The organism is Fibrobacter sp. UWH1 (genome assembly GCF_002210365.1).
In the GTDB taxonomy this organism is placed as follows: domain Bacteria; phylum Fibrobacterota; class Fibrobacteria; order Fibrobacterales; family Fibrobacteraceae; genus Fibrobacter.
The window spans coordinates 57,672-173,014 of the sequence record NZ_MWQG01000001.1 but is presented as its reverse complement, the minus strand read 5'-3'; the positions used below and the strand labels follow the sequence as shown (position 1 = coordinate 173,014).

Below are 115,343 nucleotides of genomic sequence, written 5' to 3'. Positions count from 1 at the left end.
GCTGGCTACCTGCCTCAGGAACCTCAGCTGGATCCGAACCTGACCGTCAAGGAAAACGTGATGCAGGCTGTGGCCAAGAAACAGGCTATTCTTGACCGCTTCAACGAAATCTCCATGAAGTTTGCAGAACCCATGGAAGATGATGAAATGAACAAGCTCCTGGACGAACAGGCCAAGCTTCAGGACATCATTGACGCTCAGGATTTGTGGAGCCTGGACCGCAATATTGAAATTGCTATGGACGCCCTCCGTTGCCCGCCGGGTGACTGGCCGGTGACCAACCTTTCCGGTGGTGAAAAGCGCCGCGTGGCTCTGTGCCGCCTGCTCTTGGAAGAACCGGACCTGTTGCTCTTGGATGAACCTACCAACCACTTGGATGCAGAAACTGTTGCATGGTTGGAACGTCACCTACGTGAATACAAGGGATCCGTCATTCTCGTGACCCATGACCGTTACTTCCTGGATAACGTGACCAACTGGATTCTTGAAATCGACCGCGGTCGCGGCATTCCTTGGGAAGGCAATTACGCCCAGTGGCTGGACCAGAAGCTGGAACGTATGCGCGGTGAAGAAAAGGGCGAATCTGACCGTCAGAAGCGCCTGGCTCGCGAACAGGAATGGGTCAAGCAGAGTCCCAAGGCTCGCCAGGCCAAGAACAAGGCTCGTCTTAAGGCTTACGAAGAACTCCTGGCTGAAGATTCCAGAGAGAAGATCAACGTGGCTCAGATTCACATTGCCAACGGCAACCGTCTGGGTGACATCGTTATTCAGGCCGAACATTTGCAGAAGGCCTTTGGCGAAAAGGTGCTTTTCGACGATATGAACTTCAGCCTGCCCCGCTCCGGTATTGTGGGCATTATCGGCCCCAACGGTGCTGGTAAGACCACGCTCTTCAAGATGATCACCGGAACCGAAAAGCCGGATGCTGGTACCTTGAAGATTGGCGAGACCGTGCAGATCATCAGTATGGAACAGGGCCGCGATTCCCTGGACGATTCCAAGACTGTGTGGGAAACCATTACTGGCGGCAATGACGAAATTATGGTGGGCGACCGCAAGATGAATGGCCGTGCCTACTGTGGTTTGTTCAATTTCACTGGCGCTGCCCAGCAGAAGAAGCTTTCCACCCTTTCCGGTGGTGAACGTAACCGCGTGCTTATGGCCAAGAACCTGCAGCAGCCGGGTAACCTGTTGTTCCTTGACGAACCGACCAACGACTTGGATATCGAAACCCTCCAGGCTCTGGAACAGGCAATCCTCAAGTTCGCAGGCTGCGCCGTGATCATCTCCCATGACCGCTGGTTCCTGGACCGTATCGCTACCCACATTCTCGCTTACGAAGGTGATTCCAATGTGGTCTGGTTCGAAGGTAACTGGAGCGAATACGAAGCCGATCGCCGCAAGCGTCTTGGCGAAGATGCCGAAAACCCCAAGCCCATCAAGTACAAGACTCTGACACGAAACTAGTTTCCTTTGGAAACTTGTTTCGTGAATTACGATTTACGAGTTATGAATTATGAGAAAGTTGCGGAATGTTGTATTTCGTACTTTGTAATTCATAATTCGTAATTAAATTGCGTAGCAATTTGCATGATTCTTCACGTTCTAAAGCATGAACTGCGGTTGGTTTTCCGGGAGCCCCGCTTCTGGATTCCTTTTGTGATTCCTCCGGTGCTGTTGGCGGCGTCCCAGGGGATTGCCGTTTCTCGCTATGGCGGGCAGATTATGCAGGGCATGGACGGCTACATGATGCTGTTGCTTGGTTGCCTCATGGCGACTATGGGTGCGCCTCTTGCTGCCGATAGCTTTGCTGGCGAACGTGAAAGAAATTCCCTGGAACTGTTGCAGCTTTCTCCAGTGAAGCCTGCGGAATTGTTTTGGGGTAAGCTGCTCGCCGTGTTACCATTCCCGTTGATGTTTTCGTTGATTTGCCAGCTAGTGTATTGGGGCGCGCACTCTGATGTTGTGAACGGTGAGGTGGCGGTTGCTGCGATTCTTGGTTCTATGTCAGCTTGTCTTTTAGTGAATGCCTTTTCCTTGTTGCTTTCTCTTAAGGCGAAAACTGTTCGCGCAGCCACTCAGGGGACGCTGTTCTTTATTATTCCGCTTTTGCTTTTGGTGCAGCTCGGTTATCAGACTTTCTTGCGGGATATGATGATGCCTGTGGTGGCGCTTGGTTTCTCGTTAGCGGTTTGTGTTGCCGCTACTGTTGTGGGAATGCGGAAGTTCATTAGTTTGTAAAAGGTAAAAAAAGTTGCGAATGAAATTTTGGATCGTATTCGTTTTGCTCATGATTGTGTCTATGGCCTATGCCGAAGATAGCGAAAAGAAGGATGGGACCGACGAAAATGGCACCGTGATGCTTGTCCAGGGAAAAGTCAAGAACGGTGGGGCAACCTATAGGGTGTCTACAGAGGATGGTACGATTCTCGCCGATAGCGCCAGGGTGAAACCGGGGACGGTTCTTTATGTGGATGTAGACGTTAAGCGAGATGATGAAGGTGTTTTTATGCTTGACGCCGCCTATCTTGCCGTGAATGCCTATCACACGCCGAAGTACTACATAAACGGTCGCATGACTGAAATTGAGAAGGGTAAGCGTTATAAATTTACCATGAGTGAATGGAATGCTGATGTAAGTTTAAGCATTTTCCCGCTTTATACCATTAAGGTCTATGTAGAGGGCAACGGCTCTGTAACGATTAAGAATACCGTACGAGATACCTATAAAGGTGAAAACTATTATGTTTCTGCCAATGTCGTTTTCTTGGTGGATGCGGATGAAGGCTACTACCTGTCGTCTGTAAATATGAGAAACTGGAATAAGAAACCTTATGCTACATCAATTAATCAGGCTAACGAAATTACCGAATTTAGTTATGATGGACAGGGGCATGCCTATGAAGTGGATGCCGTGTTTAAGAAAATCGACACCTCCCTTAGCGAAGATCTTGGCGAACATTGCAAAACCAGTGGTCTTCCGGCTACGGCAGAATCTGCAGACCGTGTGAAGTTTACCGTTCATTGCGATGAAGGATATTTCTTGAGCAAAGTTTATCAGGAATGTGGAGACAAAAACGATAAATCCTGCTATAAGGATATTTCTGCAGATAAGAATGGCATTTATTCGATGACGAAGGGCAACTCCGCATCTGTCGTAAAGGGTAAACTTCAATATAAAGTAACCTTTGAAGATGAGGGGGAATCCTATGTGGATTATTATACTTCCAACGAAGGGTTCTATGACTCGGGAATTAATTATACCATAAAGGCTAAACACCTTTCTTCGGAAGTTATCAAGTCTATCAGTTATAGTTATTATGACGGCGCTGACTCTGTTAAGGGTGAGTTGAAACTTCTTTCCTGTTCTGCCAATAAGGATTGCACTAGCGGTACTTTCAAGATGCCGGCGGCACCTGTTGTATTTAAGGTGACTCGTGGTCTGGTCAATTATGGTGTTGGCAATGAACTTGATGGAATTTGCGTGGCCAAGGGATTGCCTGATTCTGCCAATGCTGGCGATAAGGTTAAGTTTAATGTCGTGTGCGAAGCCGGTTATGCTTTAGCGGAATTGCCTGTGTTCGGTGAAGAGGGTTCTTCTGATCTTTCGTCCGTTGATTCTGCTGGCGGTGAGTATAGCTTTACCATGCCTGCTTCTAATGTGGTTTTGTCTGGGGGACAGTTAAAGTATGCGGTGATTCTGGAGGATACTAGTTCCTCTTTCGTGGTGTACCCAGATGCTGATATGGACGGGGATTCCGTTTATGCGGATTATGCCTTGCCTGGAGACGCCGTTCGAATTTATGTAGGAGAGGAAGTGGGCTCCGATATAGGTGAAGTTATGTTCAGCTATAAAAATGGAGATGAAAATCAGGAGATGAAACTCAAACTATTGAGTTGTGATGATGATGGCTGCTGGTCTGAAATTTTCTTGATGCCGTCGGTTCCTGTTTCTGTTAGCGTTGAACGTAAGAAACGTGAATATGCCGTGGCTAAAAACAACGATGAACACTGCTCTGTGGAAGGTCTGTCTGCAAAGCTTTTCTATGGAGGTGCCGCTGAATTTACGGTAACCTGTGATGAAGGTTTCGAGGCTGCCGTGTCTTTGGTGTGTGAAGATGGAAAGACTTGTCCGGTTCTTTCTGAAAAGGATGGGGTGTACGGCTTTGTACAGTCTTTAGAGACGGTGCTCATTTCTGTTGAGTCTTCTGAAATTCCTGCAAAGGATCCTGTGAAGGACCCGGCGGACGATCCCGAGGATGATGATTCTGGGAATGGTGATTCCGAAACGACGGTTGTGAAAAATCATTTGCAAAATGCATTGCGAATTTCCGTTGTTGATCGATCTGTTATGATTAGCGGTTTGAAGCCCGGTTCTTCTGTTGCCGTTTTCGATATGCAGGGTAGGGTTATCAGAAATGTTACCGCCGACAGAAATGCGATGCTGCTGGATCTGCCCCGACCTGGTCGCTATTTGCTGAAGTCAGGGACTGCACATAAGGTGATTAATGTGCGCTAAGTAGCCTATATGGCTCTTTAGAACTCTAGATGTTTTCGAACAAGTCCGGCTGAATGTCGGGCTTTTTCTTTATCCAGCTGATTTGTCTTGCCGGGTGGACGATTTCGCCGGGCTTAACGTTACCGATAATCAGCGGTGAATTCGGATCGTGCATGTTGTGCTTGCTTAGCACTTGATCCTTGCCGTAGTTGGCGTAACAATATTTGCAAAGGTGCGGGCAGTTGCTGTAATTGCCGATGTCTCCGCCTACCACGCAGGCGGAACATTCCTCGCGGGCAAATTTCTTCTTTGGCGGCACGAAGGTAAGACCTTTTTCTTTAAGGCCTAAGGCTTTCTCAAAAAAATCTGGAGTGGAACATCCGCTGCAATCTGCTCCGAATTCTGCCAGGGCGGAACTTTCCACGCATGTCTTTATGTTTATGCCGTGCAGGCGACCGATTTCCACAAAGGCTTTGGTGAGGGTAATTTGATCTTCCCAGGAAACTTCTTTAAGGTCAGGGAAGTTCCTGGTGACGCAATTGAAAATGTCCACGAAGCTGATGATGCAGGTGTGGGTGTAGCCTTCTAGCAGAGCGGCCATCACCTCGAAGGATTTGATGTGCTGCTCCACGGTGTAACGTTCTGTAATGCAGATGGGGTCATAACGCCACTGTACTGCATCCTGGCCGCCATTATGGGTGTTAACCAAGTCCGACAACTTCTTGAATTGTTCCACGATCAATCGCTTGTCGGGAACGTTGGGCTCGATGTCCTTGCCGTAGGGTGTGAGGGTGATATGCCATGCCCAGCGGAAATCTTTGATTTCGTCAAGATGGGGAAGGAGCGGGGTTGGATTCTTGGTGCAGAAGAAAATACAGTCAACTACACTTGGGTCCAGCTGGTATCGGGTAATGTAATCCTGATTGTAAGGGTTGCGTACCAGGACGAAACCTTCTCGAATCCGATTCAGAAACCATTTGGAGTAAAAGGCGGGAAGATCCGTGCGGATGCTGGCTGAAATGATCATGGGGATAGAATGCTGCGGAACTGTTCCGTACAGAAAGCCTCGTTCTGGTAGAAGTTATCTGTCAGGATTTCCATGATTTCTTCGGAGTATTCTGTCTGCTTGCTCAAAAGCTTTACCGCATTGATTTTGCGGGTAAGATCTGCGGCGCCTTCAGGAACTTCGGCGGAAAGTTCCATTCCGAAATGTTGCAGGATAATCCAGAAGAAGATCGCGAACTGAACCTTGGTGATGGCGTCACCGTCAAAGAGGCTCTTGGCGTAATAGCGGAAAATCAGGTAGGCTACGATTTTTTCGCCGTCTTCTTCAGAAAATAAATCTTGAGACTGGTCCCAGCCTTTGCGGATCATTCGTTCAAAGGCTTTATCCCAGGCGGGTCCGAAACTTTCCCCTTCGCCAAGGATTTCGATCCAGGTTTGCTTGGTAGCGGCATCACTTAAGAGATCGGAATTTTCTTTATCGTTTGCGTTTGTATTTTCGACGTAATCCAAAATCTCTATGAGCCTCTGGTTCAGAGGCTTGCTTTTATTTGCCAGCAATTCAAAAATGTGTTCCCGTTCTGCGAAGATGGCGTCTCGGGCTTCTTCGGCGCCTTCGGGCATTTCGTCGGGTTCTTCGTCAATTTCACTTTTGACGAGATTTAGAACGTTGCTAGATTCTTCGACTTCGCACTTCGTGCTTCTACCCAAAGGGCATAACTCAACTTGAGAACTAAAGTTCTTAGTTTCGTATAGCTCAGAATGACAGATGGTGGAGTCGTCTTGTGAATCGCTGGTGAGTAATAGTCTAACGGCTTCTTCGCAGCAAAGGCCGACGCCCTTTTCCATGATGTCCCCGTAAACTTCCACAAAGCGGGGGTGCTCGCGGCAGATGTCGCAGAGAACGCTTTCGCCGGATTCATCTAAGTCGGATCCGTTGCACCCCAGTTTGCAGATCATTTCGCAAAGGCCGTTTTTCATAAGGAAGGGACAGCGGTCGCCGGGCTTTAAGATGAAATGCCCGTCCTGGATGTTTTCCATCAAAATTTTGGCGAAGGCGATTTTCTTTTCGTCCCTTTCGCATTTCGGGGATGTGTTTTCGGCGAGGTCCCTGTACTTGGAAAGGCTGATTTCGTCGACGTCGATTTCCCAGCCGACGCAGCAGGTGTCGGTGCATTTGTCGGCAAGGCAGCAAAACTTGTTGTAGAAAGACGGTACGCGCAGCAGCATATCCTGTGAAAACTCCCGAAAGAAAAACGTTTTTGTGGGGTGTAGTGGGGTGGTTTGTGGGTGGAAATATAGAAAAGTAGTGCTCTTGTGTGCATTTGTTTCTGGGCGGACCTGCTGCGGCGGTATGATTTCTGTAATAAAATCAGAGTGATTGAGATGGAGAAGTCGGACCTCGTGGGGAAGTGTGGTGAAGTCGGGGGTGTAAATGGCGTGTTTTTCCACTGAAATGGGGAAGTGTGGGGAGAAGTAAGCTATATTTGAAATGTGTGTTAATAATTCCATGTGTTGTGTAATTGTGTGATGGAATAAAAAAATGAGCTTAGAGAACTATTTCATAGGTCAGGCCAAATCGGCCATCGACGGAAAGGGTAGGTGCGCCTTCCCTCGGGAATTCCGTCGTCAACTGACCCCTGAGGATGGTTCTGAATTCGTGCTCACGAACTGGATGAAGGACAGACTTCGTTTGTTTGTAAGAGCCGAATATGATAAGTTCAAAGCTGAGGTTGACCGTTGGTCCGACCGCAATGCTGCCCAAAAATTCCGTCTGCGTCTAAGAGCCATCCCTGTTGAGCTCGACGGCCAGAATCGCATATTACTCCCTAAGGATAAGCTCCTGTTTGCAGGCCTTACGAACAGCGTAATGTTCGTGGACTCTGTTGGCGGTAAGTCGTTGGAATTGTGGAATACAGAAAAGTATGAAGCTCAGTTCGCTATGGATTCCGAAGAGGATCTGGCTGAGTTCGAAAGACTCTGTATGGCAGATTTTGCGGGAGGATCTGATGAGCAAAAATGACCCTCAGGTAAAGTCTCTACGTACAAACGAAATTTCTGAAGCAGCTGTCGCCGGAGTTGAAGGCGGCGTGTTCTACCATGATCCTGTAATGCTGAAGGAATGCCTTGAAGGTCTCCGTCTTGAAGGTGCTGAAATCCTAGCCGGTGGAACTTTTGCTGACTGTACCTTGGGCGGTGGCGGCCACTCCTATGCTATTGCGACCCGCCTTTCTGCCGAAGGAACCTTGCATTCCTTTGACCGCGATGATGATGCGGTAAAGTTTGCGACTAAGCGCCTTTCTGCCGTTAGCAACGGTGAAGGTCTTCCCAAGTTTGTGGTGCATCCGGTTCCCTTTGCCATGCTGGGCGAAGAGATTCCGGCTGATTCCTTGGACGGCGTTCTCTATGATCTGGGAATTAGTAGCCATCAGGTAGACGATTCTACCCGTGGTTTTACTTTCGTTGGCAATAATCCGTTAGACCTGCGTATGGATCGTCGTGAAGAAGTTTCTGCCCAGGAATGGTTGCGTAGTGTAAGCGCCGATGACTTGGCTGAAGCCCTGCGTAAGAACGCTGATATGGATCGCGCCTTTAAGCTGGCAACTCGCATTATTGAAGTTGCTACAGAAACTGGTCGCGAGGGCCGCGATATCCTGCCTAGCGATATCAAGTCCGTTGTGGAATCCGTATTCCCGGACAAGCGCCGTGACGCCAACAGCCTGCTGGCTCGCGTGTTCCAGGCTGTTCGTATGGAAGTGAATGGCGAACTGCGCCAGATTGAAACCAGTATCCGTTCTGCAGTGGATTGCCTGAAGGTGGGCGGTCGTCTGGTGGTCATGAGCTACCACTCTGTAGAAGACCGCTGCGTGAAGGATACTTGTGCTGAATTTGAAAAGGCTTGCATTTGCCCGGAACATTTGCCGGTGTGCATGTGCGGCGGAAATCACCAGCGTCTGAAGAAGGTAAATCGCAAGCCGATTCTTCCCTCCAATGATGAAATTGCAAAGAACAGTAGGGCTCGCTCTGCAAAGCTGAGAGTGTACGAGAGGGTATGAACGAAGAAACCAAAAATTTCGTGAATTACTCTAACCGCTTTATTGTGCGGTGTTTCCTCTGCCTTGTGCTGGTGGCAGGGCTCTTGCTGATTTTGCCCTTGTACATGCAGAATCGAATGACTCGTCTTTATGCGAAGTCCCATGAACTTTCTGAAACGGTGAATATGCTTCGCCGCGAGATTCTGCTGCAGGAACTGGAAATCAACAGACTGTCTTCTCTTGAAAAGTTGAATGACTTTGCTGAAACAGCTGAACTTGGCCTCAATCAGGTTCCCACCAAGGTCCGTGTGGTAGGGGGTTCCAAGTGAAGTTTGTGAATCTTGAAGCATTGAAGGTGATTAACCTGGACGCAATTTCCATCTGGAAAATGCTGGTTCTTGGTTTTATCCTTGTTTTGACATGGCAGACTTTCAATATTCAAGTTCTGAACCGAGAAATCTACCAGGCTGAAACCAAGAGCATGGTGACTCATACCAAGAACATCTATGCCGAACGTGGCCAGATTATGGATCGTAACGGTGTGGTGTTTGCCGAAAATCTTCGCGATACCGGTAAGTCTGAAGATTATAGCCGCATTTTCTTGCAGGGCAAGCTGGCTTCCCAGATTGTTGGGAAGGTGAACCGCAGTGGTGAAGGCAGCCTTGGTGTAGAACGTATGTTCGATTCCCGCCTGCGCGGCAATGAAGGTTTCCGCGTGAGCATTCAGGACGCTCGCAAACGTGAAATTTATGGACGTTCCGAAAATGTGGCCGAGGCTGAACCGGGTAAGAACCTGGTGCTGACTATTGACCGCAATATGCAGGAACTCGTCGAAAAGGAATTGAAGGATGGCGTGTCCCGCTATATTGCCAAGAGCGCAAGCGCTGTGGTTGTGGACCCGTATACGGGTGAAATTCTCGCCATGGCTAGCTATCCGACCTTTGATCCCAATTCCAAGAATCAGGGTGTGGGCAGCATGGCCAAGAATGATATCGTGGCTATGGCATACGAACCGGGTTCTACTTTCAAGTTGATTACCGCTGCTGCTGCTCTCGAAAGCGGTGCTGTGGATACCAATCAGGTGTTCCCCAACGAAGGTCGTTGCTGGACATGGAATCCCAAGTCTGCTCCCATTTGCGACACCCATGTGTACGGCGATATGAATATGCCCGAAGCCATGGTGCAGTCTTCCAATGTGGTGTTCGCGAAGATTGCCACCGAAGTGGGGGCTAAGAATCTTTACATTACCGCAAAGCATTTTGGCCTTGGCGAAAAGACTTCTGAATATTTCTATGGCGAGGAATCTGGCGCCTTGAAGGATCACGTGACCTTGGCCAGCAATAGCGGCAGTGACCTTAAGTCTATGGGCTTTGGCCATTCTGTGCTGGTGACTCCCATTCAGATGGTGATGGCCTATGCTGCAATTGCAAACGGTGGCAAGCTGATGAAGCCTATGCTCGTTAAGGAATGGCGTGATTCCAAGGGTAAGCTTGTTGAAAAGAACGAACCTACGGAACTTCGTCGAGTTGTTTCTGAAAAAACTTCGTCCATGATTCGCGCCATGCTTTCTCGCGTGGTGAATAACGGTACCGCAAAGCAGGTCATGAGCAAGAAGATTCCCGATGTGGTCTTTGGCGGCAAGACGGGTACTGCAGAAAAGTATAATCCGGAAACCCGTAAGTACGATAGAGAACATCAGGTTGCTTCCTTTATTGGACTTGCTCCGGTTGAAAACGCCCGTTATGTCTGCCTGGTTCTGGTAGATGATCCTCAGACGGCTCAGCATCACGGTGGTAACACGGCTGGCCCGATTTTCCGCCGCATTATGGAAGGCATCTACTATCATCCGGAACTGTCTCCTGCGTCTCACAGTCTGGAACTGGTGAGTGCGAAGTCCAAGTGTAACGACGATTATGTGGGAATGCTCGCTACTGCGGCAAAGTCCCTGGCTGCTTCCAAGGGTTGCAATGTCAAGTTTGAAGGTGAAGGGCTTCGCGTTGTGTCTGAACGTCGCGATGTGAATGATTCTGTTGGAGTCACCCTGATTCTCGAAAATATGGATGGCGGCAAGATGCCCAATTTGAAAGGCCTCTCCTTGAAGGATGCTCTTGAAATTGCAGGTAACTTCCGCATGAATGTTGAATATACAGGCAAGGGTCGCGTAGTTGCCCAATCCCCGAAGGCCGATGAAGTGTTACGTAAAGGGCAAGTATGCAAACTCACGTTGAAGGAGAGAAGCTAATGCTTTCTGAAACTTTGATGAAGAACTTGATTGTTCGTGGTTTGTGCGACGACTCCCGCCGTGTTAAGGCTGGCGACCTTTTCTTCTCGCTGCCGACTGAAGGTTATGAAGTTTTCGCACGTAACGCGGTGGCTGCCGGTGCAGTTGCTGTCGTTGGTGAAAATGTGGCCCCTGAAGGTTTGACTTCCAAGTGGATCCAGGTGTCTAACGTGAAGGCTGCCCGTCTGGAAGCGGCAAGGATTTTTTACAAGGATCCGTTTGCGAAGTTGACTTGCCATGCTGTTACTGGTACTAACGGCAAGACTACAAGCGCTTTCTTGATGGATGCTATGTTGACTGCTGCAGGCAAGAAGGTTGCCCTGTTGGGAACCATCAAGAACAAGGTGGGTAATATCTCTGTTCCCGCAAACCTGACGACTCCGGGTCAGTTGGACTTGTTTGCCTTTGCGGCAAAGGCTGTTGATGCAGGCTGTACCGACCTGGTTATGGAAACGTCTTCTCATGCGTTGCATCAGGGCCGTGTCGCTGGCATTAGCTATCGCAGCGGATTGTTCAGTAACCTGACCCAGGATCATCTGGATTACCACAAGACTATGGAAGCCTACTTCGATGCAAAGAAGTTGCTGTTTACCAAGTATCTGGCTTCTGATGGTGTTGCCGTAATCAATGTGGATGATGCTCATGGCGCCCTGCTTTGTGATGAACTCAAGTCTACTGGACTAAAAACCGTTGGCGTTTCGCGCCTGGGTTCTGAAAAGGCTGACGTAGAGCCCTGCGGTACGGTCCTCAATACCGAAGACGGTTTAAAGTTTGATTTGAATGGCTTTGGTTGCGCGGCTTCTGACGCTCATTTTGAAACTGCCCTTTGTGGCGATTTCAATGTGGACAACGTGATGTTGGTTCTGTCCTGGGCCAATGCCGTTGGAATTTCCAAGGCTGCTATGGATAAGGCTCTTGCCGAAGTTCGTGTTCCGGGACGTTTCGAAAAGGTCTGGAACAAGAACGGAATTCATGTGATTGTGGATTACGCCCACACTCCCGATGCTCTTGAACGTGTGCTGATGACTGCCCGTAGCCTGTGTCGCGGTAAGCTCAGCTGCATCTTTGGTTGCGGCGGCGATCGCGATAAGACTAAGCGTCCCATTATGGGCGAAATTGCAGAACGTCTCTCCGATAAGGCCTGGCTCACTTCTGACAATCCCCGTACCGAAAATCCGGCTGACATCATTAACGATGTGAAGGCAGGTATGAAGACTGACAAGTTCGAAGTTGTGGAACTTCGTGACGAAGCCATCAAGCGCGCCTGCGCTGAACTGAAGGATGGCGACTGGCTTGTGGTTGCCGGTAAGGGCCATGAAGATTACCAGATCATTGGCAAGACTAAGCATCATTTTGACGACCACGAAGAAGTGGTGAAGGCGATGGAAAATGTTTAAGCTGGACCTGAAAATTAAGGAAATGCTTGAAATCCTGGAAACCCAGGCTTTCGGCGTTAACGCCCGTACACAGAATCGCAAGGTGAACCTTTGCATGGATTCTCGTGAACCTGCCAAGGGTGTGGTTTTTTGGCCGATTAAGGGCGAACGTTTTGATGCCCACAAGTTTGTTACCGAAATGGAAAAGAATGGAGCTCTGATGAGTGTTGTGAACCAGGATGCTGAAGGTATTGAAAACTTCAAGATGTATGCCCCCGTGGACGATACCACCAAGGCTTTGCTGAAGCTCGCCAAGGGCTACCAGAAGAATTTCAAGGTGAAGAAGGTGGCCATTACTGGATCTAACGGCAAGACTACCACCAAGGAAATGACTAAGGCTGTACTTTCTATGAAGTACAACACCCACGCTACTGCCGGTAACTTCAACAACCACATTGGCGTTCCCATGACCTTGTTCCAGCTGAAGCATTCCCATGAAGCGGCTGTGATTGAAATGGGTACCAGCGGTCCCGATGAAATTCGTCCGCTGTCTATGGCTACTGAACCGGATGTAGCTGTGATTACCAATATCGGTGCCAGTCATCTGGAAAAGCTGATTGACTTTGACGGCGTATTTGCCGAAAAGCGTACCATTACTGCAGGCCTCAAGAAGAACGGCCTCCTGATCGTGAATGCCGATGACGAACGTCTGTGCAAGTTGCGTTCCAACACCAGCTACAAGGTAGTGACTTTCGGTATCAAGCGTGGTATCTATAAGCCCGAAAAGCTGTCTTACAATGAAGACAACTGTGCTACCTTCTACATCGGCCGCACCAAGTTTGAATTGTCTGTTCCGGGCATCCATAACGTTTATAATGCCCTGGCCGCCATTGCAATTGGCGAGGCTTTCAAAGTCTCCAAGACGGACATCGCCAAGGCTCTGGCTGGTTTCCATTCTACCAACATGCGTATGGAACTGAAGAAGGCCAACGGTTTCTCCATCGTGTCTGACTGCTACAATGCCAATCCGTCTTCTACCAAGATGGCCCTGCAGACTATCGGAAACATGAAGGTTGCCCGTCGCATTGCCGTTCTCGGCGATATGCTGGAACTGGGTGACAAGACCGACGCCCTCCATCTGGAAATGGGTGCCATGGTTCCCGAAATGAATTTTGACATGCTGTTCACCGTAGGTGAAAAGGCTAAGCTCTATGTGAAGGGCGCAAAGTCCAAGGGTATGAAGTCCGCCTATCATTTCGATTCCGTGCAGGAATTGAATGCGGAACTGTCTGAAGTTGTTGCCGAAGGGGATGTGCTTCTGGTGAAGGGCTCTCGTGGCATGCACATGGAACAGGTTGTTGAAGCAATGTTAAAGCTTACCAAGGTTAAGGCATAAGGATAGTAAGAGTCAATGGATAATTCTGTTCAAAATACGACCGGCATGAATAAGCTGCTTCTAGCAGTGGTTTTGGTGCTGATCTGCTTTGGCGTGGCTGTGGTGTATTCCGCATCCGCTCCCTATGCACTGGCCAATGGTCGTCCGGCAGAATTTTACATGATGTCTCACTTGCCCAAGGCTATTGGTGGCGTTGTACTGATGTTGTTCCTGGCCCGTTTCTGGGATTATGGCCATTGGAAATGGGCTGGACGTATTGCCTTTATTGCTTTCTTCGTTCTATCTGCAGTTGCTCTGGTAAAGGGCGGCAGCGTCAAGGGCGCAAACCGTTGGATTTTTGGAATTCAGCCCTCTGAATTTATGAAGCTCGGCTTGATTATCTGGGTAAGTGCCAAACTTTCTGAAGCGGGGGACAATATCAAGAGCGTTGCCTGTACTTTGGTGCAACCCGGAATTCCCTATTGTCTGTGTGCCTTGATTCTTGTGCTGCAACCGAATTACTCCATGCTGATCATGGTGACTGCCATTGTGGTCTGCATTATGCTCACTGCTGGCGTAAATGCCAAGTATCTGGGGTATGTCGCCCTGGCGGGAATCCCGCTGGCATTGGTTCGCCTGATGACTTCTACTCACTCCAGGGCTCGAATTCTGGCCTTCTTTGCCGATGAAGGTGAAATGGCCGCTTCTAACTGGCAGGGCGATCATGCCTTGCAGGCCCTTGGAAACGGAGGACTTTTTGGAACTGGTTTTGGTCAGGGTGTCCAGAAGTTGGGTTACCTTCCTGAAGCTCATAAGGATGTGGTGTACGCCGTGATTGGTGAAGAATTTGGCTTTGTGGGTACTTTTGTAATCTTGATCCTGTTTGCGATTTTGTTTGCCCAGGGTTTTAAGATTGCAAGAAACTCTGCTACCCGTTTTGGAAAGTATCTGGCTTTGGGTTTGACTCTTTCCCTGTTCTCCAATTTTGTGGTTCACGTCTGCGTGTGTGTCGGACTATTCCCCATGACGGGTCAGCCGCTGCCGTTCTTCAGTTTTGGCGGAACCAATTTGCTTTATACCTCGATCGCTATTGGAATCTTGCTGAATATTTCTCGCCCGGCATCGGGTAGGAATATCAAGGAACCGTATACCAGTGGTTCTTCGCTTGAAAGTAGCGCGTTTAGAAATTTTGATTATACAAGGAGTGGCGTATGAAAAAGTTCCTTTTCGTATGTGGCGGTACCGGTGGCCATATTTTTCCGGCCGTTGCCATTGCAGATAGTTTGAAGAAGATGGGCGTTACCGACATTACTTTTGCCGGTCGTAAGGATTCTATGGAAGAACGCCTGGTTGCTAAGAATTGGCCCTATGAATACATTTCTGCAGTACCTCTGCATCGTGGACCGTTCCTTAAGAATTTGGCCTTGCCTTTCAATTTGACCAAGGCCCTGGTCCGCGCCAAGAGCGTCGTTCGCAAGGTGAAGCCTGATGTCGTTGTGGCTACTGGTGGATATGTTTCCTTGCCGATCGTGCTGGCCGCAGGTTCCATGGGTATTCCCGTGTATTTGCAGGAACAGAATGCTGTGGCCGGTGTTGCCAATAAGGTTGGCTCCCGCTATGCAAAGACCATCTTCGTAACCTCTGAAGATGCCGCCAAGGGTTTCCCTGCAGAAAAGTGCATGGTCTTTGGTAATCCTGTTCGTGAATTGCCGACTGAAGATTCTTTGGCTCGCCCTGCAGAATTTGCAGAAGGCAAGAAAGCCGTCTTTATTGTTGGCGGTTCCCAGGGTGCTGTAGGCATCAATAACAAGATTGAAGAAAGCATCAAGAGCATTACTGCCCGTGACGATGTTTCTGTGGTCTGGCAGGTTGGCGTAAAGAACGTGGCTACGATTAATGATCGCCTTGGCGAAATGCCCAACGTGGCTGTCCGTGGCTTCCTGGATGGAATTTATGCCTATATGAAGCATGCTGACCTGATTATTAGCCGCGCAGGTGCTTCTGCCCTGGCTGAAATTCTCGCCTTTGGTAAGCCCTCTATTTTGCTGCCGTTCCCCCATGCAACTGCAAATCATCAGGAACACAATGCCCGCGTCGTTGAAAAGGCTGGCGCTGCTCTTGTTGAACTGGATGCAGAAGAAAATCACCTGTGGGAAAAGGTCGAAACCCTTTTGGCTGATGAAAGCCGCCTGGCCAATATGGCTGCCGCCGCAAAGGGCCTCGGAATGCCCGATGCCGCAGACCAGATTGCAAAGGTTATCCTGGAAAAGGAGAATGCATAATGCAGATTAATGACTGTAAGCGCGTACGTCGCCTTCATTTCGTCGGTATTGGCGGTGCAGGCATGTCCGGTATTGCTGAAGTCCTTCATGCCAATGGCTTTGCGGTCAGCGGCTCCGATATGAGTGAAAGTGCTGTGGTGGATTACCTCAGAAACCTGGGTATCCGCGTTGATCCCAAGCACGATGCCAAGAATGTGGAAGACGCCGACCTGGTTGTCTATTCTTCCGCTGTGCCCCATGATAATCCGGAACTGGTCGAAGCCCGTAACCGCCGAATTCCCGTCATCAAGCGTGCAGAAATGCTGGGCGAACTGATGCGTATGAAGTACACCCTGTCTATTGCCGGTACTCACGGCAAGACCACTACTACTTCCATCGTAGGCCAGATTTGGGAAGAAGCTGGTTTGGATCCCACCATTATCGTTGGCGGTGTGGTGAAGGGCCATGGCAGTGGCGCCAAGGTAGGTAAGGGTAACTACCTGATTGCCGAATCTGATGAATTCGACCGTAGCTTCCTTTCTATGATGCCCTCTTCTGCTATCATTACCAACATTGATGCAGACCACCTGGATACCTACAAGGATATTGAAGACATTAAGGACGCCTTTGTCCAGTTTGCAAACAAGATTCCTTTCTATGGTCAGATTATTCTCTGCCTGGATGATCCCAATGCCCAGCAGATCCTGGCCCGTCTGAAGAAGCCTGTGATTACTTATGGTTTTACTCGTCAGGCTAAGTATCGCGTAGACAATCTGCGTTTTGAAAAGGGATTCCCTGTATTTGAAATTTTGAATGATGGTAAGAGTCTGGGTGAGTTCCGCTTGCAGATTCCTGGTCGTCACAACGTGCTGAACGCAACGGCTGCAGTAGCCTTGGCTATTGAAGAAGGTATTGATGCCGATGTGGCCCGTAAGGCTGTTGCTGCCTTCGGTGGCGTAAAGCGTCGTTTTGAATTCATTGGTGAAAAGAATGGCGTGATGGTCTTTGATGACTATGCTCATCATCCCACCGAAGCTACCGCAACCCTCCTGGGCTTCCGCGATGCCTTCCCGGATAAGCGTATTATCGTCGCTTTCCAACCCCATCTCTTTACCCGTACCCGCGACCAGCACGAAGCTTTTGGCAGCGCCTTTGCCAATTGCGACGTCCTGCTTGCCACCGATATTTATCCCGCTCGTGAACGCCCCATCGAAGGTGTGACCGGTGCTCTTGTTTCTGAAAGTGCAACTGCACGTGGCCATCGCGATGCCCGCTTTATTGGCGATCAGATGAACTTGCTTCCCATCTTGAAGAAGGAACTTCGTGAAGGTGATGTGGTTGTCTTGATGGGTGCTGGCAGCATCTACAAGCTGGGCGAAACCATTTTGAAGGAATGTCTGTAGGAGTTTTAGTTGGCTGTAGATAAGACGACATGGTCAGGCCGTAGAATCGGCTTTAACGAACGCAAGCAGAAGGACGCGCGTAACCAGAAAGTGAAATCTGGTGTTGCCAGTGCATTCCACTGGTTTAAGCATCGCGGCTGGATTATTCTGGTTGCTGTTGTGGCCTTGTCTGCGGTTGTCTGGAACCAGCGTTTCTATCTGCAGCGATTCAATCCCCTGGAACTGCGCCATTTGCAGTATGTGGACATCGAAGGGAATAGAATGCTGTCCTGGGAAGATGTCATGCAGAATGCCCAGATTGAAACGGGTATGCTGATGTCTGAATTGGACGCTGACTCTGTGGCTGAAGCTCTTTCACAGATTCCCCTAATTCATTCGGTGACCGTAGAGAAGAAGTTCCCCTCTTCCTTGTACATCAAGTTGCAGGAAGCTTCTCCGATGCTCTCTGTGCTGGATGGCGGTAAGGCAACGATTTATTCGGAGAAAGGAGCTGCACTTCCGTTTTCTGTGGCTACGGCAATGCGACTTCCTGTTTTGGAAACGGCCTCTGTTGGGCATGTCAAGATTGTTGCGGAGTTTCTTGATGCTATGAAAAATGTGAACAGTGACTTGTATGAAAAGGTGTCTCAGGTTTCATGGTCAGAAGAAGATCGAGGGATTGAAGTTTATTTCAAGGATGTTGGGTTCCGTACGATTTTTCCGGCATCGGATTGGACAAAGGATGTTTTTGTGTTGTACGAATCTTTAGGAAATGGATTCACGAAGAATTTGCGGTGTGCCGGAGTTGTGGACATGAGATTCCATGGCTTTGCATACGTAAGGAATTATGACAAGAGGTGTGTCAATGGATGATAATAAGCAGGCAATAAAGAAAGAAGATTATATCTTCGGTCTCGATATTGGGGCCTCGAAGGTAAATCTGTTTGTTGGCATTTCCGAAGGGGACTCTGTTCGCGTTGTCGAATGCGGTGATTTTCCGCTGGCAAACGCTGACGAGTATGACCTCGTCGTCGAAACCTTGCAACAGGCTGTTCAGCAGCTGGAACGTTCCGCTGGTGTGGATGTGCGTGATGTCTATGTAGGCATCGCCGGAAAGCATGTGCTTTCTTTCAGCTACAAGGGTATTATCACACTCCCCACAGGCGAAGTTCGTGAGCAAGATATTGAAAATGTGAAGAAGCAGGCTAGCACCTTGCCTAATGGCGCTGGTAGCTTGATTCACGCATTCCCGGGTGAATATACCCTGGATGACGAAAAGGGTATCCGCAATCCCAAGGGCCGTACAGGCCGTCGCCTGGAAGTGGATGTGCAGCTGGTGACCTCTCGCCAGAACGCCCTGCAGAATTTGACCAAGTGCATTAACCGTGCTGGCTTGAATGTGGCTGGCTATGTGCTGGAACCTTTGGCTGCTGCCTGCGCAGTCCTTACCGATGATGAAAGGGAACTTGGTGTTGCCCTTGTTGACATTGGTGCCGGTTCTGCAGATATTGCCGTGTTCCTGAAGGATTCCGTTCGCTATACCAATTCTCTGGACCTGGCCGGTAATGTAATCACTAGCGATATCAGTAAGTGTCTGAATGTTCCTATTTCGCTGTCCAAGGCAGAAGAAATTAAGAAGAAGTATGGAACTTGCGTTATTAGCAATCTGATTGAAGATGAAACATTCCCGGTTCCCGCTGTTGGTGACCGCGGTGATGTTCCCTGCTCTCGAAAGTTGCTGGCCAAGGTCATTACGGCCCGTGTCAGTGAAATTTTCCAGTTGCTGGCAAAGGACTTGCAGAAGCAACAGCTGGAATCTTTGATCAATGGCGGCATCGTCCTTACGGGTGGCTGCTGTGAATTGGAAGGCATTGAAAATGTGGCGTCCAAGGCATTCTTTGGTAAACCGGTCCGTATTGGTCATCCCAAGGGGATGAGCGGTATTCAGGATGCTTTCCAGAGACCGTCTTATGCAACTGGTGTAGGCCTTTTGCATTACGCCAACAAGGAACATAATAACAAGAAGAAGAATGATACCGGCGCACAGCTGAAGGTTTCCGTTGGAGACGGATTTAGAAAGGTTGTCGGTTTCATCAAGAAGTATTTCTAACAACAAACCAAAACACTCAATAAATCAGGGAGATTAAACATGAGTGAAATGAATGATATGTACTTTGAGGCCCAGTCCCGTATTATGGGTGAAGACCTCTCCAGCCGTAATGCAAAAGTCAAGGTCTTCGGTGTCGGTGGTGCCGGTGGAAACACCGTAAACCGTATGAAGCAGATGAGCATTGAAGGTGTTGAATACTATGCTGTCAATACCGATTCTATGGCTCTTGACTTGAGCTTGGCTGATCACAAGATTCTCATTGGTGAAAAGTCCACCAAGAATCTTGGTGCCGGTATGGATCCGGAAAAGGGCCGTAAGGCTGTTGAAGAAAACATTGAAGAACTGCGTGAATCCATGAAGGGTGCCGACATGGTGTTCGTTACTGCCGGTATGGGCGGTGGCACTGGTACTGGCGCGGCTCCGGTTGTGGCCGCAGTTGCTCGCGAAATGGGCATCCTGACTGTTGGTGTTGTGACCAAGCCGTTCCGTTTTGAAGGTAATGCTCGTGCTCGCGTTGCTCAGCAGGGTATTGCAGAACTTCGTGCTGCTGTTGACACCATCATCGTTGTTGAAAATAAGAAGCTCCTCGCCATGCTCCAGACTTCTAATCAGAAGGCTACCATGGATGAAGCTTTCAAGATGGCTGACGAAATTTTGGGCAATGCTGTTCAGAGTATCTGCGGCATCATGTTCCATCATGGTCTTGTTCACGTTGACTTTGCTGATATCCGCAAGGTGATGCAGAACGGTGGCAGCGCTCTCATGGGTACCGGCTGTGCTCAGGGTGAAAAGCGTGGCATTGCCGCTGCTGACCTGGCTCTGGCTTCTCCGCTTCTGGAAGACATTAGCATCGAAGGTGCTACCGGCGTTCTTATCAACGTTGCCCACGGTGAAAACTATTCCCTCCTCGAACATAGCGAAGCTATGGAACACATCTATGAAAAGGTGGGTGAAGAAGGTGATCCCAACATCATCATTGGTGACATCACTATTCCGGAACTGGGTGACAAGGTTTCCATTACCATTATTGCAACTGGTTGCGGTACCGCACAGGCTGCTCAGCAGCCCGCTGTCGCTCGCCCCACTCAGGTGTTTGCTAATCCGTTTGCAAATCAGCAGACTGTCCAGATGCCTGCCGCTCAGATGCCTGTTTCCCAGCAGCCCGCTGTAGCTCCGGTGGCTCCTGTTGCTGCTCCTGCCCAGCCCGCAGTTCAGCAGTCTACTCCGCGTCCCACTAGCGTGAATTTCTTCGCTATGGCACAGCAGGCTCAGCCCGCTGCCGCTCAGCCCGCTCCTGAAATGTATGCTCACCAGGCTCCTGTTCAGCAGATGCCCGCTGCACCCGCAGCTCCCGCAACTGTAGAAATGGTTGCTCCTGTGTTGACTACTCCGAGCCTCTCTGATTCTCAGTCTTTCCCGGCAATTGATGCCGGTCGTTTCGGCGCCATGGATTTTAATGCCCAGCAGCCTGCTGAAGAATCCATGACCGTTAAGTCGGAAACTTCTGAAATCGAAGCTGTTTCCGACGAAGACGTCTACAACCGTGGCTTGGATTCTCGTAGTGCTACCAGTGCTTTCAGCGTCCCCGCTTACATGCGTCAGCAGGAACCTGCTGCTGAACCTGCAGTGAAAACTCGTACTGTATCCCGTCAGGATGTTGCCGAATGTGCAATGAAGGCTGACGGTGTGGACTACAATATGCCTGCCTATCTCCGTATGGGCGTCGACATGGAGAATTTCTAGTCCCCAAAGTCGAGTGTTCTCGATGAACCGAAATTAGGCTTGCGCTCCCTATAGGCGATACTGTTGCAGATTTCTGTAACAGGATTGCTGGGTGTTGCCTAGCCACAAGGAACACACACACACAGAACGTGCGAGTGCACGTTCACACAACACAAAGGAATCGCCTGGGTCTCCCTGCCTGGGCGATTCTTTTTACATTTGGTATTATGAAAATCCGAAACATACTCTTTTCTCTTGGGTTACTGTCTGCCATTTCTTTTGCCGGTATGAATGCCGGTGATATTCCCCAGTGGTCTTCAGATAGTTCCTACAAGGGCTATGTTCAAATTGGAACTGATTTCAATTTTGGATTGAATGGGGGACCGACCGATCCTGAATTTGCTGCAGATACGGTTGAACGGTATGGCGGAAACTGGCGCGGTCTGAGAGTTCCCCTGGAAACGGCTCGCAGTTACGAAGATCATATTGATCCTTTCTTCATGATTAGTTTCCGTGCGGGCTATAAAAACTTCCATTTCTTGATGGAAGCTCCTCTTCGCAAGGATATTGAAGCCTGGTACGATTCAGACCTGAAAACGAACTTTACCTATAAGCCTAGTGAGTTGGATATTGCTGTCCCTATTAATGGTTATGCCCTTTGGCAAAATCCCGTGGGCTATGTCCAGTTGGGCCGTTTTAACCCTGAAGATCTGAAGGTCTCTCCCAACGATTTGACCATTGGTGGAACGCCTTACCACGACGGTCTCCTTTGGAAATTCGAACCGGGTATTTTCCGTTATGCCTTCATGGTCAGTTCCCTGAATGCCTGGCTGTTCAATGATATAATTGACCCGACAACAGGATGCCCTCCCGAAGGTTCCGAGGCCGCCGAACAGAAATGTCCTGAAAAAAATAAGCAGGCTAGCAATCAGCGCGATCGCGTTTATGATGAAAATGTAAAGAATCTGGTTTACCACCGCATCGGAATCGAGATGAACCATTTCTGGATTTCCATCATTGAAGAAAGTATGGTGGGCGGTAAGGATCTGGAATTCCGTTCCATGAATCCCTTTATGTTCCTGCACAATAACTTTGCTGGTGGATACACCAAGGCTGTGACTACGGCAGAAATTGGATTTAAGCCGATTTCTGGCGCTCGTTTTTATGGTCAGCTGAACATGGAAGACATCAATAGTCCCGTTGGTGAAGATAGTGATAAGGGGACAAACCGCAGTATGTTAAGCTACCTGGTTGGATACTCTCAGGAAATTCCCACACAGCGCTACGGTGATTTCTTTTTCCGCTTCGATGTTGTCCGCACAGACCCTCTTCATAACAACGGCCGTCTCCCGCTTCTTGAATATTCTAGCCGTCGCCTTTATCGTAGTAACTACCGTGACCAGGATGATCCGGATTTTGCAGATATGTTCTTTGTGGATTATCCCATCGGTTACCGTCGCGGTTCTGACGCCTTGGATCTTTGGCTGGACCTGTCCTGGAAATATGGGCGTCATACAGTAAAGGCGACCCTTGCCTGGTTGCAGCAGGGCGATAACGAATTGTACACCGACTATGACGAAGCGATTCATGATGAGTATGCTCCTTCTAATCGGGTAGAAACCCAGTATGTTGTGGATGCACTTTATTCCATGCAGTACAATAGCTGGTTTGGCTTTTACCTGGGTGGTGGTTTCCGCATTTACGAAAATCTGGCCCACGAAGTTGGAAACGATGGTGCCGATGGCTGGATCCGTGCCGGAGTGAAGTTCATCTTCAACCCCGTGGACTACAGATTCTAATTATGAATTATGAAGTATGAATTATGAGAATAAGTAAGGCGGCGAAGCCGCGATTTTAGCTCTCGTACTTAATAATTCGTAATTCGTACTTGGCCCATCCATCATTATTATCTATCTTTATAGGGCCTTTAACAGGAGTAAGTTATGTCTGAAATCGGTACCCCGCTAAGCTCTAGTGCAACTAAGGTTCTCTTCTGCGGTGCAGGAGAACTGGGTAAGGAAGTTATCATCGAAATGATGCGTCTCGGCGTCGAAGTGGTTGCCGTAGACCGTTATGCCAACGCCCCGGGCATGCAGGTGGCTCACCGTTCCCATGTGATCAACATGCTGGATGGTGCCGAACTCCGCCGCGTTATCGAGCTGGAAAAGCCCGACTACATCGTGCCGGAAGTGGAAGCTATTGCTACCGATACTCTGGTCCAGATGGAATCCGAAGGCTATACCGTGATTCCTACCGCCAAGGCTACCAAGCTGACCATGAACCGCGAAGGCATCCGTCGCCTTGCTGCCGAAGAACTTGGTATCAAGACCAGCCCCTACAAGTTTGCAGACAACTTCGAAGACTTCAAGGCAGCCGTCAAGGAAATCGGTATTCCTTGCGTCATCAAGCCCGTGATGAGCTCCTCCGGCCATGGCCAGAGCGTCATCAAGACTGAAGCCGATATCGAAAACTCCTGGAACATTTCCCAGAACGAAGGCCGCACCGGTAAGGCTAGCCGCGTGATCATCGAAGGCTTCGTTCCCTTTGACTACGAAATTACTTTGCTCACCGTCCGTCACGTTGCAGGTACTGCATTCCTGGAACCCATCGGACATCATCAGGTGGGTGGCGACTATCAGGAATCCTGGCAGCCCCAGCCCATGAAGCCTGAACTTCTGGAACAGGCCAAGGTTATCGCCAAGAAGGTGACCGATGCTCTGGGTGGCCGCGGTATCTTCGGCGTTGAACTGTTCGTCTGCAAGGACGAAGTGCTATTCAGCGAAGTGAGCCCCAGACCTCATGACACCGGCATGGTGACCTTGATTTCCCAGGACCTTTCTGAATTTGCTCTCCACGCCCGCGCTATTCTCGGCCTGCCCATTCCTAACATTGCTTTCCACGGCCCCAGTGCAAGTAAGGCAATCGTTTGCGATGGCAACTCCACCCAGGTGAAGTTCAGCGGCCTTTCCGAAGTCCTTGCTGAACCGGATACCAATATCCGTCTGTTCGGTAAGCCGGAACTGAAGGGCCACCGCCGTATGGGCGTTCTTCTTGCCCGTCGCGAATCTGTGGACGAAGCTCTCAAGACTGTTATGGCCATGAGAGAAAAGGTGAAGGTTTCCCTTTAATAAACGAATTTCGTTTTAACGAAAAAGCACCGCAACTTATTTGCGGTGCTTTTTCCTGTATACGTTAATTTGCTTTTATCGCTTCATGCTGTCGTAGTAAGCTTCCAGCTCTCTGTGGCAGTTGATGAAGTACTTCTTCAGTTGCGGGTCGAAGTGGGTTCCCATAGATTCTACAATCACTTCGTATGCTTCTGCGTAAGACATCTTTTCCTTGTAGCAGCGCTGGCTGACAAGTGCGTCGTACACGTCTGCAACGGCCATGATGCGTGCTTCCAGGGGGATGTCCTTGCCCTTGAGGCGGTTGGGGTAGCCGGTTCCGTCAAAACGTTCGTGATGGTAATGGGCAACGTTTCTGGCTACGGCCACAAACTGCTCGGACTCAACGCCCTTAAGCAAATTCTCTACGATTGCGGCTCCCTTTTCGGCGTGGGTCTTCATGATTTCGAATTCTTCTTCGGTGAATCGGCCCGGCTTTCTCAGGATGGCGTCGTCCACGGCGATTTTACCAAGGTCATGCATCGGGGCGGCCTTTATCAAAGCGCTAAAGAAGTTGTTCATGGGTCTGTAGGTGTCGTCCTTACGCATTTCGTTGACGATAATCTTTACCGCTTCGCTGGTTCGCTTGATGTGGCCGCCAGTGTTATTGTCACGGCTTTCTACCATGTTGGCCATGCCCAGGATCATCTGTTCCTGAATAGCCTGGATCTGGCTGTCTCTGTTCTGGACATCGGTAACGAGGTTGTTGTTGTAGTTGTCCAACAATTTGATGTAACGCTGGATCTTGGTGTCGTCTTCGATGCGGAACATATAACCGCAAATCTTGTTTCCGTGCATCAGGTTTTTCAAGGTGCTCTTGTAATGCATCTTGCCGTATTGGAAACTAGAGGTGTAAGAGAAATCGTTGGGGTTGAATTTGCTGATCTGGTCCAGCAGAATTTTTCCCAGTTCATCACTTTCCTGTACTTTAAAGTCTACGCGGAACTGCTTTAATGTGGGGAAGTGGTGCAGGGCGATGTCGTTACAGCCGATGTAGCGCAAATCTTCGGAGAACGAAATGTATGCACTTTCGTTCTGGAATTCCAGCGTGTCAAGAATGGTGCTCTGGATGTCGTATTTACCAATGCGGTGGATCATGAACAATATGGTATACTGGAGCAGCAGGAATACAGCGGGTGTCAATACCATGTCGCAGTTGAGTCCACGCATAACAAAGAAGGAACCGATCATGATGAAGCCAAGTACGGCCAAGGTGAACAGGTTCTTGTAGGAAATGTTTCTCTTTTTGTAGAAGGAAGTGAAGAAAATGACTAGACCCGAAATAAGGTACAGCCCCATTATGATGTTATAGAGGTTGTGTGCCGGACCGTATTCCGCTACAAAATCGGTAACGCCGAAATTTTCAACAAGGGTAATGCTCTTGTAAAAAATGTCGCTCTGACCAGTTGTCAGTGCAAGGCAGAGGATGATGGCGCTAATGCTGAACAGCAAAATGTGCAATTTCTTGGAAACCTTGATGTTGCAGAGTGCCAGTTCTCCAAGAAAGAATAGCATCGGAACAAAGGAGGCTCCTACGTAGGCAATCTTATTTGCGAGAAGGGCTTCTTGTTCGTTGGTGGAATAAGCCAGGAACAGATGTCCGCCTATCTGTACAGTCATCACATGGAACATGGCTGTGTAATAGGGAATGTTGCGCTTGGAGTTGATTGCCATCAGGATGGCAATGTTCGCAAGTGACAAAATTAACGTGGCGATTAGATAATAATGAACCATAAATCCTCAAAAACACAAATCTTAACGATTTGTTACGTATACCAACAAGATAAATAAAATTTTACGAGTGTCAGCAGACAATCTTGCCTAGGGCGATGATTGCGGCTGTTCTTGCGCGAAGTCTGGTGGGGCCCAGCTTCATTAAGTGGACCTTTCCGTTAGAAAAATCCTTGATGGCCTGGATTTCTGCAGGGGAGAAGCCGCCTTCGGGGCCGACCAGCAGTGTGGTGGGGGAGGCTAGACTTTCGGTGGCGGGAGCGTTTTCGCCGTCCATATCGCACAGGACCAGGTCGCCCGAGTAGCTTTTTAACCAGTCCTTGAATTCGATGGGACCTTCAATTTTTGTGAGCCATGGCTTCTTGGACTGCTTCAGGCTGACAAGACTTTTCAGTTCGGCGCGTCGTACAGTCTTTTTCAGGTCAGAATTCTTTGGCTCCTGGGAGTAGTCTGTCCGCAGAAATACGATGCTGTCAATTTCTGTCTGTGCGGCGTGGAACACCACCTCTTCCAGGGCGTCGTCCTTGAGGCAGGCAATGCCAAGAGAAACCTTGGGACGATTGCTGCTAGCCGTTTCCACTACATCGACGCGGACTTCGCAAGCCTTGGCGTCAGCTTTCGTGATTGTCCCATCGGCGTAATGACCTAGGCCATCGGAAAGTTGCAGCACATCGCCAACGGCGGCACGGCAGACTCGTACTGCGTGGGTGCTTTCGTTTTCGTCAAGAGTGATTGTGCCTTCGGTAATCAGCGGACAGTAAAAACGGCTATCAGGAGTTTTCATGGCCATAAAGTAGCAATTATCTTTGCCCATTGTTCCTTGAGCATTGCTCATTTTCTAATTTGTGGAGTATGACTCGTAAGCCGGTTAAAGCTGTTGTATTTGATTTGGATGGTACGCTGTACCTGAGCGGCCGCCCCTATCCCAAGGCTGTCAAGACGGTGAACAATGTGGCAAAGCATGTTCCCGTATATTACCTGAGTAATAACACCAGCAAGTCTCCGGTGTTTTATGAGAACCGTTTAAAAGTGATGGGCTTGCCCCTTCGCGATGACGCCATTATTTCTGCATTGACTCTTTCCCTCAAGGCCATTCACGAAGAAGGCGTCAAGAACGTTTTCTTCTTCGCGAACCCCGAAGTTACCGAATGGTTTGCGGCTCAGGACCCGACTTTAAATCTTCGCCCCAGCGTGGCTGATACGGAACTGGTTCTGATTGCCTACCACAATTCCTTCGACTATAGGGAACTTTGTGAACTTTCTTTCCGCGTCCAGCGCAAGATACCCTTCTGGGTGACCCACACGGATTTTGTGTGTCCCGACGCTAATGGCCCCGTTCCAGATATCGGCAGCTTCATGGCTCTCCTTAAGACCGCCTACGGTGTGGAACCGGAGCGCAGTTTCGGTAAGCCCAATCCGGCCATGCTGTCTGAACTTCTGAAGGTTTATGCCCCCGAAGAAATTCTTTTTGTGGGCGACCGTCTCTACACAGACTTTGAATTGGCAAAGCGTAGCGGTTGCCGTTTTGTTCTGCCGCTCTGTGGAGAAACAAAACTCGCCGACCTGGAAAAACTGGATGTAAAGCCCGAAGTGGTTGTGGACATGGTCAGTGATATTGACTTTGACGCATTTTTCGAGGGTCGTCTTTAATGCGAAGAATTCTGTTGGCCCTTTTGTTGGCGATTCCTGCTTTTGCCGCCAAACTGACGGTTGCCGTGTCTCTGCAGCCTTACTCCAGCGTGGTTCATGAGATTGGTGGCGACCAGGTGAATGTGGTGACTATGGTTCCCGCAGGTGCAGATCCGCATACCTTTGAACCCAAGCCTGCGGCTCTCAAGGACTTCGCCAAGGCCACGGTCTATTTCAGCGACGGTTCCGGTATGGATGCCGCCTGGCTGCCCCGCTTCAAGGGTGTCAATAAAAACGTAAATGTCGTTTCCCTTTCCAAGGGAATCGCCTGGATGGAGGAGGATGAACATCACCATCACGAAGGTACTGAAGACCATCACGACGAACATCATGATGACGGCGGGGAAGAACTGGATCCTCATCTGTGGACATCTCCTGTCCAGATGATGCAAATCGCAGAAAACCTCTGCGAGTCGCTAATGAATCTGGACGCTTCCAATAAGGACCTTTACCGCAAGCGTACAAACGATTTGGTCGCCCGCCTGAAAACGTTAGACCAGGAACTTCGCCAATCCATTAACGGACTCCCTGCCGATGGTCGAACCTTTATCGTGTTCCATCCGGCTTATGGTTACTTCGCCCGTGATTACGGCATGAAACAGCTTACCGTAGAGGTGAACGGCAAGGAACCGAAACCCAGGGATCTGGCAAACCTTGTTAAGACCGGCAAACAAAACAACGTCCACATCGTATTCGTCCAGCCCCAGTTCAGTAAGCGGGCCGCAACGACTATTGCCAAGGAACTGGATGCTACCATTCTGGAAACAGACCCTCTTGCCTTTGACTACGAAAAGAACATCAGGGCCCTGCTGAATGCTATCCGTGAAAAGTCCGCAAAATAACTCTCCCAGGGAATTCCATGAACGCCATTGAAATCAAGAATCTTTCTTTCGCTTACGGCAAGACTCCGGTTCTCACAGATGTGAACCTGGAAATCGAGGAAAATGATTTCGTTGCCATTATTGGTCCTAACGGGGGCGGAAAGTCCACCTTGATGAAGTTGATTGTGGGTCTTTTAAAACCGTCAAAAGGTGAAGTCAAACTTTTTGGCGAGAAGGTCCCGACGAAAAAGCTATCTGTGGGCTATGTCCCGCAGAACACCAACCGCAACGTAGAATTCCCCATTACCGTGGGGGAGTGTGTCGCCCTTGGAAAAATCGGACTGAAGACGAATTCAGAAGAAGTCGTGGCCGCCCTGTCCAAGGTTCATCTGGATGGATTCCTCGATCGACGTCTTGGAGAACTGAGTGGCGGTGAACGCCAGCGTGTGCTGATTGCCCGTTCCCTGGTTTGCAATCCCCGCATTCTCTTTCTTGACGAACCCAGCAATAACATCGATGCCGCAGGCCAGGAAAACCTTTACAACATGCTGGCCGAATTCAGCCAGAAGATGACCATCGTTGTGGTGACCCACGATTTGATGGCCCTGTCTCACAAGGTGAAGAGCATTGTCTGCGTCAACCGAAATGTCCATTATCACGAAGGTTCCGGCCTGACTCAGCAGATGATTTCCGATACCTACGGATGCGAAGTAGACTTGATTGCTCACGGAATTCCTCACCGTGTGCTGGGTTCCCACGACCACGCTCATGGTGGCTGCTGTACCCATACCCATTTCCAGTTGCAGGACCCGTCGCAAAAGACGAATGTCCCGTTTATCCGATAAGTTTCAAGTATTGAATATAAATTAAGAAGGGTTTATATGAAGAATTTCAAAAAGCTTAATTTAGTCCCGATGATTGGGACCCTGGGCCTCGCCGGTCTATTTCTGGTTGCCTGTGGCGACGATAGCAGCAGCACAGGATCTTTTTCCATGGACGAATCTTTCGAAGTGATCCTTTCGAAAGTCAACTATGATTATAAATCCAAGGATTCCCTGTTTATCCTGAAAAAGCCGGAATGTAAGGAAAGCTCCCTGGGCTATCTGGTCTGGAATCAAGAAGCCGATAAGAGGGATACCCTTGAAGCTAGCCTGAAAAATACAACGCTCCGCCTTCGTGATTATGGGGATAAAGGCTGGTACGAGTATAAGTTTGAAGGGAGGGATTTCCCCAAGGGCCTGTTTTATGAAGGTAGCCTTGCCAACGAAAAATTCCGTTATGCCACCCGTATCGATGGCAAGCAGTTCAAGGAAGTCTACCAGTTTAATGGCAGTTGCTTCATGAAGAACTATTACAAGGTCCTGTTTGAAAATAACGAAGCCATGGCCGAAGCTGATAACGCCCTGACTAAATTCTACCAGAAATTCACTAAGGATGGCAACGCGAAGGAACGTCAGATTAGTGACGATGTAAAGGCTCCGACCTGCAATGAATTGAGTCTGTTTGATGGTGACGTGATTATCAAGGTGGATTATCTGAAGGAATCCTCTGGCCAGATTTCCCTGAAGTACAGCAAGTCTGACGACTGTCCCATTTCCTTTACGATCCGTTATGCCAATAATGAATCGGATTGCTCTGCCGCCTACGACGACTTCTCTAAGGAAAAGTACGAAGACGAAAAGTTTGATTTCTCTAAATATTCCATGTCGGTGGATTACAGCACCTACTGCATCGAAAGACTGGTTCTGGAATTCAAGAAGGAAACGGGAATTCTGACTAAGCAGGCTGCGGATGATGAATCCGTTTCTACCGATGCCATTGCCCGCGCTGCGGTCAACGTGATTTTGGATGGTTTGAAAAAGTAATCAGAACATCTAACCGAAATAAAAAACACCGCCGATTGCTCGACGGTGTTTCTTGGTTTTGATTTGGAAATTGGAAGTTCTTTTGATCGTTTTTGAAGAACGTCGAAAATATTAGCGAAGGTCGGCGACACAGCGGACGTACAAGCCCTTGCTGGCGCTTTCGTCGGTGCGGTTGATGCTGTGTGCTACACTGCGGAATTCCCAGGAACGACCGGTGTTCTTCTGCACAGAGGATTCAGACCAGTAGTGACCGGTGGAGGAACTTTCGCAGTAGCCGTCCCAGTTCTTGCAGCCGCCCTTGCCCAGGTTGTTCCAGTCCAGCTTGGACTGATCCTTCTGGTAATCACGCCATTCGCCGTCGTTGGGCAGGTGCCAGCCGGCGGGGCAAGCCATCTTGGCTTCGGTATGGCTGTAGAAACGGCCGTACTTCTTGCAGTTGGATTCTTCTTCCATGAGGCACTGACGGGGAGTAGAAAGGCTGAAGGCCAGATTGTTCTTCATCCATGCCTTGTCGCCACGGATTTCGACACTATACTTTTTTCCGTCACGCTTGTCGGTAAGAGTCTTGCCGTCTGCGGAAATATTCTTGCTTTGGAGAGCTGCCTGGAAGATTTCTTCTTCAGACATGGTAGCTTGAGGGGCTTCCATCTTCTTGGCCTTCTTGACCATGCCGACCTTGGCGGGTTTTGCAATCTTGCTCTTGACGGAGCCTGCGCCCATGGGGGCTGCAAATGCTGCGGTCGCGAACATTGCGGTGATAGCCAAAGTCGTGACAACACGACCAGTGAATTTGAAGAAAGAACCCTGCATAACAGCCTACCTTACAATCTTAAGAACGCACATTCGTGGGTGGACATTTGCCGCCCTGCGTCTACGGGATTGAAATATATACCAAGATGGACTAAACAGGTTGTTATAAAAAGTTTTCAAATTCTATAAGAGATGCCTACTGCTCCGGGAGCGACCCATAAGGAATAGGAATTGCAGCCCTTTTTATGCATCTCGAGAATGCCGTAACTGACGCCTGTGCCGATCAGCGCACCGACTAGAATGTCGGTAGGGTAATGCTTGCCTGCTGCTACCCGAAGAACGCTTTCGAATGCGGCCGTCGAAAAAGCCAATGCCCGAACAACCCTTGTGGCGCCTGGGTTCCCGTAGGTTTGGTCAAACCATTCCGTGGTAAAGACTGCAACCGTAAAGGCGGCTGAAGCGTGCCCCGAAAAGAAGGATCCGTAGGCTTCGGCCTTGGCGGTTTTTGCCTTTACAGCCCCTTCACCTTCGGTAGCGAACGTGTATGGCCGCGGCCACAGTTCCAGGGATCTGAAAGCCAGGTTTATTCCATGTTGGAATAATACGGATTGGATGAACATGACTGAAAAAGTGAGGAATTCCTCTCTGCTGGAATGGCCTGAATACCAGGCGGAACCCCCTATGGCGAATGGCGCAACGGCTAGCAGACTTCCAACGTCACTCATAAGGTCTGCGGTACTGCTGTACCTGCCGGCGAATTTGCGATCCCAGGGTAAAAGATTTTCCCTATTGACCTTGTCTTGCTCGTTGGGAATTTCCATCTGGTTATATAGATAGGTTCCTCCGCCTGTGACCAGGAGTGCCGTTACAGATAGTGAAATGTCGATGGAGGGGGATAGAGTGTATTCTGTCTTGGCTGCGGAATGGCCGAAAAAAATCAGGAGCAGGCTCAGGATCAGTCGGTTTAGCCTTTTTCTTGGGTGATTTTTTACGGGGGACGGAATCATACGGGCCTAAGCTAAAAAAATATAGGATGCCATAATGGTGTAATGGGACTTTTTAGGGGTTGTTTTTGACAATGCCACTTGATTTTCTCAAAAAAACAAGTATCTTATACGCGTTAATGGATTGAACGTCCGATCGTCAAAACTTTTCTCGAAGGAGTTACTATGGCAAAGCTCATTAAGTTGGCTGCAATCGCCGCTGCTTGCATCATTTCCGCATTTGGTGTTTACTGTCTGATCAAGAATACTGCGACCGACGAAAACACTGTCGACTAATTTTTTTTAACATTTTTATCTAAAATGTGTTCCCGGCGATCTAGCTGGGATTTTTTTATGGGTTTGCTTCTTACTAAATTGTAAGCCATGAATTTCCTACAGAAGAAGCCCGTATTTTTCCTGGCAGCATCTGCTGTCTTCTTTGCAATTCTATTGATCGTTTTCCGCGATTTTGCGTTTGACTCGACGCAGCTGATGCTGAATAGCGACCAGCTGAACGGTATCGGTAGCCGCATTCTGCGTACCTTCGATGTCATCGTGACTGAATGGGACGATTCCCGCCTGGGCGGTGTGCCCACGATCGACGCTCTTTTTGCCGACGTCTACCATCCGCTGGTCTGGTTCCAGTTCCTGATGGATCCGGCCAGGGCTGTGGGCTTCAAGTTCATCCTCACTTTGCTGGTGGCTTTTATGAGCGCCTTTGGCCTGGGCTGGCACCTGACCGAAAATAAGTGGTGGGGTGTTCTGCTGGGCGGCCTCTATGCCTTCTCTCCGGAATTCTTCACTTACCTCTACGGCGGTCATGACGGTAAGATGATGGTGTTTGCCATTGCCCCGCTGGCCTTGCTTGCAATTCGTAAGGTAGTCCGTTGCGGAAGCTTGCCCTATATGGTTGTGCTGGCCTTGTCTGTGGCCTGGATGATTCTTGGTTCTCACCTGCAGTTGACTTACCTGTTCCTGTGGGGCGCAGGCCTTTATACTCTTTACGAAGTGGCTTTCCATTGTGATGTTCTGAAAACTCGCGGTAAGCGTCTGGGTCTTGCCGCTATCGGTTTGGCTTTTGGTCTTGCCATTTCCTGCTTCCAGATTGTTCCCCCTTATCTCTATACCACCACCCAGTCTGTCCGTGGCGATGAAGGCCATACCAATTACGGTCACGCTGTAAGCTGGTCCTTGCATCAGGAAGAAATGGCTCAGATTCTGTTGCCGGGTTTTGTTGGTGTTGACGTTTACGAACAGAACGAAAAGACTGGCGATATTGAAGGCAGTTCCTTCATTGGTTTTACCATGGACGAGTACCGCAAACTGGCTGGAGGCTCTCCGTTCTATTGGGGTCATAACGCATTTAAGCTGGACCATAATAATGCCGGTGCCTTGCTGACCTTCCTTGGATTCCTATGCCTGTTCCTGCCGGGTAAGCGCCGCTATGCCGCTTTCTGGGGTATGGGTGCCGTTGTGGCCCTGAGCTACGGTATGGGCGACCATTCTCCGCTGTTCAAGTTGTGGTATAGCGTTCTGCCGGGTGTAAAGAACTTCCGTGCTCCGGGTATGGCCCTGTTCTGGTTGCCCCTCTTGCTGGTGATGATGGCTGGCCCTGTTCTTAAGGCCTTGACTGCTGGTTCTGCTGCCGAAACTCCCGAAGACCAGGCTGCCGCTGCAGACGATCGCCGCGCCCTGCTTCACGGTACGGCCATGTATGTGATTCTGTTGGTGCTGGCTGTGGTTGCCCGTTTTGCCTGGACCACCTTCATTGGCCCTGTAGGCCTTGTGGTGATGATCCTCTTTGCGCTGGCATGCCTCGGTGTCATGAGCCTGGATGATCAGAAGAAGTCCTTTAGCATTGCCAATTTTGTGGACTCCTTTAAGGCTGGCCTGCCGGGAACCCATCGCGGTGTGCAGGCTTGTGTCCTCTTCGGTTTCGCTTTCCTGGGTGTGATGCTCATGAGCGGCCAGAAACTGTTGAACGATCCTATTACCGCTCCGTATTTTAAGCCGCTGAACGAAATCGTCATGAATGCCACCGCCGGCAAGGTAATCCCTGGTTTCGTGCTGGTCCTTGTGGTGATTGGCGTTGCCCTGTTTGTGGCCCGCTGGAAGGCTAGTGTTGGCGCCAAGGCTGGTGTGCTGGCTCTGGCTGCCGCTCTGGACCTGTTCATGATCAATGCCGCCTTTATCCAGAACGTTCCCGCTTCTGAATACCTGCAGCCCAACAATGGTGTTATCGCTGCAGTAAAGGCTCCCTTCAAGGCTGATTCCCTGAATACGCCTCGCGTTCTTTCTCTTTCCCGTAACAAGGCTCTCAGCGGAAATGTGTTCCCCCAGTACCACATGCGTAATGCCGATGGTATTCACGATAACGAACTGGCTAGCTACCGTGCTTTCCGCGGCGGTCAGCAGGACGCTAACTATCTGATGAACGTTAACGACCCTCAGGCTGCTCACCCCTTCCTGGATTTGATGAATGTGGGCGCCATTATTTTCGACAGCCGTCAGGGTACAACTTACATGCCTATTCCTACGGCCATGGGCGAAGCCTACATCTTTGGCGAAGCTGTGGTGATGGATGATGCGGCAGCCATTAAGACTTTGCAGGAACAGGCTGCAATCAGACAGCCGGAAGTTTCCGTGTCTCCTGTTGCAGAAACAGCTCCCATGGAAGGCTCTGTTACGGATAGCGCAGCCGTGGATTCCGCTCTTGCTGCCGAGCCCCGTCAGGAAACTGCCGCTCCCAAGTATGCCGATGTATCTGGTAAGTTCTTCTATCGCGAAAAGGTGATTCTTTCCGAAGCTCCTGCTAATGACTATAAGGGTAGCGTCGCCGCTAGCGGCCCCATCCAGGGTTCTGCAAAGGTTGTGGCTTCTCCCAAGATGGATACCCAGGTATTCGCCGTAGAAGCTGACCGCCCCGGCTTCATGGTGGTGGCTGGTAACTACCATCCGTACTGGAAGGCTTACGTGAACGGTGCTGAAGCCAAGGTCTACAAGGCATTCGGAACCCTCCGCGCTGTAGAAATTCCTGCAGGCAAGTCTGAAGTCCGCATGGAATATCGAAGCACTCCTTTCCACGCCGCTGTAAAGGTTAGCCTTGCTGCCCTGATTCTGCTGGTGGCTGTTGGCGTATTTGCCGCCATCAAGAAGCGTTAATGGTAACGGGCCTATGGAACTGCAAACTCGGGTAGAAATTCCTCCGTCGACGGTACGGATTGATTACACCGGGAAGCTTGCTTTCATAGGCTCTTGTTTTGCCCAGAACATTTCTGAAAAATTCACCCGTCTGAAATTCAGGACTCTGGTGAATCCCTTCGGGATCATCTACAATCCCCTTTCCATCGAATATATGGTGGAGCGCATTGTCAACGGCGAAACCTATTCGGCCCGGGATGTGCAGGAAGGGAATGTTTTCCTGGATGGTGAAAATTGGAACTGCTGGGACTTTCATGGTTCCTTTTCTGCGAAGGATGAAAATTCCTGTATCGAGGGGTTGAATGCTGCTGTTCTTGGTGCCCGCGAGTACCTGAAGTCTGCAGACGTGGTGTTTATAACTTTAGGCACCGCCTTTGTGTATTTCTTGAAGCAGACCGGGAACGTGGTTTCCAATTGCCATCGCCGAAATGCAGATCTGTTTGACCGTCAGTTGATTTCTGTAGAACGGGCTGCTGACGCGCTTAATTCTGTTGTCTGTAATTTGAGACGGTTGAATCCCGACGTGAAGGAGGTGTTTACCGTATCCCCCTTGAGGCACCTGAAGGATGGCGCTTACGGGAACAATCTTTCGAAGTCCTCCTTGCTGCTGGCCGTGGATCAGGTGGTGAAGGCGAATCCGCAGGTTGAATATTTCCCCAGTTACGAGATTGTGCTGGATGAATTGCGGGACTACCGCTTTTACGATTCCGACATGATCCACCTTTCCGAGGTGGCGGAAGATTACATCTTTGAACGCCTGCAGGAAACGTATTTTGACGAGGCTGTTCGGGAAAATGTCAAGCGGGTTGAAAAGTTTTTGAAGTCCGCCAATCACAGAATCGTCGATGCGGCTTCTTCCATGAACAAGGCGTTTGCATTGAAACATCTGGACATTGCCCAGGATCTTGAAAAACGGATTCCCGGGCTGGACCTAAGTGCCGAAAAGACGTACTTCCTTTCGCTATAAAAAAAGACGGACGCTTATGCGTTCGCCTATTTCTTTTTTAGGTCTGCATTGTTAATTTGCGGACCCCACAAATATTAAAGTCCTAGGGCTGGGCGCCTCGTCCGGGGGGCGTCTTTACAAAGTAGATGACGCAGGGCACAATGAGGCTGATCAGGCACAGGATGGCCATCAAATTGTTGAACCAGTCTGCCTTATGGAGCGTGGCCGGGACCAAGGTCTCGTTGACCAGTACCAGGAGTGCCGCAAAGGCGATTCCCGGGATTAAGTAAGAAAGTAACTTGCTCATAAGTGTTCTCCTATTTTTCCACGTTCATAAAACTAACATGATTTTGGCTGGGGTAATGTAAATTTTGGGAAAATTTTAGGGGTGGGTAAACGCAGGAGGGATTGTCTAACTGGGAAAATGTAAAACGCCTGTAAAATCGCGTAACTTGTTGGCTGTCAATGAGTTGAGATGTTTTGAAAATGTTATTTTTGACAGTATGAATATGAAATTTTCTGCATTTGCACTTGCTTGCCTAGTCGGATTTTCCTTTGCCGCTGATCCCCGAATGGAACAGGGCGCCCGCTTTGAAGCCCAGGGAAACTTCGAGATGGCTCTGGGTGAATACCGTTCTATTTTGGCTGAACAGCCCAAGAACGCCGAAGCCTATTTTGCCGCAGCAGAAGTCCGTGTTAAGATGAAGGACTATAGCGGTGCTTTGGCTAACTATCGACTGGCCTACAAGTTTGATCCCGCCATGAGTGCCGCCTATGAAGGTGCCGCCAAGGTTTATGAATCGTTGGGTCAGAAGGCTAAGGCCGAAGCCGAACGCGCCAAGGATCCCAAGAATAATCCCGCTCCTGCAGAAGAGGTTGCCGCTCCTGTTGAACCCGCTCCTGCCGCTGAACCGGTCAAGGTTGCCGAACCGGCACCTGTCGCTGTTGAAGCTCCCAAGGCAGAACCGGTGGCCGAAGCTAAGCCCGAACCGAAGGTTGAACCTAAGCCTGAAGCCAAGGTGGAACCCAAGGCTGAACCGGTCAAGGTTGCCGCTGAACCTGCCAAGGAAGAAACTGCTCAGGCACTTCCTTCCGATCCTTTTGAAAAGGGTAAGGCTCTGTATGCCGAAGGTAATTATGCCGATGCCGCCAAGGCTTGGCGCGAAGTGCTGAAGAAGACTCCTGGCCACGCCGGTGCTTATTTCTACGCTGGCTTGACCCGCTTCCAGCTGGGCGAATACGAAAAGGCCGAATTCAACTTGAAGAAGGGTCTGGAATATAAGGAAGAAGGCAATGATGCCAATTACTTCCTGGCTTGTGTCTATCAGAAGATGAACAAGTCTGACCTAGAAGTGAAGTTCCTGGCTAACTACATGAAGAAGGCTGCTCCTAACGGCAAGTACCGCAAGGCTGCCGAGGAACGTCTGGCTGAAATCAAGGCTGCAAAGGCTGAAGCTTCCAAGACCGAAGAAAAGATTGCAACTGCCGAAGCAGTAAAGCAGGATGTGAAGGCCGAAAGGATGGACAAGTCTGAAAAGGCTGTCGAGGCTTCTGCCCCTAAGGCTGCTGAAGAAACGGAAGAGTCCGATGTGGCTGCCGCACCTTCTGCTGTTCCGACCATTGCCAATGCCAACTTGCTCTTTGGCGCCGGCAGCTATGAAATGGCCCTGCAGATGTACAAGGCTTTGCTGGAAACGGAACAGAATCCTGAAGAACGCTACTTTACTATGCTCCAGCTTGGCAATGTCTACCGCGAACTCAGAGATTTCCACAGCGCTGTCACCCGCTACCGTGAAGTAGTCCAGCAGTTCCCGGATTCCGATTGGGCTACCGAAGCCGAACGTGCCTTGGAAGATGCCGTGTGGCTGGAAAAGCACGCCAAGGAATTGCCCCGCCGCGTTCGTTAAGTTTGTTGTTTAGACCATAGAAAAGTCCCCGCTTTGCGGGGGCTTTTTCGTTTGTGAAAATCTTTTCGCTTTGAATGTAGACGGTTTGACATTATATTTGGGGTGTGCCTGCGGGATTGGTGTTTTGGGTGTCGCAGGCGAGGATGGGTATGAAGTATTCTGGAGTGAACTTGAAGGCGCTGGCTTGCGTTGCCTGTGCTATGACTGTTGTAGCGGTGGCTGATCCCCCTGCAAATTTTAGCGGTTGGGAACTGGTCTTCGAAGACAACTTTGACGGCAACACTCTTGACACCAGCAAGTGGAATCCCACGTACAACTGGGGACACACTCACAATCACCGGGCCTATTGTGACGAGGCGAACGTTATCGTCAAGGATGGCAAGCTGATGCTTAAGGCCGAGGCGAAAAAACATCCCAAGGCTCCCGCATCCGCAAAGTTTGATGGCAAGGAGATTCCCGTAGACTATACTTCGGCGGCCATTGATACCCGCGGCCATTTCGAGGTGAAGTACGGCTACATCGAAGGCCGCTTCAAGGCACCCAAGCACAAGGGAACCTGGCCTGCCTTCTGGACTTTGCAGGACGGCTGGCCTCCCGAAATCGATATCCTTGAAATTCCTGCATCCCGAAAGCAGCATCATTACTATTTGCATTATACAAACCCTAGCTGGTACAATGACCATGGTTCCGCCTGGGATCACGAGGCTTCTTTTGGCGGACACAAGGATGATAACGTAGACCGTTCCGCAGACTTCCACACCTATGCGGTGGAATGGGATGAGTCAAACTTGAACTTCTACTTTGATGACAAGAAGTTTGCCAGTTATAACCGCCCCACAGAAATCAAGCAGTTGTCAGCTCAGTACATTATTGTGAACCTGGCTGTGGGCGGATGGGCCGGAAACGACATCGAGGTGACCGCGAATAATCCGGCCTACTTTGAGGCGGACTGGGTTCGTGTGTGGAAGGCTAAGCCGGCAAAGCCTGATACGGTGATTTTCTACAATGAAGCCTTCAAGACTTGCATGCAGCCTAGCGACGAAAAGAAGTTGGTTCTAGGGGACTGCGCCGATGAAAAGTCTGTGGCCATTATCAAGCCGCTGGGTTCTGCCAATACCTTCCGTGTGGACTTTGGTGACATGACTTTGGAAATGCCTAACGAAACTACGGATCCTGGCGTTACTGCCGGTGTGTACGCCTGGAACGGCAAGAATCACCAGAAGGTTGTCTTTGAAAATCAGTACAGCAATCAGTACCGTCTGAAGATGCTCCATAGCAATCATTACCTGCGTTCAACCTCTGACGGTGCCCGCGTGGTGCAAGACTGGAACGATAGCTGGGAATGGAATCAGAAATGGCGCATCATGAAGCCTAGCGAATATGTGGCTCCCGGTGCCGACACAACGGCCAAGGATACAATAACGCAGGATACCACGAAACAGGACTCCACGTTGTCTATTGGCGTTAGAAATCTTCGGGTAGCAGGTCGCGAAATTGGCAACGCGTATGGAAGCCGGATTTTCCGCAAGAACGGAATGCTTTACGTGGAATTTGGAAACGGAGCCGGGGAATCGAAAATTTTCGATTTGAGAGGCCGCAAACAGTAATAAAAAAAGTCCAAGGTTTTAACCTTGGACTTCTTGTTTTTATATGATTTTTTAAATCACCTGGACCAGCAGACCTTTAAGGTATTGTCCTTCGGGGAAGGCTGTATTTACCGGATGGTCCATGGGCTGGCCGAAACGTTCGATAATTTGTACGCGACGGTGGGCATCGGCTGCGGCATCGGCGATAATCTTCTGGAACAGGTCCATTTCCATAAGGCCGGAACAACTGAAGGTTGCCAGCATACCGCCTTCGGCCAGAAGCTTCATGGCCAACAGGTTGATGTCCTTGTACCCGCGGCAACCCTTTTGCAAGTTGTCCTTGGATTCCACGAACTTGGGCGGGTCCAGCACGATAAAGTCAAAGGTCTCGGCGCGGTCACGGCACTTACGCAGATACTGGAATACGTCTGCTTCTACGTGGGTAGCGTGGGCGGTAGAAAGCTTGTTGCGCATGATGCCTTCCTTGGCCAGAGCCAGAGCGTCCTTGGAAACGTCTACCTGATAAACCTTTTCGCAGCCACCGCGAAGGGCGTAAAGGCCGAAGCCTCCTGTATAACAGAAGCAGTTCAGCACCTTCTTTCCCTTGGCCAGTTCGCCAACACGACGGCGGGCGTCTCGCTGATCCAGATAGTATCCGGTCTTGTGGCCGTTCTTCACGTCGATGGGGAAGAGAATTCCGTTTTCGTTAATGACTACAGGTTCATCGGGAACTTCGCCGTAGACCACGCCAGTGCGGAGGGGAAGACCTTCCTTCTTGCGGACGTCGGAATCGCAGCGTTCATAGATGCCGCGGCAGCCAGTCTTTTCGGCCAACAGCTCGTAAATAATCTTGCGGTTCACTTCGGCGCCGGCTGCCAGAATTTCTACGGAGTAGATGTCGGCGTACTTGTCGATAATGCAACCGGGAATGCCGTCGTTTTCGGCGTTAATCAGACGGAATGCCACGTCCTTGTCGGCGATGTCGAAGCCGCGGCTCTTGCGTGCGGCAATGGCTCGATCCAGAATGTCGCTGAAGAAGTCTCGGTCGATGTTCTGCTTTTCGCCAAAGGTCCAGAAACGACCACGAATCTGGGACTTGGGGGAATAGGCGGCAAGGCCCAAAAAATCGCTATGGTAGCTGTAGACTTCTACGACGTCGCCCAACTGGGGATCGCCTGTCACTTCGTCGATAGCTCCGCTAAAAATCCAGGGATGGTAACGGAGGGCGGACTTTTCGCGTCCGGCTTTCAAGGTAATTGCTTTCATGCTTTAAAATATAGAAATTGAATAAAATGTATCTTTGTCGCGAAAATTTGGAAGTTGTTAAATGGATAGGAAAAACATTGTGGGGCTGATGGTCCTGACTGGGTTCTTGCATGCTATTTGTGGTTGCTCCGATAGTGGAACGTCTGCGACAGGACCGGCGGCCTTTTTTTACGATGGTGAATTTAGTGGCGTGTCTACCCGTGATATGGAAAGCCTGTGCAGCAGGCTTCAGAAAGAAGTAGATGCTCTTGGAGAGGATTCTGTTTTCTGTGGAGAACACTCTGCTGACTATATTGTCTATATTCCCAGGAGGGACGCCGCATCTCTTGACGAAGTCCTACTGAAAAAGACTGAAGAATGTGCTGAAGCTTTGGATGAATGGCGCAGACGCTATAAAAAATGATTTTTATTTCAATATAAGACTGACCTATGTTTGAATCCCTGTTTCAAAAATACCCTTTCTTTCGTAAGATTCCTGCAATCCTTTGCATGGCGATTATCTTTAAACTTTCGTCAATGACCTCGGCGGAACTGGAGGGGCTCCCTCATGTTTGGGACAAGTTGGCTCACACTTGTGAATATGCCACCTTGGCAGGGTGCTTTTGTATGTGGTGGACTCGTGGCCAATGGACGGCTAAATCCTGGTTTCGTGTTGTTATAGTAATGTTGCTGGCTCTTGCCTACGGTTGCACCGATGAATACCATCAGCGTTTTGTAGAAGGCCGTAGCTGCGATGCCATGGATCTGATTGCAGATACGCTTGGAGGTCTTATTGGCGGTTCCGTCTACGTTCTGATTGTGAAAATCCTGAACCGTTATGATCCGCTGCCCCAAACGGAATCCGATGAATCTCCGTATTCCGAAGAATCACTTTAGGGTCTTCAGTACAGAATCCACTCGGGCTGTAATCTTGTAGGTGGCTTCGCTGCAGAGGTGGTCGTTGTCGTAGGCCAGGCTGTTGGAATAGTCATGATCGCCCATCTTGTTTTCGTCAAGCAGGACGAAGTTCGGATATTCCTTGGTCAGATTCTTGATTTGACTGATGACTTCCTTGGCAGTGCTTCTTTTCATGCCGTGTCTTCCGAAAGCGCCTGTCTTCTTGTACTTTGGATTCTGCGGGAAGATGACTCCCACGACCTTGATTTTCTTGCTGGCGGCAGTTTTGAGAATAGACTTCAAGGCTTTCATCGAATTTTCCAGAAGCTCCGGATTCTTGTCGAAAATCGTGGAGTCCGCTTCGACTTCAGCGGTTTCGCCCCAGGATTGACAGGGGATTCCTAAAAGACGTCCCTTGTCTGTTGTGTACTTGTGAGCGTCTTCTACGCCGAGGCCGTTTTCGGTGGCGTCTAACAGACCTGCGGGAATGCCTTTAGCCCAATAGTCATGATTGGCATCGTACGCATAACCGGGGTAATTGGGAGCGTTGACGGCGAAGAAATTATCGCTGCCCTTTCCGTCTGTTTTCCACCAGAAGTCAATGTCGATAGAAAGTACGATATACTTTAGCTTCTTGGCATTCTTGTAGATGTACTTATTGAGGTAATCCTTGGTGGCGTAAATAGAATTGGGGGCGTGGGCTAGGTTTACGGCGAAGAAGTCGTCTTTCAGCAGATATGGGCTTAAGGAATATAAGGTACGTGATGATCCCATGAGGGCCACTTCCATGGAGTCGATGTACCTCCAGAGCAGTTCCATTTTGTAACGCATGATGACTGAGGACCAGACGTCGTTTGCTACTAGGTAGGTTCCTGCGCTATCTTGGTCAATTGTAGTATCTGGGACTGGTCTTGCAGCAAACCACATGCTGGGATGCCAAAGTTCATCTCCTTCTACAAGTTCAGTTGTACTGCTGTCCTTGATATTGACCAGGGCGATTTTTTCGTGTACTTCGTTTGCGTTCGTGAGGGAGGCAATTACAAAATTCTTGGAAACCCATTCGGTGTGATCGAAGGTTTTCTTGCTGGGGGCTCCGACGCTCTTTATCAGTTTGCCGGTGCTGTCGGCGATGAACATTCTTTCATGAGTATGGTAGGACTTCCCAACGAATTTTTTGCCGGTGGTCGAGGCGAAGTCCAGGAAAAGGGTTCTTCGGGTGCTGTCTTTAGAAAGGCTGACGTTGCAAGCCTGTTCCTTGTTGTACCAGATTGAATCCTTGGAAGAGTTGGTTAGTCTAGTTCTTCCGTAGGCGAATTTCGTTCTTAAAAGCTGGGCCCCTGTGACGGCGATTTTTCGGTCTACGCTAACGCCTCCGTGGTAGGCTCCGTCTATGATTTTCCTGGGTGTGCCGAAAGTCTCGTCTCTAAAGGAAACTTGCCAAGTGGAATTAGACTTGAATTGTGCCTCGTCCTTGTTGCTTTGTTGGCTGGTAACGTAAACGATAGTCGTATCGCCGTTAGAGGATACTTGCCAGCGGGGGATTGCAGCGGCTTCTACGTCTAATTTGTGGATGGTACGGTTGTTGGAATTCAGCTCTCTTACGTAAATCGAAGACTTTCCGGGAACGCCTTCGGGCTTGGTACAGTAGGCGACGTATTTCCCATCGGGGGAAATATCCGGATGATAGGCAGAAACGGTATCGTAAAATTCCACAATCTTGGTCTTGGTCAAGGAGTAGTCGATATAGACCAGTCTTTCTGTAATGTCGTTGCGGAATACGAGTTTTGTTTTGTAGGTTCCCGTTAGCTTTTTAATTGCGTCTGGGCTTAAGATCATGTTGATGTTGCTTTCGGTCATGAGACCGCTGCCGTTTAGCCAGGAAGGCGAAGGAATCTTTCCGAAGGCGAGGCGGAAACCGACGTAGTCGGCTTTTGTCGAAGAGGTGACTGTGTAGACATCACCGCGGCTGAACAAGCTGATTGCGCTTTTGGGATTGCGAAAACTGCCACCCTTTACGATGCGTTCTCCAAGGGAATTGCCTTCGTAAGGCCCGACGTAGTTGTCCATGATCGTGTCTTGCGGGTAATCGAGCCAGTCGTTTACCCATTCCATGACATTGCCTGCCATGTCGCAGAAATCCTTGCTGCCAGAGGCTTTCTTGCAGACCTTGTGAGTCTTGTAGTCGGAATTGTCGGCGTTCCAGGATTTGTTTAAATCCCAGCTGGTGTTTGCAGCAAAAATCCATTCGGCTTCGGTGGGGAGGCGGTAAGCGTTTGCGCCGGTGTTCAATGCCAAATTTATAATGCTTGTGCAGTGTCCATCGCTATCGAAGGTCTTGGTGGTGTAGGTGTAAGCCGTATCCCGTTTTTCCTTTTTGCTTAGGGCGTTGGCATAGACGATGGCGTCGAAATAGGTGACGTTCACGATGGGGAGAGAATCATTTTCGCATTTCTGGACAGGGGACTTCGATCCCAGTTCTTCCTTCATGACTTTTCGGAATTCGCCGCAGGTGACTTCATGCCTTCCCATAGAAAAGTCGTAAGAGAAAGTGGTCTTCATTTTGGGGCGTTCATTGGCCTTTGCGGAATTGTCGTCTGTTCCTACAAATCCGTCTGACCCTGATGCCCGAACTAAAATAAAACCGTCAATGTCTGAATCCTCTACGAATGTGGATTCAGATGAGGTGGTGTCTGTGCAGCTACAGATAAAAATCAGTGCCAGAAGAAAAAGAGACCGCAACATTGTTACCCCCCAAGTAAAATGATTTCTCTCTTCAGTTGAATTCCGAATTTTTCGAAAACTTTTTGTTGAACGTACTCGCTAAGAGCCTTGATGTCTGAAGCGGTGGCGTTGTCTGCGTTGACAATGAAGTTGGCGTGAACCGTGCTGACTTCTGCTCCGCCAATGCGGTGGCCCTTGAGTCCTGCCTGCTCGATGTAATAGCCTGGAGCGATTTGCTGAGGCATGTCTTCGGCACCAACGTCAAGGCGTTTGAATGTGGAACCTGCGTTGGGCATATTTAAGGGCTGGCTTGCCTTGCGCTTGGCCATGCACTCCTGCATTTCGGTTTCCAGAGTGTAGCTATCTTTGCCGGACATCTCTGCAGGTTCTAACTGGAATGTTGCGGACAAGATAATTTCAGCTTGACCTTTGGCACGGTCGTCGGAGGAAACCTGAAAACCGCTGTGCCTATAGCCAAAGTCGCACTGGGCTGCGGTTCGTGTATGTACGGTACCATTGGCGTCAAGGCTTTCTACTTCTACGCAAGTCTGGCAGATTTCCTGACCGTATGCGCCTGCGTTCATGTAGATGGCTCCACCTAACGTTCCTGGAATACCGGCTAGCTTGTGTATCCCGCTGTAACCCATCTTAATGGATTTGCGCGCAAATGCGCCGAGGGATACGCCTGCTCCAACCTTGAACTTGCCATTTCCAAGATCCTGAACTTCAGAAAATGATTTCCCCAGGGTGATGATTCCTCCGCCAAATCCCTTGTCGGAAACCAACAAGTTTGTTCCGTTACCAAGAACGAAAAAGGGGTGGTTCTGGTCTGCCAGTCGTTTCCGCACATCGAGGATTTCGTCTACGGATTCCACCTTGAAAAAATAGCGGGCCTCTCCTCCGACTTTGAAGGAGGTGTGCCTACTCATGGGTTCATTTTCTAAGATAACCATTTCTCAAATATAGTTATCGGTTATGAATTGCATGAAATTTGATCTTTTTGAATGTGATTTTGTTATACTTATAGACGTTTAAATTTTGATAATCTAAATGACCAACGAAGAACTGAAACAATTCAAGGCCTCCATTTCTATCACTGCCGTGGCCCAGAGCCTTGGGGTGAATGTGGTGCGGGGTAAATGCCGCTGTTTTTGTCCACAGCGCCATGTCCATGGAGATAGAACTCCTTCTGTTTCAGTTTCTGAGGAACGGGGGTATTTCCGCTGCTGGGTTTGCGATGATATTCGCGGCGATGTGATTTCGCTTGTGCAAATTGTACGGGATTGTTCTTTTACCGAGGCCCTGGCTTGGCTTATGGAACAGTATCCGTTCCTGGTGCCTGGCAATGCGCAAAAGCCTGTTTCCCGTTCCGATGGCCCCGGCTTGCGAACCATAATCAATGGACGTCAGGTAAGCGTGCCTGCGGCACCTCCTGCTGAACCGGATCTCAAGGAACTTGTTCCCGAAGAAGATCGCAAGCGTATTGTCCTTTCTTTTTTGAAACGTCTCAGTCCTGTAGACAATACTCCCGCTGCCCGTTGGTTGGCCAAGCGTCGAATCTATAAGCCGGTGTGGGACCGTATGCTCCTTCGAACCATTACGGATTACGAAGCGGTAAACAACAGCCTGAAAGCGGATTTTGGTGTCGAGGTTTTGAAGTATGTGGGGCTGTTTAACGACAAGGGCAACCTGCGTTACTACAAGCATCCCCTGATTTTCCCCTATCTGGATAAGGAGCGCAGGGCATTCTATTTCCAGTCTCGCGCGATTGACAGTTCCGTGGTTCCCAAGGAAATGAACTTGAGGTCTACGGTTCCCTTCCCCTATAATTTTTCGGCGCTGGATGAAAAGCCCGGCTGGGTCTACCTTTGTGAAGGTTGTGTGGACACGCTGACTTTTTTGGGGCAGAAGATAAACGCTGTAGGTATTCCGGGAGTAAGATCCTTTAAGGTGGAATGGCTAAGCTACTTTAAGAACAAGAATGTGGTTCTCTGTCTTGATCATGACGAAGCCGGGAGAAGCGGTATGGAATATATCGGTAACCTGTTTACTCAGGCTGGTATTCGAAGTGTGATTCTTGGTGAAGGCATGGAGGGTTTGCCGACGGCCATGAAAGAGGGCGAGGACATTAATGACTGGTTTGGAGGAAAGAAGTGATGAAGAAGTTTTTTGGAAAGATTAGAGATTTTTTCAAGTGGCTATCGGGTACACTGGTCATCCGGATCTTGGCCTTCATTATCAAGTGGATTTATAGACTGATCAACTTTATCCTCCGACAGGCCCTGTTGATCTGCATTATTTATTCTACCGCGTTTACGGTGGCGGCTAGCTACTTGATTTATCGTGTCTTCATCTACGGCTATGACATTTATGAAAGTGTTGAGGAACTGAAGGTTACCCAACCCGAGAATTCCAAGTACATGGAAGCCTTGAGGGATTCCAATCCAAATGTTCAAATCAGACATACCTATGTACCGCTGGATTCTATAAGCACCCATCTGCGTAAGGCGGTTATTGCCAGCGAAGATGCCGGCTTTTATTTCCATCCCGGCTTTGACATTCGCGCCATTGCGGAAGCCCTGGATGCAAACCAGATGGCCGGGAAGACTAAGTTTGGCGGTTCTACCATTACACAGCAGCTGGCCAAGAACCTGTTCCTTAGCGGTGAGCGTTCTTTTGATCGTAAGTTCAAGGAATTGGCCTATGCCTTGTTGATGGAACATGAACTGGGTAAGGACCGAATCCTGGAACTTTACCTGAACTACGCCCAGTGGGGCAAGGATATCTTTGGTTGTCAGGAGGCTTGTCTTTCCTATTACAAGAAGAGCTGCTCCAAGATCAGTCTGGACCAGGCCATCAATCTGGCCGCCATGCTTGCGGCACCGGCAAAGCATCACCCCAATATGAGGGAGAGCCAGTTCATGGCTAAGCGCCGTGCTGTTATCTATCAGAATATGTTCCCCAAGAAGGATAGCGTTCTTGTGGATTCCCTGAGGCAGTTGATGGCTCCTCCTGCGCAGCCGTTGACTCCTGTGGCTCAACCACAGCCTGCAACCGAAAAGAAGGTTAAGGCGAAGGCTTTCAAAAATCATTAAAAGTGCTATATTTTCAACGTCTAAATTTTTTTTCTTAAAAGGACAATAAAATGGCTAAGAAAGATTCCAAGAAGAAGGTCGTCCTCGCTTATAGCGGTGGTCTCGATACCTCTATCATCATCCCCTGGCTCAAGGAAAACTATGACTGCGAAGTGATCGCTTTCGCTGCTGACCTCGGTCAGAACGATTTCCCGGATGCTAAGGCTCTGGAACAGAAGGCTCTCGCAACTGGCGCTTCCAAGTGCTACGTCCTGGACCTCAAGAAGGAATTCCTCGAAGACTACGTATGGCCCACCGTCCGTGCTGGTGCCAAGTACGAAAACACCTATCTCCTGGGTACTTCTTTCGCTCGCCCCCTCATCGCCAAGTATCAGGTGAAGATCGCTCAGAAGGAAGGCGCATACGCTGTTTCCCATGGCGCAACCGGTAAGGGTAACGACCAGGTCCGTTTCGAACTGACCTACGCCGCTCTCGATCCGACCCTCGAAATCATCGCTCCGTGGAAGGACTCCAAGTGGAACATCCACAGCCGCGAAGACGCTATTGACTACGCTGCCGCCCGCAAGATTCCTCTGAACGGCATCAGCAAGAAGAAGATCTACTCCGAAGACGGCAACCTGTGGCACCTCTCTCACGAAGGTGGCATCCTGGAAGAACCGGACAAGGAACACAAGTACGATATGCTCAAGCATACCGCTACCTACGAAAAGGCTCCCAACAAGCCGGCTCACGTGACCATCGGCTTCGACAAGGGTACTCCGGTTTCCGTCAACGGCAAGAAGATGGACGCAGTTGAACTCCTCGAAACTCTGAACAAGATCGGTGGCGAAAACGCTTGCGGTCTCCTGGACATCGTTGAAAACCGCCTCGTCGGCCTCAAGAGCCGCGGCGTTTACGAAACTCCGGGTGGCACCCTCCTGTACAAGGCACACGAATGCCTGCAGCAGCTGGTTCTCGACAAGGAAACCTTGTTCGAAGCTCAGAAGATGTCTATGACCTATGCAAACCTGGTTTACAATGGTCAGTGGTTCACTCCGCTCCGCCAGTGCATGGACGCCTTCTATGACGAAGTCAACAAGGTTGTTACCGGTGAAGTTACCCTCAAGCTTTACAAGGGCAACATCATTCCGGCTGGCATGAAGAGCCCCTACAGCCTGTACGACATGAACCTCGGTGGCTTCTCTGATGTCGAAATGTACGACCAGAAGGACGCTACTGGCTTCATCCGTTGCTTCGGCCTCCCGCTGAAGACTCGCGCTCTCCTCCTCAAGAACAAGACCAACGTCAAGTTCGGTAAGGAAGTGAAGCTCCCGAATAAGTAGTAGCAAAGGGAACCCCATGGTTCCCTCTAGACTCCTTCCTAGAATCTTTCTAGAAAAAATCCCCCGGTGAATAGCCGAGGGATTTTTTGTTTTGGAGAGGAACTGAAAATTTTTATTTTTGGTCCTATGGAATTTTTTGACTATTACGAGAAGTTGTTTGGGAATCGCTGGCCGGCTTTGCTGGAGTCCTTGAAGGGCGAGGGCAGGGCTATGGAACTTAGGTTTGGCGATGGCCTTGAGCCGTACTACCTAGACGAGGCTTCTGTCTATGCGGCACGTGCGCTTAACGTGCGGCCTGGTGATGACGTGCTGGATATGTGTGCCGCTCCGGGTGGCAAGACTCTCGTGATTGCATCTATGCTGAAGGGGGAGGGGTCTTTACAAAGTAACGACCGCTCTCCGGATCGTAGACTTCGCTTGCAGCGCGTGGTGGAGCAGACTTTGCCCGAGGCCTGGCGTTCCATTATCAAGATTTCTGGTTATGATGGAATGAAGTTTGGCCTGCACAAGAAGGAGTCCTACGACAAGATTCTGCTGGATGCGCCTTGTTCTTCTGACAGGCATGTGCTGAACTCTCCGGAACATTTGAAAGTTTGGTCGGCGAAGCGTGTTAAGCGTTTGTCTGTAGAACAGGGGGCTCTGTTGGCTTCTGCGGTAGATGCCCTGCGACCGGGCGGAACGATTGTGTACGGCACTTGTGCCCTTTCTCCCATGGAAAACGATGACGTGGTCAAGAAGATCCTCAAGAAGCGTCCTTCTATGCAGCCTGCAGAAATTGAAGAGGTTTTGCCAGGCGCGGACCGTACGGAGTTCGGTGTGCATATTTTGCCCGACACATCAGACGGAAGAGGCCCGATTTACTGCGCTAAATTGGTCAAGTCTCTTTAAAGTTTGCTTTTTTTATCTAGAATATTCCCTTTTTCTTACAATTATGGGTTTTTGGCTTTTGCCAAAGGCCCTTTTTTATTTATTTTTCTTTACATGTTGAAACGTATTTTAACTTCTTTGGTTGTTTGGGCTGCGGCTACAATGGCCTTTGCCCAGGATGAAATGTCCTCTCAGGATGTGTGGCAGGAATCCCCCAGTGTGGAGGCTTCCGATGCCATGGCTGGTTTGGAGGCGGTTGCCTCTCAGTCTCAAGGTCAAACGTCTACAGATGAAGCCGGTACGACCGCAGAAACTCCTGCCGAGGCTCCTGCGTCTGCCGAATCTGCCGCTCCTGCTCCTGCGGCTGTTCCCGCTGCGGTTGTTGCACCTGCCGCTCCGGTTGCTCCCGTAAAGAAGACTCGCGAAGTCCCGGTCCGCTACTGGGTCAATGGTGACTCTACAGAACTGGACGCCATCTTCGTGAAGATCGAAAAGGATACGGTCTACCTGAAGAAGCCCAACGAAAAACAGCAGAAGCGCATCGAAAAATTGGATGATGCCGCCGCCGTAGCCCTCCAGGAAAGCAATGGCCAGGAGGTGGAAGAAATCGAAGAAGATGAAGAAGTCGTCATTCCCAAGAAGGAAAACGAAATCATCATGACCGACGCGGTGAAGGACTCCATGTCTGCCCAGGCCGAAGAGAAACCTGCAGAAGAGGTTCCCGCCGACGATGGTGTAGGTGACGACCTTGAAACCGCACTTGCCAAGGAAGATCAGCGCCAGAAAATGGAAGAAATCGCCAAGGTGGAAGAAGAAATCCGCCAGCGCGAAATCCAGGACAGTATCGAAGCCGAAGCCAAGAATCCCTTTATCAAGATTTACCGCTATGAACTGAAGCGCCTCTACAACCTGGAAGATGAGGTCATGATCGACCTGTCCCTTTCTGATTACGTGGTGCCCGAAATTGTTATCGAAGAAGAAAAGATTGAACTTTATCCTCCCGGAAAGGCCAACCTCCTTGTGGTGTCTGAACCGGAAGCCTGCTCCCTGTTCGTAAATGGAATCCCCCTGAAGCAGGTGGCTCCCGATACCATCAAGAATATCAAGCCGGGCAAGTACACCATCTCTGTCATGAAGGTCCTGAAGGACGTGGAATGGTGGGGCTCTACCGTGGTGCGCATCAATGCGGATAGCCTGAACAAGGTGAGCATTCCTGTGCTTCGCCCCACGACCCGCCTGACCTTGAACACGGATCCGGAAGCGGTGGAAGTGTACATCAACGAACAGCCCACCGAGTACGTGATGCCTCATTACGTGACCGACGTGGTGGTCAACGAGATTAAGCCCCAACCCTCCGCAACGGTTTACCTGAGAAAGGTGGGCTACCGCGATACTTCCGTGACCATCGAAGTGAAGGCCTTTATGCCTAACTTGGTCAACGTGGAAATGACTCCGGTGCTGGATGTGGAATTCATCGAAAGCCAGAAGAACTACGACAAGGCTCGCAGCAACCATCGCATTGGCCGTGGCCTTCTGTGGGGCTCCATCGCTCCCATTATTGCCGGTGGTGTTTTGTGGTACCTGGCCGAACGTGACTGGAGCGACGCTGCTGCCAAGAAGAAGGCTTACACCAAGCTCTCTGCATTTGATAGTGACGATACCCGCCAGATGGTCAAGGACAACCATAGTCTGAATCGTTCTGGTGACGTCAAGGGCGGTATTGCTGCCGGTCTTGGTGCTATCGGTATTGGTTTGTTGACAGCCGGTATTATTCTCGCGTTCTAGGTTCGTGTGAAGACTCTAAAGTTGATTTTCTTTTTGTGCATGGCCTGGGTTGTCCCAGGCTTTTGCCATCCCCACGTTTTTGTGGATGCGACAGTCAAGGTTCTTTTTGACAAGGATGGATTTACCTCGGTCAGGAACCGCTGGGTGTACGATGAACTTTATAGTACCGCCATGATGTCGTCTGGCGATGTTGATGGCGATGGTGTAATTTCTCCCAAGGAAAATGAGTGGTTCAAGAGTATTATCCTGGATCCTCTTGAAGGGAATAACTACTACAACTACGTTCAGCGCGGTTCTGATTTCTTGAAGGCTAAGCAGGTCAAGAACTTCAAGGCTTCTTTGCAGAATCGCCGACTGGTCCTTGACTTTGACGTGTATTTTGGTTGCCCTGCCACCAATGATTACTCCATGCTTGTAGTTGTTGTTGCCGACGTTACCAATTACATCTTGATGACCACAGATATGGAAAGTGCCGACGTTGAGGCTCCTGATTCCATAGACGTGGAGTTTTTTAACGACGGCGTTAGCGACTTGACCTTGTTCAAGGCTTTTCATTCGGGTATAGAAGGCTTATACCTGAGATATAAGAAAAAGTAGCGAAAGACTGTTGCGGGGTGAATGTGCAGAATCTCCTGAAAGTTTTAATGGTGCTAGTGCTCTCCTTGGCTATTGGGGCGTCCGCCGCTGTCAAGAAGAAACGCTTTGATGTTAGTGAAGATGGTTCTTCTAAACCTGTTGCGACGCAGGTAGAAACTTCAACAGTCCCTGACAGTGCGGTCAATACAACTTCAGAGGAACCTCTGAAATCTGCGCCCACTCAGGGGGCCTCTTTTCATGCCGCTTTGGCTCAGGTGCAGAAGGATCTGCGCGAAAAAGTAACGGCGAAAATTGTGACCATGAAATCTGGGGACTGGTCTTGTATCTGGAAGTTCCTTCTGCTGTGCTTTGTCTATGGCATGCTCCATGCCTTGGGCCCGGGCCATGGCAAGTCTATTGTCATCGGATTCTTCTTGGCTCGTCGCGGACGTTGGCGTCAGGGAGTTGCTCTGGGTGCGGGTATTACTTTTACTCATACGCTGAGCGCTGTTGTACTACTCTTTATTTTGTATGCAATTTTCAAGGCCACGGTATTCCCTGTTTTCGAAAATGGTCGCGGTGGTATCGAAATGGCTAGCTATGCTTTGCTCATGATTACGGGCTTGCTGCTTGCTGTGCTTGGCGTTGTGGATTTTGTCAAGGGCCGTCGCCGTAAATGTGAAGGCCAGGAAAATGTGTTGCCGCCTGTCGCCCGCTGGAAAGAAATTATCGGCATTGCTGCAGTAACGGGAATTGTGCCTTGCCCGGCTGTGGCCCTGATTGTTCTATTCTGCCTGCTGAATTCCATGGTGGGGCTTGCCTTGCTTGGTGCGGTTCTCGTTTGCATCGGCATGACTTGTACCAATGTTCTTTTTGGTATTGGGGCAGTAGCCTTTAGAAAGGGAATCGACAAAACTTCAAGGGCATCTCGCTTTGCCTCTAGCATTTACTGCTTTACTTCGATGGTAGGCGGGGCGGTAATTTTTGTTTCGGGCTTGTTGCTTTTTTCCAATTTCTTTGCTGGTAGGGTTTAGGGGTTTGACCTGATTTTCGCAAATTTTTAACTTTGCGATAATATGAGATTTTGTTTTTTGTTATGTTTGGCTCTTTTTGTAGCCATTGCTTCCGCCGAAGAAAAGAAAGGTGGAATCCTAGAAGGCTTGTATCCTGTAGAAAAAGGTGAAGCCATTGCTGCAGGAAATTTTTATGGCGGTACATCCCTTTCATTGATCCAGGCCAATACCGATGATGATGTGCTGAACATTATGATCGGCGATGTATACGAGGCTTATGGCTACACTTTTACGGTTGAAGCGTTCGGTGGCTACTTCGTCAAGGACGCTATGGCCATCGGTATGCGTGCCGGTTATTCCAGAACCTGGTTTGATATTGACTTCGCCCTGCTAGAAGATGTTTTGGATCTGTCTGAACATCGGAAGTATGTGAGCAACGGATTCTTTATCCAGCCGCTATTGAAAAACTACCTGAAGATTCTTGATTCCAGAAACGTCTACTTCTTCAATGAAACCTCCATTTCGGTTGAATATTCCTACGGCATATCCCAGACCGATGATGGGGAAGACATGAAGAAATCCCGCAACCGTTCCTGGTCTATTGCGGCAGGTATCAATCCCGGTATTTGCATCATGGTGCTGAACCGATTCGCCTTTGAAACTTCTGTGGGCTTGCTGGGCCTGAATTCCAGCGTTATTGAAGTTGAAGAAAATGGCGAAACTAAAAGTCAGCTTGTGTACAATGTAGTGAACTTTACCATTAACCTATTGGCCCTGGACTTCTCTCTGGTCATGTTCTTCTAGGAGATTGCAATGAACTGGATGAATAAGACTGCTTTTTTGTTCGCGGCTGTGGCCTTGTGCCTGTGGGGCTGTGGCGAATCGGGAACTTCCGCCGAAGTTGAAAAGGTTGATGAAGGCCCTCTCTTTTCAAACTGCAAGGATGCAAGCCTGAATGTCAAGAAACATGAAATTGATGTTCCCTGCCAAAAGGATTCCCTGAAGGTTTCGTCTCTGTCTTCTTTGGGTGGCGCTAAATACTACCTGGCTTTGGACCAGGACCTGGTGGATCCTGAAATAGATTGGGATAGTCCGCTGAAGTCAGGCGCATACTTGATAACAAGAGAAGGTGAATTCGCAAATATTGTAGTCCTTGATGAAAAGAACCGCGTTGTTGACGTCTGGAAGGTCAAATCTCCCGAGGTAAAATCCAGCAGTTCTAAAAAGGTTAGCAGTTCCAGTAGCGTAAAATCCAGTAGTTCTGCCAAGAGCGAGTCTTCCAGTTCTGTAAAGGATGCAGAATCCAGTTCTAGCGAAGAAGTTTCTAGTAGCTCTGAAGAAATTCTGTCTAGTAGTGCCGAAGAACCGCAGCTCCCGGGTTCCGATTTTACCAAGTACGACGCTTCTTTCTGGGGAACTACCAGCGATGTCATGGCTGAAGCAACTTCCGCCGGCGGTATCAAGTTCCAGTCTTCGGCTAATCTTGAATTTGCCAGTGGTCGTGCAACCTTGACCACCCGCGAGATTGTCGGTTCATTTCTAAGCGTTCCCGGCTCCTGGAAAATTGCAGGCGGGTTCTACTTTGCTGGCTCCTTTAAGGCCAATGATATCGTCCAGCTTTACCAGTGGAATTACACTTCGGGAACACCGGATGCCGGTTATGAATCGGATATTTCTCAGGGGATGACATTTGGTCGCCCGTTTACGGCACGCCCGGTTTCCTTTGAGGTGAAATATTCCTACGAACATGTTTCCAATACAAGTACGGAATATCCTCAGAAGTCCTTGATGTATGTGATGCTGGTTAGCGCCGACAAGAAGGTTGTGGCCTGCGGTATGCATTCCGATTCCGAATCCGTAAGCGATAAAACCGTCGTTGTCGAATTGTCCTATGGCGCTGATCCCGATGGATTGTTGCAGGGTGGTTTTGCCATGGCTGAAGGTTTGACTTTGGGCGAGGGAACCGAAGAAGTTGCTTCTATCCATGTGATGTTTGCTTCTTCTGCCTATGCCCATGTGGTGGCTGGCGGTGCTGCTGGAACTGGCAAAAAACAGCGTGGCGGAAAAGAAGCTAAGCTGATCCTCGATAACTTTAAGCTGAATTACTAAGAGGTGGTATCATGAAAGGTCTGATTTCACTCCTTGCGTTCTTAACCGTTTTAATGTCTTTTGTTGCCTGCACTGCCGACTACGATACCTTTGGAACATCGGGCTACAAGACTCTTAACGAACTGACCTTTGAAGGTCAAGATGGTTCCGTGTCGGTCTATGCCGACGAACATAAGATCAAGGTGAAACTTGTCGCTCCCGAAGAAGGTGAATCCTGGGACTCCGTGGCGGTGGATGTTCTGGATATCAGTTCCATGGCGACATTGCACTTGGTCAATAGCAAGTTCAGGGAATTTCCGTCGGATTCCGCCGGATTGGATTCTCTGGCTCACGAAGTTTCTTATTCCAGCGAACGTCTGCGCTCTGGCGACAAAATCCGCATTCCCTCTAGCCTTGCTGTTTATGTGGCTGTGGTGGCCGAAAATGGGGACGCCTCCATTTGGCAGATTAGCTTTACCATTCCTGGCGTAGAAGCCGTTACTGATGACAAGGGCAAATCTTCTTCTAGTTCGGCCAAGTCTTCCAGCAGTGCCAAGTCTGATGATAAGTCTGACGACAAGCAGGATGAAGTGAAGTCCTGCAGTTCCAAGGCTCAGGATTCTGGCGAAAATCTCGGCTCCGCCGAAGAATTCCCTGAATCGAAACCGGATGCACCGCGAATTCTGTCTATGAAGATTGGCGGGAACGAGGCGATCATTGATAGCTCCGTCAGCGACGGCAAGGTCTCCTTCAGAATCTACTATGATGATTTGGACTACGCCTCGGGATTGTCTAGCGTTAAAATTAGCGATATTACCTTGTCTGAAGGAACCGAAATTTCTGGAGTAGAAAATGACGGCGAATACAACCTGGCCCAGGGGGTGATTGCTACAGTCTCCAACGGCAAGACCGAACAGGAATACCGAATTGTTGCTGGCTATCAGTTCCCCAATAGTTCTTTTGATTCCTGGAACAAGTATGTTGCATCTGACTGGTCTAATGGAAACACCTCCGGCTTCAACATGACTTCTCCTTTGGATGTGGCTGGTGGAAAGGCTGCCAAGATGGAGTCCATGGATGCGAAGATTCTTGGCATTGGACAGTTTGCCAGCGGAAATATCTTTACAGGCTACTTTAATCCTAAGGGCGTTGGCGCAACGAGCATGTTGAGCAAATATCCCGACGGAAATGAACTGATTGATTTTGGTAGGCCTTTTGAAGGTCGTCCGCAGTATGTAGAAGTAGACTTTACCTATGAAGGCAAGGGCGACAGCTGCGACATTTACTTCTTCCTGGAAAATCGTACTGCCACTGCAAATGAGGGAAAGAATCAGTACCGCACCTCTAGCGATGTAAATACGTTGGTGGCTTCTGCCTGGTACCGTTCTGCCTCAGATGACAATTCTGGCCGCCCCAATCCCGATGTGGTTTCCATCGTCGAAAAGGAAAACGGTTTTAAGACCTTGCGCTTGAAGTTTAGGTATGGCGAACCTTATGAAGATTCTCCTATCCATAATTCCAACACTTTTAAGGATGACCTGGAAAATTCCAGCGGCATTGATAACCATCTGAATGGCTATGACGGCGATATGGCTGTGACCCACCTCAGGGCGGTCATGGCATCTAGCGCTAACGGCAATTATTACAAGGGAAAGGTGGGAGCTACACTTGTTGTAGACGAGATACGTTTCTATTATTACTAACGTTTTTAAGAGGACGAAATGAAAAAGACTTTCTTGGCTTTGGTTATGTTGGGTGCTCTTGTTTCTGCAAGCTTTGCCCAGGTAGTGGACGATCCCTCCAAGTATACTTCCGGTGCTCCCGCTCCTGCGACTCCTAATGTGACGATCAATCATGTTGCTAGCAGTGAACCCATTTTTGCCATTTCTGTGCATCCGGTGTCCCTGATTTTTTACCCCCTCTTCAAGGATTATCTGCCACTGATGCTAACCTTGGAAGGTAACATCAATTCCAATGCATCCATTATCACTCGCCCTTACTTCAAAACCAAGAGCTGGGATGGCGAAGACGAAAATCGCAAGAAGATTGATTTTGATGTGAATGTCTTTGGTATTTCTGAAGGTTTCCGCTATTACTTCAACCGCGGCCATCTGGGAATGTACACGGCTATTCATGCCATTTATGAATACGCAAAGGTGGAACGCGACTACGAAGACAAGAGGAGCAAGGACGTTAAGGAAACCGGAAATAGCCTGGGTCTTGCCATGTATGTGGGTAATAAGACCATTTGGGGCCATTTTACCTCTTCCTTTGATATCGGTGCCACCTATACCAACACTTATTTGAGCAAAAAGTACCGCGATGACCTGGAAGAAGTATCTTCTGTGGGCGTAGATTTTGATGTAAATTACACAATTGGGTTTACTTTCTAGTTATATATCCTCAAATTAGGCTGATTTTATTATCTTTACAGATGTAAATTGGAGATTGTCATGGCTGCTTTAGCTCTTACTGCAGAAAATTTTGATGAAGTGATCAGTTCTGGTCAGTTGGTGTTCGTTGATTTTTGGGCTACCTGGTGCCGCCCCTGCATGATGATGGGCCCTATTGTTGATGAACTGGCTGCCGAATATGACGGCAAGGCTATCATCGCAAAGATTAACGTAGATGATGCCGGCGTGAACGACATTTGCGCTCGTTTTGGCATTACTAACATCCCCAACATGAAGCTGTTCAAGAACGGCGTCGAAGTGGGCAACGTTGTTGGCGCAGTGCCTAAGAACACCGTCAAGGCTGTTATCGACCGTAACCTCTAATAGCGATTCTTATACAGATTTTCAAAAAATCCGCCTTTTGAAGGGTGGATTTTTTTTTATCGAAAGCGCAGGATGCAATCGCGCCGGAGTTGCCTGACTTTAGCTCGCAACTGGCTGCTCACCGCTCACTGCCCATGCCTCATTCCTCGTACCTTTTTCTACATTTGCGTCATGCTCACAAAACGTTTGATTGTCTGTTTGGATGTCCGTGACCGTAAGGTGACGAAGGGTGTTAAGTTCAAGGGTAATATCGATATCGGTGATCCGGTGGAGATGGGTGCCCGCTATAGTGACGAAGGCGTCGATGAACTGGTGTTCTACGATATTACCGCCAGCGCCGAAAACCGCCCCTGCGACATGGAAATGATCCGTCAGATTGCAAAGCGCGTATTTATCCCCTTTGCTGTAGGTGGCGGTATCCGCAATCTGGAAGACATGCATCAGGCATTGCTGGCCGGTGCCGAGAAAGTGAGTGTTAACAGCTTGGCTGTCCTCCATCCCGAAATCATTGCAGAAGGTGCAAAGGCCTTTGGCCGCCAGTGCATCGTGCTGGGTATGGATGCGAAGTTTGTGGGTGTTTCTGAAAAGTTCCCCAGCGGTTATGAAGTGTACATTCGTGGCGGCCGTCAGCCTATGGGTCTCGATGCCGTAGAATGGGCCAAGAAGGCTGAAGAGCTGGGCGTTGGCGAAATTTGCCTGAATGCTATTGATACCGACGGTGTCAAGCAGGGCTACGAACTGAACATTACCGACCAGGTGGCCAAGGCTGTCCAGGTTCCCGTGATTGCCAGCGGTGGTGCCGGTACTCCCGACCATATTGTGGACCTGTTCAATAAGACCAGCGCCGATGCCGCCTTGGTGGCTTCCATGGTTCATTTTGGCGACTACACTGTGCCGGGCATCAAGGATGCCATGCGCAAGGGTGGCGTTCCCGTTCGCAACAAGTAATTTTTGACGCGGCACCTCTAGGGGTTGTCGCGTTTTTTTGAGGTTTTATGAATCCGTCTGTAGCTGTTAAGATTTTTGAGGCTGGCCGAAGCGCCGGTGCAGACTTTGTAGAAATTTTTGAAGAAGAAACTCGAAGCTCTAGCCTGGGACTTAAGGACAGTAAGATTGAAACGGCTACGGCAGGTACAGATTACGGTATCGGCATCCGTTTGCTGTATGGTACCGAAGTCCTCTATGGTTTTACCAGCGACGATTCCGAAGAAGCCTTGGTGAACTTGGTAAAGACCTTGGCTTTTGGTCGCATTGCCGCCATGAATGGTGGTGAAGGTTCTGCTGCAAAGCCTTTTGAATTTGCTCCTGCAAAGCGCGTCTGCGATTACAACGCCGCCGCCTTCCAGGATCCTCGAGTTTTGGGCCAGGCTGTCAAACAGGATTTTCTGTTCCGTGCCGACAAGACTGCCCGCGGCATTTCCGACAAGATTGTTCAGGTGACCGTTGGCGTAACTGATGACTGCACCCACATTAATTTGTTGAACAGCGAAGGTCTGAATGTGGAAATGGACCGCAGCCACTTGCGCCTAAGTGTAAGCGTCACTGCAGCAGATGGATCTGAACGCTTGACATCTGCAGAACGTCCGGGCGCCATTGGTGGTTATGAACTGCTGGCAAATTACTCGCCCGAGGATATGGCCAACTCCGCAGGCGAACGAGTGCTTCGCATGTTGACTGCCGGCTACATTCCCGGCGGCCAGATGCCTGTAGTCATGGGCAACGGCTTTGGCGGTGTAATCTTCCACGAAGCTTGCGGCCATCCGTTGGAAACGGAATCGGTACGACGCAACGCCAGCCCCTTCTGCGGAAAGTTGGGAACGGCTATTGGTCAGCCTTGCCTTACCGCCATTGACGACGGCACCTTGGATGGTGTCTGGGGTAGCCTGAAAATTGACGACGAAGGCACTCCCGCACAGCGCACCACCCTCATCGAAAACGGTATTCTCAAAACCTACATGTCTGACCGTGTGGGTGCTAAGGAAGTGGGCATCGGACTTACCGGAAGTGCTCGCCGCGAAAGCTACAAGTACGCTCCCGTTAGCCGTATGCGCAATACCTTTATCGCCCCGGGCAAGGATTCCCTGGACGATATGATTTCCAGCGTGGATTACGGTCTTTATGCAGCCCGTATGGCTGGCGGTTCCGTAAACCCGGCCACCGGTGAATTCAACTTCGCTGTTGACGAAGGCTACATCATTCGCGATGGCAAGATTTGCGAACCGGTCCGTGGCGCGGCCCTTATTGGCAAGGGGCACGAAATTATGCCTAAGATCAGCATGGTGGGTTCTGACTTGGAATTGGCTGCCGGTGTCTGCGGCGCAAGTTCCGGCCATATCCCCGTAACCGTCGGTCAACCGTCCATCAAGGTGGACCAGATCCTGGTTGGCGGAAGGTGATTTTATCTTCTGTTAGAAAATAAAAGAGGCGCCCCGAAAGGAGCGCCTTTGCTTTAAACCTTGTGACTTAGAAACGGAAGTTTAAGCCTAGGCCATAAGTTTTAGGACGGTTGGGACCATAAAGGTGGTCGCCGATGCCAACTCCGTAGGAGGCGTCTAGGTTCAGCCATTCGGTGATGTCAAACTTGGAACCCACGGTAATCCAGGTTCCGACTGGGGTGTTTTTGCCAAGAAAGGAATCAAAACCGCTATCGTCATAGATTCCGATGATAAAGGAAACTGTAGAACGGATATAGGGCGTGTAGTGGGGTACAACGGTAAAATCCAGTTCTGCTGAAATGTTAGCGGCTAATTCCGAATAGTTCTTCTCACCTTCTGTTTCATACTGGACGCCAAGTTCCGACCCGAAGTTGACCGTGGGGGTTAAGATTGAGGAGAATTGAAAGCCTCCTTTCAGAGTCCATTCGTCTTCAACGTTGTAAGAATCATCGCCAACGGGGATAGCTACGTCGAAGAAAGCGTTCATTTTAGGGATGAACTGGTATCGAATCGAAGCTTCGATGTTTCCTAAACCATTGACATCGTCCATTTCGGTTCCATGCAGTTCTGTGTAGAAGCGGAACGGAACCATTACCCCTAATTCCAAGTTTTGAATGACGGAAAATCGTGCGCCAGCGAACATGGTGAGGCAGCTGGCGTAATTTGTTTCGTTGTAAGCGAGACCTGTATGAGCTTCGCCTTGATTTTTGGGGAGCACCGGGAACAGATCCCAGGAGGCGAAGGTTGCCGAGGCTGCGAAAATTCCGGTGAGTGCGATTTTTTTGAGCATGTTTGTTCTCCTTGTTGTAAAAAATTACGGGCGGTAATATACAAAAAGGGGGGGGGGCGCAGACCAATAAACTCAAATTTTTTTTAGACCCCAAAAAAACAAGCGGCGCCCCCCCAAAGGAGCGCCGTTGTTGGTGTATGGGATGTTTGGTTTTGTATCCTTAAGATAGATTTGTTTGGTCCAAGTGGGAATAGTCCAAGGTGATTTGCCGTTGTTGGGTTTTACAACACTTTACAATGGGAGCGCTCCTTTTGGGAGGGCGTTGGAGGGTGTATGTCGCAAATTTGGACGTTCTGGCGGTTCTTTTTGAGATGAAAAATGTTCTTTTTTAAACGAAATAGGGGCTTTTTTTATGAAAAAAAGCCTTTTTTTCCCGTTTGCGGTGTTTTTTTGCGGTAAATCCATAAAAAGACGGTCTTGGCACGACAATTGCATTAAGTGGGGCGTTAATAAAGAAAAGCGCCCTTGTGGCGGAGGCAAATATGTCTGATTTTAATAATGATGCAGAAAAGGTTTTGGCCAAGGCCCAGAGTTTGATGGACCGTAATTCCCATTCTTACCTGGGATGTGCCCATTTGGCCGTGGGTCTGGTAGAAGGCCCTGATGCGACCCTGAAAAAGCTGTATAAGTCCAAGAACGCGAAGACTCAGGACCTGCGCGGTCGTCTGGAGCCTTTCGTGCAGAAGGTGCCCCGTGTGGAAGGGGCGAACCCGGATGTGGGCCCGGATAGCGATCTGAACCGTGTTTTGCGTGCCGCTGTGCAGGCTGCCCGTCAGGTGAACCGTATGGTGACTCCTGGCGATATGCTGGTGGCCTTGATGAAGTTTGCTGGGGACCGCGGCATTGCCAAGGTGTTTGAGGACGCCCTGGGCTCTGTGGAAGTGGTGGAGACTTGGCTCTCCGATCCCTTTGCCGGGGCAGCCAATGCCGAGGAACAGTCCCCGCTGAAGTTGTATGGCCGTGAACTGGTGGAAATGGCTGCCGATGGCAAGCTTGCTCCTGTGATTGGCCGTGAAGAGGAAATCCGTCGTGTAATCTTGATCCTTAGCCGAAAGACGAAAAACAACCCCTGCCTGGTGGGTGAACCTGGCGTGGGTAAGACCGCTATCGTCGAAGGGCTCGCCGAGCGAATCTATCGCGGCGATGTGCCTGACGCATTGAAGGGCAAGAAACTTTTCGCCCTGGATTTGTCCGCCCTGATGGCTGGCGCAAAGTACCGCGGCGATTTCGAGGAACGTCTGAAATCTGTTCTGGACGCCCTTGAAGAAGACGGAAATACTCTTCTGTTCATTGACGAAATCCATACCATTGTGGGTGCCGGCAAGACCGAGGGCTCCATGGACTTGGGTAACATGCTGAAGCCCAAGCTGGCTCGTGGTGAACTGCACTGCATTGGCGCTACCACCACCCAGGAATACCGTAAGTACATCGAGAAGGATTCCGCTTTGGAACGTCGTTTCCAGCCGGTGCAAGTTGATGAACCTACGGAAGAAGAGGCAATCTCTATCCTCCGTGGAATTAAGGATGGTTTCGATGCTCACCACGGCGTGCGTCTGCATGATAATGCCTTGGTGGCTGCAGTGAAACTTTCTAACCGTTACATCAGTGACCGATTCTTGCCGGATAAGGCTATCGACCTGATTGACGAAGCCGCAAGCCTTGTAAAGACCCAGATGGATACGGTGCCGGAAGCGCTGGATACCTTGCAGCGTAAGGAACTGCAGATGAAGATCGAGGAGCAGGCTCTGGCGAAGGAAACGGATGACAATTCCGTAAAGCGCTTGAAGGAACTGCGTGAAGATTTGGCTGTGACTGCTGCTGCCGTGAAGGCTATGCAGGAACGCTGGCAGGATCGTCGCGCCCAGAGTGCTGAGCTGCAGAACTTGAAGAAAGCTTTGCAGCAGGCCAAGGACGAAATGGAACAGGCCGAAGCCCGCTACGACTTGAACCGCGCCGCAGAACTGAAGTACAATAAGATCGTGAACCTGGAAAAGGAAATCGCCGAAAAGACTGCGGCTGTTGCGAAGGCTGCAGGTGACGGCGAACTTACCGAAGAGGTGACGGAAGATACCATCGCCCTGGTGGTAAGCCGTTGGACTGGTGTTCCTGTAACCAAGCTCTGCGAAGGTGAAAAATCCAAGTTGCTCCATTTGGATGAACGCCTGCATGCTCGCGTGATTGGCCAGGATGATGCTGTGGAAGCGGTGTCTGAAGCTATCTTGAGAAACCGTAGCGGCCTCAGTCGTGAAAACGCTCCTATCGGAAGCTTCCTGTTCCTGGGCCCCACTGGCGTAGGCAAGACGGAACTGGCCAAGGCTTTGGCTGTGGAACTTTTCGATGATGAAAACGCTTTGGTCCGTATCGACATGAGCGAATACATGGAAAAGCATACGGTAAGCCGTTTGATCGGTGCGCCTCCGGGATATGTGGGCTACGAAGAAGGCGGCCAGCTGACGGAAGCTGTACGAACCAAGCCCTATTGCGTCATCTTGCTGGATGAAATCGAGAAGGCTCATCCGGATGTGTTCAACACTTTGCTGCAGGTTCTTGATGACGGTCGTTTGACTGATGGTAAGGGCCGCACGGTGAACTTCAAGAATACACTGATCTTGATGACCTCTAACTTGGGCTCTGAAAAGTTCCGGGAACGGTTGGCCTCTGGCAATACGGCGCCGGTGACGGTTGCCGACATTGAAGCCGACCTTCATGCTTTCTTCCGTCCGGAATTCCTGAACCGTCTGGATGAAACGCTGGTATTCCAGAGTCTTACCAAGCCTCAGATCCGCGACATTGTAAAGCTGAAGTTCGCTGGCCTTGCAAAGCGTGCCGCCCGCCAGGGACTGGAACTGACTCTGTCCGATGCAGCCTTGGATGCCATTGCGGATGGCGCTTACCAGCCGGAATTCGGTGCCCGTCCTATTCAGCGTTTCATTGAACGCAATGTAGAACGCCCTCTGAGTCACGCAATCCTTGCTGGCACAGTAAGCTCCGCAAAGCCGGTGGTCATCGACTACGAAAACGGCGTGTTTACTGTGAAGTAAAGCGTCGCGGAACGCCGCAAAAAATTCCTCCTAACCCCCACAGTGCTGGACGAAAGTCTGGTACAAGAACAGCCCCGGATTTCTCCGAGGCTGTTTCTTTTATACAAACTGCGTTGTGTTATTGTTGGCTAGATTAGAATTTTGCAAACCAGGAATTTTTTTTGGATGGCTTTGCTTCCTTGGCTGCTCTTTTATACAGAAGGGGAATGTCTGAACTTGGCTGTTGAGCAATACTACGAATGCATTCACGGAATTCATCGATGTTCGTAAGGTGGTTTTCGTGAATGAGTTGGTTGTAAACAATGCTGTCTGGTTCGTATTCAATGCCGCATTCGTGGAACCCGCTCATGTCGTAGATGTCGCGACTATTGCAGGTTTCCTTGGAAATCGCTTCTTCAAAATCTTTTAGGTAGCAAGTGGAGGAAAGCGTGGTTACGGTTGCTTCTACCAGCCTTGATTCCATTGATTCTTCTGCAGAGGTGACGCTAAAGGTGTAGACCTGGCCGTTAATGGTGAAGTTCGCTTGCTTGTTGCTTACTTTTTGATACGTAATGTTGTTTTCTTGCAGGAAAACGTCGAACTCCGGGCCTCCCTGATCCTGATCGTCAAAATCGCTGGCGTAGATTTCGTGGAAACCGGAACCATTGTAGAGAGCCTGTACAATGTAGTAGGCTAGATCCGTTTTTGTGAAATCAGCATTTTCTCTTAAACTAAAGTTGACAGTGGCTGTTGATTGGGTGAAAGTGATTGTTTCTGTGGCGTAAGGTGAGAGGCTGCACTCTTGCACTCCGTCGTCATCGTCATCATCGCAAAGAAGCGCTTCCCAAGTACCATATAGGCGACCATTGTTTTTGCCAATAAGAAAGTTTTTGCGATCGTAAACTTCGTCATCATAGGTCTTAAAGGTGTGGAGGATTAGAGTGTCTCCCTTGAATTCGTATGTGTTGGTATCTGCATAAACCTTTATGCCTCCGTCGAGCCATTGTGGTTCCCCATCTACAAGGGCGCAGTCGCCGACTTCTCGTGACATGGAAACAATAAGTGTTTGGGTCGCTTCATTGACGGAAAGCTGATAAACATATCCGCCAGTAGGTGAAAACGGATTGTTTGAGGCTGCAGTCCCGGAACTGTCGTCGCCACATGCGATTAAGGATAAAGCAGTTAATGTAACTGTAAAAATTGCAGCTGTAATTTTTGTGAACTTCATTTGTTGTCTCCTTCTAACCTGTTTTGCCGTAATTTACGGCTTTGATATTACTTCTTGAAATACCCTGCAACTTCGTTGTGGATGAGTCCATTGGATGCGAAGCTGGTGTAGCCTTCGTAAATGGGGGCGACGGGCTTGCCGTTGGCATCGAACAGTTCGGTTCTGCCGTCCAGCATGCTGAACTTGCCACCTGCCTCAGTGAAAAGCAGAGGATACGGGGCGATGTCCCACAGGGAAACGATGGGGTCGATCATCAGTTCGGCGCGGCCTGCGGCTACCAGGTAGTAACCGTAGCAGTCGCCCCAACCGCGGTGGAGGCGGGCTGCGCGACGGACGTTTGCGTACTGTTCGCCATAGCCTGCAGTTTCCATGGTGTTGACGGTGCCGGAAAGAACCAGGGCGTCGGAAAGTTTTTCCACCTTGGAACACTTGGAGACGCGGCAGTCCTGTGCGCTGCTACCGAGGAATGCGCCGCCATCCTTCACGGCCCAAACAGCGGTGTTCATGGCCGGGATGCGGATAAGGCTGGCGATTGCTTCGCCGCGACGGTATAGTGCAATCAAGGTACCGAACAGAGGCACGCCGTGGATGAATGCCTTGGTGCCGTCGATGGGATCGATGACCCACTGGTATTCTGCATCGGGACTTTCGATTCCAAATTCTTCACCAATGACGCCGAAGCCCGGAGTTTCCTTTGCCCAGAATTCGCGGCAAAGTTCTTCGGTGCTCTTGTCGGCGATGGTCACAGGAGTCTTGTCTGCTTTCCATTCCACGCCAACATCGTTCTGGAAATACTTTAGGATGTTACCCTGAGCCAGTTCGGCAGCCTTCAGGGCAATGTTTAACAAATCAAGATTTTCTTTTGTTGCGCTCATTGTAACCTCTCTGGATCCTTCACTTCGTTCAGGATGACATATAGGGTCGTTCAGGATGACACTTCAAAGCGACGAAGTCGCGCCCTCATACCTCAAAGCAGCGCCGCTGCGCCCTCATACCTGTTTTGTCCACTTCTTAACAAGATTCATCAAGAACTGGTTTTCTTCAGGCTTGCCCAAGGTAATGCGGACGTGTTCCGGCAAACCGAAGCTGGTGAGGCCGCGGATAATCATGCCGTTTTCTTCCAGGAACTGCACCATTTCTTTTGCCTTAGGGCCGATGTGGACGCAGATGAAGTTGCCTTGGGTGGGCAGCACCTTGAAACCGAGACCTTCGAAGAAGGGCTTCAGGACCTTGATGCCGTCGGCGTTCAGCTGGCGGGTACGTTCCACGTGTTCCTTGTCGCCGAGGGCGGCAATGGCTGCAGCCTGGGCGGCCAGGTTAATGTCGAAAGGCGGCTTGATCTTCCACATGGCCTTGATGACCTGTTCGCTGGAGATGGCGTAACCCAGACGGATGCCTGCCAGACCGTAGATCTTGCTGAAGGTGCGGTTGATAAGCAGGTTGGGGTACTTCGCGATCATTTCGAACATGCGAGGGTAATCTTCAGCGGTGGCGAATTCAGCGTAGGCTTCGTCCAGGAACACCATCACATTGGAGGGAACCTTGCTCAAAAATTCTTCAAGTTCTGCGCCTGTGTAGTAAACGCCGGTGGGGTTATTGGGGCTGCAGATAAAGGCCACGCGGGTCTTTTCATTAATGGCTGCGGCCAACTTATTCAAGTCGGTCTTTTCTTCACCGACCCCAACGCCAATAAAATCGGCACCGTTGGAGAGTGTGGTAAACTTGTAGACGCTGAAGGTGGGGGTAATGCCCACACAGTTGTCGCCCTGACGGATAAATGCCTTGCCTACCATGTCGATGATTTCGTCGGAACCGTTACCCAGCACCAACTGGCTGGTCTTGACACCGTAAAATTCGGCAAGGGCGTTAATCAGGGTGGGAGCGTCTCCGCGAGGATACAGATGCAAGGTGTCCACGATCTTCAGGTAGGCTTCCTTGGCCTTGGGGGAAGGGCCGAGGGGGTTTTCGTTGGAAGCCAGCTTTACCACTTCGGTAAGGCCGTACTTGGCACGAATTTCATCCATGGACTTGCCAGGGACGTAGTCAGAAAGCTTAGAAAGTTCGGGACGCGGATCGATCATAATATCCTCTTTTGAATGAGCCTACAAAAGGCTGGACAAAATTTAGCTAACTTTGGGCAGTATGAGAAATTTACGTCTTGCCATTTTCGCCTTTGTGGTTGCAATGTTTGCAGCTAACAGTTTCGCCCTGGACCGTATCTGGAACATGCGCTATACTTATGGCCCTGATTTCAGACCGTCTCCCAAGTTCGCCGCCGGTGTTGGCCTGCGTTCTGATTTTGGCAGCAATGTGCTGTTCCCCGTGAACATCATGGGTCAGCTGGCCAAGGACTGGGATATCGGTGCCAAGCTGGATGTGTACACTTACAATCAGCTGGACAATGTGGAAACTTCCGTAGACTTCGGTACCCGCTACCGTTTTAACGGAGCCTTTTTTGAAATTGACGGCTACTTCGGCTTGAACCGTGATAACGGTGGAGCCTTGGTGCTGACTTATGGCAAGGAATATTTCATCGCCAAGAATTTCTCCAATGGTTATGAGGCCCGTGCAGGTTTTCTGAAGGGTGTAACTGGCGAAGACGGCTATGTGAAATTCGCCGTAGGAACCATTCCCACTTTACATTTTGGAAAGTCCTTCCTCTTGATGATCGAGGTGAATTCCTCGGGTAGCGTGGGCTACCTCAAGGATGACTTCATGCTGGATATCATCCCCAAGATGGAGTTGGCTCTAGGTGGTGCTAGAGTCCGCGTAGAATTCGATATCGGTGTATTGCAGGAATCCAATAACGACCAGAAGAGCATTGCCCTCTACGTTTTGACTTCGCTGTAATTTATTCTAGCATGGTGCTTGTCTGCACGCCTTCCCTTGAAAATAAAATGTGGATGGTCCCTTTTTCGGCGGTATTCACGTAAGGTATTCCAAGGGAATCCAGCCGTTGGATGACCTGCTTGCTGGGGTGGCGAAAGCGGTTGTGTCGCCCGCTAGAAACAATAGCTAACTGGGGTTGCACCTTTTGCAGAAAGACTCGACTGCTAGACGTTTTTGATCCGTGATGTCCTAATTTCAGGACATCACTTTTTATGTACATATCTGTGTTCATGATTTCCTTTTCTCCTGCAATAGTCAGATCGCCTGTAAGTAGGGCGGAGTGTCCCAATCCCTTGGCCCGCAGTGTGATGCTCTGGGTGTTTACGTCGACACACCGGCGGGTAACCGGATGAAGAATTTCAATCTGGAAAAGATGTTCTTTCCATAGCAATCCACGTTCCATATCCCGAATGATTATGCCTCGGCTGTATGCTTCCTGAATGAATTTTTGCCAGTTAGACTTGTCTTCTATGCGGGCACAATCCGTAATCCACAATTCTTTTACAGGGAATGTCTTAATCAGGGAAAGGGCTCCGCCGTAATGGTCCAGATCCGGGTGGGTGATGATAAAGGCGTCGAGGTGGGAAACTCCGATGTGGTGCAGGTAGGGGACGATGGTGTTCTGGGTTCCGTCACCGGCGTCGATGAGGAAATGTTTTTGGGATGGAGTTGTAAGCAGGTGGCTGTCGCCTTGGCCTATATCTAGGGTGGTTAATTGCCAATTGGGAACGCTAGCCTTTATGAAATTTCCGTAGGCGAATGTTCCGCAAAATACGAGAAGGCTCGTCAGGTAAAATCTCTGGACAAGGCGGTTCTTTTTTGCGGCAGGGGCCAGCAGTATCACCAGCCCCAGCAGAAGGAGTAACGCAGGGCCGAAGGGGCCCACCGTGGCGGAGGCTTCCGAAGAGTCGGACAGTAATCGCGTTAACAGGGTGGCCAGACGCAAAAAGAATTTGGCGGCATAGCAGAAGTTTTGCCTTAAAATATCGAGGGGCGATAGCAAGGCAAATAGGCCAGCCTGCATACCCATGGAAATGGCTGGCACAACGACGATGTTTCCGAACCAGGCAACGGGCGACAAAGTCTTGAAATGATGGATGAGAAAGGGGGCTGTAGAAAGGGTGGCGCAAAAGGTGACGTAGGTAGGTTCCAGTATGGCTCCTTGAAAAAATGCCCATAGTTTGTTCTTGGTCAGTTTCTTGGGGAGACCCTGTAGTGGATTTAGAGGGCCGCTAATGATGATGCCTGCCGTAGCCGCCACGGATAGCTGAAAGCCTGGATTCCAGATGACTTCAGGTTCCGGGAACATGATGATGAATAGGGCGATTCCCAGACTGTTTAATGGGTTGGGCTGCTTTTGGAAGGTGGCTCCTATTAGAGGGACCGAGAACATGATGACGGCCCGTCGCACGGCAGGAGAACCTCCGGTTACAGGGATGTAGAGCAATAGCAGTAATACCGCCAACAGACGCACTATGTGATGGGGGAGGCCTGTTGCTTTCAAAAGAATCATGAGCATTCCTGCCAGCAGTACCACATGGAATCCGCTGATGGCTAGCACATGCACAAGCCCCGTCCTCTGAAAGTCGCTGCGGAGGGCGTCGGGTATTCCGCTCTTGTCGCCGGCAAGTAGCCCGAGCAAGAGTCCTGTTTCGGCTGGGTCCAGGTAGTCGGCGAATCTGCGGGCTATCCATTGTCGGAATTTATAGAAGTATCGTTCGGGAACTAGTCGGTGGCTATAGACATCCCAGTGCTTGAATTTTCCGTAGGCGGTTAATCCTTGTGATTGCAGCCATTGCCGTGTATCAAACGCACCTGGAACGGTTGGCGGATTGACTGGGTACCAGCTGGCTTCGTAACAAATGGAATCTCCGGCCATGGGCATAATGGGGAGGTCCCGTTTTTCGGTGAGTCTTATTTTGTTAGAACCGCTGTTGATGATGACGGCTAGACCGCTGGATTTTTTTTGAATCGTCTCGACGATGCCGCAACCCTGTTGAGGAACGTCTTGGGACTTAATCGGGTTTATGGGGCTATGCAATGCGTAGTGGCTGATTAGGGCTAGAATCAGGGCCGCAAGGGAGGCCTTTTGCAAGTGGCGGGAGGCAACGTGGATCAAAAAGGGACAAAGAATCAGTAGGGGAATTCCATAGACGGGGGCGTCGAAGGTGACCAAAGTGACGATGAAAACCATGGCTCCCCATAGGGCCGGTTTTCCCTGGATTCCTGTTAACAGGTCTTGAAGATTGCAGAAAACATTTTTTATACTAGTTGAAAAGTGCTTCATCGGCTGAATTCTCCCAAAATTCTATCTTTTTTCTATACACGTATCTTTGGGGAATTAGGAACCTATGAAAATGAAAAATTTCTGTAAAAATATGTTGAAGAAATCCTTGTTGTTGTGGATGCTGGCGGTTTGCCTTGGCATGATGGGCTGTATCTTCGATTCCGATGAGGAAACCGAAGTGACCTTGTTGCCCGACAGTGGATTGTTCTTTCAGATGTTCCCCAATGACAAGGCCAACAATGATTCTGTGGATGCCCAGTTGGCTCACGGTATCAGGTTGATTGTTCATCCTAAGGCTACCTACGAACTGTCCTTTGACAAGGGGGAGGCTGCCGAAGCTCCCAGGCTGCAACTTTTTAGACTTGATGTAAAGGGGGACAGCTATTATGCATCCAAGGTCCGCGTGATTTCGGCTACCGAAAGTAATGGCCGTTTTGTGTATAAGTTTACCTGCGACGAAAATGATATGGCTCAATGGGCGACCTCGCTGGAAATGAACCGCGGATTTTATAAGGGCTCCACAAGGAATGTCGAATTTAAGGGAAAGGGTGCCTACTCCGATCACATGTCCTTGAATTTGGTGGCTGTAGGAAATGTGGCCGAGACTTTGGATGGTTTTACCATTGAGGAATTTTCCGATGAACTGCTGAAAAGGTTCCGCAAGTATTATTCCAGCGTGACCATCGATACCCTGTATGTGAGCTACGCCCAGGATCACCCCTGGGTGGGCAAGAATTATCCGGCTGATGAACCGTGGGTTGCCGGAAGATCTTCAAGGGATACCATGCTTTGCGAATTGACTGGCTGGCCCGATATGGAATCGGCTCTGGAATTGATTCTGGTTCACTCAATCTATAGTGATGGCGTTGTTGGCTTCTCGAATCTTTTTAGCGGTAATATGGAAGCTGGTGAAGGCAGCACCGTGTTGCTTGGAACGCATACGCGAAGCCGCGGGTCGTCAGTTCCTTTGACTATGGATGAAATTGTGGAAACTGCCTTGCACGAAACCGGACACTTCTTTGGACTTCGCCATACGACCTCTACTATGAGGGATATGAGTGCCTATTATGATTTCTCCAATTACGAAGACGGTCTGGAGGACACACCCTATTGTCCGGAACTTCAGCGCAGTGGCTTAGTGAAGGAATCTGCAGAAGGTGAGGTGGACTTCCGTATTCCTGGAATGAGGATGAGACGCGAAGCGAAGGCTGACTATAATTTCACATTGGAGCAGTGTCCCGATGCAGACAACTTCATGTACCCTGTTGTTTCTGATGTCAGGTATTCCCAGTTCTCGAAGGAACAGCTGGAAATCATTCGTTCCAGTTTGATGATTTTCCCTCATTAAGGTTTTTATGAAAGCTTCTCAATTTAGTGAACAGGCTCAGCTGATAGCCTTTGTTTTGCAGAAGGGTGCTGAATGGGATCCCTCTGTGATTGAACTCCTCGAAAAGACTTGGGGGCCGATTCGGCATAAGGGAAAACTTTTTGCCTTTGACAGGACCAATTATTATACCCCTGAAATGGGGGATGGTCTTTACCGTGGAGTGGTTTCTTTTGAGAAATGCATTTCGCCTGAGACCATCGCCGATGAAAAGGAGCGGAGCAACGCACTGGAATTGACTACTGCCAACAGCGAGAATCCAGATCACCGCCATGTGAATATCGACATCGGCTATATGGATTTGGATAAGGTGGTGTTGCCTAGCTACAAGCGCGGACCTTTTAAACTTTACGCCGGGAAGGGCGTGTGGCTGGATATGCTGCTGACCTATGCCAAGGGCGTTTTTCACCCTACAGCCTGGGCCTTCGAAGACTTTACCCGCAACCCCTACCAACACGACCTTCAGTTGATAAGAGAAAAGTATAAAAAGTCGAGAGTCGCGGCGGATTGCTTGCAATCCGACATGACCGAGCCGCCCACTTTGGCACCGGAGGGGCAAAAGTATAAAAAGTCTAAAGCGGCTGGTGGTGAGGGTTCTTGCCGCCTATGAAACGCTTGGGCTTGATTGTTGTGGTCGTGGTGGCCTTTTTATATGGAGGCCATCAGCTACGTGTTCGCCTGGCAGAAAATGCCGCCATCGAAAAGCATAATGCCCTGGTTGAAGAGACCAACGCCTGTCTGGAATCCGGGGATTGGAAGTGCGCCGAGAAGGATTTGAAAGTGCTGCTTTCTGAAACTCCCGAAAATCGCAACTTGCAATTGCATATGGCGGGTGTGCTGCTGGAACAGGAACGCTACGAAGACTGCATCGCCTACATTTCTGGACTGGGTTACAGCAATGGGGATCTGGAATATCTAACCGAAAAATCCAAGATGCTCATTCGAGAAATGGAAACATTGGGCCTGGAACGTTCCGCCCATTTCCGACTGGAATTTGATGGACGCCCCTCTCGCAGCGATGTGCTGGAAGCCCTCTCGGTGTTGGAAGTCGCTTACGATTCCCTTTGCCACCTGTTTGATTTCCGCCCCGAAAATAAGTTGCAGGTGGTGCTTTATGAATCAGAAGATCATGGCGGTGTTGGTGGTCGTCCTGCTTGGGCAGGAGCCCTGTTTGACGGAAAGCTTCGTATTCCTGTAAATGTCATGCAGTATCGTGAAGTCTATCGCCCCATGCTGTTTCATGAATTGACTCACGCCTTTATTAGGGCCATGGTCCGCGTAAAAATTCCCACCTGGGCCAACGAAGGTATTGCCCAGGTTGTAGATGCAAGCCGCAATGACGTGGCTAGACCCGCCGGAAGTGAACCTTCCTTGGATGTGCTGTCGGCTCCCTTTGTTGGAGAGACCCGTACCGATGAGGCGGTAAAGCTTTACTGGTATTCCCAGAAAATGGTGGAGGGAATGCTGAAAAGGAATGCTGACTTTACACGGTTCCGTGATTTTATCAAGAGCCTAAGCTCCATGAGCGCCGATGAAGCCCTGCAGAAATTTTATGGAGTGACTGCCCAACAGCTTTTGAATGAGGTCTGACCATGGCGAAAAAGAAAGTTGTTATCCTTGCGACTGGTGGAACTATTGCCGGTGTTGGTGAAGCCGGTGCCAATACGGGCTATGTATCGGGGCAGATTGCCGGTGTAGACCTGGTGGCTGCCGTTCCTGAAATTGCAGACTACGCCGATGTGACGGTGGAGCAGTTCTGCAATGTGAATTCTGACGACATGACGGGCGAACTGTGGCTTAAGCTGGCCAAGCGTATCGACGAACTTGCCGAGGATGGATCCGCCTCTGGACTGGTTGATGCGTTCGTCATAACTCATGGTACCGATACCATGGATGAAACGGCCTACTTCCTCAGTCTGACTTTGCGAACCGAGAAGCCGGTTGTGCTGACTGGCTCGATGCGCCCTGCCACTGCCAAGGAACCGGATGGCCCGGCTAACTTGCTGGGTGCCGTACAGAGTGCTGTTGGCTTTGCTCTAGAAGATGAACCCGTTGGAAATAACGTGTGGGTTTATTTCGGAGGCGACCTGTTTGATGCTCGCAGAGTTCAGAAATGCAGCGCCAGCGAATTGCAGCCCATGGGAATCGATTTCCCTGGATCTGGGGCGGCTGACTTTGACAATGCCTGCGAATCCCCGTTTTTTGATATTTCCGGCGTGACGGAACTGCCTAGAGTTCATGTGGTGTACTTCGCCGTAGACGCGAACCCCCGCCTGCTGGAATTTGCCTCGGCCATTTCAGACGGACTCGTGATTGCTGGGGCCGGCAGTGGAGAATTTAGCCTTCCGTGGTCCCGTGCATTGGCTAATGTCGACATCCCTGTGGTTGTGGCTACTCGAATTAACCACGGTGTGGTTACCCTGAACAGGAATCTGGCTTTGGCACCCGAAGGTGTGGCCAGAATCAGCGCCGGTGAACTGCCTCCTCAGAAGGCTGCAGTTCTTTTGCGACTGGCCTTGACCCAGACCAAAAATCCGTCGCGTCTGGCTAAAATTTTCGAAAACGCCTGATTGCGGGTTCGTTGCGGAACTTTCGCAGGAACATTACTGATTCAGTTTTTCCTTGGCGGCCTTGATAGCGTCTTCGGCCTTGTCTAGGGCGGCGTTTGCGGCGTCCTTGGCTGTAGATTTAGCGGCGTCGGCTGCATCACTAGCTTTGTCCTTGGCTGCATCTGCTACGTCGCTAGCCTTGTCTTTAGCAGCATCTGCTGCATCGCTTGCTTTATCCTTGACTACATCTGCAGCTTCGGTAGCTGCCTTTTTGGCCTTGTTGGCGTACTTGCTGGCGGTTTCGCTGGCTTCCTCGCCACATGCGGTAAGGCAGGCTGCTGCAATCATGGAAATCAAAATTAGACGCTTCATAAATTCCTCGTAAAGTTAGGGGTAAATATAGCCACTAATATATCGTCTGAATGTCTATATTTTGTCATATGAAATTTCTAATCCAGCGAGTAAAAAAGGCCCAGGTGGATATCGCCGGCGAGACCGTCGGACAGATAAACCAGGGTTATATGGTCTTAATAGGGGTTGGCGAAACCGATACCCGCGAAGAGGCAGACCGCCTGATCCGCAAGATGATGAACCTCAGGATTTTTGCCGACGAAAATGGCAAGACCAACTTGAGCATCAAGGACGTAAACGGCGAGTTGCTGCTGGTTTCCCAGTTCACCTTGTACGCCAACTGCAACAAGGGGAATCGACCCACCTTCAATGGTGCCGGAAATCCGACCCTTGCCAATGAACTGTATGAATACGTCATTGAACAATGCCGCAAGGAAATTGCCAAGGTGGAAACAGGTCGCTTCGGTGCCGACATGCAAGTAAGTCTAGTCAATGACGGCCCGTTCACCATCATGCTGGAATAAAGGTTCGCTCGGCAAGCCTCGCTAGAGGTGCGAGGTCGGTAGCTCCGCTACCTAGAGCGAACGGCCTAAAGCGAAAAGGTTAAAGTGTAGAGAATATAACTCATACCTCATACCTCACACCTCATAACTCATAACTCACCGCCCATTGCGAGGATAATGTGCGCAAAATAAAATTTCAAGTCGTCTTACTTTTTTTCGCCCTGTTCTTGTCTTCTTTTATGATTTCGTGCGCGGGTATGCGTGACGATGCTCCCGGCGAATCTGCCGGTGATTCCGGCATGATGGACACTCCCTGCGATGAGTGCGGTAAGCGTGGCGATATCGAACTGAAAATCACCGACGAAAAGTTCTACCGCGAATGGAATGTGGCTGCCTATAACCGCCTGGATTCCAATGCCGTAGTAGGCGTGTTCCCTTCGCTTTTGGTAAATGCCAAGCGACCCGAAACCTGCCGCTTCTGCCACAGTTACAGCGCCGACGCCTTGGATTTTGATCTGGCTCGCGTTGAAGACTCCATCTTCGTAAAGGCTTTCCCCAAGATGCAGCGCGAGCTGATGCTCCCGGGAATGCGTCTGCCTGACGCCGATTCCAGCTACCTGGATACGCTGTCTGCCGCTTTCCTGAATTTCAAATTCGCCGATAATTTGCCTCTTGAAGATTTTACCCCGTGGCAGGACCGCGAAGGTATCGAGCAGCCCTTTACCCGTGTGGTGCCTACACCTCTCAAGAATTTGCTGAACAATACCGCTAGCCGCTATGGTCTGCGCTATATTTCTATCCCGGTGCGTCTTGATGTATTTATGGATCCTGATCTGGGCAAGTCCGGTGGCTTTACCTGGAAGATCCTATGGACCCTTTGGGATGCCCGTTATGGGGAATTGGTCTTCTTGACCTATTCGGAATATACCGCGTCGACTGCTAGCCGTGTCGCTCCGGAAAAGGAATGGGCGGAACCCTTTGGAGCTCGACTGCAGAAGATGTTCACCACCGACGTCAATACCCTGGAAGCTCATTAGTCTGACGCAGAAATTTAGCGCACGAAAAATGGCCCGCGATAGCGGGCCGTTTCTATACATCTTGTTTTATAGTATGCGTTGTCTATTAGACTTCACTATTTTTCTTGCTGAACTTGTTCATTACATCGGGAACCAGGTCCATGACCTTGCTCATAATGGAACTGTCCTTGCTGATGGGCATGATTCGAACGTCGTCGCCCTTGATCACCAGGAATGCAACCGGATCTACGGAAGCGCCGCCGCCGGAAGCGGAGGTGTCGCCCTTGCTGGAATGTCCGCCGAAACCAAAACCGACAGAAACGCGGCTGACGGGAACGATGATGGTGTCGCCGGATTCAATGGGCTTGCCGATTACAGTTTCTGCCTGGGTGATAAAGCGGAGCTTTTCTAAAAGAGTTTCTGCGAGTTTTTCAATAGCCATAATTCTAATATAGTTATAAATTCCTAGGTTGTTTTGCCTGGATGAACGTTAAACCTTAATATCGAGCTTCGTAAATGCGGTCGCTGGCGGTAAAGAATTTGCGTTCCAGATCGGGCCAGCTGAGGAATCCCCAGACGACGGCGATGCGGCCACCTGCCAACTGGGTTGCGATTCCGTTTGCCCCTTCGCCTGCAGCAAAATAGACGCAGTCGCTGCTGGGGAAGATGCCCTTGGGTTCAACAATGTTCAAGTTCTGGATCCAGCTTTCGAAAGCTTCGGCATCTTCCTGGTCCCAGCTGCGGGCCACGTTCCAGCGGAGGTTGCCATCGCGGTAGCTCTGTACCAGCACGGGGAAGGTGGACTTGACTCCCATGAAGTACTTTGTCTGGATGGAGGTCTTGCCCTGTTCGCGATTTTCGAAGGGCAGACTTAAGAAAGCCTGGGGAAATCCGCCGTGGAATCCGGGGAATCGACGTACGTAGTTTTCCAGGTCGCTTCGTTCGTAGCGTCTAAAGCTGTCGTGCCTGAAAATGAAAATCCTGTGGTCGGCACGGATACTCTGTTCCAAAAAACTACCGCGCAAGATGGGGGCGCTGCCTTGGAATCGTCCGCTGTTCATGTAGTAATCCAGGGCGTACACGTCGCTCTTGAATTCCAGAATGGTTACGTCCAGAGTGTCGCCTTCCAGAATCGGGTAGCGGATTTCGATGCGCTTCTGCAGAGCGGAAATGTCGCCGACCATACTTGAATCCACTGCGGCAATGATGGGCTTTACCGACTTGTAAGTCAGCTCTTCCAGGCTTACGGGCTTAACCTCTTCCTGCTGACAGGCGCAAAGGAGTAGCGCTTGCATCAGGGCGGCAAAAAGACCTGCCTTCATCATTTTCTTGTGGAACTTCATACAGTTTGAATTTAGTATTTGTGAGGCTCTCTGTTTGGGGTTCGTCACTTTTTTTCGGCGTAATTGCAGAACTCATGGAGGGGGCATTTTTTGCAGTGGTCGGTCACTTGTCTACAAATGAACCCATCCTTGCCATTCTCCAGGAAGTACTGCATACTGTGAGACGAGAGGTAGGGGGACGCCTGGATTTCCTTGGCCAGGGCTACAAATAGCTGGTTGGCCATGACCTGTTTTTCCTTGGGGGTCATGTTGGCGAATCCGTCTCCGCCATTTTCGCTGCTGGCAGGGCCGAGAATAGAAATGTAACGGCGGGCGCCCATGGTCAGGGGCAGGTGGGGCATCTTGGATGTAGGTTTGCAGCGGAGTCCAAGGCCTACCGGTTCTTCTGTAATCAGACGGTAGATGGCGGCGCAAGCCTTGGGCCTCGGGTTGGATTTTCCCATGAAGTAGATTTCGCCCAGGTCTCGCCAGAGTTCCTCGGGGGTGCGGGAGGCGACGTAATCGGTGATGCTATTGTTCCCCTTGTGGTCGGGGCCTGCGCCGTGGTTCCGCATAAAGGCGCCCACGCTCCAGAAAATGCCTGCGGCATGATCAAACAGTTCCCAACTGCGGGTGTGAAAGACGGATTCCTCGCAGTTGTTGATTTCTTCTTCCTTGGGGACAGGCAGTTTCCATAGAGCGTCTCCAGGGAACCTCTCGTGGAGTGCTCGCATCAGGTTTGCGAATTCCGGGTAGCTGCAATTCTGGAATAATGCCGTGCCCAGTAAAACCCAGCCCACCTTTTCCTCGATAGTTTTGCAGTGCCGCGTTACGGCTACGACAGGATCCTGCAGGTCCCTGAATAAAGCGACAAATCCCGCTGTCGCCTTGAACAACGCGGGATTGTCTTGAATGAATTTGCCGATGGAAACTGCCATTGCGGAGGGATCGGAACGCTCTAGGCTAGAGGGCTTCGCCCACCTTCACGGCCTGGCCTACGCGGCTCTTGAACAGTTCCGGATTGCGTTCGCGGATCTTCTTGTCCACCACGAGAATCACGGTGCTGCCCATTTCGAAACGGCCCAGTTCGCCGCCCTTTTCTACGGCGATAGGGGCCTTGGGCATCCAGTCGAAGCGCTTCTGGTTACGGGGGAGCTTGCCTGCGTTGGTCAGCAGTTCGTCGGTGTAGGCTACGCCGATGCGGCCCACGTTGGTGGCGCCCACTTTCACGACCAGGATTTCGGATCCATCTTCCAGGCGGATGTGGCTGGTCAGGCGTTCGTTAATGCAGAACAGACCTTCGACGCGTTCCACGCTGCCGACGTTTACCGGCCACAAGGTGCCCGGGCAGTAGCTGGCGTCAAGCACCTGACCGTTGACGGGGCTATGGATGCGGTGGTAGTTGAACGGGGCCAGATAAATGGTAGCGAAGGCTCCGCCTTCAAAACGCTTGGCCATTTCGTCGTCGCGGAGCAGGTCCTTCAGGGTGTAGGTCTTGCCCTTGGCCTGGATCAGTTCCTGCTTTTCGTCGAAAGTTGCGGTCTGGGAAAGAACGCCATCTACAGGGCTTACAATTTCAGTATCAGCAATGGGACGAACACCTGGCTTCAAATGACGGATGAACAGTTCACTGATGTTGCGGTAATGTTCCAACGGGTATTCCGCTTCTTCCATGTTCAACTTATAGTAGCTGCAGAAAATATTGCGAGCCACCTTGCTGATGACCGGAAGACGAAGACGAGTGATTGCGCCAAAGGCGCGGCTGGCTGCGTTCTTGGGCAGCAACTTCATAAAAACATAAAAAGCAGAATTCATAAGAGTAAAGGTAGAAAAATCCCGATGCCTCGGGTTCTTTTTTTATCCTGTCGTCAGTCCCCAAGGCCGGGACTTGCCCCCATCAATACAACCAGTAAGACGGGAAGTCCGACGATGAGGCCTATCGCAATCGTATATCCTAGAAAGGAAAGTGCATTCTTTGCGGCACTTGTGGTTTGAGTTGTAGAATCCGTTTTTGAGGAGTCTGAAACAATCGCCGTGGAGTCTGTTTTCTTAGTATCTTGGGAGCCCGCATCAAGTATCATGTAGGTTCCAAATACTAAGCCTCCTACAACAACGTCTGTTTTGGAACAGCCATTTAGCCCAAACGACAAAACCAACGAAAGCAGAATGGCATTAATAAACTTCATGACTATAAAGTAAAAATTCTTCGGGTGAAAGTAGCAACAGATCATTTATGCAAAAGAATCCCGATGCCTAAGCACCCTTTTTAGGATAAAGGATAAAGCGAAAAGGATAAAGAAAAAAAGGTTAAAGGACGAATCCTTTAACCTTTAAACTTTCAGCTTTACGCTGTCTTAGGACTAGCCCAGGATCTTCTTTTCGTAGTCGCCCATGCAGTCAACGAGAGCCTGGACGCCTTCGATAGGCATTGCGTTGTAGATGGAGGCGCGGAAGCCGCCAACAGAACGGTGACCCTTGATCTGGACGAGACCCTTGGACTTTGCGAATTCGATGAAGTCCTTAGCCATGTCTGCATCCTTTTCTTCGGAAACAACTTCGCGGTTGAAGACGAAGGGAACGTTCATGAGAGAACGGTCTTCCTTAGCGGCGGTACCGACGAACACCTTGGAATTGTCGATGGCGCTGTAAAGGAGAGCTGCCTTTTCGCGGTTGATCTTTTCGATAGCGTCAACACCGCCGATCTGCTTGAGCCAGTTGAGGGTGCGGTTCATGGTATAGACTGCGAATACCGGAGGAGTGTTGAACATGGAGTTCACGCCGGTCTTTTCGTCGAGATGAGTCTTGAAGTTCAGCATGGTGGGGATCTGACGATCGACCTTGCCCAGCAAGTCCTTACGGATGATGGAAACGGTAACGCCTGCGCAGGAGATGTTCTTCTGAGCGCCACCGTAGATCACGCCGAAGTCTTCCACGTTCACCTTGCGGGCGAGGAAGTCGGAGCTCATGTCAGCCATGAGGAAGCCGGACTTGGGCTTCGGGAAGTTGTGCCATTCGGTACCGTAAATGGTGTTGTTTGCGGTAACGTGGAGGTAGGTTGCGTTGTCAGAGAGCTGCAGGTTCTTGTCGATGTGGTTGTACACATCAGCCTTGGTGGAGCAAGCAACGTTAACGTTACCGAACTGCTTAGCTTCCTTGAGAGCCTTGTTTGCCCAAACACCAGTGTCGGTGTAGTCGGCAACGCCGTCAGCCGGGAGGAAGTTCATCGGCATCATGCAGAACAAGAGAGAGCAGCCACCGCCGAGGAAAATGATGTCGTAGTTGGCGGGGATACCCATGAGGTCGCGGAGAAGCTGTTCAGTTTCGAGGAACATGTTCTCGATGGGCTTTGAACGGTGACTCATGGAGAGAATACTGATGCCAGAGTTTGCATAGTCGATGCATGCTTCAGAAGCTTCCTTGAGTGCTTGTTCGGGCAGGACAGACGGGCCTGCGCTAAAGTTATAGACCTTATTAGCCATGATAATGTTCCTTTTTAAATGTTTGCGAAACCTTATGGTCTCGACGCGGGTAAATTTAGCAAAAGCTTGAATTTTGGAAAGTTCTTTTTACATGTTTTAACAAAAAAAGACGAGAGAAACTCTCGTCTATAGACTTTCGTCTGGAGGGGGCTTCCCGTCCTAACTACACGCCCAGCGCTTCGACTGCAGCCTGATATTTCTTCAGACGGAACTTGGTCTTCAGTTCGCGGCGTTCGTTACGGCGGATATACTTGTCTTCCAGGAGCGTGGTAAGGATAGCAGCCTTGGCCTTGGCCATGACGGGGTCTTCCTTCAGGCTTTCGGCGAACTTGACGAATTCCTTTTCGCGGGCTTCGTAAGTGGCTTCTTCGGCGGGAACGCCTTGGGCCATCAGCTTGCAGCTGTATTCGTCGATCCAGCTCTGGTTCTTGTGGTAAGTCATCTTCTCGATCTTTGCGACCAGGTCGGCGGGAACGCCCATCTGGACCAGGTCCGCAGCAGTCTTCTTGGCAGATGCAGTTGTGGTATCTTGAAGCAGGGCAAGGACTTGCACTTCTTCAGGTTCGCCCTTGGCTTTAAGGTTGTCAACAACATTCTGCAGAAAATCGATGTAGGGGCCACCGGCCTTGTCCACTTGTCCCTGGTGAATTTCGGCGGCGATCTTGTAAGCGTCATTGTAAGAGATCATATATATCCTTTTTCGCCCAGAAGGGGCGGTTCCTAGACAATATATATAATTTGAATTTTTAAAAAACAAACTTTTATTTTAACAATGGAATAAAAAAATCCGCCCAAGTTGGAATATAGGCGGATTTTCGCAAAAAATGCTTTTTTTTTGTGATTTTAGGCGATAAAGTTCTTGCCCAGGATGGCAGAAACGTTCCTCATGATTCCTTCGGCAACGTCGGGCTTGTTCATGGAATAAACGTGGACGTTGGTGATTCCGTTGGCGTAGAGGTCGATAATCTGGTCGCTGGCGTAGATGATACCAGCCTGCTTCATGGCCTCGGGGTCGCTACCGAACTTGTCTACCAGGGATTTGAAACGCTGGGGCATGAAGGAGCCGGAAAGCTTGATGGCTCGTTCTACCTGGTTGGCGTTGGTAATGGGCATGATACCGGGGAGTACCGGACAGGTAACGCCTGCTTCACGAAGCTTGTACAGGAAGTTGAAAAACAGGTTGTTGTCGAAAATCATCTGGGTAGTCAGGAAGTCGGCACCGGCGTCCACCTTTTCCTTAAGATACTTGATGTCTTCGCGCTGGTTGGCACTTTCGGGGTGCTTTTCGGGGTAGCAGGCGGCTCCGATGCAGAAGTCTGCGCCGCTTTCCTTCAGTTCGCGGACCAGTTCCACGGCGTGGTGGTAGTCGCAGTCGGTACGGCCGTTGGCGATCAGTTCCGGAGTGAGGTCACCGCGGAGGGCCATGACGTTAGTGATACCTGCAGCCTTCATGTCTTCGATGCGCTGCTTCACGGTTTCCTTGCTGCTAGACACGCAAGTCAGGTGGGCCAGCATGGGCACGCCGAACTTGGACTTCAGATTCTTGGCAATTTCCAGGGTGTACTGGCTGACGCCGCCGCCTGCGCCGTAGGTGACGCTCATAAAGGCGGGGCCAAGGGCAGCGATAGATTCGGTGGCGTTTTTCACGCTTTCAAAACTGGTTTCCTTCTTGGGCGGGAACACTTCGAAGGACAGGGACATCTTATCTTGCTTGAGAATATCAACGATTTTCATGGTGCGTAAGATAGGAAAAATTGATGGGGAATAGAATAGACTTTTTTTATATGGCTGGCAATAGAAAAAAACTATATGCTTTTTGAGGGCAAAATGGTGAAAATGCCGATTTTACTAACTAAATGGGGACCTTAGGTGTGCTTTAGTTAGTAATTTTTTAAGATAAAGTAACGAAAGGTGTCCGAAAAAAGGGGAGAGTCGGACGAAAAATGCAAATTTTTATTAAAAAAGCCCCCAAAATAAGACTATAACTCAAATTTTGTAGCGAACAAAGTAATAAACTACGCACTAAACGTAACGGAAATCGGGAAATGGTTAGTAGAATCACTGAAAGGGATGAGGTCTGCGTTGGAACAGGCGGGATGCAGCAAGCCTGGCGGCTTGCTGCAGTTTCTACGTCTCGGATATGAAAAAAAGACCACCCACAGGGGGTGGTCTTTTTTCATAGTCGAGGCGGGATTCGAACCCACGACCCTCTGCTTAGAAGGCAGATGCTCTATCCAACTGAGCTACTCGACCATACTACTTTCTCAAGTGTGGCGGGAATATAGCAAAAATATTCTATTTCATCAACTGGATCTGTTATTTTGTTAGGTTGGTGATGCACTTGTAGAATCCCCCTTCGCTTTCGTAATCATCGAGGTTCATATAGGGAATGTTTTCTGAGGTGCAGTTTTCCTTCTTGTGATCGTAGATGTAACGGTACTGGCATAGCTTCCCGTTTGCGGAAAGGGTGAATGTCGCTATATCCGAACTCATTCCTCTGTATAGATTGACGTCCGTGAAGGAGTACTGGGTTCCGTTGATGCTGCCTCTAATTCGTTCTTGTAGAAGTCCCAATCTGGGTTTTGCGGTGAACTGAAGGTGATTGTGTTTTCTGTGATGGAAATGGTGTTTATTTCGTGGGGGATGTAATCTTCAAAAACTTCTTCCATTATCCCATCATAAACAACAAAGCCCGTTTCCGTCCAGGTTCCTGAGGGAACTTTGCTTCTGCACTTTCTATATGGCTTTCCCATTGGGCGGAGGACTTGTCGGCGGATACATTGCAGGTTTCTCTGTCGAATGGGGTGCTGAAACTGTAGAGCTGCTGCGCCGCATGCGGCGAGAATGCCTGCCGCAGCAAGAATAATGAACTTCTTGTTCTTGTCTAACCCTCCTTGTTTTTGTGCGGGGAATACAGCATTGTCGGTCTGCAAAAAAAGAAGAGACCTCGTAGAGGTCCCTTTTTAAAAGTTAGAGCGTGTGAACCTGATGTCCAGCCTATTTCTTGAGCATCTTGTTCAGGGTGGCTCGCAGGTGGTTCATGTTGGCGTCGTTCACCGTCTCGTAGCGGTAGAATGTCCCGTCGGGGTTCACCAGGTAGACCACGGGGATGTAACCGGTGCCGTAGGCCGGGGCGAACTTGTACTCGGAGTCCTGGAAGACGGGGATGACCACCTTGTACTGGTCGATAAAGAGACGGATGTCGTTCTTCTTGATGCCGCCGCCGAGGCCGATGGCGATACCGGTCAGGCCGTCCTTTTCATATTCCTTCATCAGGTCCTGGATTTCGGGCATGTGGCGCTGGCAGTGGGGGCACTTGGGGCTGAAGTAGTAGATCAGCAGGGGGCGGTTAGAGAAATGGCTAAAGAGGATGCCAGGATCGCTGATGCCGGCCAGGGGCTTGGAAAAGTCCATTTTCATGGGCTGGTTGGTGGTGCTATCCTGCATGAGCTGGACGTCGGCCATCTTGGGCTGTTCCAGGGCTAGCTGGGCGGAGGCGGCTCCTGCAGAAATGGCAACGGTCAATGCAACAGAACAAAACAGATTTTGTAAAAGCGTACCGGATTTTCTCATAAAACTCCTTTTCGTGCCTTAAAATACGAAATTATTTGGTTTGTGGGGTGGTTCCATATTCAAAATGTGATTTTTATCGAATTTTGCAAACTGAATTTTGGATACGATAATGGGAGGAGAGGTGTAAAATGGGCCGAATAAAGAAGAGTGGGGCGCAGAAAGCTAAACAGAATGGCGAAAATCGGGTATCCTGAGCAGAACCGTAAGGTGTCCATGAAGGTTAGTTTCGGGATTGAGGTCCGGCTGAAACGCCCTATTGGGGAATTGCCTCCAGTTTTTTTTGATGAGCCTTTTTTCTGGTATTCAGACAGGAATTTCTACCCTGTGATGAAGAATGTCCTTGCGTGTCCGGATGGTTTCCGTATTAATCGTGAGATGGGATATGATTGCCGTAAGCCGCAGAATGGGGAAGAGAGCAATCTATGGTCCGTTGAAAGAAGAAAACCTAGACGAGGCCATTCGGTTTGTTAAAGACGTCTATGGAAAAATTCTGTCGGGTAAGGCCGATGATGAATGGCGGGGTATTTTCTTTGATAGTCTAAAGGTTCAACTAAAAAGGGATTCTTTCAAGGGTCGAAATTTGACTCCCGAATCAAGGGAGGAAATCTCAAAGGAATTGGAATATGTGGTTGCTGGTCAAGGAATGGATGATGCGAGTTCTGGCTGATCCATTCCTGCATACGGATTTGGCATGCCCGGCGGTGGCCGACCTGGCGAAAAGCTGTATCGACGGGACCCTGTATGGAACCTAACTACAGGCTGTAGGAGGTGGTGACGGAGTAGTGGGGCTCGCCCTTGCGTATGCCGTTGACCGGGATGGTGACGTCGATCTTGTTGATCAGATGGCTGATGGACTTGGTCTGCACAAAGCGGGCGCCGAAGCCTACGACGTAGATCAGGTCCTTGCGGTTGATGTCGTTGAAATCCCAGGCGGTTTCGCCGATGCTTCCGAAGGCGACGAAAACGGGGCGCAGAGTGGCCAGTTCGAAGTCGGGGAAGTAGCGCTGTTCCAGGTTGCCGTATACGCGGGCCTGACCTGTGTAGAATCCTGTGGGAAATCCTGCGAAGCCTCCGTTGATGCCGCCTAGGCAAACCTGATAGCCGTAGCGGGCGTCTTCATAAAAGTCTGCAAGTCCCGTAATGGCAGTAGAAACCTTGTTGCTTGGGTGGAAAATGTATTCGCCCCACAGTTTTCCGTAGAAGTCCCGCTGTTCCCCGTGATCCAGGTAGAAGTTCATGTTGGACTTCAGGGTCAGGTGATGCATACCTGTTCCCAGGTAAAGTTCACCCCACAGGTCCAGACGGATGTCGTTGTTGGCGGAACCCAACTGTTCGTAGTTCTTGGAAATCTGGGCCTTGAGGCTGTAACCCTTTTCGATATCTTCGGTCCACTTGACGTTGTGGAAATTCTTGATTTTTTCGTAGCGCAGGTTGGAAAGAGTCAGGTACAGACCCAATCTTGAATCCTTGCGTTCCGGAAGCCATTCGTTCCAGGCGCTGGCGGAGTCGATGGCGTAGGCGTCTTCGCCGTCGGTAAACAGGTAACGGTACAACTTGCCGTGGGAGGCTGTTTCGCGGCGGTAGTCGTAGGTGGCGCCTACATAGAGCTTGCGGAAGGTTCCGCCGAAGGACCTGCTGACACGGAAGCTGAGGGAGTCGTCTACATATTCCTTGACCTTCATCAGCTGGACGGTTTCGTTGCCGTTGTATTGCTGGAGTTCGCCCAGATATTTGTCTAGGGAGTCGGCGGGAACGTTCATGTCGTAATGGGTTGCGCCGGCGGGCATATCTCCGCTGCCATAGAAGTAGGCGTAACGCTTGTTCTTGAGGCCTGCAATGGTGTAAGCCCACTGATTCTGGCTACGGCTCAGGAAGGGAATATACATCTGGCCGCTGGCGAGATAACCGTCAGTGTTATAGCTGTAGGTCAAGTCCAGGTGGTTGTAGCGGAACAGAAAATGGGGGGCGCTGTATTCCAGCGTAAGCATGTCACGGAATTCGTTGTGTCCGTAGTAGAATCCCAACTTCTGGCCTAGACCGAGAAAGTTGCTTTCTTGCAGGCCGATGCTCCAGACCAGATTGTCGTAAGACCATTCCTTGCCGCCGAAACCGATACCGATGGGAACGGTGAGAGTCCAGTTGTCGCTGGTGTGGACATGGGCGATGTTTTTGTCGTCGGAATTTTCGATATTGATGTGGGCGTCAGAAAGGAAGTTCTGGGTACGCAGGAAACGTTCGGCTTCCTGGACCTGGATTGACGTTACCTGGTCGCCCTCATTAAACAGCAGAAGTTTTTCGACGGTGGATTCACGGGTTTCGATGTGAATCCAGTTTAGAAGATCGTAGGCCCACTTGTCGTACTTGGTGTGGACCTTGGAATCGTCGAATGCATCGCCAATGTGGTATTGGATGGAATCGATTTTAAAAGCGCCTTCGTCCTTGAATGTGGAATCCTGCTCTGCAAACGCGGCTGTGACAAGGGTTGCAAAAGTGACGAGGGCTGTGCTTAAGAATCGGTTCATAAAAATCCTAGGTTGTCCACAATATAAAAAAAATGGATGTTGACGAAAAATGCCTACGGAATGGCCTCGCCACAAATGCTAGGTTTTTCTATATTAAGCGCGGGGCAGCGGATGGCCGCCGGCGAGAAGAAATTCAGACTGGAGGAAAGTCCGGGCACCACAGAGCAGGATGCTGGATAACGTCCAGGCGCGGAAACGCGAAAGAAAGTGCAACAGAAATTATACCGCCTGCAGCAATGTAGGTAAGGGTGAAATGGCGAGGTAAGAGCTCACCGCATTCCTGGTGACAGGGGTGGCAATGTAAACCTCATCCGGTGCAAGACCAAGCAGGAATCCGCTGGAGGCAACTCCGGCCAGGTGCGGCTCGTGCCTGTTGGATATCCGGGTAGGTCGCTTGAGGCGGCTGGTAACAGTTCGTCCAGAGAGATGGTCATCGCCCCGCAAGGGGTACAGAACCCGGCTTATAACTGCCCCTTATTTTGAAGACCCCTGCCCTAAAGGCGGGGGTCTTATTAGATGCAGGGGGCTTTGCCCCCTGGACCCCCAGGCCCTTGCCCAGCAAGGGCTGAATGCAGACAATCTCTGACGGGGCTTTGCCGCCTGGACCCCCAGGCCCTTGCCCAGCAAGGGTTGAATGCAGGCGATCTCTGGCGGGGCTTTGCCCCCTGGACCCCTAGGCCCTTGCCCAGCAAGGGCGGGAGGCAGGCGATCTCTGGCGGGGTTTTGCCCCCTGGACCCCCAGGCCCTTGCCTTGCAAGGGCGGGATGCAGGCCATCTCTGGCGGGGCTTTGCCCCTGGACCCCCAGGCCCTTGCCTAGCAAGGGCGGGAGGCAGGCAATCTCTGACGGTTGCGGAGACGGAAAAAGCCCACGACGGTGCGTCGAGGGCTTCTCCTTCTTCTTTTTAAGTCTGCTTTGTTTTTATGCGACTAAATATCCAGGTCAATGCCGATACCGAATCCGCGGCTGGTGCGTTCGTAGGTGTTGAGACCGTACTTTTCCTGATCCGTATCCTTGTTGTAGATGGTGTGGTAGTAACCCACATCGAATCGGAGGTAGTCGGTAACACGGTAGGCGAAACCAAGACCGATGGTAGAGGTGTTCAGCAGCTGGCTCAGGTCGCTGACGTAGTTGTCGGTGCGGTCGCAGCGGAATACGGCGAGTCCGCCGCTGATCGTCCAGCTCTTGGACAGGTCGATTTCTACGCCGTACATGAATTCCTGGCTGTTTTCCAGATAGTTTTCGGTGTCTCCGGTCAGGTCGACATCGCTATCGAACCACAGGTTATAGCCGAAGGAAATTCGGGTGTTGGGGAGGATGGCGTAAGACAGGCCCAGGGCGAGAACTGCGGGAACGTCGGCGTGATCGGTCTTGCCGTCGTCAAAGTCGGACATGCCCACTTCGTTCTTCTTGGTGCTGTTCTTCATTTCCAGGTCGGTCTTCATTTCGTACTTCACGCCTACGGTAAGGCCCTTGTACTGGAAGGAGGCACCGAAGATGGGGGCGAATCCCCAGCCTTCCTGTTCTACGTCAAGTCCCTTGTCGCTGACTTCCTGTGCGTAACCGGCCATGGCTTCAGACTGTGCGGCCATCTGCTGGGCGGTTGCCTCGTATTCGGCTGCGGAGGCCTTGTCGCCCATTTTTTCGAAGAGGGATGCAGCTTCCTTGGCGGCGGTGGCGTATTCGTCAAACGTTTCGGAAAGCTGGCTGAAGGTGGCGGCTGCGTTGACCATTTCGCCGTCAAGTCCCAACTGTTCGTTTTCCGGATTGATTCTTACGTTGGAGAGGGTCGCTTCGTACTTGTTGTAGGAGTAGGTTGCTCGGCCACCGGCGTAAATGCTGAACATGTTGGCGAACTGGTAGGCGGCACCCAGGGCGATACCGATCTGGTAAGACGATGCTTCCAGCTTGATGTCGGCGTCATACTTGGTAGTTGAGAGTCCACCCATAGAGAGTGCCATGGGGAGAGAGGCTAGCTGGGAGTCGAAAGAGGGGATGCCGTGCTTGAAGTTCAGGGATCCACCACCACCGATAACGCCGACAGTAGAGGAAATGGCCAGGTTGCCGTGATGCCATGTGGCGTGGAAGCCGGGCATGGAGGGGGCAAAGGTGTTGCCTTCGTATTCCTTTTTACCACCCTCGAACAGGGGAGATTCTGTGGTAATGGTACGGCCCTGCCAGAAAGTCTGGTTGGAAAGTGACAGGTGGAAGCCGTCCTTCATGAAGGCGGTTCCGGCCGGGTTGTAGTAGGGAGCGTCGTTTTCGATAGTGGCATTGCGGGCAACGCTACGGAGGAAGGCGGCGGAATGGTTGTTGTTGGTGGTGGCGCCGCCTGCGAACAGGCTAGAGGTGGCCAGACCAATAACGGCTGCAGTTTTAACCCATGTTTTTCCCATAAAAAGTCCTTTGGTAATCTTTTGTTATCAAAATATACCATTAATTATCAAAAATTGTGCTGAAGAGATTACTTTTTTATTACAAAATGAAAAGAGTGTGATTTCCGTCTGCTGAATTTTGTATGCGGAGGACGTCCGATTTGGGTTGGGTTTCTAAATTTAGGGTGTGATTGATAGAAAACAGCTGAAAAATATCGTTTTACGCGTGGAGGTCATTATCGGCGTCATCGCCATGATTCTCGGTGCGGTGCTTACCATCCTGTTTTTGGGCGAAGGCTATTTTGTTGGGGCCCTCATGATGGTGATTACTGGCCTGATCAGCGTTTTTCTTGGAATCAAGGAACTGGTGGCGCCTGTGGACAATATGCTCCAGTGGCTCCCGCTTTTTTATATCGTGGTGCGCCGGACGTTCTTTTTCTTGAATGTGGTACTGTGTGCCCTAGTGGTGGGCACGGTGACCAATTTATTATAGGGACCGCAGAAAGGGTTCCGCTAACTATAAAGAGAACTGTTAATGGATTCCGTCTTCGTTGGCGGACTTTTTCTCGCTGTACCAGATCTGGATTTTTTCACGGGCTTCCTCGTCGAAGGCGGCGGCATCCTTCAATATGTTTTCGGCCATCTGTAACGTCTGACTGATCAGTTCCTGGTCGTGGATCCAGTCGAACCAGCGGAATACCCAGCTGCCGCTCTGTTCGTTGCCTTCTAGGTTACCTGCACCGCGGGTATTCAGGTCCAGTTCCGCAATTTCGAAACCGTCTTCGGCGTGGCTGAACTGGGTGAGGCGTTCGACGGAGTTTTCGGCGGCGGCACCTTCGGGCATCATCAAGAAGCACCAGGCTTGCACGTCTCCGCGACCGACGCGGCCTCGCAACTGGTGGAGCTGGGCCAGTCCGAAACGCTCGGGGGAATCGATGGCCATGACGTTTGCCTGAGGGACGTTGACGCCCACTTCGATGACAGTAGTGGCAACTAGCACATGGACTTCGCCTGCGGCGAAACGTTTGAGAATTTCATCCCGCTGGGATTCGTCCATCTGGCCGTGGATGCCCTCTATCACGACGGTCTTGTCGAAGGCGCGCAGTTCGTTGACTACATCCTCGACGCTGCGGGCGGGTGCTGCGTTAACGCCGGCGGAACTGCCGTTGTCGTCGGCGTTGACGCGGCTGACGATCCAGTAGCAGAGATTGCCTCCCTTGGCTTCGTTCACGATGAACTTCTTCATGTCGTTGCGCTTGTCGGGGGAGACCAGGCGGGTCTTGATGGGCTTACGTCCTGCAGGCTTTTCCTTGATGGAGATGACCTGCAGGTCGCCGTATAAAGTCATGGCGAGACTGCGGGGGATAGGCGTGGCACTCATGACCAACAGGTCAGGATACTCGCCCTTGGCGAGAAGCGCTTCGCGCTGCCCCACGCCAAAGCGGTGCTGTTCGTCGATGATGACGAAACCTAACTTCGAAAATTCAACGTCCTTCGAAAACAGCGCATGAGTGCCGATGACGGCCTGGCAAAGTCCCATCCGCAGTTCACCCAGAATCTGCCTACGTTCTGCCGCAGGAGTGGCGCCTACCAGAAGTTCCACTCGCATGCCGGCGGCTTCAAAGAAAGGCTTCATCTGCTTGTAGTGCTGTCTTGCCAGAATATCAGTGGGGACCATCAGGGCGCTCTGTTCGCCAGCGCCGCATACGGCCAGCATGGCCAACATGGCCACAACAGTCTTTCCGCAGCCCACGTCACCTTGCAGCAAAGCATGGAACTGCTTCTTGCCGTTCAGCCCCGAGACAATCGTATTCAGGGCGGCGTCCTGCCCGGCGGTTAGGCTAAAGGGCAGCCTGGTTTTCGCATTCATGACCTGCCCCAAATCCACCTGGCGTTCGTGCCCGCGCAATTTCTGATTTTCGCGACGGCGGATCATACGGAGGCAGAAGGGCAGCAGTTCCAAGATTTTCAGCTGGAACTTTGCCTGACGAATGGCGTTAAAATCTGTGGGCAGGTGCAGTGCCTTCAGGTTGTCTACCACGGTTCGGTAATGGAGGTAATCCGTCAGCGCCTTGGGGCAGACATTAGGTAAGGTTAGATTTGGAAAATTGAATACAAACCTGTACCAGTTTCGCATGGCCTTCTGGGTAATACGACTCTTGGTCATGACTTCGGTCATGGGGTAAACTGGTAAAATCTGGCCGTTGAATTGCTCGTCGGCATCGAAGGGCTGCATGTCGGGGTGGGTCATCTGGAACCCACGGTATTCGCCAACAACACCTGTTACCAGCCAATGGCTGCCGGGCTGTACGCGCCTGCTCTGATAACTAGCCCCTTGAAAAAAAGTCAGCGAAATTTCGCCGGTGCCGTCGGTAAGGGTGGCCACAAAGCGGCTAGTCCTTCCGCGGATTAGACCAGCCCTGGTGACGGTTCCAATCAACACGACTCGGTCCCCTACATGAAGGTCGCCAATTTTAGAAACCTTGGTCTGGTCCAGATAAGTTCGGGGAATGTTGTAAAGAAATTCAGAAAGGGAGCTGATGCCTGCGGACTTTAGCGCGTCAAGACTTTTAGGCCCCATCTTGGGAAGGTGCGACAAATCCATCGGCTCACCTTACTTGCTGGACTTCTTGGCTTCTTCTGCGCGTTCGCGAGCCTTTTCGCGGGCGGTCTTTCCAATCAGGTTGGTATTCTTCCAGGTAAACAGCTTGACCGGGTTGCCGTCATCGTCAAGAACCTTGATGCCCTTGGTGTCCACAGCCTTGATCAGGCTGCTGAGCTTGTCTAGCAAGTCGTTCAGCATATCCACGGTTTCGGTGGAGGTAATAAGCTGGTTGGCCAGGGAGTTCTGTTCTATGCTGAGGATGATTTCGTTGGTGTGGGCGACCCCTTCAGAAATGACCTTGATAGCGCTGTCTGCCATCTGGACTTTTTCGTTGACAGTCTGCTCAGCTACCTTAATGGCGGTGTCAGCCTGCAAGGTTACGTCGATGAGAGTTTCGCTGGCGTTGTCGATCTGTGCGAATACGTCCTTGAGTGCAGGCTGAAGGATTGAAAGCTGCCGTTCCACATTCTTGGCGATTCCCTCGATGGTTGTCATGGCATTTTCGACCATCTGGATGGCGGACTTGTGGGTGGAATCCCCTTCGACAATCATAAGGACCATGTGGCGGATGACATCCATCTGCTCGTTCACATTTTCAATGTAACGGAGGACTTCGGCGATGCCCGGCTGGAATGTTCCCGTATGAACATAATCTTCGGGAAGAACATTTCCGGTCTTGGAGGGAATAATTTCTAGACGGCGCTGACCCATGATGGCGTAGTTCACGTTGTTGAACTGGGAGCCTTCTCGGAGGATGATGGGTTCGTTAAACTTGATTTGCACGCGGGCGCGGTCGCCAAGCCAGGTGACGGAGCCAATGGTTCCGACAGTATAGCCACGAACAACCACCTGGTCTTCGGGCTGCAGGGTTCCCAACTCAGGAAAGTCCACCAAGGCGGTCTTGGTTTCTTCGTGGTGGGCGTTGTACATGCTGTAGGCCACAACTACGAATATCAACAGCAGTGCGACTATGCTGAGGTATCCCAATGTGCGGTCAGAAATCTTCATGGCTACCAATATAGAAAAGATTTCCCAAGACTCGATGGACTTCGGCCTGGTCTACGGCCCCTTGTTGCACAAGTCTGCGAGCTGAATCCTGCAGGTCCCCGTCGGCAAATGATCCGTTGGGCAGGAGCAATTCTACAATGGCCTGTCGCCCTCCGTTTTTCAATCTGACAAGACGCTGGGCCATAATGCCCAGAAGCGATTCTTCCAGGATGTTACGCTGAATGCCCAAATCCTGCAATCGGGTGAAAGCGGCCTTTGCGCTATTGGTGTGCAGGGTAGAAAGGACCAGGTGCCCGGTCTGGGCGGCGCGAATTGCAATCTTGGCTGTTTCCGAATCGCGGATTTCCCCTACAAGGATAACGTCGGGATCCTGACGTAAAATAGACCGTAGTGCCGAGGCGAAGGTAAGCCCGCATTTTTCGTTGACTTGAACCTGATTGGCCCCGTTCAGAGTGTATTCTACCGGATCTTCGATAGTGACTACGTTGATTTTTCTTTGGATGATTTCCTGAAGTCCTCCGTGAAGCGTTGTGGTCTTGCCGCTGCCCGTTGGGCCCGTAACCAAGAACAGCCCCTGAGGGGATTGGAATATCCGCTGGAGGGTTCGTTCAATTTTTAAAGAGAAATGAAGGGCGGCGAGTCCCCGAGGTGCCTCGCCTAGGTCCTGCCTTTGTGGCAGCAGGCGAAGAACGCATTTTTCGCCACCTTGAACGGGGAGCGTGTTGACTCGGACATTTGCGGTCCCCTGGAGCCCGCAGTAGGTAAAGCTCCCGTCGTGGGGAATCCGCCTGTCGGTAATGTCGATTTCTGCAAGAATTTTCAGGCGTACAAGAATCGGGTCGGCGGTCCAGAGGGGCAACCTCTTGAAATCTTCAAGAAGTCCGTCCCTGCGAAAACGGATCCGCAGTTCATCTTTTAATGGTTCCAGGTGGATGTCTGTGGCGCCTGAATCGACGGCTTGCTCCAGCAAGTTGTCTACGAGATTGATAATAGGTTCCGCTTCCCAGGAGTTGGTGGACTGCTTTAGAATATCTTCGGTAAGTTCCTGGCTGGTGTTGCGGTTGGCGTATGGACTTTGGCTGATCATCCTGCGGATTTGAGCCGGCGAAAATTCCTGCGGCGTTATGTGGCTTACACTCAGTTCCTTTCGGAGTTTCTCTAGCAGGAACTCATCGTATTTGTTGGGGACGGCAACCGCCCCTTCTATGGGGCAGACTCCGATACGTCTTAACCATTGGACACTTATCTTATTCATCTACTGAATTATACAAATAAAGTATAACGTTTTGTGTCGCATATTGTTTGCAAAATAAAAAGTCCCGCGAACGAGTTCGCGGGACCTTCTCTCTCTAATGTACTAAAATGTTAGTCGTTCTTGTTGCGCTTTACCTTGTTTGCCACAGCCTTGGCGCCCTTCTTGACCTTGCCGAAGATGGCGTTGGGCAACCAGAAGAAGGTAGGAATCAGGTACATGGTAAGGATTGCAGACACAATCAAACCACCCACAGAAGCGATACCCATAGGCTGGGTCATTGCTGCCACATCACCACCCATTGCAAATGCCAGCGGAAGCTGAGCCACAACGGAAGCAAGTGTTGCAAGCACGATGGCCTGGAACTTGGACTTTGCTGCGGTCATCACAGCGGAACGTCGTCCCATGGCACCGCTTCGTAGCAGTCGGTTTGCTTCGTCAAGCAATAGAATAGCGTTGTTCACCACCACGCCGATAAGCATCACGATAGCCATCAATGCAATCATGGACAGAGCCTTGCCTGTAAAGATGAGGCCCAGGAACACACCGATTGCACCCATAGGAATGGTAGTCATGATGATGAAGGGCTGTGCGAAGCTTTCCAGCAAAGCCACCAGCAAGATGTAGGTCATGAGGATTGCCATGATGATTGCTGCGATAAATTCTTCCACCATGTCGTTCTGCATGTCTGCGTTACCGCCGAAGCCCGTGGTAACACCATCAGGAAGCTGATCCTTCATTTCTGCAGCAAGAGCGCCAACCTTACCCATGATTTCACCAGTGGTGTGACCCGGGAGCAAGTTCATAGAAACGTCAATTCGGGTGCGCTTACGCTTACGTTCGATCTTGGTAGGACCTGCACCGTCTTCGATGAAGAAGAGTTCCTTTGCAGAAACGTAGCCCTTCGGAGTGAGCATGGGGAGGTCTTCAATGTCGGCGTGAGTTGCGCGGTCCTTTTCCTGCATACGGAAGTAGACGTCGTATTCTTCACCGTTTTCAGAGTAGGTACCAGCTTCGTAACCGCTGACTGCAATGTAGTTGTAGGTTGCCATCTGCTGGACGGTGGTTCCGTAGTCTGCCATGGCCTGGCGATTCGGAATCATACGGATTTCAGGCTTACCTGCTTCGTAGCTGGACTTGATTTCAACGACACCTTCAATCTTTTCGGCAACGGCAGCCTTGAGAATGTCGGCGGCCTTAATCACGGAGTCTGCGTAAAGACCGCTAACTTCAAGCACCACGTCACCGGCGGAGTTGTTACTCATTTCGGAAGCGGAGGTGCTCTTGACGGAAATGTAAGCGTCAGGAATGTCGGCCAGGTAAGGACGGATGGAGTCCACGATTTCGTCGGTACTGCGGGTACGGCCTTCCCAGCGCTTGATCATCTTGTAACGCATCTTGGCCTGATTTACGGAGGTAAAGCCGCTTTCGCCACCCACCGTCACACTGTACTGGCTGATTTCGGGAATGCCCTTCAGGCGGGATTCAATGATCTTGGTAACGCTATCCGTTGTTTCGATATTGGTACCCACAGGCATTTCCAAAGTCACGGCCATCATACCCTGGTCCTGACGGGGAGAAAGTTCCACAGTCATGTGGTTCTTTACCATGTAGCCCACGAACATCACCATGGCGACAAGGGCGCCAACCTGGAAAATCACACCGAAAATGGAGAGTGCAAAGCTAAGGGTCTTGAGGTAGACAAAGCGAACACCGTTCATGATGGCGGGGAAGATGCCCATGATGGCACCAAAGATTCGACCGATAATGCCAGGCTTTTCTTCGATGATGTTGCCATTCTCGTCACGCTTCTTGCCCTTGAACAGGTAGGCTGCCATCAGCGGGGTAAGAGTGAAGGTGATGAGGAGGGACACAACCGTTGCGAACACCATGGTCATACCGTAGGTCTTGAAGAAGATACCCACGATGGACTTCATGAATGCAATAGGCACGAACACGCAAACGTTGGTGAGGGTAGAAGCCATAATGGCCACCATGATTTCAGAAGTACCCTTATAGGCAGCTTCCTTGGGATCAAGGCCTTCTTGCAACTTGGCGTTAATATTTTCAAGCACCACGATGGAGTTGGTCACCAACAGACCCACTGCAGAAGAAAGAGCCATCAAACTCATCATGTTGATACCGAAACCGGCGAAGTACATGAGGGTAAAGGAACCCACCACGGAAATCGGCATGGTCAGTGCTGCGATAAGCATGGTTGAAAGCTTACCCAGGAACAGGAGCAACAAGACGGAGGTCAAGAGAATTGCGACGATAATGTTCTGAATCACGTTATCGATAGATTCGCTCACTGCTTCAGACTTGTCGTAGACCAGATGGAGTTCGAAACCAGGAGGCAGAGTCTTGTTGACTTCATCCAGACGCTTGATCACACCCTGGGCGACTTCCACCACGTTTGCGTCAGAGCGCTTCTTGATATCCAGAGAAACAGAGTTGATGCCGTTGAAACGAGATGCAGAAGTAATGGTCTTGACGGTGTCCTTCACCTTTGCGACTTCGCCCAGCTTGATAACGCCAGAAGCGGTGGGGAGGTCCAGGTTGCGGATTTCATCGAGGCTGCGGAACTTACCGGCAGTACGCACAGAAGTATTCTTGCGCTTACCGATGACTTCACCCACAGGGTTGTTGATGTTAGAGGCTCCGTACATACCCATCATGGTAGCGATATCTACGCCACGGTTCTTGAGCATGTCCTTGTCCAATTCCACAGAAATCTGACGGGTGGTACCACCGAAGATATCGACGCTAGCAACGCCGGGAACGGAAGTGAAGAGCGGCTGAATGTCGTCTTCCACCTTCTGGCGGAGTTCGGTAGAGTTTGCGGGACCGGTGAAGGAGATGGACATAATTGCAGAAGCGTTAATGTCCACCTTGGAAATGATCGGAGCTTCGGCTGCATCGGGGAAGTCGGCTGCAGCCTGTTCCACCTTGGCGCGGACGTCGTTTGCGGCCACGTCAACGTTGATGCCCATGTTAAACATGGCAACGATAATGCCGTAGTTTTCCATACAGATGGACTGCACGTAGTCAATACCGTCCACCAGTTCCACCTGTTCTTCGGCGGGCTTAATAATTGTAGATTCGATTTCTTCCGGGTTTGCACCAGGGTAGACAACCACTGCAGTTACAACGGGAATATCGAATTTCGGCATCAGGTCCACCACCATCATACGGTAGGTGTAGATACCGAACACCACCACGGTCAAGATGACCATGAGCATGGTGATTGGTTTGTAAATACTTGCCTTAATCATTCAAAAAGTCTCCCGGGATTATTCTACGATGAGAACCTTGTCGCCGTCGTTCATCTTGGACTGACCTTCGACCATCACGACGTCGCCATCGCTAAGTCCATCTACAATCTGGACATCTCCGTTTGCCTGAACGCCAACCTGCACAATCTTGCGCTTGGCGTTACCTTCGCCATCAACAGTCCATACGGTGTTGAGGCCGTTGCGGTAAACGATTGCTTCGGCAGGAACGACTACGCCGCTAACCTGCTGCATGTCCATGTCCGCTGTAATGTACATGCCGGGGAGGAGCTTCTTGTTCTTGTTATCGAAAGTAACTTCAACAGGGAAGAAGCGGGTCTGGGGATTGGCAGCCAGAGGAATAGTGGTCACCTTACCCTTCACCTTCTTGCCGTCGGCGAGGGTAACAGTTGCTGCAGCGCCCTTCTTGAAAAGACCGATGTCCTGGCTGGTAATGTTCAGCTTCAGGATGACCTGGTCCAGCTTTGCGATGGTGCAGAATGTACCCTGTCCCGGAACCTGTCCCACCTGGAACTTCATTTCGGTAACGACACCGGAAGAAGGTGCCAAAATCTTGTTTGCACGTTCCAAAGTTTCCAAGTTCATCTTGGCGATCTTCAGCTGCAGTTCCTGGGAATCCATATCCTGCTGAGTGATGCCGCCCTTGGCGTGGAGATCGCGCATACGTTCGGTTGCCTTTTCCAGGAGGGCAATCTGTTCCTTGGTCTGTTCCAACTGGGTGTTGTCTGCGGAACGTACGTATTCTGCGAGAACCTGATCCTTCGTGACGTTGCTGCCGACCTTTACGTTGATTGCGGCGAGAGGATCGTTCATCTTGGAAATGGCGTAAGTCTGCTGCATGCCTTCGATGGTGCCGCTGAACTTGCGCACGTCGGTAAGCTTGGCCTTGGTTGCCTTTACGACGCGAGCGGGCTTGCCATTCTGCTTCTGGATTTCTTCGATGGTTGCAACCTTGGGCTTGTTTTCCTTTTCATCCTTTTTGAGGTCGCAGCCGGCGAAAAGCAGGGAGGCTGCCATGAGAGTTACGATTGTCTTAACGGTCTTGTTCATTTTCTTCCTCTTTTCTCTTAATATTCACCGGTTGCCTGGAGCAGAGCTTCGTATGCGGAGTTCCAGTTCTTGAGGGCTTCGAAGTATTCCAGCTTTGCCTTACGCAGGCTTACCAATGCGGTAAGCAGGTTTATCTGGGTTTCTCGGCCAACTTTAAAAGCTGCGTCGGTTAGATCGTAATTTTTTTGTGCCAGCTCTACGGAACGTTTCTTCATGTCGATTTGCTGACGTGCGTTTCCGAGGGTGCTGAGGCAGGATTCAATCTGCAGGCGGAATCCGCGTTCTGCCTGGTCCTTGAGAATCTGGGTGGAACGCAAGTCGGATTTTGCCTGGGCAACCTTTTCGGTGGTCTGCTTACCATTGAAGAGGTTCATGGTGACGGCAAGAGCGATATACTTGTTGATGTTCTTGTCCCAGTTAGGTGCATCCCACTTGTAGAATTCATTCTGCTTGTTTGAATATTCTACACCGCCCACAAGTACAACGGTAGGCTTGAAACTGCCTTCTTCGATGTCAACCAACTTGGTGTCGATTTCTTCCTTGGCGGCAAGCTGAGCCAGTTCCTTGCGGCGCTTCTTGACACCTTCCATGGAAAGGTCCGGCATAGGGGTCTTTTCGGGGTCGCGGAATTCACCAGTGAACTTTACTTCGGGATCATAGGGGAGGCCCATGATGTTGAGAATGCTGTTGCGTGCCACGATCTGAGTCTTCTTGAGGCCTTCGATACCCGACTTGAGGCCATCCAGTTCCAGCTGGGCGCGGACAACGTCCAGTTCTGTACCGAGGCCGCTCTGGTATGCCTGAGTGGCCAAATCCACGGCGTTCTGGAGGAGTTCCATGGTCTCTTCGGTGACGGCAACGGAACTATCCAGGAAAATGACGGTGTTGAAGGCTTCATCAACCTGGGCGCGGACGTCATTCTTGGTCTTTTCGAGGGTGATTTCGCTGGCGAGCTTTGCTGTCTTGGCAATTTCAATACCGGTACCCACCTTGCCGCCGGCGTAAAGAATCTGGGTGGCGGTGATGCCCAAACTGGACTGCCAACGGTATCCTTGAGCTTTCATGGCGGAAACAAGTCCGTCAATGCCGCCTGCGGCAGCCATATCATAGGCAGAGGGGGCGCCGTAATCGGGGTTTTGTGCCATTCCCTTCATGGCATCGGACATATCTGAACTTGCCTTGACGTCATCCAGGCCGAAAATTCGGGTCACTTTGGCAGAGAGATCGATGCTGGGGTATGCATTGCCGTAGCCTTCGCTAACTGCGGACTGAGTCTTTTTCAGGCTTTCTTCTGCAGATTTTACATCGGATGAGTTTTCAAGGGCCACCTTGATAGCTTCTTCGCGGGTATATACCTGTCCTGCGAACGTCTGAGCGGCCATGCTTAGGGCAATTGTCACAGCCATTGTGGCCGAAATAGCAAGTTGCTTAGACATAATTCTCCTGTTTAATTTTTTTACGTGCCAAATTTAGGAAAATGAGGGGGTGATTCAAGGGCTTTTTTCCCTAGGGTCTGTATGAACGGGCCATTTTGGCGTATGAATGAAGAAAAAAATGAAAGAACCCCCTTTTTTAGGGGGTTCTTTTACGTAAAATGTAAAATATTTTTGGCTCTTTTTTCCTCAAAAATGGTTGTAAATGAGGTAAAAAAGATGGAAAAATTACATCAAACCGGGGATTTTCATGCCGCCTGTAATGTCGGAAATGCTGGACTGGGTGGCTTCATCTTTTTTCTTGACAGCGGAGTTGATGGCAGCCATGAGCAGGTCTTCCAGGGCTTCCACGTCGTCCTTGTCTACGGCATCCGGGTTGATCTTGATCATGGTGACCACGCCCTTACCGTTCATGGCGATCTTGACCATACCACCACCGGCTTCTGCTTCGAAACTCTGGGCTTTAAGATCGCTCTGGGCCTTCATCATCTTGCTCTGCATCTTCTGAAGGTCTCTCAACATTTTGCTCATGTCCATAGTATTATTCCTTTCTTATGTTCAAAAATGCGTGTCTAAATTGACTTTTTTCTTTTTTTTATAAATGTTCGCAGTTAAAATATGCTGATTTTATACAAAAAGACGAAAAATTTGGGCAAACATAGTTTTTTTTAGTTGTCCTGCTCCGCCATTTCGAGGTCTTCTTCGGTCTGTTGCACGGTAACCTGGCGCTTGCTCTTGCGGGAATAGATTAGTTCCGCATTGAAAAGTTCCTTGAGGCGTTGGAGGCCCGGCTCCTTCTGGATATCCAGTTCATAGGGGGACATCTGGGCCTGCATTCGTTGGTGAAGTTCCTGGGCGTTGAGGGCACGGGTCTTCACGGAGAGTGCAACCGGGGTCTGTAGGCAATTTTCCAGAATCTGCTTTAGACGTTCCAGGTATTCCGGGTGTTCTTCCATCTGCTTGGGGCCCCAGGCGTCTTTACCGGCGTCGCCTACATAAGTCAGGGCGATGGGGAAGGGGGTTTCCTGGATGTTGCCCGTTTCAAGCACGGAATCGTTGAGGGCCACAGAAAAGGCGAAGTCTCCGTCATCGTTGATGCGGTTTCTGATGGAACCCCAGGCGGCAGCCACTTCGTAGCGGCTGTAGACGTCGCCGTAGTAACCTCCAGAGATGCCCCTTTCCATGGCGGCAAAGGGATTTTCGGCGGCTTGCTGGAGTGCCTTGGCTTCTTCCTGGGCGTCCAGCATATTCTGGACATCAGTTACTTTTTTTTTTAGCGCCTCTTGGTCAGCACTGGCCGAGGCGTTTGCGGGATCGTTGATGGCGGCAAGAGCTCGCCTCAAGTCGACGATTCTGTCGAGCCATGCCATTCGGGCGAATGTTGTTTCTACCAGAAGGCGGGGGTTGGTGCTGTAACGCAGTGTACCCTGGAGGTCGATCAGCATCTTGGAAATGCGGAGGATGTCTACGTTGCCAAGGCCGGGAACGGCGCTCTTGTACTTGGAGTACATTTCGTCGGAGACGTTCAGGGCGTCGGCGGTAAAGGCGTCCAGACGGGAGTACAGCAGGTTACGGAGGAACTTGCCGAAACCATCCAGCAGGGGAGTAAATTCGATACCGCGCTTGCAGGCGTCATCGACCATATGGAAGCAGGCCTTGAGGTCGTGGCTTTCGATGGCATTAATCAGCGTGAAGAACAGTTCTACAGGGGGAATGCCCAGAACGCTGCGTACGGCTTCGGCGGTCATTTCGCTGCCGGTAAAGGCGTAGGCCTGATCGAAGTAGGTGAGGCCGTCACGCATGGAACCGTCTGCCTTTTCGGCGAACACGTCAAGAGTTTCGTCGGAGGCGTTGATGTTTTCCTGTTCGCAAATGTAGCGCAGACGGCTGCGGACCTGTTCTACAGAAAGGCGCTTGAAGTCAAAACGCTGCACGCGGCTAAGAATAGTCTGGGGCACCTTGTTGACTTCGGTGGTGGCGAAGATAAAGATTACATGTTCAGGCGGTTCTTCAAGAGTCTTCAGCAAGGCGTTGAAGGCACCGGTAGAAAGCATGTGGACTTCGTCGATGATAAAAATCTTGTACTTGCCGATAACAGGCGGGTACTGCACTCGTTCGATCACGTCGCGGATATTGTCCACACCGGTATTGGAAGCGGCGTCGATTTCGAAAATATCCATGGGATTGCCGCCGGCAAAGTCCTTACAGCTGGGGCATTCGCCACAGGGGTGGAGCGGGTCGCCGCCGGTGCAGTTCAGAGTACGGGCGAGGATACGGGCACTGGTGGTCTTACCGACGCCGCGGGTTCCGGTAAACAGGAAAGCGTGGTGAAGACGGCCCCCTTCAATTGCATTCTGAAGGGTTTTTGCGATGTGTTCCTGACCGACCATGTCGGAGAAAGATTGCGGACGCCACTTACGGGCCATTGCTACGTATGCCATGGGCTGGAATATAGTAAAATAGTTTAAAGGGTAAAGTTTAAAGGGGACAGATTAAGGGGGGAGGGTGGAGCCTGCGGCTACTTTGAGGTTGTTAGGTCGCTCGCGGGGCTCGCTTTTTAGGTTTCAGACTCCAGGTTTCAGGCAACTGGTATGAGGTGCTAGAAGTGAGGGGTGAGATATGAGTTATCAGATACGAGTTATGAGTTATTATAATCGCGCCGGAGGCGCCTAGAGTCACCCTGAGGACGTTCAGGGTCTTATGCACTCATGAGATTCCGAAACAAGTTCGGAATGACAAACGCAAACACTCGTCAAAGCCATATCTCATAAATCCTTTTCACTATTCACCTTTCGCTGTTCACTATTTTATTGTATCTTTAGCAAAAACAAACGAGGTACTAATGAATCCGAATCTTGCTCTTTTGATCCTTTCCTGGCAGGTGGCTTGCCTTTTTCATGAAACTGAAACCGAAAAACTTTTGCCGGGTTCCGCCTCTGCAACTGAAGCCGAAAGCGATGAACTGGACAAGATTCATGACGAACTGACTCCGAACGTAAGTTGGGACGATTTCAATAACACCTATGGCAAGTTCCGCAACGCCAAGGATCGTATTGATGCCTGTGTGGCAGCCATCAAGGGTGAGTCCGAAGAATTTAAGCGTGCTGTGCTGAACGCCATGATCCGCGTGGCAGAAGCTTCTAACGAAGACGGAAACGCAAGCAACATTTCTCCCGAAGAAAAGGCCTTTATTGGCCAGGTGAAGGACGCCCTGGGAGTTTGATAGCTTAGAGCTTATAGTTTAAAGGTTAAAGTATAAAGGAAAAATCCTCGCAGTTGGACTGCGAGGATTTTTTGATGTTCAATCTTTTTTGAAGCCTGAAGCCTAAAGGTTAAAGTTTCTCTTTACGCTTTGACCTTTTCGCTTTCCGCTATCTCAGAACGATGTCGCCGTTAGCAACCAGCTTGTCGCGGAGCTTGTTGTGGGCCTTGTTCACTTCGTCGTCGGTCAAGGTGCGGTCCATGGTCTGGTAGGTCAGACTATAGACCATGTTCTTCTTGCCGGCTTCAATCTTTTCACCTTCGTAGATACTCTTGAGGGAAATCTTGGCAAGGTTCTTGGGATTGAGACCCTTGATGCGGGCGACGATTTCTTCGTGGGTGAGGCTCTTTGCCACTTCCAGGGAGATATCGCGGGTAGAAGGAACCTGACGACTGAAGGCCTGGAAGATAATCTTCTTGTGGCTTTCTTCAATCATCTTGTCCAGGTTAGCTTCCATCACATAGGTTTCGTAACCGATTTCGAAGGACTTGGCTAAAGACGGATGCAGGGCGCCCATGGTGCCGAGAACGGTCTTGCCGCAGACGATTTCGGTCTGCTTGCCCGGATGCATAAAGGCTTCCAACTTTTCGGGAACGCGGAATTCGACAACGAGACCGCAGCGCTTGAAGAAAGACTGAACCAGACCCTTGAAGGCGACAAAGTCAATCTGAGCGGGCTTGTCGTTCAGCGGGTTCACGTCGAATGCACCAGCAACGGTAAGGGCGATGAGGTTGGATTCGTCAAAGCCGTTGTCGCGGACGTCGGCACGTTCTCGCTTGAACTGACCCTTGGCTACTTCGAACAAGCGAACGGAGCCCGGACGGTTCTTTTCGTTTTCTGCAACGTTCTTCAGCAGGTTGGGCAACAGAGAAGTGGGAACGACGCCCAGTTCTTCGGAAAGGGGATTGAGAAGAGCTGCGGGCTTGGAACGACGGTCGTCGGATTCTGCGCCGAACAATGCTTCGGTACGAGCCTTGCTGGTAAAGCGCAAGTTCAAGCATTCATGGAGACCCATGGCACTCAGAGTTCTGCGGATCTTGCGGTTCATCACTTCCACAGCCGGCAGTTCGTTGGGCTGCATGGTGAACTTGGGCAGGCTGTAAGGAATGTTGTCGAAGCCTACGAGACGTGCCACTTCTTCAATAAGGTCAACTTCGCGTTCCAGGTCCGGACGGTTACCCGGAATTTCGAAGGTCATGGTTTCGCCGTTCTCTGCAGCCAGCTTCAGGTTGATGCTGGTGAGGTGCTTGCGGATCACGTCGGCAGCGATGTCCATGCCGATGATCTTTGCAACGCGGGAAACACGGAGGTCGATCTTGGTCAGTTCCTTCTGGTGGTCTTCGCCGGTGTATTCCACGCAACCCTTCAGGACCTTGCCGCCAGCCACTTCCTGGATCATGGCGCAAGCGTACTTGCTGTATTCGTCCTGGGTGGTGGTGTCGATGCCACGTTCGAAGCGGTAGCTGGAGTCGGAGCCGATGCCCAGGCGCTTGGCCTGCTTACGGACGATGGTGGGGTTGAAGTAGGCGCTTTCCAAGAGAACGTTCTTGGTGGTGTCCACAATTTCGGATTCTACGCCGCCCATGGTGCCGGCTACGGCTACGGGACGGTCGCCATCGCAGATGACCAGTTCGGCTTCAGTGAGTTCGTGGTCGGTGTGGTCGATGGTCTGAATCTTTTCGCCCTTCACGGCGCGGCGGACCTTGATTATGGAACCCTTCAGCTGGTCCATGTCGAAGCTATGGAGGGGCTGGCCCACGTCCATGAGGATGAAGTTGGTGATATCCACCACGTTGTTGATGGAGTTCATGCCAACGGTGTGCAAAAGCTTGGCGAGCCAGCTGGGGCTCTGCTTGACTTCAACGCCCTTGATGACGCGGGCGGTATAGCGGGAGCAACCGCAACCGGGGATAACTTCAACAGATGCTGCGGAGGATGCGGCTTCTGCTTCTTCAACCAGGTTGTAGGCCAGGGGCTTCAGTTCGCGACCGAACTTGGCTGCCAGTTCGCGGGCGACACCGCGGTGGCAAAGTGCGTCGGGGCGGTTGGGGGTGACGTTCAGTTCGAAGCAGACGTCGTACATGCCCAGGCTTACGAAAGGAGTGCCGGCGGGGATGGAGTCGTCCAGAACCATGATGCCACCGTGGTCGTCGGAAAGGCCGATTTCGTCTTCAGCGCAAATCATGCCGAAGCTTTCTACGCCGCGGATCTTGGACTTCTTCATCTTGAGGACGGAACCGTCGCTCATGGGAAGTTCTGCACCGATAGGAGCGAGAACTACGGTCTGGCCTGCTGTAACGTTAGGTGCGCCGCAAACCACCTGAACAACTTCCTTGCCGTTGTCGACTGTGGTGATGTGGAGGTGATCGCTGTCCGGATGGTTTTCGCAGGTGAGGACCTTTGCCACCACCAGCTTGTCGTAAACCTTACCCGGTTCTTCGATGCCTTCAACTTCCAAACCGATGGAAGTCAATGCCTTTTCGATTTCTGCCACAGATTCCGGCAGATCCACATGACGCTTCAGCCAACTTAAAGAAACTTTCATCTTTTATTCCTTTTTTAACTGCATCCTGTACTGCAATCTTTTTTAAAGACAGCAGGCTCTTGTGCAGCCCATAAATTACGCGGGACAATTTAGAAATAATAAAAGCCTCGGTCTTGGGACCGGGGTGTTAAAATGCGTTTTGACAGCGTTGGAGACTCTTTGGGGCTGGACCTAGGCGAACTTTAATGCGGGCAGGATTTCTTCGACGAATGCAGTAATCCAGTCGGGGTTTGCATTTAGGCAAGGAATACGCTTGAGTCGAGGACCGCCAGCACTGTAATAGATCTGAGACACCTCGTCATCAATTTCGTAGATGGTTTCCAGGTTGTCGGCGGTAAAAACTGGACTTACCACAACGACGGGTTTGTTTTGTTCGCCCAGCTGCTGCAAAGTCTCTGCCAGTGATGGCCCCAACCACTTTCCAGAGGGGAGCTTGCCGGGTTTGTACTTGCTTTGGTAAACCAGGTGGGCTTCTCCGCTGAATTTGTCGCCTGCAATTTCTGCGAGGCTTTGGCAAATGTTCTTGAAACTTTGTTCGCAATCGCTGCGGTAAGGGTCGCTTGCGTTTTCTACACGCCAACTTTGGATCGAATGGAATGACACAAGAAGGGTGTCTTCCTCTTCGATTTGCTCGCTAATGGTTTTTGCCACTTCTCGGGCCCAGGCTTCGTTTTGGCAGAAACCTGTGGCAGATAAAATCTTCCCCTTGAACTTGATTTTCCTGGCACAGTCCAATACGTTGTCGATGGCGGCCTGTGTGGTAACGCCAGATCGCTGCGGGTACAAAGGCAGCATGTGAACTGTGTCGACACCGTCTTTTTCAAGTTGCTTTAGGGTTTCGCTAATGGATGGAGTACAGCCGTATTGATAGGCGAGACGGATTGTGACGTAGTCTTCAACCTTGTGCTGTTCCAGTGCGTCCGATGCGACGAATTTCCTGCGGAGTGCCGTCAGAAATTCTTCAGAGTACGTTACCAGCGGCATTTCCTTGAAATCGTTGCTGTTAAACATCTGAAGGTATTTGTCGTAACTAGAAAATTTGCCCTTTGGCAAAATGACGAACTTTAATAGCAGCTTCCAAAATAAGCTCTTCTTGCCTATGGTATGCCAGTCTCCAAGAAACTGATGGAGATAAGTCTTGATGTCATCGACATCAAGATTGGCGGGGGAGCCTAATTGAACCAGAAGAAGAGCGGTTGACATTACCTGCGGCGGCTCTGCTGGAAGTTGTTTTCCTTGCGTTCGTAGGGCTTGCGCTTCAGCTGGTCTAGAACAGATTGCAGTTCCTTGGGCAGGGGGCAATCGAAAACTTTCTTTTCGCCCTGCCAGTCGAATTCCAGACGGCAACTGTGGAGGAATAGACGGTGCAGGCCCAGCTGCTTCTTGATTTCGCGATTCAGGGCGAAGTCGCCGTAGCGGGAGTCGCCCAGCAGGGGGTGACCGATGCTTGCGAAATGGGCGCGAATCTGGTGCATACGACCGGTTTCCAATTTAATCTTAACCAGGTCGAAACCGATGTAATGCTGCTTGACGCGGTAATGGGTGACGGCCTCCTTGGCGTCCTTGGAGTCTTCGCCAACTTTCATCTTGCTACCCTTGGCGGCGTCGGTGCGGGTCAGTTTTTCGCTGATGGTGCCGCGGTCCTTGGAAAGGTTGCCCTTGACCAGGGCGAAGTAATACTTGTCTACTTCGTGTTCGCGGATCATGCGGGTAAGTTCGCGGAGGGTGTCGCCGTGGAGGGCCACCATGATCATGCCGGAAGTTTCCTGGTCCAGTCGGTGGGCGATGGTGGGCTTGAAGTCCAGATCTTCCTTGCGGCCCCATTCCCACAGGTATTCCACCAGGCTTTCGCCGGGCTTGGTGCCGGAACCGGGCTGGCTTGCCAATCCCGAGGGCTTGTTCACGATCAGATAATCTTCGGTCTGGATGACGATGTCCAGTTCCTGAGCGCCCCAGTTGGACTGCTTCTCGGCGCCAGACATGTTCTTGCCCCAGGTGGATTTGTTCTTGGCGAAGCCTGTGACCGCAGATTTGTCGCGGTTTGCGCCTGCTGCGGAACCCGCTGCACCGGGGAAGGAAATGATGTTGGATTCGCCTGCCTCGTAGGCGGCTTCTACTTCGGCCTTGATCTGTGCGGACTGGGCGCGGCTCATGTCCTTTTCTTCTTCGGAAACGGACTTGAAGTTTTCATAGATGTTTACCAGATCGCCTTCCTGGAGCATCTGGTTTGCCTTGGCGACCACGCCATTGACGCGGACTTTCTTCTTGCGGATGACGGAGAAGAATACGGAGAGGGATTCCTCGGGGAAAGCCTTGCGGAGGAATCGGTCGAGACGCATATTTGCGAAGTTGCGGTCAATCTGGCGAGTTATCATGTTTTAGTGGTTAGTGATTAGTGGTTAGTGATTAGTGGTTAGTGATTGGTGATTAGTGGATGGTGAATTCCTTTCTACTGTCTACTAACCACTGTCTACTGTTTACTTCTTTTTGCGTAGTGGGCTAGGCGGATGCCATCGGCGGCGCTGGTGACGATTCCACCGGAGTAGCCGGCACCTTCACCAAGAACGTAAAGACCCTTGGTGTTGACGCTTTCTAAAGTTTCGTTATTGCGGGTGATGCGGAGGGGAGAACTGGTTCGAGTTTCCGGCGCCACAATCAAACCTTCTTCAATAAAGCCTGGAATCTTCTTGTCAAAATTCTGGAAGCCTTCTGCCAGGGATGCGCAGATGGTCTTGTCCATCCAATCCCACATATTGCTGTTTACCAGGCCGCAGGGGTATGTGGTCTTGGGCAGATTCTTGTCGACGCGTTTTGCCAAAAAGTTCTTGATGGTCTGGGCGGGAGCGGCGTAGTTCTTACCGCCAACGGCGTAGGCGTCGGCTTCAATTTTGCGCTGCAGGTCAAGACCGCCAAAGAGGGTGCCGGCAGTCTTGATATCGAAACCTTCTGCACCCGGTGTAATAGGAACTGCGATGGCGCCGTTGGCCAAAGGACCGTTTCGATGGCTGTAGCTCATGCCGTTGGTGGCGAGAGTGCCGGGTTCTGAAGCGCAGGGCACCAGGACACCACCGGGGCACATGCAGAAACTGTAGGCGGAACTGGTCTTGTTCAAGGTCGGCGTTGCCAAAAAATATTCTGCGGAACCGGTAAGCTTTGTATCGATGTCGCGACCCAGCTGGCGCATGTTGATAAGCATCTGCGGGTGTTCTACGCGAACGCCCATGGCGAACGCCTTGCTTTCGAGAGAGACTCCGCGAGCATGGAGCATTTCGTAAATGTGCCGTGCAGAATGACCTACGGCGAGAACCAAGGCCTCACAAGGCTGCCAATGGCTGGGGCAGATTTCTGCGAAGTCTGCAGAAGGAACTTCTCCCAAATTACGGCGGGACACGTCCCGCAGCTTGATGCCGCAAATCCGTCCGTCCTTGATTTCAATATCTTCCAGGGTGGTGCTGTAATGAATCTTGCCGCCCAGTCGTGCGATTTCGGCGCGAAGCTGACGTAACATCAAAACCAGTCGGTCCGTGCCGATGTGGGGCTTTGCAAAGGTGACTACGGATTCATCGACGCCGAAGGATACCATGTCCTTTAGTACCGCTTCAGAAAACAGGTTGCGACTGCGGGTGTTCAGTTTTCCATCACTGAAGGCACCTGCGCCACCTTCGCCATAGAGCACGTTGCTGTATGCATTGAATTTTCGGTCTACAAAGAAACGGCGGATATCCCTAAAACGTTCTTCTACCAGTTTGCCTTGTTCGTAGAGGTCCACAGAAAAACCCTTGCGAAGCAAGTGTAGGGCTGCCCACAATCCGCTGGGACCTGCACCGATCACATCCACATGGCCTGCCATGGGAACGGTGTTGCGTTGGGGATCATTTCCCAGGGATTCGGTTTCTCGTGTGGCGGCCACCAAGCCCTTGGCGTGATTGCCCGTGGCTCGCAACTGGCGCTTTACTTCAAAAATGACATTGTAAGACCACTTTGGGTCTCCCTTACGGCGGCTATCCAGAGAAAAACGTTCCACTTCCAGATTGAAGATTTCTTCGGGATGGATTCGCAATTCCCGGGCCAAAGCGGCTCGGTACTCACCCTTTTTGGCGAGGGCGACGGAAAGTTCTCTGTAGCGGTAAGTATACATCAACCCAAAGGTAGAAATTTACAGCGTACCTTCGTAAACCACAAGACGTTTTCCGTCGATGGTGACGGCCATGCCGCTTTCCAGAGCGTTGAAGGCACCCTTGGCTTGGGCGAGCCATACCAGGCGGGGGTTGATTAGAGGCAAGGTTTCTGCAGGAATTCTGCTTTCGCCGTCTACAATTACGCCGCGAACGTCTCGGAGTACGGGAATGTATTCTTCGGTCAGAGTGTTGCACAGCAAGATTTCGTTGCTGTCGCGACGCAGAAGCATGTAGGCTTCGGTGGGGGTCTTTGCGCGAAGGATACGGCCGTTGGCGCGGGCAATATCTGCAGAGGCGCAGCCGCCCTGTTCGCCCTTCACCAGTTCGTTACCCACGTGGAGGACTCGGATGGTGTTCACAATTTGTGCGCTAATGGGGTAGCCGGAAGCCATGACGATGCGGTCGGAAATGTGGACGGCTCCTGCGTCGTAGGCGCTCTTGATAGCGTTCTGCACCATGGAATCGGAGTCGTTTACTTCTTCGGCAAACAGAGGGAATACGCCCCAGTTCAAGAGGAGCTGGCGCTTGACCTGTGCGAAGGGAGTTACAGCAAGGATCGGCTGACTGGGACGGAACATGCTGATCATGCGGGCGGTGTTTCCGGTAAGCGTCGGCGTGATGAGGGCAGCGGCGTTCACTTCGCGGGCGGTCTGGTAGGCGTTCTGGGAAACGATGCGGCTCATGTCGCCCTGCAGATCCATTTCGAAGGATTCCCGCATCTTCTTGTAGTATTCGGGAGAATATTCTACGGTAACTGCAACGCGGACCAGAGTTTCTACCGCTTCGATGGGGTAGAGACCGTTGGCGGTTTCGCCGGAGAGCATCACGGCATCGGTACCGTCGAAAATAGCGTTAGCCACGTCGGTCAATTCCGCACGGGTGGGGCGGGGGTGCTGAATCATGGAGTCCAGCATCTGGGTGGCTGTAATGACGGGCTTGCCCAGCTGGCGGCAGACGCGGATGATGTGCTTCTGGGCCAGAGGAATTTTTTCGGTGGGCAGCTGAACGCCAAGGTCACCGCGGGCAATCATGATGCCGTCAGCCGTGGCGGCAATTTCGCGGATGTTGTTCAGACCTTCTTCGTTTTCAATCTTGGCGATAATCTTTGCCTTGGAATTGAGACTATCCAGATAGCGACGGATTTCCTGGACTTCGCTGGCGTAGCTTACGAAAGAGGCGGCGATAAAGTCTACGTCCTGTTCGGCACCGAACTTGATGTCGTTCTTGTCCTGTTCGCTCATGATGGGAAGGCCGGCGTGAAGACCGATCAGGTTCACGTTCTTCTTGCTTCCGATGGCTGCGGAATTCTTGGCGACGCACTTGACGGTAAAGCCGTCCGTTTCTTCTACGTCTAGTTCCAGGAGGCCGTCGGCAATAAGGATGCGGTGGCCGGGTTCAATCTTCTGGGGCAATTCCTTCCAGGAAAGGCTCAGCTTTGCCGGTTCGTTTTCGGTGGCGCCCTTGGTGAGGGTGTCGTCGACGGTTACCCAAACTTTGTCGCCCTTGTTGAACTGGATGACGGCATCACCCTCGGTATTGCCGGTGCGGATTTCGGGACCCTTGGTGTCCAACATCAAGGCGATGGGTCGCTTGAGGTTGGCAGAAACGCGCTTCACCCTGTCCATGGCATCCTTGTGGGATTCGTGGGAGCCGTGGGAGAAATTGAATCGGGCCACGTTCATGCCTGCGATAATCAGGCGGGAGACAACTTCGTCATCCTTGGTGGTGGGGCCCATGGAGCATACAATTTTCGTCTTGTGGGTGAACATTTTTCGCCTCTTTTTTTTTCGTCAGAAATCAAACTATTAATTTTCGGCGCCAATGATAAAAAATTTTAACACCTTCCCAAAGGGTAAAAGTGAACGTACTAAAAATGTATGAAAAAGGCGGGGCATAAGCCTCGCCTCTCAATGTTCTTTCTATACAGTATGCGGTACTTTTACGCTTACCGTATTAAAAAATGTAGTTCACGCGGATACCGCCGTAGATGTCGGTGTATTCATCGCGCTTGCTGTCGGGACGCAGATACATGGCCGTGCCGGCAAACCATTCGCTGCTCCAGTGCTTGGTGTGGTTCACCTTTACGTTCAGACCACCAAGAATATCCATTTCTGTTTCATCCTGTTCGCCATCGTCTTCCCAGGTGGTAAGCAGGTAGCGGAATTCTCCGTTGATGCCAAGCGTCAGGAACTTGTTCATGAGGGGAATCGTCATTTCTTCGTCGACATTGATTTCGGATTCCTTCATTTCGTCGCGAGTATAGTTCTTGAAGCGGGGGCGGACAATTAGGCTGTTCTGGAGAAGGTCTGTTTCCAGAGTCCATGAAAGGGGATAGGTGTGTTCCAGATAATCGGCGCCGCCGAAGTAATAACCCATCTTGCCCCAGGTAGAATCAGCGAGGTCCAGCAAGTTGGCAAGGCTATCCTTGTAGAATTTGGAATAGTCAGATCTGATAGAGAGGACTCCACCCACCTTGACAATGGATTTACCCTGTTTCAGGGATACATCTGCTGCCCAGGTATGTCTGAAAATTCTTTCCTGGAAATTGGAGGCCAGGTAGTCTTCAATGGCATAGCCGGTGTACTGAGCCCAACGTTCTGCGTCTACGGTTGTGGAATTTTCGTTGTCGGTCAGTTCAATAGTTTTCTTTCCCTTGCGAGGTGCAAACCAATCGTCTAGGAAAACTCCGTCCTTGTAGAACTGGTTCACCTGCAACTGGTAGGGACGATATTGAGTGCGGTATTCAAGATTGTAATTCAGTCTTGTAGAAATGTTGTTTGAGATCTTGAATGTGTTTTCTAGAGAGAAATTCTGGATGTACTTGGTTCTGTCGTTATCCAGTTCATGTTCTTCCTGCCAACTGTCGGATGCCTCGTCAAAGAATCCCCAACGGGTTCCTTCACCAAGGCCGAATAGGTTGGTGTTTCCGTGGTTGGCTGCGTTCTCTACGTTAATCTGGTAGGCGAAACCAAGAGTCCAGTAATCTCGGATTTCCTGTTCAATGCGGCCGCCGAATTCGCGGGTGTCGGAAAGCTGGTCTGGGGAACCTGCGCTGTAGAAGTCTTCGCCTACATACTTGACGTGAGCCGAGATAGTTGTCTTGTAGATGCTCCAGTCAAGAGAAGCGCCGATGGCGAAATTCTGACTGCCCCAGTTGAGGCCCATAACGCGGCTGTCTTCAATATCGCTGTCTTCTTCACGCTTGGCAAGTTTCGCATCGCGAATGAGGGTGCGCAAGGAGTCGCGCATCTGGCTGCGGGTGAGGGTGGTGTTGTCTCCGAAAATGTTGTAGAGTTCCTGGTCGCTGAGGGTGCGAATTCGGGATTCGTTGTTCATAAGCTGACGGAGAGTTCCCATGGAACTTACGTTCAGTCCTGCTTCGCTAAATACCTTGTTTGCTGCGCGTTCCTTGGCGACGTCGGCGGTGTCTGCGCGACCTACGGCCACAGAGCCATTCAGTTCAATGTCTCCAGGATAGAATAGCCAGTTTCCGTCGGCGTACATGGTGAAGGAAGTCTGCATCGGTTCGCCGGTGCTTCTGCTGGAACCGTCGCGGAGCAGCGGGTCTTCCATTTCGTCGTTGGCGTAAATGATTCCCACGGTGGCGTCGAAACGGCGTACGGGCGCCCACTTGAAGGAGGCGCCGTAGGCAAGACGCTGGGCCTGGAGTTCTCCATCTTCAATGTATTCTTTGTAAATAAGGGGGTGACGGTCATTCCAGGCGTAAGGGCGGCGGGCTTCGCCAAAGAAACCGCCCAGTTCAAAGAGGGGCATGTCTGCGTTGTTTCTGAGGAGCGACATGGTGTAGCCTACACCGAAGATGGGTAGGTTTGACATGTAGATGTCCCCCTGACTTTTCTGGAAGTCACCTAGAACTAAATGGTTGACTTGGTCTGTGTAGGAGAGGGTGACCGGGTTTGGTGAGAAGTGATTCCAGGAGTCTGCAGAGAGGTCTGCGTTAAATTCGATGGTTCGACCGTCTGGAGACTGCATCAGCAAGTAGGCGCTGGCTTCAGCACCGAATCCCGGAACCTGGAATGTATTTTCGTAGGACTTGCCGGTGATGACATGGTGGTAGTTTCCGCCCAGCATGACGTTACCGATGATGTTCCAGGACTTTGCGGTAGAATCCTGCAGGGCGGATTCCTTTTCGCGTGACTTGATTAGGTTTCCGATCTTTTCGTCGGGGTCGGTAATACGTTTCTTGATTCCGAAAATCTGCGGGTCTTCGGAAAGGGCTCCTGCAACAGTTCTGGAATCTACCGTAAAATCGTTGGCGTTGCCGGAAATGCTTTCTGAAACGGAATTGTCGAGAACGTCAGCGGCGCTTGCTCCCACGGTATTTTTCGATATGTCTGAATTTTTCAGGGTCAGATGGCTGTTGCCCATATCCAGAATACCATAGCCGTTTTCCTGGATGGTGGTTCCGCTAGCATCAATGTATCCCAGATTGGAATTGTAGATGGCTACGGTGTTCTTCTTGAAGACAACGTTGTCCAGGGAGGCCTCGCCGTAGTTGGATACATGGAGGGCTGCACCCTGGTTGTCGGTAAATTCGCAGTCCGTGATTTCTGCCTTGCCGTTACGGATATAAAGACCGCGACCTGTACTGTTCTTGATAGAACTTCCGTGGAGGTTCAGCCCTGTGTTTTCAATGACGACTCCGTTTTCTGCATCGGCAATGACTGCGTTACGCAACTCGGATCCGTTTTCGCCAGAAATTGTGATGCCCTTCCAATCGCCGGCCTTGGGTGTCCTGGCTGCGGATTTGAAAACGACTGCTTCGGTGCTGATGCCTGCAGCCACAATCTGACCTTCGACTTTCAGCTTGGAACCGGGAGTGAACTGGAGGATGACTCCCGGTTCGATGACCAGGGCCGAAGCCTTGTCTACAAGCAAGTCTCCAGTGACAAGATAAGGGGAT

At 50.6% G+C, this 115,343-nt stretch carries 95 protein-coding genes, 1 tRNA gene and 1 other RNA gene (2 of these 97 cut by a window edge); 53 read left to right on the top strand and 44 right to left on the bottom strand.

Annotated features, from left to right (window positions below; genetic code table 11):
* The 3 genes from ettA to B7992_RS00695 all read left to right on the top strand — a co-directional run.
* Nucleotides 1-1,467 carry the 3' portion of an energy-dependent translational throttle protein EttA gene (gene ettA / locus B7992_RS00705; RefSeq protein ID WP_073157073.1) on the top strand. The gene continues 222 nt to the left of window position 1, outside the view, so 1,467 of the gene's 1,689 nt are visible here — the last part of the coding sequence; the start codon falls outside the window, past its left edge; it ends in the stop codon at nt 1,465-1,467.
* 123 nt (nt 1,468-1,590) lie between these two features.
* Complete coding sequence (locus B7992_RS00700; protein WP_254917567.1) at nt 1,591-2,241, top strand: ABC transporter permease; 651 nt, start codon at nt 1,591-1,593, stop codon at nt 2,239-2,241.
* 19 nt (nt 2,242-2,260) lie between these two features.
* The gene (locus B7992_RS00695) at nt 2,261-4,519 is read left to right on the top strand and encodes a hypothetical protein (RefSeq protein ID WP_088665373.1); all 2,259 of its coding nucleotides are present in this window, start codon (nt 2,261-2,263) and stop codon (nt 4,517-4,519) included.
* Nucleotides 4,520-4,544: 25 nt separating this feature from the next.
* Here the strand turns inward: B7992_RS00695 and B7992_RS00690 are convergent, their stop codons facing one another.
* Nucleotides 4,545-5,525 (bottom strand): DUF1848 domain-containing protein, encoded by a 981-nt coding sequence (locus B7992_RS00690; RefSeq protein WP_088665372.1) that lies wholly within the window; start codon nt 5,523-5,525, stop codon nt 4,545-4,547.
* On the bottom strand, nt 5,522-6,730 hold the full coding sequence (gene fliB / locus B7992_RS16495; protein ID WP_176421810.1) for a flagellin lysine-N-methylase: 1,209 nt from the start codon (nt 6,728-6,730) through the stop codon (nt 5,522-5,524). The genes B7992_RS00690 and fliB overlap by 4 nt, the downstream gene beginning before the upstream one ends.
* A 313-nt stretch (nt 6,731-7,043) precedes the next feature.
* Here fliB and B7992_RS00680 point away from each other — a divergent pair, with 313 nt between their 5' ends.
* The 14 genes from B7992_RS00680 (at nt 7,044) to purT (ending at nt 24,170) form a co-directional block, all read left to right on the top strand.
* Complete coding sequence (locus B7992_RS00680; RefSeq protein WP_073157061.1) at nt 7,044-7,523, top strand: division/cell wall cluster transcriptional repressor MraZ; 480 nt, start codon at nt 7,044-7,046, stop codon at nt 7,521-7,523.
* A complete protein-coding gene (gene rsmH / locus B7992_RS00675; RefSeq protein WP_088665371.1) occupies nt 7,510-8,556 on the top strand; it encodes a 16S rRNA (cytosine(1402)-N(4))-methyltransferase RsmH in 1,047 nt (348 codons plus the stop codon). Before B7992_RS00680 ends, rsmH begins: the two co-directional genes overlap by 14 nt.
* Nucleotides 8,553-8,864, top strand: a complete 312-nt coding sequence (locus B7992_RS00670) for a hypothetical protein (RefSeq protein WP_073157055.1) — start codon at nt 8,553-8,555, stop codon at nt 8,862-8,864. Before rsmH ends, B7992_RS00670 begins: the two co-directional genes overlap by 4 nt.
* A complete protein-coding gene (locus tag B7992_RS00665) occupies nt 8,861-10,777 on the top strand; it encodes a penicillin-binding protein (RefSeq protein WP_249269294.1) in 1,917 nt (638 codons plus the stop codon). Before B7992_RS00670 ends, B7992_RS00665 begins: the two co-directional genes overlap by 4 nt.
* On the top strand, nt 10,777-12,213 hold the full coding sequence (locus B7992_RS00660; protein ID WP_088665370.1) for a UDP-N-acetylmuramoyl-L-alanyl-D-glutamate--2,6-diaminopimelate ligase: 1,437 nt from the start codon (nt 10,777-10,779) through the stop codon (nt 12,211-12,213). The genes B7992_RS00665 and B7992_RS00660 overlap by 1 nt, the downstream gene beginning before the upstream one ends.
* A complete protein-coding gene (gene murF, locus B7992_RS00655; protein ID WP_073157050.1) occupies nt 12,206-13,588 on the top strand; it encodes a UDP-N-acetylmuramoyl-tripeptide--D-alanyl-D-alanine ligase in 1,383 nt (460 codons plus the stop codon). The genes B7992_RS00660 and murF overlap by 8 nt, the downstream gene beginning before the upstream one ends.
* Nucleotides 13,589-13,603: 15 nt before the next feature.
* A complete protein-coding gene (locus B7992_RS00650) occupies nt 13,604-14,782 on the top strand; it encodes an FtsW/RodA/SpoVE family cell cycle protein (protein WP_073157047.1) in 1,179 nt (392 codons plus the stop codon).
* Entirely contained in the window at nt 14,779-15,849 is a 1,071-nt protein-coding gene (murG, locus tag B7992_RS00645) for an undecaprenyldiphospho-muramoylpentapeptide beta-N-acetylglucosaminyltransferase (protein ID WP_073157044.1), read from the top strand. The genes B7992_RS00650 and murG overlap by 4 nt, the downstream gene beginning before the upstream one ends.
* The gene (murC, locus tag B7992_RS00640; protein ID WP_073157041.1) at nt 15,849-17,231 is read left to right on the top strand and encodes a UDP-N-acetylmuramate--L-alanine ligase; all 1,383 of its coding nucleotides are present in this window, start codon (nt 15,849-15,851) and stop codon (nt 17,229-17,231) included. The genes murG and murC overlap by 1 nt, the downstream gene beginning before the upstream one ends.
* A 9-nt stretch (nt 17,232-17,240) precedes the next feature.
* Entirely contained in the window at nt 17,241-18,083 is an 843-nt protein-coding gene (locus B7992_RS00635) for a cell division protein FtsQ/DivIB (protein WP_088665369.1), read from the top strand.
* Entirely contained in the window at nt 18,076-19,320 is a 1,245-nt protein-coding gene (gene ftsA, locus B7992_RS00630) for a cell division protein FtsA (protein ID WP_073157035.1), read from the top strand. The genes B7992_RS00635 and ftsA overlap by 8 nt, the downstream gene beginning before the upstream one ends.
* Nucleotides 19,321-19,359: 39 nt before the next feature.
* Nucleotides 19,360-21,063 carry a cell division protein FtsZ gene (ftsZ, locus tag B7992_RS00625; protein ID WP_073235687.1) on the top strand — a complete coding sequence of 568 codons (1,704 nt, stop codon included), beginning with the start codon at nt 19,360-19,362 and terminating at the stop codon, nt 21,061-21,063.
* Nucleotides 21,064-21,269: 206 nt separating this feature from the next.
* Nucleotides 21,270-22,841 carry a hypothetical protein gene (locus B7992_RS00620; protein ID WP_254794867.1) on the top strand — a complete coding sequence of 524 codons (1,572 nt, stop codon included), beginning with the start codon at nt 21,270-21,272 and terminating at the stop codon, nt 22,839-22,841.
* 144 nt (nt 22,842-22,985) lie between these two features.
* Nucleotides 22,986-24,170 (top strand): formate-dependent phosphoribosylglycinamide formyltransferase, encoded by a 1,185-nt coding sequence (gene purT, locus B7992_RS00615; protein ID WP_073157029.1) that lies wholly within the window; start codon nt 22,986-22,988, stop codon nt 24,168-24,170.
* A 75-nt stretch (nt 24,171-24,245) separates the two neighbouring features.
* Here purT and B7992_RS00610 read toward each other — a convergent pair whose 3' ends face one another.
* Nucleotides 24,246-25,940, bottom strand: a complete 1,695-nt coding sequence (locus B7992_RS00610; RefSeq protein WP_073157026.1) for an HD domain-containing phosphohydrolase — start codon at nt 25,938-25,940, stop codon at nt 24,246-24,248.
* 70 nt (nt 25,941-26,010) lie between these two features.
* Nucleotides 26,011-26,751 (bottom strand): 16S rRNA (uracil(1498)-N(3))-methyltransferase, encoded by a 741-nt coding sequence (locus tag B7992_RS00605; protein WP_249269296.1) that lies wholly within the window; start codon nt 26,749-26,751, stop codon nt 26,011-26,013.
* 38 nt (nt 26,752-26,789) lie between these two features.
* On the opposite strand from B7992_RS00605, the gene B7992_RS00600 reads away from it, so the two are divergent.
* Genes B7992_RS00600 through B7992_RS00585 form a run of 4 tightly spaced genes read left to right on the top strand, consistent with a single transcriptional unit; the run spans nt 26,790 to nt 30,312 of the window.
* A complete protein-coding gene (locus B7992_RS00600) occupies nt 26,790-27,587 on the top strand; it encodes an HAD-IIA family hydrolase (RefSeq protein ID WP_073157023.1) in 798 nt (265 codons plus the stop codon).
* Nucleotides 27,587-28,468, top strand: coding sequence for a metal ABC transporter solute-binding protein, Zn/Mn family (locus B7992_RS00595; protein ID WP_073235695.1), 882 nt, complete (start codon nt 27,587-27,589; stop codon nt 28,466-28,468). The genes B7992_RS00600 and B7992_RS00595 overlap by 1 nt, the downstream gene beginning before the upstream one ends.
* A 17-nt stretch (nt 28,469-28,485) precedes the next feature.
* Entirely contained in the window at nt 28,486-29,292 is an 807-nt protein-coding gene (locus B7992_RS00590; protein ID WP_073157017.1) for a metal ABC transporter ATP-binding protein, read from the top strand.
* A 36-nt stretch (nt 29,293-29,328) separates the two neighbouring features.
* On the top strand, nt 29,329-30,312 hold the full coding sequence (locus tag B7992_RS00585) for a hypothetical protein (protein WP_088665368.1): 984 nt from the start codon (nt 29,329-29,331) through the stop codon (nt 30,310-30,312).
* A 111-nt stretch (nt 30,313-30,423) separates the two neighbouring features.
* Here B7992_RS00585 and B7992_RS00580 read toward each other — a convergent pair whose 3' ends face one another.
* A complete protein-coding gene (locus B7992_RS00580; protein ID WP_073157012.1) occupies nt 30,424-31,122 on the bottom strand; it encodes an FISUMP domain-containing protein in 699 nt (232 codons plus the stop codon).
* Between the two features lie 116 nt (nt 31,123-31,238).
* The gene (locus tag B7992_RS00575; RefSeq protein ID WP_088665367.1) at nt 31,239-32,069 is read right to left on the bottom strand and encodes a phosphatase PAP2 family protein; all 831 of its coding nucleotides are present in this window, start codon (nt 32,067-32,069) and stop codon (nt 31,239-31,241) included.
* Between the two features lie 360 nt (nt 32,070-32,429).
* Between B7992_RS00575 and B7992_RS00570 the strand changes: the two genes are divergently transcribed.
* Together B7992_RS00570 and B7992_RS00565 are read left to right on the top strand one after the other, a co-directional pair.
* Nucleotides 32,430-35,207: a hypothetical protein gene (locus B7992_RS00570; protein WP_254917566.1), complete on the top strand. Its 2,778-nt coding sequence runs from the start codon at nt 32,430-32,432 to the stop codon at nt 35,205-35,207.
* Nucleotides 35,208-35,220: 13 nt separating this feature from the next.
* Nucleotides 35,221-36,213: a GSCFA domain-containing protein gene (locus B7992_RS00565; protein ID WP_073234585.1), complete on the top strand. Its 993-nt coding sequence runs from the start codon at nt 35,221-35,223 to the stop codon at nt 36,211-36,213.
* Between the two features lie 82 nt (nt 36,214-36,295).
* Here the strand turns inward: B7992_RS00565 and B7992_RS00560 are convergent, their stop codons facing one another.
* Complete coding sequence (locus tag B7992_RS00560; protein WP_073157004.1) at nt 36,296-36,499, bottom strand: hypothetical protein; 204 nt, start codon at nt 36,497-36,499, stop codon at nt 36,296-36,298.
* 202 nt (nt 36,500-36,701) lie between these two features.
* Here B7992_RS00560 and B7992_RS00555 point away from each other — a divergent pair, with 202 nt between their 5' ends.
* Together B7992_RS00555 and B7992_RS00550 are read left to right on the top strand one after the other, a co-directional pair.
* Nucleotides 36,702-38,099 carry a lipopolysaccharide assembly protein LapB gene (locus tag B7992_RS00555; RefSeq protein WP_254917565.1) on the top strand — a complete coding sequence of 466 codons (1,398 nt, stop codon included), beginning with the start codon at nt 36,702-36,704 and terminating at the stop codon, nt 38,097-38,099.
* Nucleotides 38,100-38,248: 149 nt separating this feature from the next.
* Nucleotides 38,249-39,706 carry a family 16 glycosylhydrolase gene (locus B7992_RS00550; protein ID WP_088665409.1) on the top strand — a complete coding sequence of 486 codons (1,458 nt, stop codon included), beginning with the start codon at nt 38,249-38,251 and terminating at the stop codon, nt 39,704-39,706.
* A gap of 51 nt (nt 39,707-39,757) precedes the next feature.
* Here the strand turns inward: B7992_RS00550 and B7992_RS00545 are convergent, their stop codons facing one another.
* Nucleotides 39,758-40,951 carry a class I SAM-dependent rRNA methyltransferase gene (locus B7992_RS00545; protein ID WP_073156995.1) on the bottom strand — a complete coding sequence of 398 codons (1,194 nt, stop codon included), beginning with the start codon at nt 40,949-40,951 and terminating at the stop codon, nt 39,758-39,760.
* 61 nt (nt 40,952-41,012) lie between these two features.
* Here B7992_RS00545 and B7992_RS00540 point away from each other — a divergent pair, with 61 nt between their 5' ends.
* On the top strand, nt 41,013-41,354 hold the full coding sequence (locus tag B7992_RS00540) for a hypothetical protein (RefSeq protein ID WP_088665365.1): 342 nt from the start codon (nt 41,013-41,015) through the stop codon (nt 41,352-41,354).
* A 26-nt stretch (nt 41,355-41,380) separates the two neighbouring features.
* Complete coding sequence (locus B7992_RS00535; protein WP_088665364.1) at nt 41,381-41,827, top strand: VanZ family protein; 447 nt, start codon at nt 41,381-41,383, stop codon at nt 41,825-41,827.
* Here the strand turns inward: B7992_RS00535 and B7992_RS00530 are convergent.
* Nucleotides 41,819-44,569 carry a TIGR02171 family protein gene (locus tag B7992_RS00530; protein ID WP_073234593.1) on the bottom strand — a complete coding sequence of 917 codons (2,751 nt, stop codon included), beginning with the start codon at nt 44,567-44,569 and terminating at the stop codon, nt 41,819-41,821. The two genes, B7992_RS00535 and B7992_RS00530, sit on opposite strands and share 9 nt — an antisense overlap.
* 2 nt (nt 44,570-44,571) lie before the next feature.
* A complete protein-coding gene (gene murB / locus B7992_RS00525; protein ID WP_088665363.1) occupies nt 44,572-45,501 on the bottom strand; it encodes a UDP-N-acetylmuramate dehydrogenase in 930 nt (309 codons plus the stop codon).
* Between the two features lie 97 nt (nt 45,502-45,598).
* On the opposite strand from murB, the gene B7992_RS00520 reads away from it, so the two are divergent.
* From B7992_RS00520 to B7992_RS00455, 14 genes are all read left to right on the top strand, one after another.
* Nucleotides 45,599-46,705 carry a CHC2 zinc finger domain-containing protein gene (locus B7992_RS00520; protein ID WP_073156979.1) on the top strand — a complete coding sequence of 369 codons (1,107 nt, stop codon included), beginning with the start codon at nt 45,599-45,601 and terminating at the stop codon, nt 46,703-46,705.
* Nucleotides 46,705-47,643, top strand: coding sequence for a monofunctional biosynthetic peptidoglycan transglycosylase (mtgA, locus tag B7992_RS00515; RefSeq protein ID WP_073156976.1), 939 nt, complete (start codon nt 46,705-46,707; stop codon nt 47,641-47,643). Before B7992_RS00520 ends, mtgA begins: the two co-directional genes overlap by 1 nt.
* A 50-nt stretch (nt 47,644-47,693) precedes the next feature.
* Nucleotides 47,694-48,965: an argininosuccinate synthase gene (locus B7992_RS00510; protein WP_073156974.1), complete on the top strand. Its 1,272-nt coding sequence runs from the start codon at nt 47,694-47,696 to the stop codon at nt 48,963-48,965.
* 126 nt (nt 48,966-49,091) lie between these two features.
* Nucleotides 49,092-49,853 carry an RNA methyltransferase gene (locus B7992_RS00505; RefSeq protein WP_073156971.1) on the top strand — a complete coding sequence of 254 codons (762 nt, stop codon included), beginning with the start codon at nt 49,092-49,094 and terminating at the stop codon, nt 49,851-49,853.
* Nucleotides 49,854-49,994: 141 nt separating this feature from the next.
* Nucleotides 49,995-51,617, top strand: coding sequence for a hypothetical protein (locus tag B7992_RS16490; protein WP_175547631.1), 1,623 nt, complete (start codon nt 49,995-49,997; stop codon nt 51,615-51,617).
* 6 nt (nt 51,618-51,623) lie between these two features.
* Nucleotides 51,624-52,214: a DUF1007 family protein gene (locus B7992_RS00495; protein ID WP_139258196.1), complete on the top strand. Its 591-nt coding sequence runs from the start codon at nt 51,624-51,626 to the stop codon at nt 52,212-52,214.
* 23 nt (nt 52,215-52,237) lie between these two features.
* On the top strand, nt 52,238-53,227 hold the full coding sequence (locus B7992_RS00490; protein WP_141099758.1) for a nickel/cobalt transporter: 990 nt from the start codon (nt 52,238-52,240) through the stop codon (nt 53,225-53,227).
* A 66-nt stretch (nt 53,228-53,293) separates the two neighbouring features.
* On the top strand, nt 53,294-54,010 hold the full coding sequence (locus B7992_RS00485) for a hypothetical protein (RefSeq protein ID WP_073156960.1): 717 nt from the start codon (nt 53,294-53,296) through the stop codon (nt 54,008-54,010).
* A gap of 9 nt (nt 54,011-54,019) precedes the next feature.
* Complete coding sequence (locus tag B7992_RS00480; RefSeq protein WP_088665362.1) at nt 54,020-55,315, top strand: PCMD domain-containing protein; 1,296 nt, start codon at nt 54,020-54,022, stop codon at nt 55,313-55,315.
* 11 nt (nt 55,316-55,326) lie between these two features.
* On the top strand, nt 55,327-56,997 hold the full coding sequence (locus B7992_RS00475; protein WP_088665361.1) for a PCMD domain-containing protein: 1,671 nt from the start codon (nt 55,327-55,329) through the stop codon (nt 56,995-56,997).
* A gap of 18 nt (nt 56,998-57,015) precedes the next feature.
* Nucleotides 57,016-57,687, top strand: coding sequence for a DUF3575 domain-containing protein (locus tag B7992_RS00470; protein WP_073283757.1), 672 nt, complete (start codon nt 57,016-57,018; stop codon nt 57,685-57,687).
* 60 nt (nt 57,688-57,747) lie between these two features.
* Nucleotides 57,748-58,071 (top strand): thioredoxin, encoded by a 324-nt coding sequence (trxA, locus tag B7992_RS00465; protein ID WP_073156948.1) that lies wholly within the window; start codon nt 57,748-57,750, stop codon nt 58,069-58,071.
* A 171-nt stretch (nt 58,072-58,242) separates the two neighbouring features.
* Nucleotides 58,243-59,019 carry an imidazole glycerol phosphate synthase subunit HisF gene (gene hisF, locus B7992_RS00460; RefSeq protein WP_073157388.1) on the top strand — a complete coding sequence of 259 codons (777 nt, stop codon included), beginning with the start codon at nt 58,243-58,245 and terminating at the stop codon, nt 59,017-59,019.
* Nucleotides 59,020-59,066: 47 nt separating this feature from the next.
* A complete protein-coding gene (locus B7992_RS00455) occupies nt 59,067-60,467 on the top strand; it encodes a TldD/PmbA family protein (protein ID WP_088665360.1) in 1,401 nt (466 codons plus the stop codon).
* 67 nt (nt 60,468-60,534) lie between these two features.
* Here B7992_RS00455 and B7992_RS00450 read toward each other — a convergent pair whose 3' ends face one another.
* Nucleotides 60,535-61,296 (bottom strand): transporter, encoded by a 762-nt coding sequence (locus B7992_RS00450; protein ID WP_073156943.1) that lies wholly within the window; start codon nt 61,294-61,296, stop codon nt 60,535-60,537.
* 482 nt (nt 61,297-61,778) lie between these two features.
* Between B7992_RS00450 and B7992_RS00445 the strand changes: the two genes are divergently transcribed.
* Nucleotides 61,779-64,337, top strand: coding sequence for an ATP-dependent Clp protease ATP-binding subunit (locus B7992_RS00445; protein ID WP_088665359.1), 2,559 nt, complete (start codon nt 61,779-61,781; stop codon nt 64,335-64,337).
* Between the two features lie 133 nt (nt 64,338-64,470).
* Here the strand turns inward: B7992_RS00445 and B7992_RS00440 are convergent, their stop codons facing one another.
* The 3 genes from B7992_RS00440 to hisC all read right to left on the bottom strand — a co-directional run bounded on the left by B7992_RS00440 (nt 64,471) and on the right by hisC (nt 67,625).
* Entirely contained in the window at nt 64,471-65,544 is a 1,074-nt protein-coding gene (locus B7992_RS00440) for a hypothetical protein (RefSeq protein WP_141100328.1), read from the bottom strand.
* Between the two features lie 47 nt (nt 65,545-65,591).
* Nucleotides 65,592-66,419 (bottom strand): inositol monophosphatase family protein, encoded by an 828-nt coding sequence (locus B7992_RS00435; protein WP_088665357.1) that lies wholly within the window; start codon nt 66,417-66,419, stop codon nt 65,592-65,594.
* Nucleotides 66,420-66,533: 114 nt separating this feature from the next.
* Nucleotides 66,534-67,625 (bottom strand): histidinol-phosphate transaminase, encoded by a 1,092-nt coding sequence (gene hisC / locus B7992_RS00430; protein ID WP_073283748.1) that lies wholly within the window; start codon nt 67,623-67,625, stop codon nt 66,534-66,536.
* A gap of 61 nt (nt 67,626-67,686) precedes the next feature.
* On the opposite strand from hisC, the gene B7992_RS00425 reads away from it, so the two are divergent.
* Nucleotides 67,687-68,394 carry a hypothetical protein gene (locus B7992_RS00425; protein WP_073156929.1) on the top strand — a complete coding sequence of 236 codons (708 nt, stop codon included), beginning with the start codon at nt 67,687-67,689 and terminating at the stop codon, nt 68,392-68,394.
* A gap of 1 nt (nt 68,395) precedes the next feature.
* Here the strand turns inward: B7992_RS00425 and B7992_RS00420 are convergent, their stop codons facing one another.
* Nucleotides 68,396-70,627 (bottom strand): DNA internalization-related competence protein ComEC/Rec2, encoded by a 2,232-nt coding sequence (locus B7992_RS00420; protein ID WP_254917563.1) that lies wholly within the window; start codon nt 70,625-70,627, stop codon nt 68,396-68,398.
* A 157-nt stretch (nt 70,628-70,784) separates the two neighbouring features.
* On the opposite strand from B7992_RS00420, the gene B7992_RS00415 reads away from it, so the two are divergent.
* From B7992_RS00415 to B7992_RS00400, 4 genes are read left to right on the top strand one after another with little or no spacing between them, the layout of a single operon-like run.
* Nucleotides 70,785-72,068: a hypothetical protein gene (locus B7992_RS00415; protein WP_176421809.1), complete on the top strand. Its 1,284-nt coding sequence runs from the start codon at nt 70,785-70,787 to the stop codon at nt 72,066-72,068.
* Nucleotides 72,069-72,075: 7 nt separating this feature from the next.
* A complete protein-coding gene (locus B7992_RS00410; RefSeq protein ID WP_088665354.1) occupies nt 72,076-72,714 on the top strand; it encodes a DUF4416 family protein in 639 nt (212 codons plus the stop codon).
* Nucleotides 72,711-73,694 carry a hypothetical protein gene (locus B7992_RS00405; RefSeq protein WP_088665353.1) on the top strand — a complete coding sequence of 328 codons (984 nt, stop codon included), beginning with the start codon at nt 72,711-72,713 and terminating at the stop codon, nt 73,692-73,694. The genes B7992_RS00410 and B7992_RS00405 overlap by 4 nt, the downstream gene beginning before the upstream one ends.
* Nucleotides 73,695-73,696: 2 nt before the next feature.
* A complete protein-coding gene (locus tag B7992_RS00400) occupies nt 73,697-74,674 on the top strand; it encodes an asparaginase (RefSeq protein ID WP_073283743.1) in 978 nt (325 codons plus the stop codon).
* Nucleotides 74,675-74,707: 33 nt separating this feature from the next.
* Here the strand turns inward: B7992_RS00400 and B7992_RS00395 are convergent, their stop codons facing one another.
* Nucleotides 74,708-75,025, bottom strand: a complete 318-nt coding sequence (locus B7992_RS00395) for a hypothetical protein (protein WP_073156914.1) — start codon at nt 75,023-75,025, stop codon at nt 74,708-74,710.
* A 68-nt stretch (nt 75,026-75,093) separates the two neighbouring features.
* Here B7992_RS00395 and dtd point away from each other — a divergent pair, with 68 nt between their 5' ends.
* Both dtd and B7992_RS00385 read left to right on the top strand, forming a co-directional pair.
* Nucleotides 75,094-75,528, top strand: coding sequence for a D-aminoacyl-tRNA deacylase (dtd, locus tag B7992_RS00390; RefSeq protein WP_073156911.1), 435 nt, complete (start codon nt 75,094-75,096; stop codon nt 75,526-75,528).
* Between the two features lie 236 nt (nt 75,529-75,764).
* Entirely contained in the window at nt 75,765-76,544 is a 780-nt protein-coding gene (locus tag B7992_RS00385; RefSeq protein WP_254793674.1) for a hypothetical protein, read from the top strand.
* Nucleotides 76,545-76,629: 85 nt separating this feature from the next.
* Here B7992_RS00385 and B7992_RS00380 read toward each other — a convergent pair whose 3' ends face one another.
* The 12 genes from B7992_RS00380 to B7992_RS00330 all read right to left on the bottom strand — a co-directional run bounded on the left by B7992_RS00380 (nt 76,630) and on the right by B7992_RS00330 (nt 84,897).
* Nucleotides 76,630-76,965: a GerW family sporulation protein gene (locus B7992_RS00380; RefSeq protein WP_073156906.1), complete on the bottom strand. Its 336-nt coding sequence runs from the start codon at nt 76,963-76,965 to the stop codon at nt 76,630-76,632.
* 55 nt (nt 76,966-77,020) lie between these two features.
* Nucleotides 77,021-77,866 (bottom strand): hypothetical protein, encoded by an 846-nt coding sequence (locus tag B7992_RS00375; protein ID WP_254917562.1) that lies wholly within the window; start codon nt 77,864-77,866, stop codon nt 77,021-77,023.
* Between the two features lie 44 nt (nt 77,867-77,910).
* A complete protein-coding gene (locus B7992_RS00370) occupies nt 77,911-78,783 on the bottom strand; it encodes a hypothetical protein (protein ID WP_073283734.1) in 873 nt (290 codons plus the stop codon).
* Nucleotides 78,784-78,808: 25 nt separating this feature from the next.
* Nucleotides 78,809-79,636, bottom strand: a complete 828-nt coding sequence (gene asd / locus B7992_RS00365; protein ID WP_254917561.1) for an archaetidylserine decarboxylase — start codon at nt 79,634-79,636, stop codon at nt 78,809-78,811.
* Nucleotides 79,637-79,713: 77 nt separating this feature from the next.
* Nucleotides 79,714-80,031 carry a hypothetical protein gene (locus tag B7992_RS00360; protein ID WP_139259105.1) on the bottom strand — a complete coding sequence of 106 codons (318 nt, stop codon included), beginning with the start codon at nt 80,029-80,031 and terminating at the stop codon, nt 79,714-79,716.
* Between the two features lie 174 nt (nt 80,032-80,205).
* Nucleotides 80,206-81,324, bottom strand: coding sequence for a 3-phosphoserine/phosphohydroxythreonine transaminase (gene serC, locus B7992_RS00355; RefSeq protein ID WP_073156892.1), 1,119 nt, complete (start codon nt 81,322-81,324; stop codon nt 80,206-80,208).
* A gap of 163 nt (nt 81,325-81,487) precedes the next feature.
* Nucleotides 81,488-82,012 (bottom strand): hypothetical protein, encoded by a 525-nt coding sequence (locus B7992_RS00350; RefSeq protein WP_073156891.1) that lies wholly within the window; start codon nt 82,010-82,012, stop codon nt 81,488-81,490.
* Between the two features lie 155 nt (nt 82,013-82,167).
* Nucleotides 82,168-83,058, bottom strand: coding sequence for a methylenetetrahydrofolate reductase [NAD(P)H] (gene metF, locus B7992_RS00345; protein ID WP_073156888.1), 891 nt, complete (start codon nt 83,056-83,058; stop codon nt 82,168-82,170).
* A 445-nt stretch (nt 83,059-83,503) separates the two neighbouring features.
* A tRNA-Arg gene (locus tag B7992_RS00340) sits at nt 83,504-83,577 on the bottom strand.
* A 63-nt stretch (nt 83,578-83,640) separates the two neighbouring features.
* A complete protein-coding gene (locus B7992_RS16485; RefSeq protein WP_176421808.1) occupies nt 83,641-83,817 on the bottom strand; it encodes a hypothetical protein in 177 nt (58 codons plus the stop codon).
* The gene (locus B7992_RS00335) at nt 83,814-84,257 is read right to left on the bottom strand and encodes a hypothetical protein (RefSeq protein WP_088665350.1); all 444 of its coding nucleotides are present in this window, start codon (nt 84,255-84,257) and stop codon (nt 83,814-83,816) included. Before B7992_RS00335 ends, B7992_RS16485 begins: the two co-directional genes overlap by 4 nt.
* A 64-nt stretch (nt 84,258-84,321) precedes the next feature.
* Entirely contained in the window at nt 84,322-84,897 is a 576-nt protein-coding gene (locus B7992_RS00330; RefSeq protein WP_083538113.1) for a TlpA disulfide reductase family protein, read from the bottom strand.
* Between the two features lie 352 nt (nt 84,898-85,249).
* Between B7992_RS00330 and B7992_RS00325 the strand changes: the two genes are divergently transcribed.
* A complete protein-coding gene (locus tag B7992_RS00325; protein WP_088665349.1) occupies nt 85,250-85,564 on the top strand; it encodes a hypothetical protein in 315 nt (104 codons plus the stop codon).
* An 85-nt stretch (nt 85,565-85,649) separates the two neighbouring features.
* Here B7992_RS00325 and B7992_RS00320 read toward each other — a convergent pair whose 3' ends face one another.
* The gene (locus B7992_RS00320; protein ID WP_088665348.1) at nt 85,650-87,419 is read right to left on the bottom strand and encodes a hypothetical protein; all 1,770 of its coding nucleotides are present in this window, start codon (nt 87,417-87,419) and stop codon (nt 85,650-85,652) included.
* Nucleotides 87,420-87,518: 99 nt separating this feature from the next.
* On the opposite strand from B7992_RS00320, the gene rnpB reads away from it, so the two are divergent.
* An RNA gene (rnpB, locus tag B7992_RS00315) (RNase P RNA component class A) lies at nt 87,519-87,899 on the top strand.
* A gap of 448 nt (nt 87,900-88,347) precedes the next feature.
* Here the strand turns inward: rnpB and B7992_RS00310 are convergent.
* On the bottom strand, nt 88,348-89,814 hold the full coding sequence (locus tag B7992_RS00310; RefSeq protein ID WP_073156873.1) for an OmpP1/FadL family transporter: 1,467 nt from the start codon (nt 89,812-89,814) through the stop codon (nt 88,348-88,350).
* 166 nt (nt 89,815-89,980) lie between these two features.
* On the opposite strand from B7992_RS00310, the gene B7992_RS00305 reads away from it, so the two are divergent.
* Nucleotides 89,981-90,286 (top strand): hypothetical protein, encoded by a 306-nt coding sequence (locus tag B7992_RS00305; protein ID WP_101479569.1) that lies wholly within the window; start codon nt 89,981-89,983, stop codon nt 90,284-90,286.
* Between the two features lie 39 nt (nt 90,287-90,325).
* On the opposite strand, the gene B7992_RS00300 is transcribed toward B7992_RS00305, so the two are convergent.
* The 8 genes from B7992_RS00300 to dnaX form a co-directional block, all read right to left on the bottom strand.
* Nucleotides 90,326-92,398 carry an ATP-dependent DNA helicase RecG gene (locus tag B7992_RS00300; protein ID WP_088665347.1) on the bottom strand — a complete coding sequence of 691 codons (2,073 nt, stop codon included), beginning with the start codon at nt 92,396-92,398 and terminating at the stop codon, nt 90,326-90,328.
* Between the two features lie 9 nt (nt 92,399-92,407).
* On the bottom strand, nt 92,408-93,406 hold the full coding sequence (locus B7992_RS00295; protein ID WP_073156866.1) for an MlaD family protein: 999 nt from the start codon (nt 93,404-93,406) through the stop codon (nt 92,408-92,410).
* Nucleotides 93,393-94,661 (bottom strand): GspE/PulE family protein, encoded by a 1,269-nt coding sequence (locus tag B7992_RS00290; protein WP_088665346.1) that lies wholly within the window; start codon nt 94,659-94,661, stop codon nt 93,393-93,395. Before B7992_RS00290 ends, B7992_RS00295 begins: the two co-directional genes overlap by 14 nt.
* Nucleotides 94,662-94,771: 110 nt before the next feature.
* Nucleotides 94,772-97,933 carry an efflux RND transporter permease subunit gene (locus tag B7992_RS00285; RefSeq protein WP_073234690.1) on the bottom strand — a complete coding sequence of 1,054 codons (3,162 nt, stop codon included), beginning with the start codon at nt 97,931-97,933 and terminating at the stop codon, nt 94,772-94,774.
* An 18-nt stretch (nt 97,934-97,951) separates the two neighbouring features.
* Entirely contained in the window at nt 97,952-99,001 is a 1,050-nt protein-coding gene (locus B7992_RS00280) for an efflux RND transporter periplasmic adaptor subunit (protein ID WP_073156857.1), read from the bottom strand.
* A gap of 17 nt (nt 99,002-99,018) precedes the next feature.
* On the bottom strand, nt 99,019-100,437 hold the full coding sequence (locus B7992_RS00275; protein WP_088665345.1) for a TolC family protein: 1,419 nt from the start codon (nt 100,435-100,437) through the stop codon (nt 99,019-99,021).
* A gap of 225 nt (nt 100,438-100,662) precedes the next feature.
* Nucleotides 100,663-100,971 carry a YbaB/EbfC family nucleoid-associated protein gene (locus B7992_RS00270; RefSeq protein WP_073156852.1) on the bottom strand — a complete coding sequence of 103 codons (309 nt, stop codon included), beginning with the start codon at nt 100,969-100,971 and terminating at the stop codon, nt 100,663-100,665.
* A gap of 131 nt (nt 100,972-101,102) precedes the next feature.
* Nucleotides 101,103-102,875, bottom strand: a complete 1,773-nt coding sequence (dnaX, locus tag B7992_RS00265) for a DNA polymerase III subunit gamma/tau (protein WP_073156849.1) — start codon at nt 102,873-102,875, stop codon at nt 101,103-101,105.
* A gap of 401 nt (nt 102,876-103,276) precedes the next feature.
* Here dnaX and B7992_RS00260 point away from each other — a divergent pair, with 401 nt between their 5' ends.
* Entirely contained in the window at nt 103,277-103,657 is a 381-nt protein-coding gene (locus B7992_RS00260) for a hypothetical protein (protein WP_073156847.1), read from the top strand.
* A gap of 148 nt (nt 103,658-103,805) precedes the next feature.
* On the opposite strand, the gene pheT is transcribed toward B7992_RS00260, so the two are convergent.
* The 6 genes from pheT to B7992_RS00230 all read right to left on the bottom strand — a co-directional run.
* The gene (pheT, locus tag B7992_RS00255) at nt 103,806-106,241 is read right to left on the bottom strand and encodes a phenylalanine--tRNA ligase subunit beta (protein WP_088665344.1); all 2,436 of its coding nucleotides are present in this window, start codon (nt 106,239-106,241) and stop codon (nt 103,806-103,808) included.
* A gap of 171 nt (nt 106,242-106,412) precedes the next feature.
* Nucleotides 106,413-107,444: a ferrochelatase gene (gene hemH, locus B7992_RS00250; RefSeq protein ID WP_088665343.1), complete on the bottom strand. Its 1,032-nt coding sequence runs from the start codon at nt 107,442-107,444 to the stop codon at nt 106,413-106,415.
* Nucleotides 107,444-108,616 carry an RluA family pseudouridine synthase gene (locus B7992_RS00245; RefSeq protein WP_073156839.1) on the bottom strand — a complete coding sequence of 391 codons (1,173 nt, stop codon included), beginning with the start codon at nt 108,614-108,616 and terminating at the stop codon, nt 107,444-107,446. Before B7992_RS00245 ends, hemH begins: the two co-directional genes overlap by 1 nt.
* Before the next feature lie 95 nt (nt 108,617-108,711).
* Nucleotides 108,712-110,379 (bottom strand): NAD(P)/FAD-dependent oxidoreductase, encoded by a 1,668-nt coding sequence (locus B7992_RS00240; RefSeq protein WP_088665342.1) that lies wholly within the window; start codon nt 110,377-110,379, stop codon nt 108,712-108,714.
* Between the two features lie 18 nt (nt 110,380-110,397).
* Nucleotides 110,398-112,188: a pyruvate kinase gene (pyk, locus tag B7992_RS00235; RefSeq protein WP_088665341.1), complete on the bottom strand. Its 1,791-nt coding sequence runs from the start codon at nt 112,186-112,188 to the stop codon at nt 110,398-110,400.
* A gap of 184 nt (nt 112,189-112,372) precedes the next feature.
* On the bottom strand, nt 112,373-115,343 hold the 3' portion of the coding sequence (locus tag B7992_RS00230; protein ID WP_088665340.1) for a right-handed parallel beta-helix repeat-containing protein. The gene runs 179 nt beyond the window's last position; the window shows 2,971 of its 3,150 coding nt (coding positions 180-3,150); the start codon falls outside the window, past its right edge — the gene reads right to left on this strand; the stop codon is at nt 112,373-112,375.

What these genes read in the sequence shown, in the direction of transcription:
- B7992_RS16490 (WP_175547631.1), top strand. Translation starts at nt 49,995, where the DNA reads ATGGCCTTTGCCCAGGATGAAATGTCCTCTCAGGATGTGTGGCAGGAA.
- B7992_RS00330 (WP_083538113.1), bottom strand. Translation starts at nt 84,897, where the DNA reads ATGAGAAAATCCGGTACGCTTTTACAAAATCTGTTTTGTTCTGTTGCA.
- B7992_RS00690 (WP_088665372.1), bottom strand. Translation starts at nt 5,525, where the DNA reads ATGATCATTTCAGCCAGCATCCGCACGGATCTTCCCGCCTTTTACTCC.
- B7992_RS00275 (WP_088665345.1), bottom strand. Translation starts at nt 100,437, where the DNA reads ATGTCTAAGCAACTTGCTATTTCGGCCACAATGGCTGTGACAATTGCC.
- B7992_RS00510 (WP_073156974.1), top strand. Translation starts at nt 47,694, where the DNA reads ATGGCTAAGAAAGATTCCAAGAAGAAGGTCGTCCTCGCTTATAGCGGT.
- purT (WP_073157029.1), top strand. Translation starts at nt 22,986, where the DNA reads ATGTCTGAAATCGGTACCCCGCTAAGCTCTAGTGCAACTAAGGTTCTC.
- serC (WP_073156892.1), bottom strand. Translation starts at nt 81,324, where the DNA reads ATGGCTAATAAGGTCTATAACTTTAGCGCAGGCCCGTCTGTCCTGCCC.
- B7992_RS00310 (WP_073156873.1), bottom strand. Translation starts at nt 89,814, where the DNA reads ATGGGAAAAACATGGGTTAAAACTGCAGCCGTTATTGGTCTGGCCACC.
- B7992_RS00435 (WP_088665357.1), bottom strand. Translation starts at nt 66,419, where the DNA reads ATGAGCGCAACAAAAGAAAATCTTGATTTGTTAAACATTGCCCTGAAG.
- dnaX (WP_073156849.1), bottom strand. Translation starts at nt 102,875, where the DNA reads ATGGCATACGTAGCAATGGCCCGTAAGTGGCGTCCGCAATCTTTCTCC.
- B7992_RS00280 (WP_073156857.1), bottom strand. Translation starts at nt 99,001, where the DNA reads ATGAACAAGACCGTTAAGACAATCGTAACTCTCATGGCAGCCTCCCTG.
- B7992_RS00450 (WP_073156943.1), bottom strand. Translation starts at nt 61,296, where the DNA reads ATGCTCAAAAAAATCGCACTCACCGGAATTTTCGCAGCCTCGGCAACC.
- B7992_RS00380 (WP_073156906.1), bottom strand. Translation starts at nt 76,965, where the DNA reads ATGGCTATTGAAAAACTCGCAGAAACTCTTTTAGAAAAGCTCCGCTTT.
- B7992_RS00660 (WP_088665370.1), top strand. Translation starts at nt 10,777, where the DNA reads ATGCTTTCTGAAACTTTGATGAAGAACTTGATTGTTCGTGGTTTGTGC.
- dtd (WP_073156911.1), top strand. Translation starts at nt 75,094, where the DNA reads ATGAAATTTCTAATCCAGCGAGTAAAAAAGGCCCAGGTGGATATCGCC.
- B7992_RS00595 (WP_073235695.1), top strand. Translation starts at nt 27,587, where the DNA reads ATGCGAAGAATTCTGTTGGCCCTTTTGTTGGCGATTCCTGCTTTTGCC.
- B7992_RS00320 (WP_088665348.1), bottom strand. Translation starts at nt 87,419, where the DNA reads ATGAACCGATTCTTAAGCACAGCCCTCGTCACTTTTGCAACCCTTGTC.
- B7992_RS00385 (WP_254793674.1), top strand. Translation starts at nt 75,765, where the DNA reads ATGCGTGACGATGCTCCCGGCGAATCTGCCGGTGATTCCGGCATGATG.
- murB (WP_088665363.1), bottom strand. Translation starts at nt 45,501, where the DNA reads ATGGTTATCTTAGAAAATGAACCCATGAGTAGGCACACCTCCTTCAAA.
- B7992_RS00565 (WP_073234585.1), top strand. Translation starts at nt 35,221, where the DNA reads ATGGAACTGCAAACTCGGGTAGAAATTCCTCCGTCGACGGTACGGATT.
- B7992_RS00455 (WP_088665360.1), top strand. Translation starts at nt 59,067, where the DNA reads ATGAATCCGTCTGTAGCTGTTAAGATTTTTGAGGCTGGCCGAAGCGCC.
- B7992_RS00680 (WP_073157061.1), top strand. Translation starts at nt 7,044, where the DNA reads ATGAGCTTAGAGAACTATTTCATAGGTCAGGCCAAATCGGCCATCGAC.
- B7992_RS00535 (WP_088665364.1), top strand. Translation starts at nt 41,381, where the DNA reads ATGTTTGAATCCCTGTTTCAAAAATACCCTTTCTTTCGTAAGATTCCT.
- murC (WP_073157041.1), top strand. Translation starts at nt 15,849, where the DNA reads ATGCAGATTAATGACTGTAAGCGCGTACGTCGCCTTCATTTCGTCGGT.
- B7992_RS00585 (WP_088665368.1), top strand. Translation starts at nt 29,329, where the DNA reads ATGAAGAATTTCAAAAAGCTTAATTTAGTCCCGATGATTGGGACCCTG.
- B7992_RS00410 (WP_088665354.1), top strand. Translation starts at nt 72,076, where the DNA reads ATGAAAGCTTCTCAATTTAGTGAACAGGCTCAGCTGATAGCCTTTGTT.
- B7992_RS00550 (WP_088665409.1), top strand. Translation starts at nt 38,249, where the DNA reads ATGAAGTATTCTGGAGTGAACTTGAAGGCGCTGGCTTGCGTTGCCTGT.
- B7992_RS00270 (WP_073156852.1), bottom strand. Translation starts at nt 100,971, where the DNA reads ATGGACATGAGCAAAATGTTGAGAGACCTTCAGAAGATGCAGAGCAAG.
- B7992_RS00290 (WP_088665346.1), bottom strand. Translation starts at nt 94,661, where the DNA reads ATGAATAAGATAAGTGTCCAATGGTTAAGACGTATCGGAGTCTGCCCC.
- B7992_RS00670 (WP_073157055.1), top strand. Translation starts at nt 8,553, where the DNA reads ATGAACGAAGAAACCAAAAATTTCGTGAATTACTCTAACCGCTTTATT.
- B7992_RS00610 (WP_073157026.1), bottom strand. Translation starts at nt 25,940, where the DNA reads ATGGTTCATTATTATCTAATCGCCACGTTAATTTTGTCACTTGCGAAC.
- B7992_RS00560 (WP_073157004.1), bottom strand. Translation starts at nt 36,499, where the DNA reads ATGAGCAAGTTACTTTCTTACTTAATCCCGGGAATCGCCTTTGCGGCA.
- rsmH (WP_088665371.1), top strand. Translation starts at nt 7,510, where the DNA reads ATGAGCAAAAATGACCCTCAGGTAAAGTCTCTACGTACAAACGAAATT.
- B7992_RS00470 (WP_073283757.1), top strand. Translation starts at nt 57,016, where the DNA reads ATGAAAAAGACTTTCTTGGCTTTGGTTATGTTGGGTGCTCTTGTTTCT.
- B7992_RS00260 (WP_073156847.1), top strand. Translation starts at nt 103,277, where the DNA reads ATGAATCCGAATCTTGCTCTTTTGATCCTTTCCTGGCAGGTGGCTTGC.
- hisF (WP_073157388.1), top strand. Translation starts at nt 58,243, where the DNA reads ATGCTCACAAAACGTTTGATTGTCTGTTTGGATGTCCGTGACCGTAAG.
- B7992_RS00245 (WP_073156839.1), bottom strand. Translation starts at nt 108,616, where the DNA reads ATGATAACTCGCCAGATTGACCGCAACTTCGCAAATATGCGTCTCGAC.
- B7992_RS00395 (WP_073156914.1), bottom strand. Translation starts at nt 75,025, where the DNA reads ATGAAGCGTCTAATTTTGATTTCCATGATTGCAGCAGCCTGCCTTACC.
- B7992_RS00400 (WP_073283743.1), top strand. Translation starts at nt 73,697, where the DNA reads ATGGCGAAAAAGAAAGTTGTTATCCTTGCGACTGGTGGAACTATTGCC.
- murF (WP_073157050.1), top strand. Translation starts at nt 12,206, where the DNA reads ATGTTTAAGCTGGACCTGAAAATTAAGGAAATGCTTGAAATCCTGGAA.
- pheT (WP_088665344.1), bottom strand. Translation starts at nt 106,241, where the DNA reads ATGAAAGTTTCTTTAAGTTGGCTGAAGCGTCATGTGGATCTGCCGGAA.
- B7992_RS00440 (WP_141100328.1), bottom strand. Translation starts at nt 65,544, where the DNA reads ATGAAGTTCACAAAAATTACAGCTGCAATTTTTACAGTTACATTAACT.
- B7992_RS00600 (WP_073157023.1), top strand. Translation starts at nt 26,790, where the DNA reads ATGACTCGTAAGCCGGTTAAAGCTGTTGTATTTGATTTGGATGGTACG.
- B7992_RS00545 (WP_073156995.1), bottom strand. Translation starts at nt 40,951, where the DNA reads ATGAAAGCAATTACCTTGAAAGCCGGACGCGAAAAGTCCGCCCTCCGT.
- B7992_RS00415 (WP_176421809.1), top strand. Translation starts at nt 70,785, where the DNA reads ATGAAAATGAAAAATTTCTGTAAAAATATGTTGAAGAAATCCTTGTTG.
- B7992_RS00570 (WP_254917566.1), top strand. Translation starts at nt 32,430, where the DNA reads ATGAATTTCCTACAGAAGAAGCCCGTATTTTTCCTGGCAGCATCTGCT.
- B7992_RS00325 (WP_088665349.1), top strand. Translation starts at nt 85,250, where the DNA reads ATGGTTTCCGTATTAATCGTGAGATGGGATATGATTGCCGTAAGCCGC.
- B7992_RS00300 (WP_088665347.1), bottom strand. Translation starts at nt 92,398, where the DNA reads ATGGATTTGTCGCACCTTCCCAAGATGGGGCCTAAAAGTCTTGACGCG.
- B7992_RS16485 (WP_176421808.1), bottom strand. Translation starts at nt 83,817, where the DNA reads ATGAGTTCGGATATAGCGACATTCACCCTTTCCGCAAACGGGAAGCTA.
- metF (WP_073156888.1), bottom strand. Translation starts at nt 83,058, where the DNA reads ATGAAAATCGTTGATATTCTCAAGCAAGATAAGATGTCCCTGTCCTTC.
- B7992_RS00240 (WP_088665342.1), bottom strand. Translation starts at nt 110,379, where the DNA reads ATGTATACTTACCGCTACAGAGAACTTTCCGTCGCCCTCGCCAAAAAG.
- B7992_RS00700 (WP_254917567.1), top strand. Translation starts at nt 1,591, where the DNA reads ATGATTCTTCACGTTCTAAAGCATGAACTGCGGTTGGTTTTCCGGGAG.
- B7992_RS00285 (WP_073234690.1), bottom strand. Translation starts at nt 97,933, where the DNA reads ATGATTAAGGCAAGTATTTACAAACCAATCACCATGCTCATGGTCATC.
- murG (WP_073157044.1), top strand. Translation starts at nt 14,779, where the DNA reads ATGAAAAAGTTCCTTTTCGTATGTGGCGGTACCGGTGGCCATATTTTT.
- B7992_RS00540 (WP_088665365.1), top strand. Translation starts at nt 41,013, where the DNA reads ATGGATAGGAAAAACATTGTGGGGCTGATGGTCCTGACTGGGTTCTTG.
- B7992_RS00575 (WP_088665367.1), bottom strand. Translation starts at nt 32,069, where the DNA reads ATGATTCCGTCCCCCGTAAAAAATCACCCAAGAAAAAGGCTAAACCGA.
- B7992_RS00295 (WP_073156866.1), bottom strand. Translation starts at nt 93,406, where the DNA reads ATGAAGATTTCTGACCGCACATTGGGATACCTCAGCATAGTCGCACTG.
- mtgA (WP_073156976.1), top strand. Translation starts at nt 46,705, where the DNA reads ATGAAGAAGTTTTTTGGAAAGATTAGAGATTTTTTCAAGTGGCTATCG.
- hisC (WP_073283748.1), bottom strand. Translation starts at nt 67,625, where the DNA reads ATGATCGATCCGCGTCCCGAACTTTCTAAGCTTTCTGACTACGTCCCT.
- B7992_RS00445 (WP_088665359.1), top strand. Translation starts at nt 61,779, where the DNA reads ATGTCTGATTTTAATAATGATGCAGAAAAGGTTTTGGCCAAGGCCCAG.
- B7992_RS00360 (WP_139259105.1), bottom strand. Translation starts at nt 80,031, where the DNA reads ATGAAGTTTATTAATGCCATTCTGCTTTCGTTGGTTTTGTCGTTTGGG.
- B7992_RS00530 (WP_073234593.1), bottom strand. Translation starts at nt 44,569, where the DNA reads ATGTTGCGGTCTCTTTTTCTTCTGGCACTGATTTTTATCTGTAGCTGC.
- asd (WP_254917561.1), bottom strand. Translation starts at nt 79,636, where the DNA reads ATGAAGTTGCTGCCCAAGAACGCAGCCAGCCGCGCCTTTGGCGCAATC.
- hemH (WP_088665343.1), bottom strand. Translation starts at nt 107,444, where the DNA reads ATGTCAACCGCTCTTCTTCTGGTTCAATTAGGCTCCCCCGCCAATCTT.
- B7992_RS00420 (WP_254917563.1), bottom strand. Translation starts at nt 70,627, where the DNA reads ATGGTTTTCATCGTCACTTTGGTCACCTTCGACGCCCCCGTCTATGGA.
- B7992_RS00605 (WP_249269296.1), bottom strand. Translation starts at nt 26,751, where the DNA reads ATGGGCAAAGATAATTGCTACTTTATGGCCATGAAAACTCCTGATAGC.
- B7992_RS00370 (WP_073283734.1), bottom strand. Translation starts at nt 78,783, where the DNA reads ATGGCAGTTTCCATCGGCAAATTCATTCAAGACAATCCCGCGTTGTTC.
- pyk (WP_088665341.1), bottom strand. Translation starts at nt 112,188, where the DNA reads ATGTTCACCCACAAGACGAAAATTGTATGCTCCATGGGCCCCACCACC.
- B7992_RS00620 (WP_254794867.1), top strand. Translation starts at nt 21,270, where the DNA reads ATGAAAATCCGAAACATACTCTTTTCTCTTGGGTTACTGTCTGCCATT.
- B7992_RS00520 (WP_073156979.1), top strand. Translation starts at nt 45,599, where the DNA reads ATGACCAACGAAGAACTGAAACAATTCAAGGCCTCCATTTCTATCACT.
- B7992_RS00480 (WP_088665362.1), top strand. Translation starts at nt 54,020, where the DNA reads ATGAACTGGATGAATAAGACTGCTTTTTTGTTCGCGGCTGTGGCCTTG.
- B7992_RS00555 (WP_254917565.1), top strand. Translation starts at nt 36,702, where the DNA reads ATGAAATTTTCTGCATTTGCACTTGCTTGCCTAGTCGGATTTTCCTTT.
- B7992_RS00580 (WP_073157012.1), bottom strand. Translation starts at nt 31,122, where the DNA reads ATGCAGGGTTCTTTCTTCAAATTCACTGGTCGTGTTGTCACGACTTTG.
- B7992_RS00350 (WP_073156891.1), bottom strand. Translation starts at nt 82,012, where the DNA reads ATGATCTCTTACAATGACGCTTACAAGATCGCCGCCGAAATTCACCAG.
- B7992_RS00425 (WP_073156929.1), top strand. Translation starts at nt 67,687, where the DNA reads ATGAGAAATTTACGTCTTGCCATTTTCGCCTTTGTGGTTGCAATGTTT.
- B7992_RS00405 (WP_088665353.1), top strand. Translation starts at nt 72,711, where the DNA reads ATGAAACGCTTGGGCTTGATTGTTGTGGTCGTGGTGGCCTTTTTATAT.
- B7992_RS00590 (WP_073157017.1), top strand. Translation starts at nt 28,486, where the DNA reads ATGAACGCCATTGAAATCAAGAATCTTTCTTTCGCTTACGGCAAGACT.
- ftsZ (WP_073235687.1), top strand. Translation starts at nt 19,360, where the DNA reads ATGAGTGAAATGAATGATATGTACTTTGAGGCCCAGTCCCGTATTATG.
- fliB (WP_176421810.1), bottom strand. Translation starts at nt 6,730, where the DNA reads ATGCTGCTGCGCGTACCGTCTTTCTACAACAAGTTTTGCTGCCTTGCC.
- B7992_RS00505 (WP_073156971.1), top strand. Translation starts at nt 49,092, where the DNA reads ATGGAATTTTTTGACTATTACGAGAAGTTGTTTGGGAATCGCTGGCCG.
- B7992_RS00375 (WP_254917562.1), bottom strand. Translation starts at nt 77,866, where the DNA reads ATGAAGTTCCACAAGAAAATGATGAAGGCAGGTCTTTTTGCCGCCCTG.
- trxA (WP_073156948.1), top strand. Translation starts at nt 57,748, where the DNA reads ATGGCTGCTTTAGCTCTTACTGCAGAAAATTTTGATGAAGTGATCAGT.
- B7992_RS00650 (WP_073157047.1), top strand. Translation starts at nt 13,604, where the DNA reads ATGGATAATTCTGTTCAAAATACGACCGGCATGAATAAGCTGCTTCTA.
- B7992_RS00475 (WP_088665361.1), top strand. Translation starts at nt 55,327, where the DNA reads ATGAAAGGTCTGATTTCACTCCTTGCGTTCTTAACCGTTTTAATGTCT.
- B7992_RS00695 (WP_088665373.1), top strand. Translation starts at nt 2,261, where the DNA reads ATGAAATTTTGGATCGTATTCGTTTTGCTCATGATTGTGTCTATGGCC.
- ftsA (WP_073157035.1), top strand. Translation starts at nt 18,076, where the DNA reads ATGGATGATAATAAGCAGGCAATAAAGAAAGAAGATTATATCTTCGGT.